Genomic DNA, 112,935 nt, shown 5'->3' on the forward strand with positions numbered 1-112,935 from the left:
ATCGGGCGGTCGAGCGGGATGTTCGGCTTGGCGGTCTGCGCCTCACCTGCCGCCAACGCCGTCGCCCGCGGCAGCGACAAATTGAGCGGCAGGCCGATCAGGAGATGCGCGATCGCCCAGGCGAAGCAGGTCTCGCGCCAGCCGATCGTCGCGAGGCCCCAGGTGCTCAGCGGCCAGCCGACCGTGGAGGCAAAGCCTGCGATCAGCGTGATGCCGGTGATCGCGCCGCGCGCGTCCTTGCCATAGATGCGTCCGAGGGCGCCGAACGCGGCATCGTAGAGCCCGAGCCCCATGCCGACGCCGAGCCACAGCCACGCGATCGCCATCACCCACAGCGAATGCGACAGGCCGAGCAGCGCGAGCCCGATCGCCAGCACGATGTTGGAGGCGCACAGCACCTGCCGGCCGCCGACGCGGTCGATCTGACGACCGATGCGGGGTCCGAGCAGGCCGGAGATGATCAGCGAGGCTGAGAAGGCGGCGAAGAACCAGTTGTCGGAGATGCCGAGGTCGCGCGCGATCGGATCGGCGAGGATCGCCGGCAGGTAGTAGCTCGATCCCCAGGCCAGTGTCTGGGCGGTGCCGAGAGCGATGACCACGCCCAGCCGTCGTGCCTGCATTCCCATCGACCTCTCGTTCGCTCTGCCTCAGGAGCAGCCGCACCCGGTGCGCCCAGCCGCTTTGGCTTTGGCATCGTCGGCACAGCAACTGTCTACCTCTGCCGGCGCCGGTCCGCCACAGCAGCCGGGCAGGGCTGCAATGCTCGTTGCTCCGCCGCGGGTGCAGACGCCGGTCTCGGGCAGTTGCAGCTCGACACGCGCGGCGGCCTTCTTGTCGCCGGCGATATCGGCGGCGATCGAGCGCACCTGCTCGTAGCCGGTCATCATCAGGAAGGTCGGCGCGCGGCCGTAGCTCTTCATCCCCGCGAGATAGAGGCCCAGCTCGTCCGCCTGCGCCAGCTCGCGCGCGCCGTGCGGCCGCACGGTGCCGCAGGAATGCTCGTTCGGATCGATCAGCGGCGCCAGCGCCACCGGGGCTTCGATCGCCGGATCGAGCCGCAGCCGCAGCTCCGACAAGAACGACAGGTCGGGGCGGAAGCCGGTGGCGACGATCAGTTCGTCGGCGTGGATGCTGCGATCACCGCTCGTGATGATCCGCAGCTCTCCATTGTCATCGGCGATGCGGCTCACGTGACACCCGCTCTCGACCTGGATGCGGCCCGAGCGCACCAGCGCGGCGAACGCCATCCCGAGCTCGCCGCGTGCGGCGAGCTGGTCGGCGCTGCCGCCGCCAAACGACTTGGCGGGATCCTCAGCACGCAGCAGCCAGATCGCCTGTGTGCCCGGGGCCTCCTCCGCGAGGTCAGCAAGGTCCATCAGTGTGCCGAGCGCCGAATGGCCGCCGCCGAGCACGGCTGTGGTCTTGCCGGCATAGCGGCTGCGCTGCGCCCCGCGGACGTCGGGCATGCCATAGGCGATGCGCGCCTGTTGCTCGTGCTCGCCAAACGCGGGCAGGCCGTTGCCGCCGGCCGGATTGGGCGAGAACCAGGTGCCGGAGACATCGATCACGGCATCGGACTGCATCGCGGCGTCGCCCTTGCCGTTGCGATAACGGATCTCGAACGGCGCTGCGGCGCGGCCCTTCGACTTGGCTTTGTCGAAACCTGTACGGCTGATCGCGGTGACGCGGTGCGAGGTCCGGACGATGTCGCGCAGCGCGGTGCGTGTCGCCAGCGGCGCCAGATAGCTCTCGATCAGCTCGCGGCCGGTCGGATAGACCTCGGGATCCGGCGTATTCCAACCGATGCCGGCGAGCAGCCGTGCCGCCGCCATATCGACATTGTACTTCCACGGCGAGAACAGCTGGACATGCTGCCACTGCCGCACGGCGTGCGCGGCCTCGGGACCGGCTTCCAGTACGACCGGGTTCAATCCGCGCTCCAGCGCGTGGGCAGCCGCGGCGAGCCCGACCGGGCCCGCGCCGATGATGGCGATCGTCTTGGATTCCGTCATACTCACCTCCCATATTTCTAGAATGATAGAATTATCCGACAAATCGTCAGGCGGCCGTGCTCGCGGCGCCGCAGCCGCGCTCCTCGGCGCAGCATTCGGAGACGAGGAAGCCGAGCAGGCTCCGCATCACGTCGTATTCCGCATGACAGACCAGGGTGGTGCCCTCGCGCAGCTGCGAGATCAGCCCGACAGCGACCAGCGTCTTGACGTGATGCGACAAAGTGGAGGCCGGGATCTTCAGCCGCTCCTGCAGCTTGCCCACGGGCATGCCGGCATGTCCGGCGCGCACCAGGGCGCGGTAAATCTTCAGGCGCGTGGTGTTGCCGAGGGCTTCCAGGCGTGCGGCGGCGTCGTCGAGCTTCATGATGGCGAGGATGGAACGGATGACGCGGCGAGTCAAACGATATTTCTAGAATGTTAGAAATAACAGGATGAGCAGCATTGTCCGCGTTCAGCCGCGTCGTCGTTCCATTATTTCAGCCGGTAGCCGGCATGGCAGCCGACGCAGGCCGCCATGGTTTCGCCCAGCGCTTTCAGTGCCGGCTTGAGATCGCCCGTCACGCCCGCGTCTTGTGCCGCAATGGCGAAGCGGCTCGCGGCCTTGTGCATGGCCGTTCCGGCGTCCTGCATGCCCTGCGGCATGAATTTGGCCACCTCGGCCGCGCCGTGCAGTCGCAGCGAGGTCATGCCGAGGCGCTGCTCGGCGATGCCGCCGGCCTGGTCCGTCTCGCCGGCCGCGAGGGCGTCGTTGATCTCTTGCAGCGCCAGCAGATGGTCGCGCATGTTGGCCAGCGTGTGCTCGGTCATTTCCGGCGGAAAGGCCACCCGTTCGCGCGCGTCGGCCTTTGGTGGGCCGTCGCTGCCGTGGCCGTGATGGCCGTGATGCTGCGCGCTGGCGACGCCGGCGGCAGCAACGAATGCCAGTGTCGTGATGGCAAGGCGCAGGCGCATGAGGTCTGTCCTCCGATCGGTCGTCGCGCGCTGGAGTCGACCGGGCGGCCTGCCTGGGCCTATGATCCTGATCATATGCCTTCGATCGACCATCTCGCGCCTGGCGGCCCGTCACAGCGCCTGCCACAGCCGGATTGGCGCGTCCTTGCACGGCTGTCGCCGCTGCTGGCCGCACTGCCGGCAGCCGCGCGGCTGCGCACGCGGCGCATCGACCTCCCGCGCCATGGCAGCCTGTTCTGCCGGGGTGATCAGCCGCGGGCGATGTTCTTCGTGCTGGATGGAGAGGTGAGGCTGCTGCGCCGCTCGCGTGTCGGCGACGATGTCATCCTGCAGCGCGCGCAACGGGGCTTTCTGGCCGAGGCCAGCCTCGACCAGCCGGCCTATCATTGCGATGCCGTGGCCGCCCAGGATTCGACCGTGCTCGCGATCGAGCGCCAGGCCTTCGCGGACGCGCTGCGCCGGCCGGACATGCGAGACAAATGGAGCGACCACCTTGCGCGCGAGCTGCGCCGGGTCCGCGCACAGTCGGAGCGGCTCAGCCTCAAGAGCGCGCGCGAGCGGATCGTGCATTTCATCGAAACGGAGGGCGAGGGCGGCGCGATCGCGCTCGGCCGGTCGAAGAAGGATTGGGCCGCCGAACTCGGCATCACCCATGAAGCGCTCTATCGCGCGCTGGCGCGGATGCAGAAATCCGGCGAACTCACCGTGCGCGACACCCATCTGCGTTTGTGCTGAGGCCGCGGACGAGGCCGCAACCTGCGCCACGCCAACACCATCCTTGACGTCAGTCTTATATATCGATAATTCTGGATATATGGAAAGCGAGCGAGCCGTCCTGGCCCTGGCTGCGCTTGCGCAGGCGACGCGGCTGCAGGCCTTCCGGATCCTGGTGCAGCACGAGCCTGAGGGCCTGCCGGCCGGCGAGCTCGCACGCCTGCTCGAAGTGCCGCAGAACACATTGTCATCGCACCTCTCGGTGCTGGCCCGCGCCGGCCTAGTCAGCTCGATCAGGCACAGCCGCTCAATCGTCTACCGGGCGGATCTCATGGCGTTTCAGGAGGTCGCGCTGTTCCTGGTGAGGGATTGCTGCGGTGGCCGGCCCGAGGTCTGCGCGCCCCTCATCGCAAGTCTCACGCCCTGTTGTCCGCCGACGCGGAAGGAGAAGAGCCGTGCCTGATCGCATCTACGGGACACGGCTGCGCGAGAGCGGGGCAGGCGAGGGCGCAATCTCGTTCCGCGGCGACGTGGCCTGATCCCATGACGAATTTCGAGCGCTATCTAACCATCTGGGTTCTGCTGTGTATCGCCGTCGGCATCGCTCTCGGCCACCTGATGCCCGGCGTCTTCGCCGCCGTCGCCGCAGCCGAGATCGCCCGGGTCAATCTGCCGGTCGCGGCCCTGATCTGGCTGATGATCATCCCGATGCTGCTGAAGATCGACTTCGCCGCGCTCGGCGGGGTCAAGCAGCATTGGCGCGGCATCGGCGTCACCCTGCTGGTGAACTGGGCGATCAAGCCGTTCTCGATGGCGCTGCTCGGCAGCCTGTTCATCGGCCATGTGTTCGCGCCGATGTTGCCGGCAGGTCAGCTGTCGTCCTACATCGCCGGCCTGATCCTGCTTGCGGCGGCCCCGTGCACGGCCATGGTGTTCGTATGGTCCAACCTCTGCGAGGGCGAGCCGCACTACACGCTGAGCCAGGTCGCGCTCAATGACGTCATCATGGTGTTTCTGTTTGCGCCGCTGGTCGGACTGCTGCTCGGCGTCGCCTCGATCTCGGTGCCCTGGACGACGCTGCTGCTGTCGGTGCTGCTCTATATCGTGGCGCCGGTGATCGTCTCGCAGCTCTGGCGTCGGGCGTTGCTGCGCCTCGAGGCTGACGCCTTCGAGCGGACGTTGCGCGTGTTGCAGCCGGTCTCCCTGATGGCGCTGCTGGCCACGCTGGTGCTGCTGTTCGGGTTTCAGGGCGAGCAGATCCTCAAGCAGCCGGTCGTCATTGCGATCCTCGCCGTACCGATCCTGATCCAGGTCTATCTGAATGCAGGCATCGCCTACTGGCTGAGCCGACGGCTCGGCGTCGCCTGGTGCGTCGCTGCGCCCGCAGCGCTGATCGGCGCCAGCAACTTCTTCGAGCTTGCCGTGGCCGCCGCCATCAGCCTGTTCGGGCTCGAGTCGGGCGCGGCGCTGGCGACCGTCGTCGGCGTGCTCGTCGAAGTGCCGGTGATGCTGTCGGTCGTGCGGATCGTCAAGGCGAGCCGGGATTGGTACGAGGCGGGGCTGGCCGCCTAGACCGCCGTCAGCGCCGCGGCTCGTCCTGATCGTCGTCGTCGCCTTCGCGCTCGCGGCGGGCAGGCTCGTAGCTCAGCATCCGGTCATCGTCGTGGACGTGCACGGCTGGGAGACGAATGACGGCGACGGGGGCGCGGCTCACCGGCACGAGCTCCGGGCCCTGGCTGGCATGCGCCACCGCGATAATCCCACCGACTCCCGCCAGCATCACGGCCAATGTCAACGTCCTACGCATACCCACACTCTCCGAGCTCATTCTTGCCCCGCTCTCCGTCGGGGACGTGTGGCAGTCTGTTGCATCGGCGCTGACGACAACCTGTCGTGCCGCGTCAGCGATTTGTCAGCTTGTCTCGGGCAGGATGGCGCATAAGCGCGAGTCTCGACATCCGCATCGATCTCAGGCGCAATTTGGACATCGCAAGCCCACACTAAAATCCACACGGCCTTCTTAGCATTTGCGAATGCTCCGCAATCTACAATCGGCCGGCGAAGCGCCGAGCCCCGGAAAGATCATGCATTTGCCTCAAATCGGACGGTTCATGCGCATCACGACACTGGCGATGCTGATCTCGACGGCGGCATCGGCGGCGACCGACGCCCGCGAGGACGATCGTGAGCGCCGCGATGCGGTGCGTCATGCAGTGGAAGCGGGCGATGTTCTGCCGCTATCGCAGATCCTGCCGCGCGTGCGCGGCCGGATCGCGGGTGACGTGACGGGCATCGACATCGAGCGCCAGCGCGGCCGCTGGCGCTATGAGTTTCGGATGATCGGCCGCGACGGCCGCGTGCGCGAGGTCTATGTCGATGCGCGCAGCGGGGAGATCGAGCGGGTCGAGGAAAAATAGATGCGTGTGCTGCTGGTCGAGGATGATCCGCGGCTGTCGTCCGATCTGTCGCGGACGCTGCAGGCGGCGGGGTATCTGGTCGAGACCTCCGGCGATGGCGAGCAGGCCTGGTTTCTCGGCGATACCGAGGATTATGGCGCCGTCATCCTCGATCTCGGCCTGCCCGGCATGGACGGCCTGTCGGTGCTGAAGCGCTGGCGCGGTGCGGGCCGGCACATGCCGGTGCTGATCCTGACGGCGCGCGCGAGCTGGGCCGAGCGCGTCGACGGCATCGACGCCGGCGCCGACGACTATCTGCCGAAGCCGTTTCGCAATGAGGAGCTGCTGGCGCGGCTGCGCGCCATTGTCAGGCGGTCGTCGGGCCACGCCGCGCCGGTGCTGTCGTCGGGCGACCTCACGCTCGACGAGCGGCAGATGAAGGTCAGCCTGTCCGGGGTGCCGATCGCGCTGTCGCAGCTGGAATACCGGCTGATCGCCTATCTGCTGCGCCAGAGCGGGCGCGTCGTGCCGCAGCACGAGCTCGAGGAGAACGTCTACGGCCTCGGCCATGATCACGACTCCAACGCGCTCGAAGTGCTGATCCGCCGCGTGCGCAAGAAGCTCGGCGCCGACATCATCGAGACCCGGCGCGGCTTCGGCTACATGATCCCGGAGACGGCCGAATGAGGCTCGGCTCGCTGCGGCTGCGGCTGGTGGCGGCGGGCACCATCGCGCTGCTGGTCGCACTCGGCGTCGCCGGCGCCGGCATGGTCGTGCTGTTCAAGCGCCATGTCGCGCGGACGCTCGCCTCCGATCTCGATGTGCATCTGCGCCAACTGCTGAACGGGCTCGAGGTCGATGCCGACGGCCGCATCATGGTGGCGCGGCCGCCGGCCGATCCGCGCTTCACCGTGCCGCTGTCAGGCCTTTACTGGCAGATCTCCGACGATCACGGCCAGCTCCTGCGCTCGCGCTCTTTGTGGGACACGATCCTGCCGCTGCCGATCGACGAGCCCGGCCCGAGCGACGTGCATCAGCACGAGCTGACCGGACCGGTCGGGGCGCGCGTGCTGGTCGCCGAGCGCGGCATCGTGATGAATCCGGGCAGCCAGATCCGCGTCCGCGCGGCCGTTGCCTATGATCTCGACGGCGCCACCAGCGCGGTGCGCGCCTTCGCCAAGGATCTGTCGATTGCGCTCGCCGTGCTCGCCATCATCCTGGCGATCGGCACCACCGTGCAGGTCAGTCTTGGCCTGCGTCCGCTGGCGGTGCTGCGCCGTCGGGTCGCCGAGATTCGCAGCGGTCAGCGCCAGCATTTGCCGGTCGAAGTGCCGACCGAGGTGGCGCCGCTGGTCGAGGAGGTCAACGCGCTGCTCGATGCGCAGAGCCGCGAGATCCTGCGCTCGCGCAGCCGCGCGGCCGATCTCGCTCACGGCTTCAAAACGCCGCTCGCGGCGCTCACCGCCGATGCCGCGCGGCTGAAGGAGCTCGGCCAGTTGGAGCTGGCGCGCAATGTCGAGGACGTCGCCGAGGCGATGAGCCGCCAGGTCGATCGCGAGCTTGCGCTGGCGCGGCTGCGCGGCAAGGCGCGCGGCGGGCCGGAGGCCGCGACCGAGCTGGCGCCGCTGGTGGACGCGCTGCTCGGTACGCTCGCGCGCACGCCCGCCGCCGCCCATGTCAGCTTCGATGGCGAGGTGCCCGCGGGCTTGCGGGTGGCGATGGACCGCACCGATCTCGCCGAGGTGCTCGGCAATCTCCTGGAGAACGCCGCGCGCCACGCCACGGGCACGGTCCGCATCACCGCAAGCGCTGCTCCTGTCATCGTCACCGTCGAGGATGACGGTCCGGGCATTCCCGACGCAAAGATCGGCCGCGTGCTCGAGCGCGGCGGCCGCCTCGACGAGCAGGGCCCAGGCAGCGGCCTCGGGCTTGCGATCGTGCAGGATGTGCTCGAGGCCTATGGCTGGCGTTTGCAGATCGGCCGCTCCGCGCTCGGCGGCGCGAAGATCACGATCGCACCGGCGCTGATCGCGGCGCTCCGCGGCAGTGAAGCGCCGGCGCGTGCGCCTGAGACGCCGCGTTCCATCCTGACAGCGGGCTGACAGTCGGCGTCAGCCGCGCGACGCCGCCGATCAGCTATCCCTTCGGCCATGCCACCCTGCGTCCGCCAGCGGATGCCAGGAACCCCTGTCCGAAGGAAGCTGTCTCATGCGTATTCGAAACTCCGCCAAGACCTATGGCTCCGTCGCGATCGGCCTGCACTGGATCGTCGCTATTCTGGTGCCTGCGGCCTGGATCTCCGGTCATCTCGGCGACATGCTGCCGCGAGGCTCCCACGATCTGGGCCTGTTCATGCATGCCTCGCTCGGCCTGTCGATGCTCGGCTTCGCGCTGGCGCGCCTCGCCTGGCGCCTTGCCGATCCGCCGCCGGTGCCCGAGGCCACCAGGTTCGGGTCGTGGACCGTTCACGCCGGCGAGATCGTGCATCTGCTGATCTACGGCATCATGTTCGCCATTCCGGTCCTCGGCATCCTCACGCAGTTCGCCCGCGGCTATGCGCTTCCCGTGTTCGGGCTGTTCGAGATCGCCTCGCCCTGGGTCGGCGACCGCGGCTTCGCCCACGACCTGAAGGAGATGCACGAGGCTCTCGCCAACGGCCTGATGATCCTGATCGGCCTGCATGCCGCCGCTGCCCTGCTGCATCATTACTGGCTGCACGACCGGACCTTGAAACGGATGGTGCCGGGACTGCGGTGATGGCGTTGCGAATCCGGCACGATCTGCGCGGTCCCACGAGGACGAGGGATCATGAGGCGGACGTGTCCGGATCGTCCCCCTGCAGCAAAACGACGAGCCAGATGATAGCCCGTACCACGACCATCGCGGCCGCAAACATGCTCAGAAAGAGCAGGGCAACACCGGGCGTGTCCCACTTCGGAAAGCGCTCGAAGATGCCGCTCTCCCGGTAGCGAATGAGCTCATTGATATTCATTGTCAGGATCAGGAGCAGCAGCGTGGTCAGCAGGATCACGACGGGGGCGAAGCGGCGGAATACGTACAGGGCGAAGCTGGGGGGCAGGAGAGGGATGCCGAAGAGAAGGGCCAACCATACGCCCGCGACGACCCCGTGATCGAAATCATGAGTTGTCAGGGCATCCCTGTGGAACGTGAGGATGATGCAAAGCAGGTTGGCGACCGCGCCGAGTGCAGCCGTTGCGACTACCCAACTGCGACGTAGGACCGACCAGAGGGCTCTGCCCGTCATCTCCCATCTCCGCCTTGCAATCTCCGCCTGAATGTTCGCAGCAGCACGCGCCCGTTCGCTTGCTCCGCTGCTGTCTGATCTTCATCCGCGCGCGTGGAAATCGCCATGGCACGTTCGTGCTATTGGCTGACAGGAGGCCATTGGCAGTGGTTTGGCGCGCTTCACGGTCGGCCGGCAGAGCTTCGCGTCGACATGCGCGGCTGACGAGAGGGCGTGCCATCTCGCGTGCAAGTGTCAAGAATGGTGGCACGGTGGATCAACAAGTCCGCTGTCGTCCCGGCGAACGCCGGGACCCATAACCCCAGGGAGCGGTTTGGGGCAGGCGCGTTGGCGCGGATGCAAGGGCAGCAGCGTCTTCTCCGGCGAAGGGCTCTAAAGAACGTTGCGGGGCAAACCACGAAGCGAGAAGACTTCTACTGAATATGTTCGCAGTCGCCGCGTCGGCCCAGTCACGAACAAGCTGTCGGGATCGTTCAAATCTCGAAATGGCGAGTTCATCGAGAACTACGAGATCACGCCCCCAACGTCATCGCAGCATTTGGATACGTGCGAGCGGCGAAATCTCAATAGCCCTGGCTTCTTCTGCTTTGGGCCAGAAGCAGAAGCTTGGTCTCACGCGCAAGGCGACCGCCCCGCAGTCGCTGACGGAAGTCGCGATCACCATCCGGGCCCGCGAGGAAGTCGAGGTGTTGTGATGCTATTCAGATTCACCTTCACCAGAGCCCAAATGCCCGCAACTTGCAATTCATCCGAGTTGCGCCATACGAGAGAATCGTCGAGTTGCGTTGCGCTGAACTCAACGTAGTTGTCGGCATAGGCTCGCAGCACTCTATCTTTGTAGCCGTAACCAACAACGGCAAGGTTGTCCGCTATCCGGATCACTAACAATTGGACTTGGCCGTTGGCGATGTTCCTGACGAGCAACTTGCCAGTCCAATTGTTCAGTTCCCTTGGTAGTTCATTCAGCACCGGTCCGTGAAAAGTACGATTGTTGATGCGAGCTGCGCTCCACAGTCGCTGGAAATTGGCTTGATCGGATGGAACAGGAAGCGGTTGGTTCTCAGGCGCGGCTTCGCGAGCGTCCGGCGGAGCCGACAACCCTTGATCCGCGTGCTCGGCTTCACGGCCACATGCAGCCAAGGGCGCGCATAGCAGGGCTCCGACTAAAGCCCTCCGCGACATTGGGGCTAAGGGACATCTGATTGAAGGATTCTGCTGCTTCATAGGACGAACCGAGTTAAAGGTCGCGGACATCCTCTGTTGGAGGCCCGCGACTCTTGGCCATCGAGCACCGTTAGGTTGTAGAAAGATCTGCGGCAAAGGATAAGGCGCAGAATGCTCAATTTTGAATGAAGGCTCGTACGACTTCCGCTTCGGGTCACAAGCGGACCTCTAGCAGTCAAGCAAGGCTGGTCGGCTTCATACAGGAGGCAGACCTCAGCGGAGGCCCTGAGGCCGTCGGCGGGCTTATCCAGCGGAGCAAGAGATGGTCACCTGACGGTGGGGATCCCGAACCCGCCGCACCGGCAGATCAAGCCTGCACGCACATGGCCGCGCCGGCAGGCCCTTTCGGATCGGTTAGCCTCGTGCCAAGATGGGCCATGATGCGCACGCTCCTCGTCATGGCTTCGATCACCGTGTTCGCGACCGCTCCAGCCGCGGCTCAACAGTTCGATGGCAACGATCCTGTGTGCCTGCAGATATGGGAGTGGGGCGGCTCCACCACGATCTCGTGCCAGTACAGGTCTTGGGAAGCGTGCAAGATGGCGGCTGCAAGCCTGTCTGCCATGTGCCTGCTGAACCCTTACGGGCAACGCCCGCCGGAGCAACGGTCGTCTGAGCGGCACCGTAAGTTGCCTGGCCGATAGACGCCGTACTGGCGCCCTCCCGTTCCCGTCAGAGCTCTTGCATCGCCTTGACGATGCGGATGAGACCGGCATCGATGCTCGCGACCTGCCTCTGCAGGTTCTCGATGGATGATTGCGAGTCGAGAACTGCAGCGACGGTCCCACAGCCTACGCAATGCAAGACCGAAACGCCGCGCTGCTCTCCGAGTGGCACGATATGGCCTCGCTGAAACGTGTGCCCTTCGCATTTTGCGCATGTCGGACTTGCCATGTCGATACTCCCGAATGTCCACTTCCAAGACGCCGTTGCGCACCCCGACGCGCGCCGACGGCCGTACGTAGCACACGAACCCCCGGTGCTCACTTAGGATCACTGCCGTAGGGTGGGCAAAGAAGTGCACGCGGCACCGCCGCGTCGCATCGTGACCGCGCGTTTCGGGCGGTGTTGATGGTGGGCACGCGCCGCCTTCGGCGACGCTTTGCCCACCCTACGGCAGGGCGACCAGCCGTTCGCGCCGCATTCGCCAATAAATAATTATGTTGCTATTTTTCGGAAATCGTGGTTCACTGTCGCCATCCCGTGCTCCTCGAGAGGGGCGCTTCGCGATCGTCACGAAACGTTGGGCGCGGGATGCGGTGGCTGCAGGCCTGTCGCAGCGTGGGGAGACCCGCGCGGACGAACGGCAGGCTTGCGGACGCAAAATCGCGTGGTCCTGGCGCCCCGATGCTGGCGTCAAGTCCGGGGGCGATGATCCCCGGGCGACAGTGGCTAAAAGCCGGACACTGGGGAGAGCGCGACATAAGCGTGAAAACCATCGCGCGGGGAATGCCGGGATGCCTCGGCTGAACCTGTGGTGACTGCCGCCTGCTTTCTTTTCTGCAGGCGGGCCATGGGTTGCGGCCAGCGCCCGGCATTCCCTGCGCCCTCTGCTCGATCTCTGTTCGATCGGGGGCAACATCGCCAACATCACTCGGGCGGATGCCGCCGCGAGATCGACCTTGCATACCCTCAAGAGGCGGACATCTCTCTGCAATGGCCCGTCGGCATTGTCGCAGTGCGGTTTCCCGCGGGAACCAAATTCCGGAGCCGCGGTTGAACTCATGCAGGAGGAGCCACATGCGCCGCCCCAAAATCCAGCCGATCCGTAACAAGCTCGATCTCACCGACAAGGTCCAGGTTCGCATCGTCACGCGCCGGCTGCGCGTCACCCAGGCCGAACTGGCGGAGATCGTCGGCCGTATCGGCAACTCCATCGCCTCCATTTCGAAGGAGGTTCATCTCCAGCGGACCAAGGCGTCGGTGCCGGCCGATGTGCCGCCCGCCGACGTCATTGCTTCCGTGGCCGCAACGGAGACCGTTGCGGCTGAGGCCATTGCAACATCCGAAACGCACTAGACCACTCAACCGGGCAGGGGGCAGCCATGGATCAACTCACTGACAGGGCGGACGCCCTGACGCAGGCCGCTTTCAGTTTGCGCAAGGCCAAGATCAGCGAAGGTCGGCCGTTCCCGCTCGGCGCGACCTGGGACGGCCTCGGCGTCAACTTTGCGATCTTTTCGGCTCACGCGACCAAGGTCGAACTGTGTTTGTTCGACGAGACCGGCGAGACCGAGTTAGAGCGCATCGAGCTGCCGGAATACACCGACGAGGTCTGGCACGGTTATCTGCCGACCGCGCGTCCCGGCACCGTCTATGGCTATCGGGTGCACGGGCCGTATGAGCCCGACGCCGGTCACCGCTTCAATCCGAACAAGCTCGTGATCGACCCCTATGCCAAGCAGCTCGTAGGCCAACTGCGCTGGGGGCCCGAGCTGTTCGGCTATCAGCTCGACCATGCCGACAAGGATCTCTCCTTCGACGATCGAGACAGCGCGCCGTTGATGCTGAAGTGCCGGGTGATCGATCCTGCCTTCACCTGGGGCACCGCGCGCAAGCCGGAAATCCCGTGGGAGCGGACGATCTTCTACGAGATGCACGTCAAGGGCTTTACCAAGCTGCATCCGCTGGTGCCGGAGGCCGATCGCGGCACCTTCGCCGGCCTCGCGCATCACGACATTCCCGCGTATCTGCGCTCGCTCGGCATCACCTCGGCCGAGCTGCTTCCGATCCATGCCTTCATCGACGACAGTTATCTGGTCGACAAAGGCCTGCGCAACTACTGGGGCTATAACTCCATCGCCTTCTTCGCGCCCGAGCCGCGCTATCTGAAGACGCCGCTCGCGACCGAATTCAAGACCATGGTCAACCAGTTCCACGCCAACGGCATCGAGGTCATCCTCGACGTGGTCTATAACCACACCGCCGAAGGCAACGAGCTCGGCCCGACGCTGTCGTTCAAGGGCATCGACAATGCCAGCTACTACCGGCTGCTGCCGGACCAGAAGCGCTACTACATCAACGACACCGGCACCGGCAACACGGTGAACCTGTCGCATCAGCGTGTCCTCCAGCTCGTCGCGGACTCGTTGCGATATTGGGCGACCGAGATGCGCGTCGACGGCTTCCGCTTCGACCTCGCCACGATCCTGGCGCGCGAGCCCTATGGCTTCGACGAGGGCGGCGGCTTTCTCGATGCCTGCCGCCAGGACCCGGTGCTGTCGGGCGTCAAGCTCATCGCCGAGCCCTGGGACATCGGCCCGGGCGGCTATCAGGTCGGCCAGTTTCCGCCGGGCTGGGCGGAGTGGAACGACAAGTTCCGCGACACCACGCGCGCGTTCTGGAAGGGCGATGCCGGCACCATCGCCGATTTCGCCAAGCGCATCTCCGGCTCCGGCGACCTGTTCAACAAGCGCGGCCGCCGTCCGTGGGCGAGCGTCAATTTCATCACCGCGCATGACGGCTTCAACCTCAACGATCTCGTCTCCTACAACGACAAGCACAATGAGGCGAACGGCGAGGACAATCGCGACGGCCACAGCAACAACCATTCCTGGAATTGCGGCGTCGAGGGGCCGACCGACGATGCCGAGATCACGGCCTTGCGCGAACGCCAGAAGCGCAACATGCTGGCGACGATGCTGCTGTCGCACGGCACGCCGATGCTGCTCGCCGGCGACGAGTTCGGGCACACCCAGCACGGCAACAACAACGCCTATGCCCAGGACAACGAGATCAGCTGGCTCGACTGGATGGGCATCACCTCGCCAGGGCGGCAGCTGCGCGAGTTCACGCGCAAGCTGATCGCGGTGCGCAAGGCGTTTCCGATCCTGTACCGGTCGCGCTTCCTGGTCGGCTCGCTCAACGAGGAACTCGACGTCAAGGATGTGACCTGGCTCGATCCGTCCGGCGAGGAGATGGCCACGGAGCAGTGGACCGACGGCCATGCGCGCTGCTTCGGCATGCTGCTCGACGGCCGTGCCCAGGAGACCGGGGTCAAGCGGCGCGGCTCGGATGCGACGCTTCTCTTGATCTACAATGCGCATTTCGACGTGGTGAACTTCACCTTGCCCTCGGTGCCCGAGGGGCACAACTGGCTGGCGCTGATCGACACCAACCAGCCGGATGCCCAGGTGCAGTCGCTGCCGTTCGGCCATGTCTACGAGGTCACCGGACGATCGATGGTGGCGCTCGGCCTGTCCTCGCAGCAGCAGCCGATGCGCGGCCTGCGCCACGGCCTCGGGGCGCTGCTGGATATCGCGGAGACGCCGCTGGGGTAGGGGTTTTGGGGGATTGTTGTTAGACGCGTGGGAGCAGGTTCGCCTGCGGCCGTCCTTCGAGACGCGCGCCCATGGGCGCGCTCCTCAGGACGAGGGCGGTTTTTGTTGCACGAGTGGCATGAGGCCAGCTGAGTTCGAGCTTGGCCACTCCACCTCGAAAGTTGCTGACCCTCAGGGTGAGGAGCGCGCCGCTTGGCGCGCGTCTCGAACCATGAGGCCGAGCTGTTGCGGCATCGTCAGCTCGCGGCAAACGGCCGTGCCTCACGCCCCCCGCGCGTACTTCGCCAGCCGCCGCTCCAGAACAACGAGCATCGCCTCGCGCGCAGGATCGCGCGAGCCGCGCAGCCACGCCGCGGCCAACGGGAGCCGTCCCGCGGTGCTGCCGCGCTTCAGCCGGAGCGGCACGAAGCGCACCCCGGACACCGCGAGACGCGACGTCCACCGCGGCACGATGGCGATGCCGAGCCGTGCGGCGACCAGATGCACGATGGTCTGCTTCTCGTCGGCGATCTGCGCCACCTCGGGCGTCAGCCCGGCCTGCGCGAACAGCTTCATCGTGAGATCGTGGCTGTGCGGCCGCGACCGGCGGTCCGGCACGATCAGCGGCTGGTCGGCGATGTCGGCCAGCGACACCGACGCACGCGCGGCCAGCCGGTGCCGCTGCGGCAATGCCACCACGGCGCTCTCGCTGAGCAGCGTGCGGAATTCGAGTCGGGAGTCGCTCCGCTCCGGTGGCCTGACGAAGGCGATGTCGAGCGCGCCCGAGAGCAGCTTCGGCAACAGCCGGATGGTCTTCTCCTCCATGAGCTGCACGGCGATCTCGGGAAACGCCTCCCGGAAGTCATGCAGCAGTTGCGGCAGCAGGCCCGCAGCCGCGCTATCGACGGCGCCCACACGGAGCTTTTGCGCCCGCCCGCCGCGCGCCCGGCGGCGAAACGACGTCTCCACCGCCTCGACTTTCGCCAGGATGCTACGCGCGTCGCGCAGCAGCGCGCTCCCGTGCTCAGTCAGGGACACCGCGCGGGTCGTCCGCATGAACATCCGGGTCGCGAGGTTGTCCTCCAACAGCTTGATCTGGCGTCCCAGCGCCGAGGGCTGCATTTGCAGCCGCTGCGCCGCCTTGCCGAAATGCAGCTCCTCGGCGGCGGCGACGAAGCAGCGAAGCTGGTGCAATTCCATCAGACACGATCCCCGGTCGGCGATTATATCATTTTTTTGTATAATGTCCGGGACATTGATGCCAGCCCCTCAAGCCGCCTACCGTCCTCGGACAATGAAAAGACGCGTGGTGGGAGGTGACGATGGCCGGGGACTTGGAAGCGCGCGTGCTGCGCAAGATCACGATCCGCATCGTCCCCTTCATCATGCTGCTCTACTTCGTAGCCTTTATCGATCGCGTGAATGTCGGCTTCGCGGCGTTGACCATGAACAAGGATATCGGCCTGTCGGCCTCGGCCTATGGCTTCGGCGCCGGCATCTTCTTCTGGGGCTATTTCCTGTTCGAGGTTCCCTCCAACCTCGCGCTCGAGAAGTTCGGCGCGCGGATCTGGATCGCGCGGGTGATGATCACCTGGGGACTTGTGTCGGGCGCGATAGCCTTCGTCCAGGGTCCGATGAGCTTCTACGTGCTGCGTTTCCTGCTCGGTGCGGCGGAAGCAGGGTTCTTTCCAGGCATCATTCTCTATCTGTCCTACTGGTTCCCCGCGCGGCAGCGCGCCGCCGTGACCGCTCTGTTCATGGCGGCCGCGCCGCTGTCGACCGTCCTGGGATCGCCGGTGTCGGGCGCGCTGCTGGAGATGGACGGCATTTTTGGCTTCAAGGGTTGGCAGTGGCTGTTCCTGATCGAGGCAATCCCGGCGGTGCTGCTCGGCTTCGTCGTGCTCGGCTACATGACCGACCGCCCGGAGCAGGCCCGCTGGCTCCCCGACGACGAGCGCGACTGGCTGGTGCGGACCATGAACACGGAGCGCGCGAGCAAGGCGTCCACCGCCAGCCACGGTGTCTGGCGCGGCCTCACCGACATCCGCGTACTGGCGCTCGCGCTGGTCTATTTCGGCACATCCGCCGGCCTCTACACGCTCGGCGTCTGGGCGCCCCAGATCATCAAGCAGTTCGGCCTGTCGTCGCTCGCCGTCGGCTTCCTGAATGCGGTTCCGCCAACGATCGCGGTCGTCGTCATGATCCTCTGGGCGCGGCATTCCGACCGGACAGCCGAGCGGACCTGGCACGTCGTGCTGGCTTGCGTGCTTGCGGCCGTTGGCCTTTGGTTGGCGGGGGTGTCGACAGGCGTCGCCGCAGTGCTCGCCGCGCTCACGCTCGTCAATGTCGGCATCTCCTCCTCGAAGCCGCCGCTGTGGAGCATGCCGACCATGTTCCTGTCCGGTTCGGCCGCCGCGGCTGGGATCGCCACCATCAACTCGATCGGCAATCTTGGCGGCTTCGTTGGCCCGGCCATGATCGGCTGGATCAAGGACCAGACCGGCAGCTTCGAAGGCGGCCTCTATTTCGTCGCCGGCCTGCTGGTGGTCTCGGCGCTGCTGACCTTGTTGCTCGCGCGATCACAACATGCGAAGGCCGCAGCGGCCACGCAGTCCTGACCCCTCACACGGAGCTCTTTTCATGCGCACCCATTCCATCGCCGCCATCCCCGCCGACGGCATCGGTCCCGAGGTCATCTCCGCCGGGGTCCAAGTCCTGGAGGCGCTGGCCAAGCGAGCCGGTGACATCAGCTTCAACGTCAAGACCTTCGACTGGGGCTCGGACTACTACAAGAAGCACGGCGTGATGATGCCGGCCGACGGTCTCGCTGAACTGAAAAAGTTCGATGCGATCTATTTCGGCGCGGTCGGCGCGCCTGACGTACCCGACCACATCACGCTATGGGGCCTGCGGCTGCCGATCTGCCAAGGCTTCGATCAATACGCCAATGTGCGCCCGACCAAGATCCTCCCCGGAGTGGCCTCGCCGCTGCGCAATGTCGGCGTCGGCGATCTCGACTGGGTGATCGTGCGCGAGAACTCCGAAGGCGAATATGCCGGGATGGGCGGCCGTGCCCATCGCGGCCTGCCCGAGGAGGTCGGCACCGAAGTCGCCGTCTTCACCCGCGTCGGCGTCACCCGCATCATGCGCTACGCCTTCAAACTCGCGCAGTCGCGGCCGCGCAAGTTCTTGACCGTCGTCACCAAGTCGAACGCGCAGCGCCATGGCATGGTGATGTGGGACGAGATCGCCGCCGAGGTCTCCAGCGAATTCCCCGACGTGACCTGGGACAAGATGCTGGTCGATGCGATGACGGTGCGCATGACCCTGCAGCCGAAGAGCCTCGACACCATCGTCGCGACCAACCTGCACGCCGACATCCTGTCCGATCTCGCCGGCGCGCTCGCCGGCAGCCTCGGCGTCGCGCCGACCGGCAACATCGATCCGGAGCGGCGCTTCCCGTCGATGTTCGAGCCGATCCACGGCTCGGCGTTCGACATCACCGGGAAGGGCATCGCCAATCCCGTCGCGACGTTCTGGACGGGCGCGCAGATGCTCGAGCATCTCGGCGAGACCGACGCGGCCATCAGGCTGATGGCGGCGGTGGAGAAGGTGTGTGCAGCCGGCATTCTCACGCCGGATGTGGGCGGCAAGGCGACCACCAAGGAGGTGACGGACGCCGTCATCGACGCGATCCATGGCTCGAATGTCTGACGCGTGCCTTTGCCCCGTACAATCTCGGCGTGTTCGGGGTTGCGCTTGCAATGGGCGCCGTGGGCGGTATATCAGCCGCTTCCGCTGCGTCCACGCATGCTCCAGGGCATGCGCGTCATAGAGATGCGATAAGAGGGTTGGGGAGAAAGGACACATCATGCGTCGTCACCGTCGAGCCAAGATCGTCGCGACCGTCGGCCCCGCCAGCAATTCACCTGACATGCTGAAGGGGTTGTTCCTCGCTGGTGTCGATACGTTCCGTCTTAATTTCAGCCACGGCACGCAGGCCGATCACGCCAAAGTCCACGCCGCGATCCGCGCGCTCGAGAAAGAGGTGCAGCGGCCGATCGGCATTCTGATGGATCTGCAGGGCCCGAAAATTCGTGTCGGCACCCTGCGCGACAAGAAGATCCAGGTCGAAGCCGGCGAAACGATCCGATTTGTGTTGAATGGGACCGAAGGCGATAAGACGTCGATTCCGTTGCCGCATCCGGAGATCTTTGCGGCGGTCGCGCCCGGTCACGATCTTCTGATCGACGACGGCCGCGTGCGCGTGCGTGTCATCGGTCTTGGCGACGACTGGATCGAGGCCAAGGTGATCGTCAGCGGCGCGATCTCCAATCACAAGGGCGTCAATCTGCCGGGCACGATTCTGGAGCTGTCGCCGCTGACGGCGAAGGATCGCTCCGATCTCGCGTTCGGCCTCGAGCTCGGCGTCGACTGGGTGGCGCTGTCTTTCGTGCAGAAACCGTCCGACGTGCTGGAGGCGAGGGGTCTGATCAACGGCCGCGCCGGCATCATGTCCAAGATCGAGAAGCCGGCCGCGCTCGATCGCATCGACGACATCATCCAGCTGTCGGATGCGATCATGGTGGCGCGCGGCGATCTCGGTGTAGAAATCCCGAATGAGGACGTGCCGGGCAAGCAGAAGGAGCTGGTGCGCGCCTGCCGGCTCGCGGTGAAGCCGGTGATCGTGGCGACGCAGATGCTGGACTCGATGGTGGCGACGCCGACGCCGACGCGCGCCGAGGTCTCCGACGTCGCGACCGCGATCTATGACGGCGCCGACGCGGTGATGCTGTCGGCGGAATCGGCCAGCGGGCAATATCCGCGTGAGGCAGTCGCGATGATGGACAGCATCATCAAGGCGACCGAGAAGCACAAGATGTACGGCTCGATCATCCAGGCGACGCAGCCCGACGAAGAGCAGACACCGCCGCATGCGGTCGCCACCGCGGCAGCCGACCTCGCCTCCGCGATTCACGCCAAGGCGATCGTGGCCTACACGTCGAGCGGCACCTCGGCGTCGCGCGTCGCGCGCAAGCGACCGAGCCTGCCGATCCTCGCGATCACGCCGAACGAGGACACCTCGCGGCGGATGTGCCTGTTGTGGGGCGCGCACAGCGTGCTGTCGCAGGACGTGCAGAGCTACGAGGAGATGGTCGAGCGCGCGACGTTCTTTGCCGTGCAGGAGGAATTCGCCGACAAGGGTGATCTGCTCGTCGTCGTCGCCGGCATTCCGTTCGCGCAGGCCGGCACCACCAACAATCTGCGCGTCGTCACCGTGCCCAGATAGGAGGCAGCCGAATTCCCTGTGCGCGCCGCCCGCTTGTCGCCTGATTGTCGCACCCCGCTGGTATCGCGGGGCAGTGATGAAGACATCGTGAGTCGTCATGCGAACGGTGTCAGTCGCGATCCGGCAGGATGGGTTCTGCCGGTGCGGCGTTCGTCATCGCCGTGTCATCAGGGACTGTTAGGTGGGCGCGCATGGGACTCGAGACTGCCGGTGAAGAAAGCCCGACCAAGCGCTTTCGCACGTTGTTCATCTCCGACGTTCATCTCGGAGCCCGCGGCTCGCAGGCCAATCTCCTGGTCGATTTCCTGCGCCACCACGATGCCGATACGATCTATCTGGTCGGCGACATCATCGACGGCTGGGCGCTGAAATCGAGCTGGCACTGGCCGCAGTCGCACAACGATCTCGTGCAGAAGATGCTGCGCAAGGCGCGCAAGGGCGCCAAGATCGTCTACGTGCCCGGCAATCACGACGAGTTCCTGCGCGGCTATTACGGCACGCATTTCGGCGGCATCGACGTCGTCGAGAACATCGTCCACACCGGCACCGACGGAAAGCGCTATCTCATCATTCACGGCGACATCTTCGATCTCGTCGTCCAGAACGCCCGCTGGCTCGCCCATCTCGGCGACAAGGCGTATGACTTCGCGATCCAGATGAATCGCTTGGTCAACTTCTTCCGCCGCATGTTCGGCGTGCCCTATTGGTCGCTGTCACAATGGGCCAAGCAGAAGGTCAAGAACGCGGTGAACTACATCGGCGCGTTCGAGACGGCGCTTGCCGCCGAGGCGCGGCGGCATGGCGCCGACGGCGTGATCTGCGGCCACATCCATTGCGCCGTGATCCGTGACCAGGATGGCATCCGCTACATGAATTGCGGCGACTGGGTCGAGAGCTGCACGGCGCTGGTCGAGCACGAGGACGGCCGGTTCGAGATCCTGACCTGGACCGATCCGCAGCGGCAGCCGGCCCCGGTTCCGCAGCTGGCCGCTCGCGCGGCCTGACATCGGCTCCCTTGCGCCTCGGCGAGCGGGCGCGGTAAAATTGGAGCATGACAGCTCATGCTCCGATCCTCCCCGTAACCGCCGCCGACATTGATGCGGCGGCGCGCGTGCTCGCGCCCGTCGCGGTGCGGACCCCGCTGCTGCCGGCTCCCGTGCTCAGCGATCAGTTCAAGGCGAACGTGTTCGTGAAGCCGGAGGTGCTGCAGCGGACCGGCTCCTTCAAGTTCCGCGGCGCCTACAACAAGCTGGCGTCGATCCCGGAAGCGGATCGCGCCAAGGGCGTCGTCGCCTTCTCTTCGGGCAATCACGCGCAGGGCGTCGCCCATGCCGCGACGCTGCTCGGCATGCACGCGACGATCGTGATGCCGTTGGATGCGCCAGTCGCCAAGCGCGAGCGCACCAAGGCGTTCGGCGCGGACGTCGTGCTGTATGATCGCGACCGCGAGGACCGCGAGGCGATCGCCCGCGACATCGCCAGCAAGCGCGGCTCGACGGTGGTGCCGCCTTATGATGATCCCTACGTGATCGCCGGGCAGGGCACCGTCGGTCGCGAGATCGCTGAGGACCTGTCCGCACTTGGCCTCTCGCCCGATACCGTGATCGTGCCGGCCTCCGGCGGTGGCCTGCTCGCGGGCGTGTCGACAGCGGTCAAGGCGCGTTTTCCGAGTACGCAGATGGTGGTGGCGGAGCCCAGGGGCTTCGACGACCACGCGCGCTCGCTGCGCGCCGGCCAGCGCGAGGCGCACGAGGCCAAGGGGCGCACCATCTGCGATGCGCTGATGGCGGCGATTCCCGGTGAGATCACCTTCGCCATCAACAGCCGGCTGCTGTCGGCTGCGGTCGAGGCTTCGGATGAGGAGGTCGGCCGCGCCGTCGGTTTTGCCTTCCGGGAGCTGAAGCTCGTCGTCGAGCCCGGCGGCTCGGTCGGACTCGCGGCCCTGCTGGCCGGCCGGCTCGATGTCGCGGGCAAGACGGTGGTGATCGTACTCTCCGGCGGCAATGTCGATGCCGATCTGTTTGCCAAGCTGATCGCCTGACATTCAGGCCTTAGCGAAAGCCGATGCCGCTCTTTGCAAATCCGCCGCCGCCCATCCGCGGTCCGGACTGCGCGACCTGCGGCGTCCCAGGGCGCATCATGGGCCGGCCCTGCATCGGCCCCGGGCCACGCGCCGTCGACGGATGCTGGCCATTGACGTTCGGCTTGAACGGCCCGGAATTGCCGGGGAACGGCCGTCGCGCTTCGCGGGTCTCGAATGGGCGGCCGGGATTGCGCTTCAGCGGATCGCGCTGGATCTTCGCAGCCGGAGGCGGGGTCACCGGCGGTACGATCTGGTCGCGCATCTTGTTCTGCGCGACTGGCCGGGTGTCCACGACCTTGTTGGGGCCTCCGTTGTTGAGGCCCGCATCCTTGGTGACGACGGTCGGCGGCAGCGGCTGACGCGGCGGCAGGGTGTTGGCCGGCAGCTTCGGCAGCGGGCCGGGCTGGCCCTGGATCTGAGCGCCGGGATTGAACGGACGTGCGATCGGGGCCATTTGCTGCGGCATCATCAGCCGGCTCGGCTGCAGCACCGGGATCGGCCGCGGCTGGACCTGCAGCCGCAGCGCGACCGGCGCATAGGGGCTGTCGCCATAGGAGTCGCGGAAGCTCTGATAGGCCGCCGGCGAGTTCGCCAGCACTGTCTGATGCCACGCCGCCGCCTGCACCAAACCGGCGAGCAGCGCGCGGATGCGGTCGGCCAGCGGATCGCGCGGGTACATCTCGACGAACTCGCGATAATATTGCGGGCGATTCTCCGACAGCACGTAATCATAGGCCTGCCGCACGGAGCGGCTGGGCAGGTCGGCGGCCATCTGGACCACCGGCGCTTTCTCTGGCGGGCGTGCGGCAGCAACCAGGGAATCGCCGAAGAAGGTGAAGTCGTTGGTGAGCGATGAGCTTTCCCACGGCGTCTGCCGTCCGTCGGTCGATTGGTTGACCTGAAGACGAATGCGCTTGAACAGCTGCTCGATCGGCAGGTTCGGTTGTCGTGCGAGGTTGAGAAAGGCTTGAGCATAAGGGCTGTGCTCGCCGCGTCCGTCGAGCGCCTCCTCGCCGGGCGAGGTCGAATAGCCGACGATGGATCCGTTCGGAGCATCGACGATGGCCAATCCGCGGCCGGCATCGTTGATGGCCGGGAACGGATTGTTGCGGCAGGCATCGAGCACGACGATCCGCATCCGGCTCGGAATGGCATCGAGCGTGGCCATGAGGTCGACGAGGCGGATCGTGCCGCTCGTGAGATCGGAGGGAGCAGAGATGCGTGCATCGATCGGGATGAGGTAGTTCTCGCCCGCGAGCTGAACGCCGTGGCCTGCATAGTACACCATCGCCACGGCGTTCGGCCCATGCGCCGAGACGCGGCTCGAAAAATCCTGCACGACCTTGAGCATCTCGTTCTGCGTGAGGTCGGTTGCCGTGATCACCTCGAAGCCGGCGGAGTTCAGCAGTTTCGCCACGGCATGGGCGTCGTTGTCCGGGTTCTCCAGCACAGGCGCATTCTGGTAGCTCGAATTGCCGATCACGAGCGCGACGCGCGGCTCTGGCCCCTGAAGCGTGGCGGCAGGCGCGTTCTTCATCGTGGAAGCCGACGGCGCAGCCAGCGCGCGCGGTGGCGTCTGCAGATTGTCGACGTCGCTGCTGGCAGCCCTGCTGGGGCCGGCGCCGACCGCAGCCATGACGGCCAGGATCGCCGAGGTGAGCAGGACCTTCCAGGTGGATCTGTCGGCGCGGAATAGCGGAACGGACACGGGCGTTCTCCTCGAGCATGCGCAAAGCGAATGGCTTGAGGAACACGCTTAGGCGCATCATCCGCGGATGTACGTGATGCGCGTCACCTCGGGAGCAGGCCCGCGGAGTAGAGGACGTGCGTGGTCCGGCAGGACGTCCGTCAGGAGAAGAACGCGATCTTCTCGGGCTGGGTCATGCGCCGGATCGGCGACAGCGGATCGTTGGCTGGTGCCTGCGGACGCTGCAGGAGGCCGTTCGAGAGCAGGGTCGATCCTAAGGACGGCTCGTAGGTCGGCCTCGGCATCGCAGAAGCAGTCGGGGCCGGAGCCGCGGCGGCGATCGCATGAAGCTGCTGACTGGGTGCGGCTTCGACTCGCACAGGCGGCGCTGGGGGCGGAGCAGCCACGGCTGCCGCGATGGCCGCCAGGGTCTCGACCGTGATCGCTTCCGAAAGCGGTGCGGCAGGCGGTGGTGCGCTGGGCGTTGGAGCCGGCGCCATCGGGGGAGCTTCCACGGGCGGAGCGATCGGAGCTGCAATCGTCTCCGCGGCCGGTGCCTCGGCCGTCGTCAGCGCGAGCTCAGGTTCAGCAGGCTCCGGTTGAGCAGGCTCAGGCGCGGCTGGCTCCGGTTCGCGGAAGCTGGCGACGATGTCGTCATCGACTGACGTGGGCTCCTCGATGTCGAAACCGAGCGTCCGGGCCCGGCTGAACTCCTCGTCCTCGATCGGATCGGGCGCGCCCATCTCGGCCGCAACCAGCTCCAGGATGGCTTCGTCCTGGGCCTGCGCCGCTGCCGCATCGTCCAGCTCGGTCGTGGCCTGCTGCTCGATCTCAACCAGCGCCTCGGCGATAGAAGGCTCCGCGAGCATTGCGGGCGGCGCCACGGAGACGGCGGCCACAGCAGCGGCTGCGGCGCTTGCGTCTTCCGTGGAAGCTTCGACAGTGACGCTTGCCACGAGCACTGCGGCTTCAGCCGACGAGGCCTCGATCGCCTCGATGGCGGCCACGGCGGCGACGAGCGGGGTGGTGACAGCAGGGACCGCTTGAGTGGCCTCGGCCCGATCCGGCTCCGGTGTCCGGAGTGCCTCTGGTTCCGCTGCCGCCGGGGGCTCCGCCACCGGAGCCGTCGCAACGGTCTCAATCGGCGCAGCCGTCTCGGCGACGGGCGCGACCGCATCGGCTTCAGGCGCGGCGGCGGCCTGCCGCTCGTCCAGCTCCTTGAGCCGCGTCTTGATGATGTCGAACGCCGCCAGCAACGCGATCTTCGGATCAGCGCTGGCCAGCTGCTCGCAGGCGGACTCGATCGAGGTGACCTGGGAATCGATCAGGTCGCAAATTCGGGAGTCGGCCCCGATCTCGCGCCAGCGCCAGGAGATCTCCTTGATGATCCGGGTGCCCTTGCGCACCGGCGCGAGGTTTTGCTCGAGGGCCATCTTGTCGACCGCAGAGGCTGCGGCGAGAGCCGCATCCTCGACCGCAGCGCGGATCGCCGCCAGCGCTTCAGGCAACGCCTGGCTGTCGGCCTGCTCGAGCTCCTGCTGCTGCTGACGCTGCGAGGCCAGCGCATGCTCGATGCGCGCCACCGCGTCGAGCACCATGCTGGTGTCGGCATTGCGGTTGCGCTTGGCGTATTCGCCCAGGAACCAGCGGCCACGCGACGTCTCCATGAAGGCGTCGCGGATCGCCTCGTAATCGGCCTCGTTCGGCTGTGCCGCGCGGGCGGATATCGGCGAGAGGGCGAAGACTTCATCGACCATGGCAAACCCATCGCGCAAATTGCTGCGCGTTGGCATAACGATCACCATGATATTGATCGAATCGCAATTGAATTGATGCCACTGTCCCGACAAATCTCCGCCACATCGCCGGTATTGGCGCGCCAGTTCGCGCGGCGGTTGGGGCTGTTCTATGGCGCGGTGTTCGCGCTGTCGGGGACGCATCTGCCGTTTTTCCCCGTGTGGCTACGGGCCATCGGACTGGACGCCTCCTGGATCGGCGTCATCATCGCGGTTCCTGCCGTCACGCGCTTCACCGTCCTGCCGCTGATCACCGCGCTCGCCGAGCGCCGGCAGGCGTTGCGGGGCGCGTTGCGTCTGACGACGCTCGCAACCGCGTCCGGCTTTGCCGTTCTCGCCGGTCAACATCAGCCCTGGCTCGTCTTTCTGGTCTATGTCGGGCTCTGCAGCCTGTGGACACCCGTGGTGCCGCTGACCGATGCCTACGCATTGCGCGGCGTCATGAGCCATGGCCTGAAGTACGGCCGCCTGCGGCTGTGGGGATCGGCGGCGTTCATCGTCGGCACGTTGCTGTGCGGCGGCTTGGCCGACATCGTCCCGTCGTCCGAGCTGATCTGGATCATCCTTTCGGTGGCGTTGTGCGGGGCGGCGAGCGGCCTGCTGCTCCAGCCGCTGCCGCCTTTGCCGCGCAGCACGGGGCCCGCTCGGGACGGCCGGAGCCTGCTGGGCAGTCCGCGCTTCCTGTGTATCATCGCAGCCTCAGCACTGATCCAGGGCAGCCACGCTGCATACTACACGTTCTCCGCCATCGAGTGGAAAGCGCAGGGTCTCAGCGGGCTCACCATTGCCTGGCTGTGGACGATGGGCGTGCTCGCGGAGATCATCATCTTCGCGCTGTCGCCGCGGTTCACGCTCTCGCCAGTCATCCTGGTCGTGATCGGCGCCATCGCGGCCGTGCTGCGCTGGACCCTGACGGCGCAGGAGCCGCATGCGATGGGTCTTGCGGCGGTCCAGATCAGCCATGGCTTCACCTTCGGACTGACGCTGGTCGGCACGATGGGGCTGCTGGTCCGCGAGGTGCCGGCGTATCTGACGGCGCGCGGGCAGGGCTATTACTCCGCCGCCAGCGGCGTGGTCGGCTCGGCGGCGTCGATCCTGTCGGGGCCGCTCTATGCGGCCTATGGCCCGGGCGTGTACTACGCGATGGCCGCGATGGCCGCAGCCGGCGGCACGCTGATGTGGCTCGGCCGCGCGCGCCTGTCGCTTCAGCCCCACAAGGCGGCGTCGGGCGGATAGACCAGGCTGTCCTCGTAGTACAGCCCGTGCGCGCAGTCCTCGGCCAATAGCAGCGGGCCGTCGAGGTCGACATAGCGGGCCAGCGGCGTCAGCAGCATCGCCGGCGCCATGGACAGCGACGTCCCGACCATGCATCCGACCATGATGTCGAAGCCAAGCGCGCGGGCGGCATCGGCCATCGCGAGCGCCTCGGTCAAGCCGCCGGTCTTGTCGAGCTTGATGTTGACGGCGTCATAGCGTCCGCGCAGGCCATCGAGCGAGTTGCGGTCGTGCACGCTCTCATCGGCGCACACGGGCAGCGGACGGGCCATGTTGCCAAGCGCCTCGTCCTTTCCGGCGGGGAGCGGCTGCTCGACCAGCGTGACGCCAGCCTCAGCGCATGCGGCGAGATTGGCTTCGAGATTGGCCTCGGTCCAGGACTCGTTGGCGTCGACGATGAGTTGCGACTGTGGCGCGGCCGCACGTACGGCTGCGATGCGCGCCGGATCGCCGTCACCGCCGAGCTTGACCTTGAGCAGGGGGCGATGCGCCGCCTTGGCTGCGGCCTTGGCCATGACCTCAGGCGCGGCGAGCGAGATCGTGTAGGCGGTCACGCAGGGCGCAGGCGCCCGCCGTCCGAGCAGGTCCCAGATGCGCCGGCCGCTGCGCTTGGCCTCCAAGTCGAGCAGCGCGCAATCCAGCGCATTGCGCGCTGCGCCCGGCGGCATCGCCGTCTGCAGCGCCTCGCGATCGAGGCCGGAGGCTATCGCGTCGCGCATCGCGAGCAGGGCGTTCAGCGCCCCCTCGGGCGTTTCGCCATAGCGTGGATAAGGCACGCATTCGCCGCGACCAACGATGTCACCTTGTCGCAGCTCCGCGATCACCGTCACCGCTTCGGTCTTGGCGCCGCGGCTGATCGTGAAGCTGCCTGAGATCGGCCAGTGGCCGATCTGGGCGTCCAGTATTGGAAAGCTGGTAGAAGTCATTTGAAAGTCTGGCGATTTGTGAGCTGGAATGAGACGCTGGGGACTTGCGCGATGGGAGCGACTATGGCTGTTGATGGGGGTCTCCGGCAAGGTGGTGGCGACGCGGTGGGATTTTTCTCGTCAAGGAGCGGACAACGTCCGTTCCGAGGATGGTCGTCGTGAAGGGCGGCCCCGATCTGCAGCGTAGCGGTGAGGGCAACGCGCTGTCGCTGCGTGCGACCGGCGCCTGGACCGCGCCGTTTGCGCCGTCGCTCGAGCGGCTGGTGGCCGAGGCCGAGAAGCTCGCCGGCAAGAAGGTCGATGTCTCGATCGATGTGTCGCAGGTCTCCAAGCTCGATACGTTCGGGGCCTGGCTGATCGAGCGGTTGCGCCGCAGCTTCACGATGGGAACCGTTGAGGCCCGGATCGACGGCTTGTCGGCCAACTACGCGAGCCTGGTGGATGAAGTCCGACGCGTCAGCCTCGCGCCTGGCGACGATGCCGCCAACGTGACCATCACCGGCATGCTCGGGCAGATCGGCCGCAGCGTCGCCGGCATCGTCGGTACGGTCGCGGCGCTGATCGACATGCTAGGCGCCGTGATCGTCGCGAGCGGCCGCGTCTTCATTCATCCGCGCAGCTTTCGCCTGACCTCGACCATCCACCATCTCGAGCAGGTGTGCTGGCGCGCGGTGCCGATCGTCGTCCTCATCACCTTCCTGATCGGCTGCATCATCGCCCAGCAGGGCATCTTCCATTTCCGCAGGTTCGGCGCCGACATCTTCGTCGTCGACATGCTCGGCGTGCTGGTGCTGCGTGAGATCGGCGTGCTCCTGGTCGCGATCATGATCGCCGGCCGCTCGGGTAGCGCCTACACCGCCGAGCTCGGCTCGATGAAGATGCGCGAGGAGATCGACGCGCTCAGGACCATGGGCTTCGATCCGATCGAGGTGCTGATCCTGCCGCGCATGCTGGCGCTGGTCATCGCGCTGCCGATCCTCGCCTTCCTCGGCGACATCGCCGCACTTTACGGCGGCGGACTGGTAGCGTGGTTCTATGGCGGCGTCGATCCCGAGGCGTTCCTGCTGCGGCTGCGCGATGCGATCTCGATCGACCATTTCACCGTCGGACTCCTGAAGGCGCCGGTGATGGCCGCCGTGATCGGCATCGTCGCCTGCGTCGAGGGCCTGGCGGTGCAGGGCAGCGCCGAGTCGCTCGGGCGGCACACCACCTCGTCGGTCGTGAAGGGCATCTTCTTCGTGATCGTCATGGACGGCGTGTTCGCGATCTTCTTCGCCGCGGTCGGGATGTGAGCTGAGATGGCGCAGGAGGTGTCCGATCCGATCATCCGCGTGCGCGACGTCACCGTGCAGTTCGGCAAGACGCGCGTGCTCGACGGGCTCGATCTCGACGTCAAGCGTGGCGAGATCCTCGGCTTCGTCGGTCCGTCCGGCGCCGGCAAGTCGGTGCTGACGCGCACCATCATCGGCCTCGTGCCGAAGCTGTCGGGAAACATCGAGGTGTTCGGGGTCGATCTCGATGCCGCCGATCGCGCCGGCCGTCGTGCCGTCGAGCGGCGCTGGGGCGTGCTGTTCCAGCAGGGCGCGTTGTTCTCCTCGCTGACGGTGCGGCAGAACATCCAGTTCCCGGTGCGGGAGTATCTCAAGGTCTCGCAGCGGCTGCTCGACGAGATCATGGTCGCAAAGCTGGTGATGGTCGGATTGCGGCCGGATGTTGCGGATCGTTTCCCGAGCGAATTGTCCGGCGGCATGATCAAGCGCGTCGCCTTGGCGCGGGCGCTGGCGCTCGATCCGGAGCTGGTGTTTCTCGACGAGCCGACCTCGGGGCTCGACCCGATCGGCGCCGGCGATTTCGACGAGCTGGTGCGCACCTTGCAGCGGACTTTGGGGCTGACGGTTTTCATGGTAACCCATGATCTCGACAGCCTGTACACGGCCTGCGACCGCATCGCCGTGCTCGGCAACGGCAAGATCATTGCCGCGGGGTCGATGGCCGACATGCAGGCCTCGGAGCATCCGTGGCTGCGGCAGTATTTTCACGGCAAGCGTGCACGCGCCGTGATGGGGTAGCATCGAGCGCCCCAGAGACGAATATTTGTGAGCGGGAGTGGGGACTTCCGCGACTAAGGTGATGGGGTGGGTGCCGCAGTCCGGCGCCAACCGAGAGCGCACGGAAGCGGCGGCTGGGATCTCTGCCGCGACGTGCCGGTACCGGAGTTGGTAATGGAAACGCGGGCGAATTACGTCCTGATCGGATCGTTCACGCTGGCCGTGCTTGCCGCGGCGGTCGGGTTCGTCCTGTGGTTCCAGAGCCTGCACACGACCAAGCAGCGCAGCCCGCTGCGTGTGGTGTTCGAGGGACCGGCCGCGGGCTTGCGCAACGGCGGAAGCGTCAATTTCAACGGTATCCGCGTCGGCGAGGTCATCTCGGTGAAGCTCGACAATCCGCGCCGCGTGGTGGCGCTGGCGATGGTCGAGAACAACGCGCCGATCCGCAAGGACACGCTCGTGGGCCTCGAGTTCCAGGGCCTCACCGGCGTGGCCGCAATTTCGCTCAAGGGCGGCGAGGAGGCTGCGCCGCCGGCACCGCTCGACGAGGACGGCGTGCCGGTGCTGCGCGCCGAACCGACCCGGCTTCAGGATGTCACCGAGGCGATCCGCGCCACCTTGCAGAACATCAACAAGGTGGTGGCTGACAACCAGGACGCCGTAAAGAGCTCGATCAAGAACCTTGAGGTCTTCACCCAGTCGCTGGCCCGCAACTCCGAGCGGATCGATGGCGTCATGAGCCGCGTCGACGGCATCATGGGCAAGGCGGACACCTTGATGCTCGGCCTCAATACGCTGGCCGGCGGCAAGGACGGCGGCGAGCTGTTCCTGACGGTGAAGTCGATCCGCGAGCTCGCCGAGGACCTGGACAAGCGCTCCGGCGCGCTGATGGCCGACGGACGGCGAACCTTGTCCGACATCAGCCGTGCGGTGAACAATTTCGACCGCAACCCGACCCGCGTCCTGTTCGGCGCCAGCAATTCCAGCCCGAGCAACGCCCAGGCCTCGCAGCCGGCCCCCGCACCGTCCACCAGCGGGCGGCGCTGAGGCGCTGGCGAATAGCGGGCGGGGGAGTAGCGAGTAGGACGTGAGCTTTGCTGCACCGAGCCCGACGGCTGTCGGCTCGGCGCAGTTTTTCCGCTCTGACGTCTATCGTCGTCCGCATGCTGCGCGGGCCTGAGCGCGGGACTAAGTGGCCATCTCTTAGTATTGCCGGGAGTCAGCGCGGGCGTCGGGCTGACGCGGGCAAAAGCCGAAGAAGCGCTCATTGCACCCCAAAAAGCGAAACGGAGGCCTCACGGCCTCCGTTTGTTTGTCGATTGCTGGTCGGCTGCTCGCCATCCGCTACTCGTTCTTCGTCTCTCCCATCACGCCAGCCGGCCGGCGGCGTGGGCGAGGAGGGTGTAGACGAGGCCGGTCTCCGAGGTGAGCTGCGCGCGCAGCGCCTGCGGGTTGCGGTCGTCGCGGGCGACCTCGTCGAGCAGCCGCTCGAACTCGGTGATGTAGCGGTCGACCGTCTGCTTGAAGGTGCGGTCGGCGCGGTACTTGCGGGCGACCTCGTCGAACGCCTTCTGGCCGGCGGGCGTGTAGAGGCGCTTGGAGAACGCCTTGGTCTCGCCGCGCTGGTAGCGGTCCCACATCTCGGCGGCGAGCGTGCGGTCCATCAGACGGGCGATGTCGAGCGAGAGCGATTCCAGCGGATTGCCGGGCTGCTGCGCCGGGCCGCGGCCACGCGGAGCCGGGGCCTGCGGCTGACCGGCGGCGCTGCTGTCGGCGCGGTTGAGCAGGTCCGACAGCCAGTTGTCGCTGCGCTGGTCGGCGACCGGGCCCATCGGTGGCGCCTCGACCCGGCGCGGCTGCGGCGGCGGGGCGGGGGGCTGCATGCCGAGATCCGGCGGCGGCAGGTTGGTGACGCTGGTCGCCGCGGATTCGCGCAGGCGCATGTCGGCACGGCCGCCGACGGCTGCGGCTGCGACCACCGGCACGACCGGCTCTTCCTGACGGATGACGGCGGCCGGCGCGGCAACCGGACGCGAGGCGCTGACGACGTCGAGGCCACGGCCGTGATGGGCGACGATGCGGTTGAGCTCGGCCAGCGCCTCGATCTGGTCGACGATGACCTTGCGCATCTGGGCCGTGCTCTCGGCCGCCTCCTGCGGCATCTCCAGCACGCCGCGGCGCAGCTCGTTGCGGGTCGCGTCGAGCTCGCGCTGCATCTCGGCCGTCATCTGCTTCATGCTCGAGACCAGCGTCGCGAACTTCTCCGCCGATTGCTTGAACATCGCATCGGCTTCCTGCGTGCTCTGCTGGTAGATCTCCTGCATCTGCGAGGTGGTGAGGCGACGCTCCTCCTCGGCATTGGCGCGGATGGCCTCGAACTGCCGGCTGAGCGCGGTCGAGCCGGCGCCGGCGGTCTCCGCCACGACGCGTGCGATGTCGCGCGCCCGCTCCTCGGCGGCCGCGAGCGACTCGTCGAGCAGGGTGGTGAAGCGCGTCAGGCGCTGGTCGAGATCGGCGGTGCGCAGGTCGATGGTGGTGACCAGCGATTCCAGCGTCGTCTTGCGGTCCGAGATCGACACGGTCGCGTCGCGGTTGCTCTGCTCGACGATGGCCGCAGCCTCGATCAGGGCCTTGCCGTGGGCGTCGAACTGGCTCGACAGCGAGTTGAGATCCTCCAGGGCACGCGACGTCTTGGAGTTGAAGACGTTGAGCTGATCCTCGAGGGTCTGCGTCGCCGTGCCGTTGCGCGAGGTGACGTCGTTCATCGCGGTGACGAAATCGGCCACGCGGGCGACCAGCGCACGCTCGAGCGAGTTGAGGTTGTCGTGCGCTCCGGTCAGCACCTCCTGCAGCAGGATGTTGCCTTCGCGCAGACGCTCGAACAAAGCGACGGTGTCGGTGCGCAGGATCTTGCTGGTCTCCTGCATCTCGGTGACGGCCGCCACCGAGACTTGGCGCGACTGCTCGATCGCCGCACGCGAGGCCTGCTCGAGATCCTTCAGCGACTTGGTGATCGCCGTCGTCGCCATCTCGCCGGCCGAGGTGATGGTGCGGGCGACCTCGGAGCCGTTGCCGTTGACGGTGTGGGCGAAGGTCTGGCCGCGCACCTCGATCTGCTTCAGCGCCTCGGTGGTGACGCGATCGATCTCGATCGTGAGCTGATTGGTCTTGGAGTTGAGCGTCTCGACCAGCGTGCCGCGCTTGCCGTCGAGGAACTGCGACAGCCGCTCGGTCTGCTGCTGCACATAGGTGACGATCTCGTCGGTCTTGCCGGTCATTGCCGAGCCGAACGAATTGCCGGCAGCGAGCACGGAGCGCTCGATCTCGGTCGAGGTCGACTTGACGCGCGTGGAGACCTCGTTGGAGGCGGCCACGAGTGCGCTCTGCGCATTGAGCGCGCTGCTCTGGATCGCATCCGTGGTGTTGGCTGCGACCGTGTTGATCGAGCGCTCGATCTCCGAGGAGATCGCCTTGAGCTGGCCCGCGGTGTCGGTGGAGGTCGCCGTCAGCACGCTCTGAGCCTCGCGCGCACCGCCGACGATCACCGCGACCGACTCGGTCGTGGTGGTGGTCAGCAGCGTCTGGGCTTCGCGCGCGCTGCCGACCAGCGTCGCCGCCGTGTCTGCCGAGGTCGCGGTCAGCGACATCTGCGCCTGGCGTGCGCTGTTCAGGATCGAGGTGGCGGTGTCGGCGCCGACCGACGACAGCGTCCGCTCGACGTCGACCGCGAGCGACTTGACGTGCTCGGCCGCCTCGGTCGAGCTCGAGATCAGCTTGGACTGCACCTCACGGGCGCTGTCGATGATGACGGTGGCCGTGGTGGTGCCGACCGCAGCCAGCGTCCGCTCGACGTCGATCGCCAGCGACTTGACGTGGTCGGCGGCTTCGGTCGAGGCGCTCACGAGCTTGGACTGCACGTCGCGTGCGCTGTCGACGATCGTCGCAGCAGTGCTGGTGCCGACGGCCGCGAGCGTGCGCTCCACGTCGGCGGCGAGCGACTTCACGTGGTTGGCCGCTTCCGAGGACGCGCTGATCAGGGTGGTCTGCGCCTCGCGGGCACCGCCCGTGATGGCTTCGGCAGTGGTCGTTCCGGCGATCGACAGCGAGCGCTGCACGTCGACGGTCAGCGCCTTCACCTGCTCGGCCGCCTCGTGCGAGGCCGCGAGCATGGCGCTCTGGGCTTCGCGGGCGCCAGCCGTGATCGTCTCGGCGGTCTCGGTGCCGGCTGACGTGAGCGAGCGCTGCACGTCGGCCGCGAGCGACTTCACGTGGTCGGCCGCGTTGGACGAAGCCGACACCAGGGTGTTCTGGACCTCGCGCGCGCCGGCCAGGATCGAGGCTGCGGTGGCCGAGCCGGCCGCCGTCAGCGCCTGCTCGACATCGGTGGCGAGCGACTTGACGTGGGTGGCGGCATCGGAGGAGGCCGACACCAGGGTGTTCTGCACCTCGCGCGCGCCGGCCAGGATGGTGGCGGCGGTGGTCGAGCCGGCCGCCGTCAGCGTGCGCTCGACGTCTGCCGACAGCGACTTGATCTGCTCGGCGGTGTCGCCCGAGGCGGTGACGAGGGTGGTCTGAGCCTCGCGTGCGCTGGACAGGATCGAACTGGCCGCCGTGTTGCCGGCCTCGGTCAGAGCGCGCTCGACCTCGGCGGAGGTGGTCTTCAGCTGCGAGCCAACGTCGGTCGAGACGGTGAGCAGCGCCTGCTGGGCCGTGCGGGCGCCGGTCTGGATGGTCTCGCTGGTGTTGACCACGAGGTTGGTCAGCGAGCGCTCGGCGTCCTCGACATGCGACTTGATGCTGGCCGACAGCAGCTCGGCGCGGGTCATCAGCTCGTCGCTGGCCTGGCGGCCGCTGCTCTCGATGCGGCCGGCAACGGCCTCGACGCGCGAGCCGAGCAGGTCCTCGAACTGCGAGACACGGTGATCGATCTCGGTGGCGATCGAACCGACGCGCGTCTCGATGCCCTGGTGGATGTCCTGGAAGCGGGCAGTGACGGCTTCGGTCAGCTCGAAGCTGCGGCCGTCGATGATGTTCGACAGGCTGACGATGCGCGCATCGATCGCCTCCAGCGCCTTGTCGGTGCCGTCGGTGAGCGAGGAGGTGAGGATGTTGAGGCGGGAATCGATCGACTGGATCGCCTGCGCCGAGCCCTCGGTCAGCGACGACGTCAGCACGGTCAGGCGCGAGTCGATCGCGTGCAGCACCTGGGCTGCGCCATCGGTCAGCGAGTTCGACAACGTGCCGAGCCGGCCCTCGATCGTCGAGGTGACCGAGGTCGTGCGGCTGTCGAAGCTTTCTTCCAGGGTCTTCAGGCGGCCGCCGACGGTGTCGTCGAACGACTTGATCTTCGAATCCAGCGAGGAATCGAACGTGGTGATGCTGGCCTGCAGGTTGGTCTCGAACTGGCCGAGCCGCTGGTCCAGCGTTGCCGTGATCTCGCCGCTGTTGGACGACAGGCGGGTGTCGAAGGTGTCGACATAGCTCTTGAGATTGTCGGAGATCTCCTGGGTCCGCTGCCCCATGCGCTCGACGATCTCGCCGCCATAGGTCTTCACGGTGCGGTCGAACTCGGTGATGTGCCGGGTGATCAGCGCGCCCAGGGTCGAGCTGTCGCGTGCGAAGCGCTCGGCGAGCTCGGTGCCCTGGTTCTTCACCAGCTCATCGAAGGCGCTGATCTGAATCGACAGCGTGTCGTGCGTGCTCTCGGTCTGGCTGACGACCTTGGCGACCAGCGAGTTCACAGTGGCATCGAGCGACTCGCTCGCCTTTTCGCCCGACGTGACGATGTGGCCGGACAGGCGCTGGCTCGCCTCATCGATTTTGGTGACGAGGTCGCCGCTGCGCAGCTCGAGCTCGAGCAGCAGCGACTCACCGGACGCCTTGAGGGAATCGTGGACCTGCTCGGTGCGAACCGAGATGCCGTCGACGATCGCGGCCGTGCGCTGCTCGAACTCGTTAGTGATGCGATCGATGCGCTCGTTGAGCATCTCGTGGACGCGGTCGGACAGATCGGCGAACTCGTCATGGACGTGGCCGGTCTTGAAGTTCAGGCTGGTCGTCAGCCGCTCGGAGGCGTCGAGCACGGCGCGGGTGGTCTCGGCGCTGGCCTCCTCGAGCCGGTCCAGCAGGTCGCCGCCGCGCTCGCCGAGCGCGAGGATCATGTTGTCGCCGGCATTGCTGAGCGCCGCAGTGATGTGGGCACCGCGCTCTTCCAGCGCACCGGTGATGCTCTTGGCGACCTCGTCGACGCGCGAGGCGATCGCATCCGAGATCAGCGCGATGTCGTGACGGAGGTCGATCTGCACGCCCGAAATCGCGCTGCGGACCTGCTCGGCCTGACCGACCAGGTTGTCGCGCTGATGGGCGATGTCCTGGAGCAAAGCGCGGATGCGGACCTCGTTGTCGCTGTAGGCGCGCTCGAGCGCGGCGACCTCGTTGGCGACCAGCATCTCCAGCTCGCCGGCGCGCGCGATCGCGCGCTCAACGCCGTCGCCCATCGCCGCGACCTCGCGGCGGATCGCCTGGCCGACGGTGACGATGGAATCGCTGACCGCGCCCTCCGGCTCCGAGAAGCGGATGGCGACCTGCGCCATCGACTGCGCGATCATGCGCAGCTCCTGGCCGCGCCAGGCGAGGCTCGCCAGGAAATAGAACAGCAGCACCGGCGCAAAGAACACGGCGGCAAGGCCGGCGAGCACGAGTGCGCCGCCGCTCTGGCCGATCAGCGCCTGCAGCGACGGCAGAAAGCCGATCGTGAGCAGCACGCAGCCGACGATCCAGATGCCGGCAAAGGCGGTCGCGAGCGTATAGACCCCACGCGACGGGCGGCCCTTCTGGATCGCCTGCAGCAGCTGGCCGATGGTCTCGCGGTCGTCATTGGCCGGGCGTCGCTTGGCGAGCGGCGGCGGCTCGATCTCGTCCAGGCTGCGGTTGTCGACTCCCGGACGGGTGTCGAACGAATCGAAAGTGGATCCGCCGGTCGGCATCACCGGCGGAGCCCCGTCAGCGCGGACCGGGCCCTGGGTCTCCGCGGGCGCGGACGTGTCGCTGATGTTCAAAGCCTCCTGAATGGCGGACAGCGCAACTTCAGTCGGGTCTTTGACCTTTTTGGGGGTGTTCGCCATGTTGAGTCCGAGCCCTCGTCTTAATTTCGTTCCGGCAAGCCGCGTACGAGTACCCCCTCGCCGCGCTCGAACCGGACGTCATCCCTCGCAGGCACCAGGGGTGGCAAATTCCGCCGGGTGACCCACTCCATCCGGGGATCATCCTATTGGCTGTGCCTGTTGAAAGAAATGGCCGTGGTTAAGAGATTCTTAATCATCGTTAACAGCAGCCGCCGTTAACCTTTTGAAGTTCTGCGAATTCCCGTTTCCGCCGCGATTGGGACGGAGCCGGGCCCAAATCGCGGCAAACCCGCGGCAATGGGCCGGTAACGATACATTAACCATTGTCGTGCTTGGGTTACCACAGGGGCGCGCGGTGCGTGCCCATCGGACCGGATAGCCGCCATGATTCCCGACCTGTCACGGATCGAATGGATGCCCTCGCCACCGCTGGTGCCCGATGACGGGCCGATCAGCCTCGACCTTCTCAGGCGGATGACCCTCGGCGACAGCGCGCTCGAGCGCGAAGTGCTCGAAATGTTCTCCACCCAGGCCGTCCGCCTGCTGGAGCGGCTGCAGGTGATGCCTGAGGATGCGGCGACCGTCGCCCACACGCTCAAGGGCTCCGCCCGTGCGATCGGAGCGCTCGACGTCGCCGACGCCGCCGAGGGCCTGGAGACCGCGTTGCAGGCCGGCGATCCGGCCGACGCGCTGGCCTGGCTCGCCACCGCCGTGGCGCAGGCGCGCGCGGCCATTTCGGACATGCTCGGCGCGGCCTGAGGGGCCGTCCACGGCACTAGCGCGGAGCAGGGCGGTCCGTTATAGGACAGCCCGACCTCATTCCCTGCGCAGCACGAGCACACATGGCCAAGATCACCTTTGTCGACCACACCGGCGAATCCCGAACCGTTGACATCGAGAACGGCGCGACCGTGATGGAAGCGGCGATCCGCAACGCCATTCCGGGCATCGAGGCCGAATGTGGCGGCGCCTGTGCCTGCGCGACCTGCCATGTCTATGTCGACGAAGCCTGGCGTGAGAAGGTCGGCCCGCCGACCCCGATGGAAGAGGACATGCTGGATTTCGGCTACGACGTCCGGCCGAATTCGCGCCTGTCGTGCCAGATCAAGGTCTCCGACGAGCTCGACGGCCTCGTCGTCTCGACGCCCGAGCGTCAGGCCTGATTTCCCGCTTTCGGGATCTCGTCTCACGGCACCTCCCAATAGCCGCCGCCCGGCCTCAGGCCGGGGGCGCGATCGATACGCCCCGGCGAGCCCACGGCTGCAGCTGCCTGATCAGATACGGCGTCAGCGGCGCCGGCTTGCGCGTCACCTCGTCGATCAGCACCATCACGGCGGTGGCCGAGGCCACGCAGCGCCCGTCCGAGAACACGACCTGCTCACAGGTCACCGACGTTCGCCCCAGCTTCACCACGCCCAGACCAAGCTCGATCGTACCCGGCCAGCGCAGCTCGGCGCGGAAATGCATGTCGAGCCGCACCATGATCCAGGCGAGCCCCTCCTGCAGCAGGCCATGCCGCGGGTCCTTCATCAAGGTCACCCGTCCCGTCTCGAAATAGGTCGCATAGACCGCGTTGTTGACGTGCTGGTTCGGATCGAGATCGCCGAAGCGGACATTGTCCGCGAGGCGGTAGGGAAAGTCCTCGAGCCGAGGCGCATGGTCGGGGCGGGCCGTCTCTGTCACCGGTTGATCTCCATCATTCCAGACCCTCTTCAAACCTCGCTAGGCTGACCGGCGCAAGCGACGGCGCCACGGAGGGCCGGCTTTTGTGCCTTCCCTGCGACGGCCCCGTTGGCTACAAATTCGGAACCGCCATCTGCCGCCATCCTCCGAGCGGCGCCTCCAACGAGAAGAGCGACATGAGTGAAGCGATCAAGACCGATGTGCTGATCATTGGCGCGGGTCCCTGCGGACTGTTTGCCGTGTTTGAACTGGGGCTGCTCGACATCAAGGCGCATCTGATCGACATCCTCGACAAGGTCGGCGGGCAGTGCGCCGAGTTGTATCCGGAGAAGCCGATCTACGACATTCCCGGCGTGCCGATGGTGACGGGGCAGGGGCTGACCGATCAGCTGATGGAGCAGATCAAGCCCTTCAGCCCGACCTTCCATCTCGGCGAGATGGTCGCGAGCGTCGAGAAGATCGGCGATCCCGGATTCCGCGTCACCACCGATGCCGGCAAGGTGTTCGAGTGCAAGGTCGTGGTGATCGCGGCCGGCGGCGGCTCGTTCCAGCCGAAGCGTCCGCCGGTGCCGGGCATCGAGGCCTATGAGGGCACCTCGGTGTTTTATGCCGTGCGCAAGATGGAGCAGTTCCGCGACAAGCATGTGGTCATCGTCGGCGGCGGCGACTCTGCGCTCGACTGGACGCTCAATCTGCATCCGCTCGCCAAGCGCATCACGCTGATCCATCGCCGCGACGACTTCCGCGCCGCGCCGCATAGCGTCGAGCAGATGCGCGCGCTTGTCGCAGGCGGCAAGATGGACCTGCGCATCGGCCAGGTCACCGCGCTCGAAGGCGCGAATGGCCAACTCTCCGCGGCGACGATCAAGGGCAACGACAATGCTGTCGAGACCATCCCTTGCGAGATGATGCTGCCGTTCTTCGGACTGACGATGAAGCTCGGACCCGTTGCCGAATGGGGGATCGCGCTCGAGCACAATCTGATCCCGGTCGAGACCTCCGCGTTCGAGACCTCCGTGCCCGGCATCTTCGCGATCGGCGACATCAATACCTATCCCGGCAAGATCAAGCTGATACTGTGCGGCTTCCATGAGGGCGCACTGATGGCGCAGAAGGCGCATCGCTACGTCTATCCGGAGAAGCGGCTGGTGTTCCAGTATACGACGTCGTCGTCGAGCCTGCAGAAGAAGCTCGGCGTCAACTAATTTGTCTACGGCGTGGAACTTTTCGCCGCAGCACCAACTCAAATGTGAAGAAATGTTTCCTGCGTGTGCCGGTTTCACCGGCGCGCCAGACCTGTTATGGGCTGGAACGATGCACGAAACGGCCGTACTGTGCGGCCATTCATTTTGTGACTTGGTCAAGGTGAGATGATGATGCGCAACGCGTTTCCCCGACTTCGGCTGATGCCTGCTGTGACGAGGCTCGCGCTCGGCGCGCTCGTTGTTGGCGGTGCGCTGCTGACGCGGCCGGCGCTGGCAGCAGAGCCGACCGCGGCCGGGCTGTGGCAGAAGGTCGAGGATGGCCGTCCCGTCGGCTGGTTTCTCTTCATCGATCATGATGGCGTGTTCGAAGGCGTGATCGCCAAGACGTTTCCGCGTCCCGGCGACAACCCCAACGAGGTCTGCTCGAAGTGCACCGACGACCGCAAGAATGCGCCGGTGCTCGGCATCTCCTTCGTGCGCGACATGAAGCGCGAGGGCCTGAAGTACGAGGGCGGCAATGTCCTCAATCCCCGCGACGGTAACATCTGGAAGGCCAACATGCGGGTCACTCCGGACGGGCAGTCGCTGATCCTGCACGGCTATCTCGGTATCTCGCTGTTCGGCAAGGACGAGACCTGGACGCGTCTGCCGGATACCAACATGGCGCAGATCGATCCTGCGATCCTCGCCAAATATCTGCCGGCGCAGGCGACCACCGCCACCGCTCCAGCCACGAAGCAGGCGCCGCCGATGATGAAGAAGCCGGCGGCGGTGAAGTAGTTCGTGTGGCGCGGCCGATGCGTCCGCATCGCTCATAGACGTCGTGTCGCGATCTCGCGGCGCGTGGCGTCCGAGCTTTAACCTGAGCTGAGCGGTCGCCACTTACGATCCGAAGATAGTAACTCCGTCATGGCCGGGACAAGCCCGGCCATGACGACGTGGAGAATCATTGGGCGCAAAGCTTCTATCGTCATTTGCGATAGCGCTGTTGTGTGCTGAGGGGCCGCTGGGGCGCTTTGCAGCTATTGCTGCACGCCACCCGCCGGCGGCAGCGGTTGGCTCGAAATGCTCGGCTCAGCCGCATCGAGGTTGAGCACTTCGGCGGCGGCCGGGAACGCGGCATCGGCCATCGCGGCGTGGCCCTCGGCGGTCGGATGCACGGCGCCGCCATAGACGGCCGACAAGACGCCCCAGCTCGCATCATGGATGTCGGCGGGCTGCATCGCCGCCGGCAGACCCTGCGGATAGGTCATCGCCGAGAAGTAGCTGTCATTGGCATCGCGGATCCAGCGGGCGCGCGGCAGATACGGGCGATATTCGCTGGCGCCGCGGCCGCACAGCAGCGGCTCGTTGGCGGCGGAGACGATGTTGGCATCGAAGCTCTCGCCATTGGCGGCGAAGCATTCGCGGTCGAACGGCGGATCCTGCGGCGAGCGCGCGCAGAAGCCGTGCTGGGCGAAGGCCGGCTGATGCGCATCGACGAAGGTCATGCGCTCGGTGCGCGGGTCGCGGCACAGCACGCCGGCCGTGCACTGCGCGAGACCACGCAAAGCGGGCAGGAACTCGTTCTCGACGAAGCCGGCGACATTGGCGAGCCGCTGCGGATTGGCGTTGAACGAGGGATGCACCTCGAAGCCGGCCGGACCGCCGGGGCAGGGCGTGCCCGGGCCGCTCAGCGCCGGGTTGCCGTAGGACGTGTAGATGACGTGCGAGAGATCGCCGACCAGCGGCTTGAGCGCGTCGCGCAGCTTGGCGAAGCCGCGCGGCAAATCGCGCGCGAGCTCGCCGCGGGACTCATCGACCGAGCCGATCACGCCGGAGCGCTTGAACAGCGTCCGCTCGGTCGCGGTGTCGACGATGACGTCGGCGACGAGGCCGGAGAAGTTGATGTCGTTGGCGCCGATCGACAGCAGCACCAGATCGAGACGGCGATCCGGCTGGCGGCGCTGGGCGGCGGTCAGCGCTTCGCGCAACTCGCCGAGCTGGCCGTTGACGCCGCCGGCGCAGGTGGTCTGCGAACGGCCCGGCAGGCACTCCCGCGCGCGTTGGCTGCCGAACAGGCCGTCTGCGATGGTCGCGCCGGTGCAGGCGAGCGGCAGGTAGGTCACCGCGACATGCGGATAGCGCACCGCGAGCGCCAGCGCCGTGCGGGTCTGGTAGCTGTAGAGCGAGCGGTGGCAGGCGGCATTGAGCCACACCGCGCTGTGCTTCTGCCAGTTCTGCAGCGTGTCCGGTGCCTCGCAGGCGCGGCCGCCTTTGAAGCCGGCGCGGCTCGGCCGATAATATTGCGCGGTCGGGCCGCCGAGATAGGAGCGGAAGCAGAAGCCTTCGTCGGCGAGCGCGATCGGCCGGTCCGGATTGCCCTCGCCGGAGGCGATGCTGTCGCCGAGCCCGGCGATGAGAACGTCGCGGACCTGGATCCCGGTGGAGACCTGCCGCGTGCCTTCCGGACTCGTGACGTCGACCCGGGCGACCGTCTCGCGGCCGTAGCGGACGCGCAGATTGACCGGCTCGGCGCAGTCGAAGGTGGAGGTCTGCGGCCCGTCGCCGTCATCGAACGACCAGGCGCAGGTGGCGCCGACCGGCACTGGGCCGGTGAGGCGCACGGTGATCGGATGGTCGATCGGTGTGAGGTAGCTTTCCTTGACGTTGTCGCGCGTGCACGGCTCGTTGACGCGGCCGGCGAGGTCGATGCACAGCCGGTTGACGATGTTGCGGGCCCAGCCGCGGCCGTCGCTCTGCACGCCCAGGGCCTGCTCGGCTGCCAGGATCGAGCGGTCGCGCGTGCTCTCGAGATGCAGCAGGAAGTCGCGCTCCTCCCGGAACAGGCGGAAGCGGTTGCGCACCTCCCAGCTGATCTGCAGCTGCGGCGCGGTGCCGAACTGCGCTGCCGCCGGGCTGGCGGCGAGAGGGGCGAGCAGGCCGGCCAGCGCGCAGGCGGCGAGCAGCGGACGAAGGGACATGGGGCTCATACGCAAGGATTCACGTCAGCGATGGGGCGGAAATAAGAGGACGCCGCGCGAGTTCAACCGGGTCGAAGGTCGAACGCGCGCCATCAGGCGAAAGATCGTCGGCTCAGCCCAGGGATCAGCCTCGGGATCAATCCCGAGATCAGCCCTGGGAGTGGCGCTTGATCCGGTGCGGGACGGCCGCCGGCGCAGTCGCCGTCGCGCGCTTGGCGGCGATCTCGTCCGAGATCGCCCCTTGCAGCCTGCGCCGCTCCTGCCACGGCTTGACGACATTGAGCCAGAGCTCCCGGACGCCCATGATCGAGATTGCGGTGGCGAAGGGGATCACGAAATACAGCACGCGGAACACGAGCAGAGTGGCGAGCAGCTGCTCGCGTCCGAACTGCGGCAGCGCCACCAGCATCGCGGCGTCGAACACGCCGAGGCTGCCGGGCGCATGGCTGGCGAAGCCGAGCAGGGTGGCGAGGATGAACACAACCGACAGCGACAGGAAGTCGATCGGCGGGTTCGAGGGCACCAGCAGGTACATCGCCAGCGCGCAGAAGCCGAGATCGACGACGCCGATCAGGATCTGCACCACTGTCAGCGGCGCGGAGGGCAGCACCACCTTCCAGCCGTTCTGGCCGAGCTGGCGGCGGTTCTTGCCGGCGTAGAGCCAGCCGAGATAGGCGAAGATCGCGCCGAGGATGCCGATCGCGATTAGCTGGTTCACCGCCGGGGGCAACTGGTCCATCGCGGTGGCGGCGGCCGGGTGCAGGGTCATGCCGATGCCCAGCACGAACAAATTGCCGAGCCAGAAGGTCAGTCCCGACAGGAAGCAGATCTTGGCGACATCGATCGCCGACAGGCCGTAGTCCGAATAGATCCGGAAGCGGATCGCGCCGCCGGTGAACACGGTGGCGCCGATGTTGTGGCCAATCGAATAGCTGGTGAAGGCGCTCATCGCCGCGATGCGATAAGGCACGTGCTTCTTGCCGATCGTTCGCAGCGCAAAATAGTCATAGAAGGTCAGCGTGCAGAACGCGCCGACCACACACAAGGCCGCGAGCGCAATGTGACCGGGCGGAATCTCAGTCAGCGCCGTCAAGATGACGCCGCCGTCGACGCCCTTCAAGGTGCGCACGAGCGTGGTGATCGCGAAGGCGATGATCGCAAGGCTCGCTGCAATCCCCAGCCGCTTCCAGCCGATCCATTTCTTGAAGCCACGCGACAACGTGGTCAGCAGGCGCTGCATTCATCCTCCCGGCGGGGCGGCACTTGGGTCTGGAAAAGGAAAGAAACCATTGGTCGATGAGGGCGGGCAATCCGTGACAGCCTGTTCCTTAAGCTAAAACGTGCGCCTTGTGCAGTCCTTGACACAGCGCAGCTCCGGGTTCGCTTTGCGGGTCTGTCACACTCCAGTCACATAGCTGAGAGGCGGCCGCCTCAGTTCGGTCCAATTGGTTACCCGCGCGGGCGCGCGCAACGGCGCTGACCAAAACGTGTCGCCGGCATCCGGAGTTCCGAGCCGCATCGGCCGCCGGCCCCGGAACAACCCTTACAGCAGCCGGTTAGCCGCGTGCGAAAACGAACATGGCCATGTCAGGTCGGGGAGGGACCCGCCATGTTCCAAACCATGAGAACAGGTGGCAAATGGGACTCTTCACCAAGGACATCAAGACGATGAACGATCTGTTCGTTCATCAGCTGCAGGACATCTATTACGCCGAGAACCAGCTCATCAAGGCACTGCCGAAGATGGCGGACAAGGCGACCGATCAGCAGCTCAAGCAAGGCTTTCTGACGCATCTGGAAGAGACGCGGACGCATGTGAAGCGGCTGGAGCAGGTGTTCGAGATGCAGGGCATCGCAGCCAAGGCGGTCGACTGCCCGGCGATCGACGGCATCATCGAGGAGGCCGAGGAGGTCGCCGGCGAGGTGGCCGACAAGACCGTGCTGGATGCTGCGCTGATCAATGCCGGCCAGGCTGCCGAGCATTACGAGATCACCCGCTATGGCAGCCTGATCGCCTGGGCCAAGCAGCTCGGCCGCAGCGACTGCGCCGCCGTGCTGCAGAAGACGCTCGACGAGGAGAAGGCGACCGACATGAAGCTGACCAAGCTCGCCGAGACCAGCGTCAATTTGCGCGCGGCCAGCTGATCCCTTCATCGCTCCTGAGACAAAACGCCGCGCCATCCGCGCGGCGTTTTGACGTCGCGAGGGTTCAGCGTGATCGATGAAAGGCATTCTTCGATCGATATCGAAGCATCGATGAAGAGATAAGGCTAGAGTGAGCGCCGTCTCCCCATCCAAGGAGGTCCGGCATGAGGCCATCATCAACGGCGGCACTGCAGGCGCCAGACACGCCGGCGCCATTATCCCGCATGGCGGGTGCGCTCACGCTGGCTGCGATGAGCCTCGGCTTCGGCGTCGTCCAGCTCGACATCACCATCGTCAACACCGCGCTCGATAGCATCCGCAGCGGGCTGGGAGGCGATGTCGCCGCGCTGCAATGGGTGGTGAACGCCTACACCATCGCCTTTGCCGCCTTCATCCTGACGGCGGGCGCGCTCGGCGACCGCTTTGGCGCGCGGCGCATCTTCATGGCGGGCTTTGCCCTGTTCACCGCTGCATCCGTCGGCTGCGCGCTTGCGCCCGATGCCGGCAGCCTGATCGCGCTGCGCGGCCTCCAGGGGCTGGCAGCGGCGCTGCTGGTGCCGAATTCGCTGGCGCTGCTGAACCATGCCTATCCCGATCCGACCGCGCGCGGCCGCGCCGTGGGCATCTGGGCCGCCGGCGCCAGCCTGGCATTGACCGCTGGTCCCTTCGTTGGCGGCATCCTGATCGCGCTCACCGGTTGGCGCGCCATCTTCTTCGTCAACCTGCCGATCGGGCTGATCGGGCTCTGGCTCGCGAAGGCCTACGCCCAGGAGACTCCCGTTCATCCCGGCCGCGCCGTCGACCTCCCGGGACAGGCCGCGGCCGTAATCGCGCTTGGGGCGCTCGCCGCTGCGGTGATCGAAGCGGGCGTTCGCGGCTGGACCGATAGCTTTGTGATGCTCGGCGTCATTGTCGCGCTGATCGCTGCCGTGGCGTTCGTCTGGCAGGAAGCGCGCGCCGCCCAGCCGATGCTGCCCTTGGCTCTGTTCCGCCATCCGCTGTTCGCGCGCTGCGCGCTGGTCGGGCTGCTGGCCAATATCGCGATCTATGGCCTGATCTTCGTGTTCAGCCTGTACTTCCAGGAGATCAACGGACTGTCGCCGTTCGCGACCGGTCTGGCTTTCCTACCAATGTTCGGCGTCGTCTTCCCGGTCAATCTGCTCGCGCCCCGGATTGCCGAGCGGGTAGGTGCGCGCGTGACCATCGCGCTCGGGGCGGCCCTCTCGGCTGTGGCCTGCCTGGCGCTGTTGCCGATCGCGCCGGGCACGCCTTACGCCGCGATGGCGCTACAATTGGTCGGCCTGAGCTGCGGCCTCGGGCTGATGGTTCCGCCGCTGACCTCGACCTTGCTCGGCAGCGTCGACCGGTCACGCTCGGGTGTTGCGGCCGGCGTGCTCAACGCCACCCGTCAGAGCGGCAGCGTTTTCGGCGTGGCGCTGTTCGGTGCGCTGATCGGGCCGGCCGGCGCCTTCATGCACGGCCTGCGGCTGTCGATCATCATCTCTGCGACCCTGATGTTGGCGGCGGCGGGCGTGATCCGCTGGGGCGCGCCGAGTGGAGCCGCGCGGTGAGGCGCTCAGCTCTTGCGGAGCGCAAAGTTGGCGCCGCAGAACGCCATCAGCGCGCCGAGGCAGAGCGCGGCGAGGCCGGCCAGCACGCCGGAGGCCGATGGCACAGGGCTCGGCCCCGAGATCGCCTGGCCGATGCCGGCCAGCATCAGCACGCCGACTACGACCAGAAAATTGCGCGCGCGTTGCGGGATCTCGCCGGAGACGGCGCTGTGCATGATGTTGGCGATGAAATAGCCGCTATAGAAGCCGACGGTCGCGATCAGCCACCAGGCGATCGCCGAGCCCGCCGGCATGAACGCGCCCTCACTCTGCCACAGCCCGCCCAGATCGAGCCCGTAGCGCGCGCCGAGCATGTGCACGGCCAGCGCCAGCAGCACGCCCGCGGCCATCGCACCGGCGAGGATCAGGTGGCGGGGAAAATGGATCGTTTCGCTCATGCTCCGTTTGTAGGATAAGGCGCGTGACCTTCGCAACAGGACCGAGCCATTTCCGAGATTCTCACCACCGACGACGCTGTCATCCGCTACGCCTACAAGGCGTCGCTGGTCGGCGCCGCGCAAGCCTTCGAGCTGACGGAGCAGGGCCTTTCATGGCGGTTCGCCGGCCGCAGCGGGCTCTGGCCCTATGTCGAGATCGCCGCGATCCGGCTGTCGTTCCGGCCGGTGTCGATGCAGGCCAAGCGTTTCCGAGCCGACATTATCCATCGCGACGGCCGCCGCCTCTGCGTCATCTCGACCTCCTGGCAGACCGCGGCCTTGATGGCGCCGCAGAGCGAGGCCTACCGTGCCTTCATCCTGGCGCTGCATGCGCGGCTCGCCGCCAGTGGCAGCGCGGCGCATCTCAGCGCGGGTCTCGGCCGCATCACCTATGGCGCGGCGCTGGGCGCGATCGCGCTGTTCGCTGTCGCGATGGCCGGCCTCCTGGTGCGCGCGCTGATCATCGCCGAGTGGACGGGCGCACTGTTCCTGATCGGCTTCGCCGCGATGTTCGCCTGGTATGTCGGCGGCTTCATCACCCGCAACCAGCCGCGCAGCTACACGTTCACGGACATTCCGGCCGCGCTGCTGCCGTGATCACGCGGTGACATGGTCGGTGGTCGAAAGTGACCGCGCGCCCGCGTCTGGCCGTGCGAGGATGGTCGGCCGCTCTCGGAGATGGATGGATAATGCAGGACCGCGCGCACCGTCTGCCCGATGCCGGTGAGATCGCCGCCATCAACGCCCGGCATTTCGCCGACACGCCGCTGCGGCCCGCTGATCTTCTGTTCGTGTTCGGCACCCGCGTCGACGAGGAGTTGCGCGCCGAGGCGGCCGCACGGCTCTGGGAGCAGGGCTATTTCCGTCATGCCATCGTCAGCGGCGGGATCACGCCGGGGGTTGACGTCTCCGAATGCACGCTGATCAAGGCCGCCATGGTGAGGCGCGGCGTGCCTGCGGAGCGGATCCTCGAAGAGCACCACGCGATGAACACCGGTGAGAACGTCCTGTTCTCGCTGCCGGTGATCGACGCCGCGCTCGGTCTCGCCAATGTCTCGACGATGATCTGCCTCGGCAACAGCTGGACCGCACGGCGCTATGCGATGACGGTGCAGCGGCACTGGCCGGAGGTCGAGAAGATGCTGCTGACGGTCGATGGCTTCGGCGTGCCAAGGCATCTGTGGCATACGCATCCGGAGTTTCGCCGCCGCGTGCTGAGTGAATGGGACAAGATCGAGAGCTACACGGCGAAGGGGTTCATTGCGGCGTGGCCGTGATGTGAGAAGCGGGGCTGACGGTCCGTAGGGTGGGCAAAGACGTCGTGCGGCGTAAGCCGCGCGATGGCGTGCCCACCGAAATCTCTCAGCGAAAGACGGTGGGCACGGCGCGCTCAGGCAGTCGGGACTAATAAGTTTATCCGGGCGCGCCTTTGCCCACCCTACGGATCAGAACTTCTAGCGCGCTGCTAGATGCAGTGCCCTCGCCCCTTGCGGGAGAGGGCATGTACGGCCTATCCATTCACGCGGTTGGGTGAGGGGTATGTCTCCGCGAACTGCGCTTGGGGAGGCATACCCCTCACCCAACCGAGCTTGCCGCGCTGTCCTACATGCCCTCTCCCGCAAGGGGAGAGGGCGCATTCACGAGCACCGGCTTATCGGCTGATATCCAAGCACTGCGGTCATGCCCGATAGCTGCTACGGCCTCACCACCAGCACCGAACACTTGGCGTAGCGCACCACATGTCCCGCGTTGCTGCCGAGGAAATACGTGCGCATCGCAGGGCGGTGGGAGGTCATGACGATCAGGTCGGCGTGCACCTTGGCCGCTTCCTCCAGGATCTCGTGGTAGATGCCGCCCTGGCGAACCGTGTAGCTGATGCGCTCGGTGGGGATGCCGGACTCCCGCGCCACGATCGATAGCGCTTCCTCGGCGGTTTCGCGCTGCTGGGCGTCGAAGTCGGCGGGGACATATTCGGCGAGCATCACCGGGGTCATCGGCATCACGTTGAGCAGATGCACGGTGCCCTGCCACGTCTCCGCCAAGGTGGCTGCCGTCGCGATGGCGGGCTTGGCGAGGTCGGTGTCGGCCAGATCGATGGGAACCAGGATCGATTTGAACATCGCGAGGCCTCCTCTTCAGTCCGCCGCATTACGCGTCGGCGGCCTCGGCCTGTCAATCGACCGAGCCCTGCTTGAGCAGCTTCGGCGTGACGAAGGCCAGCAGATGGCCGCGCGCGAAGCTGACACCGCCCCAATCATCGGTATCGAAGTCGAAGATGGCGAGGCCTGATGTCGGCATGTTGCGCATCAGCTCATGGCGGGCGTCGGCATCGCCGTGGGCGATCAGCGCCAGCGCCAGCTCGTGCATGCCGGGGTTGTGGCCGACAACCAGCAGCCGCTTGGGATCTAACGCGGCGGCGAGACGGATCTGATGCAGGATCTGCATCGGCTCGGCGGCGTAGAGCTCGGGCACCGATTCCACCTGCGGCGCGGGAACGCGGTCCTGCATCGCGGCGCGCGCGAGCTCCCAGGTTTGCTGCGCGCGCACGGCGGTCGAGACAAGCACCAGCTCCGGCCCGGGCGGGTGGCTGGCGATGAAGTCGCCGGTCATGGCGGCATCCTGGTGCCCGCGCTCGTCGAGACGCCGGTCCTGGTCGCGGCCCGAGGGCGCGTCAGTCTCGGTCTTGGCGTGGCGCAGCAGCATCAATCGGCGCATGGATTCCGGTCTCGAATCGGTCAGGCTGGGTCAGGCTGTACCACGTCTCTTCATCGCCATTAAAAGCGTCATGACGTCCGGCACAGGGTTCGCTAAGAAAACGCCATGAGCGAGACTTTCACAAGCGTGAACGATGACGCGGATGCCGCAGCTGCGATCGCCCGCACGAGGCTGAATTTCGATCTCGACGTCGATGTCTGCGTGGTCGGGGCGGGGCTGGCCGGGCTGACGACGGCGCTGTGCGCGGCGCGCCAGGGCGCCAGCGTCGCGGTGCTGGAAGGCCGTCAGGTCGGCTGGAACGCCTCCGGCGCCATGGTCGGTACGGTGCTGCCCGGGTTCGACCTGGCGCTGCCGGACCTCATCGAGCGTGTCGGGTTGGAGCGGGCGCGGGCGCTGTGGGCGCTGTCATGGGAGGGGGCCGAGTTCATCCGCGCCCAGGCCGCCTCGATGCCGGGCATCGGCTTGAGCGAGGGCGCGCTCGAGGTGTCCAACGTCGATGCCGGCGATGCGCTGATCCGCCGGCTGCAGATGCTGCATGAGGATTTCGACACCGAGGTCGAGGGCTGGCAGGTCGAGCGGGTCCGCAGCGAGCTCAAGACCAGCCGCTATTTCCACGGCGTGTACTACCCGCGGGCGTTCCAGCTCGACGGCCGGACGTATGTTCATGCGCTGGCGCGGCTGGCGCACAAGGCCGGAGCGCGGATCTTCGAGGACACGCCGGTGGTCAGCATCGACGCCTCCGGCGTGCGCAAGCGCATCGTGACGCCGTCGGCGCGGATGCGGGCCTCGCATATCGTGCTGGCGGGGAACATTCATCTCGGCGCGCCCTTGCAGAAGCTGTCGGATACGCTGCTGCCGGTGTGGCGCTATGGCGGCGTCACCGCGCCGCTCGGTGAGCAGCTCGCCGAGGCGATCGCCTTCAGGGGCTCGGTCAGCGATACCGACGGCATCGATCATTTCCGCATCGTCGACGGCGACCGGCTGATGTGGGCGAGCCCGGAGACGACCTGGGACGCGCGCCCGAGCGGGTTTGCCTCGGCCTTGCAGCGCCGCATCCGCACCGTGTTCCCGCAGCTCGGCCGGGTCGAGATCACCGAGACGTTCGGCGGTGTCACCGGCCAGACCGTGCACGGCATGCCGCAGATCGGCCAGCTCCGCAAAGGCCTGTGGGTGGCGAGCGGCTTCGGCCGCCAGGGCATGAACACCTCGGCGATGGCCGGGCAATTGATCGCGCAAGGCATGTTCGCTGGCGACGAGCGCTGGAAGCTGTTTTCGCCGTTCGAGCTGGTCTGGGCGGGCGGCGTCAGCGGCCGGGTGGCCGGTCAGGTCGTCAATCTCTGGGTTCGTGGCCGCTCCGCTGCGGCCGGCACCTTGGCGCGGCACCGCGAGCGGGCGAGGGCGCAGGAGCGCCTCCGCGAGATCCGGGCGGCCGAAGCGCGGCAAAGGGCGGCGCAGCGGCCCGGCTCGCGGCTGCCGCTGCGGCCGCAGCCCTCCGACCTCACCCGCCGTCCGGATGCCGGGGAGGGCGGCTAGCTCGCAAGAAAGTGAGCCGGAGGCCCCGCGGCCGACGTAACTTCGCGGACTCTCATCCGTAAATCCGGTAACCCACCGCCGTACGGAGGCAACCATGATCGACCGACGCATGATGCTCACGACCACAGCCGGCCTGCTCGGCTTCGCTGCCCTGCGTTGGCTCGGCGGCTCTGCACCGGCCCGCGCCGCCGAGAAGTTCGAGATCGAGAAGACCGAGGCGGAGTGGCGTGCGCAACTGACGCCGGAGCAGTTCGACATTCTGCGGAAAGAAGGCACCGAGCGACCCTGGACCAGCCCGCTTCTGAAGGAGCACCGCAAGGGCACCTTCGCCTGCGCCGGCTGCGACCTGCCGCTGTTCTCCTCCGAGACCAAGTTCGACAGCGGCACCGGCTGGCCGAGCTTCTTCAAGCCGCTCGACAATGCGGTCGGCACCCGCCAGGACAAGACCTACGGCATGGTCCGCACCGAGGTGCATTGCCGGCGCTGCGGCGGCCATCTCGGCCACGTGTTCGACGACGGCCCGAAGCCGACCGGCCTGCGCTATTGCATGGACGGATTGTCGCTGGTGTTCCACCCCGCGAGCCCGTCGTCGACCTGACAAAAATTCTGCGCCTGGCAAAAATTCTTCGCCTGAATTGTCGCGCGCGTCCGTTGAAGACCTTGAAAAGCGGGTCTTGAGGACGCGCCGGCGCCTGTCGCAAGCAGCCAGGCCGGAGCGCGATCGTGCGCGGCTGCCCCGGCAAGAACTGCCGGCTCGGCAATTGTTCACCACTTTCGATACCGCTTTTTTCACGTCGTTATTTTTCAAGTCGCTGATTTCACAGCGAAATGCCATCTGGCACGGTGATTGCGACACATCTCCACGAAAACGCGGCCCAGGGCGGACCGGCCGCCGGGTCAATGTGGAGAGAATGGTATGGGTATCTTCGACGCGATGAACACCTCGGTGAGCGGCCTGTCCGCTCAATCATTCGCGCTGCAGAACATTTCCGGTAACATCGCGAACGCCTCGACCACCGGCTACAAGGGCATCGGCACCAGCTTCGAAGACCTCATTCCGAACGCCACCAACCCGACCCGGCAGAACGCCGGCGGCGTCACCGCCTTCGCCAAGGCGACCATCACCACCCAGGGCACGGTCTCGACCTCCTCGGTCGCCACCAACATGGCGATCAACGGCGACGGCTTCTTCAACGTGCAGAAGGCCTCGTCGGTGGTCGACAACGTGCCGGTCTTCACCGGCGTCACGAACTACACGCGCCGCGGTGACTTCCAGCTCAACGCCAACGGCAACCTGATCAACGGCGCCGGCTACTACCTGATGGGCGTCGCGGTCGACGCCAAGACCGGCAACGCCACCGGCAACGTGCCGACCGTGCTGCAGTTCGCCAACAACTTCGTTCCGGCGCAGGCGACCACCGCGATCCAATACGCCGCCAACCTGCCGACGCAGCCGAAGACGGCCGCCAGCGGCAATGCGGCCACGGGCACGCTGGTCGCGGCCGGCGGCCTCAATTCGGCTGACCTGTCGAACGTGCCGCTGCCGGTCGGTACCAATTTCTACTATGACAAGACTGTGACTGGCGCCACGGCTCAGAACAAGGTCCCGGCGCAGATCACGACCTCGACACTGTTGAGCGGTGCGAGCGGCGACTCGATCTCGAGCAACTTCACCGCTGGCGACACCATCACGCTCACCGGCAGCGCTGGCGACGTCGTCACCTTCACCTTCGTCGCCTCCGGTGCGTCGGGCACCCAGATCAATGTCGGCGACTCCGTCGGCACGCTGCTCGCCAAGATCGGCGCCGTGACCGGCGTGCAGCCAACCATCACCTCCGGCCAGATCACGTTGCATTCCGGCAGCGGCGAGGACTGGAGCCTCAGCAGTGCGTCCGCGGGATTCACTGCACTCGGCTTGACATCACCGGTCGCGCTGACTCGCAACTCCAGCGCGGGCACTGGGATCGTGATCGGAAACGACCTCACCAACTTCAATAACGAGACGATCTCGGGCGGCGCTGTGACGACCTACAACTCGTCGGGCACACCGGTGAACGTCCAGTTGCGCTGGGGCAAGACCGACAGCTCGACCCTCGGTACGGGCCACAAGGATACCTGGAACCTGTTCTATCAGACCAACTCCAGCGCCACCGGCTCGACGGTCGCCTGGCAGAACGTCGGCACCAACTTTACATTCGCCTCCGACGGCTCGCTGATCTCGCCGACGACCTCCAACATCTCGATTCCCAACGTCGTGGTCGACGGCACCACGCTCGGCACGGTCAGCCTCAACATCTCCTCGGGCGCGTTGACGCAATATGCCAGCACGATCGGCTCGGCGACGATCAACCAGATCTCGCAGAACGGCTTCGCCGCCGGTCAGCTGCAGTCGGTTGCCGTCAACAACAGCGGCATCGTCACCGGCACCTTCTCCAACGGCCAGACCATCAATCTGGCGCAGGTGACGCTGTCGCACTTCAACGGCACCAACTACCTGAAGGCGCTCGACGGTGGTGCCTATGAGGCGACCGATCAGTCCGGCCAGGCGATCATCGGTGCAACCGGCAAGATCTCGGGCGGCTCGCTCGAGGGCTCGAACACCGATATCGCCGACGAGTTCACCAAGCTGATCGTGACCCAGCAGGCCTATTCGGCCAACACCAAGGTGATCACGACGGCCAATTCGATGGTGCAGGATCTTCTGAACGTGCTGCGCTAAACGCGCAGCCACGTGGCAGTTGAATTGACATAAGGCAAACGAACATGGGTTTGAGTTCAGCCCTCGCCACCGCGATGTCCGGCCTGCGCTCGACGCAGGCGGCGCTCTCGATCATCTCGTCGAACGTCGCCAACGCCAACACGCCCGGCTACGTCGCGCAGAATCCGAACCAAATCGAGGTCGCCTCCGGCGGCTTCGGCTCGACGGTGATGACGACCGGCGTCAACCGTCAGCTCGACCTGTTCGTGCAGAACCAGCTCCGCACCGAGACATCGGGCGGAGCTTACGCCAATCAGATGGCCAACATCCTGACCCAGCTGCAGAGCGTCTACGGCACGCCCGGCGGCAGCGGCACCCTGGAGACGGCGCTCAACAATTTCACGACGGCGCTGCAGTCGCTGTCGAACAATCCGAGCAACCAGTCGGCGCAATCCGTCGCACTGTCGGCGGCGCAGGGGCTGGCGCAGCAGCTCAACGCCACCACCAAGGGCATCCAGACGCTGCGTACCAATGTCGAGCAGGACATCGGCAACTCGGCGACGCAGGCGAATGCGGCGATCAAGCAGATCGGCACGTTGAACATGCAGCTGCAGGGGCTCAGCCCCTCCGATCCGCTGTCGGCGACGTTGCAGGACCAGCGCGACAACGCCATCGACACGCTCTCAAAATATGTCGACATCCGCGTCGTCCCGGACGCGACCAACGGCATCAGCGTGTTCACCAATTCGGGCATCCAACTGGTCGGCGCCGGGCTGACCTCGGAGTTCACCTTCTCCTCGCCGGGCACGTTGGATGCCACCTCGCTCTACAACAGCAATCCAACCAAGACCGGCGTCGGCCAGCTCAACATCAAGCTGTCCAACGGCGTGTCGCTCGACGTCGTCGCCAACAATCTGCTCAACTCCGGCCAGATCGCGGCCGACCTGAAGCTGCGCGACCAAACCCTGGTGCAGGCGCAGACCCAGGCCGACCAGCTCGCTGCGACGATGTCCTCGGCGCTGTCGGACAAGACGACGGCAGGCACCGCCGTGACCGGCCCGCCGGCGGGTTTCGACGTCTCGACCACGGGCCTGCTCGCCGGCAACACCATCAATCTGACCTACACGGATTCCAGCAACGTCCAGCGCCAGGTCAAGATCGTCAACGTCAACGATCCCGCCGCGCTGCCGCTGCAGAATGCGACCGGCGCCAACCCGTCCTATGTCGGCGTCGACTTCTCGCTCGGCATGGCCTCGGTGGTGACGCAGCTCAACAGCGCGCTCGGGTCGGCGCATCTGCAGTTCGCCAATCCCTCCGGCACGACGCTGCGCATCACCGATGACGGTACCAGCCAGGCGACCGTGAGGGCTGCCTCGTCGACCACGACGGTGCAGACACTGGCGAGCGGCAATGCGCAGCTGCCGCTGTTCACCGATGGCGGCGCGCTCTACACCGGCAAGATCACCTCGACCGGCATCCAGATGACCGGTCTCGCCGGGCGGCTCAACGTCAATCCGGCGCTGCTCAACGACGCCACCAAGCTGTCGACTTATTCGACCTCGCCGCAGACGCCGGCGGGCGACTCGACGCGGCCGGACTTCCTGTTCGCGCAGCTGACCTCGGCCAGCTTCAGCTACTCGCCGACGACGGGGCTCGGATCGGCCGCGCAGCCATTCCAGGGCACGGTGTCCGGCTATCTGCAGCAGTTCGTCAGCCAGCAGGGCAGCGCCGCCAACCTCGCGACGCAGCTCAACCAAGGCCAGAGCGTGGTCGTCAGCACGCTGAAGGAAAAGTTCCACGCCACCGCCGGGGTCAACATGGACAGCGAGATGTCCAACCTGATCCAGGTCCAGAACACCTATGCGGCCAACGCCCATATCATGTCGGTCGTGCAAAGCATGATGCAGAGCCTGCTCCAGGCCTATCAGTAAGGCGCGTGTAAGATGACGATCACCAGTGTCAACTACGGAACGTCTCTGCTCGGCCTGTCCGTGCGGAACATCTCCAACCAGCTCGCCGACCTCTCAACCCAGCTCTCGAGCGGCGTCAAGTCCAACCAATACGCCGGCATGGGCCCGGACGAGGGCTTTGCCATCGCGGCGCGGGCGCAGCTCGCGAACATCTCCTCGTTCACTTTGACGATGACCCACGTCAACACGGTGATCGGCGCGGTCAACACCTCGCTGCAGTCGCTGTCGAAGATCAACGGGCAAGTCCAGAGCGGCGCCTCGGCGACGCCGCAGAACCTGACCAGCACCGGCCAGACCACGGGGCAGCTCACGGCGCTGTCCAATTTGTCGGCGATCACCGGCATTCTCAATACCCAGGTCGGCGACCGCTTCATCTTCTCCGGCACCGCCACCGACCGGCCGGCGATCGCCTCGGCTGACGACATCCTCAACGGCACGGCCACGCAAGCCGGCCTGAAGCAGGTCATCGCCGAGCGGCAGCAGGCCGATCTCGGACTGAACGGTCTCGGTCGTCTCAATCTCTCGGCCTCGGCGACGATGCCGATCACGCTTTCGGAAGATGTCGCGGGGTCGCCCTTCGGCTTCAAGCTGAGCAATGTCAATTCGTCGCTGACCAATGCGACCGTGACCGGGCCGTCCGGCTCGCCGGCCGGCATCTCGGTCGATCTCACCGCCGGCAATCCCAACGCCGGCGACCAGATCAGCTTCACCTTCAAGCTGCCCGACGGCACCTCGGAAGCGATCAAGCTGACGGCCTCGACCACGACGCCGGCGCCTGCCAACACGTTTGCGATCGGCGCGACGCCGGCGGCGACCTCGGCCAATCTCAATGCGGCGCTGAATACGGCGCTCACGACGCTGGCCAACACCTCGCTGGTCGCGGCCTCCGCCGTGACGGCCGGCGACAACTTCTTCAACACCGCAAGCGCGGTGTCGGGCACCGCCGTCAACAACAAGGCTGCGACGCCGGCGCCAATCACAGGCGCGACGCTGCTGTCGGGCGGGACCAACTCCGACTCGATCTCGACCAACTTCACCGCCGGCGACACCCTGACGGTGAATGGGCAGACGCTGACCTTCGTCGCCTCCGGCGCCGTCGGCAACAATCAGATCAATGTCGGCGATAGCGTACAGACGCTGCTTTCGAAGATCGACACGCTGAGCGGCACGTCGAAGGCCTCCACCGTCAGTGGCGGCGTGATCACTCTGCGGACCGATAACGCCGCGAGCTTCTCGGTGTCGAGTTCGAATGCCGGCGCGTTCGCGGCGTTGGGCTTTTCCGGCACGGTCACCGCGCCGACGCCGCCGCTGCGTGTGTCCGGTTCACCGCTTGCGTCGGCGACCAGCCTCGTCAACGGTTCGGCCAATACGGTCAACTGGTACACCGGCAACAGCGGCCCGGGCTCGGCGCGATCCAGCGCGACGATCCGCATCGACACCGCGCAGAGCATCCAGTTCGGCGCCCAGGGCAACGAGTTCGCGATCCGCAACCTCGTGCAGCAGACTGCGGTCTATGCCGCCGTCAACACGCCGCCGGCGGGCGCCAATGCGGGGCAGCAGATCGGCGCGCTCAGCCAGCGCATCGCCGCCAACCTGACGCCGCAGCTCGGCCAGCAGACGATCTCGGATATCCAGACCGACTTCGCCAACGCCCAGACCACGATGAAGGACGCGACGGCGCGCCAGACCCAGGCGAAGGCGGCGATGCAGGCCATGGTCGACCAGACCGAGGGGATCTCGCAGCAGGAGGTCGCGAGCCAGATTCTGCAGCTCCAGACCAATCTGCAGGCGTCCTATCAGACCACCGCGATGCTCGCCCAGCTGACCCTGGTCAAATACCTGTAAAACAACGGGGGAGGCGGTGGTTAGGCTTTCGTTAACCACGTCTCTTTAGCTTTTGTTCAGATCTGGGGCGAGAGCCTCTTTGTCTGGAGGCTGACGTGAGTGACGTGACGGACGAGCGGATCCACCTGGTGGTCGCCACCCCGTGTTTCGGCGGACAGGTGTCGAGCATCTATGCGAGCTCGATCTTCGCCCTGCAGCGCGAGCTGCGCGCCACCTCCAATGTCGGCCTGACCGTCCACATGCGTGATGGCGATGCGCTGATCACCCGCGCGAGGGCGAACCTCGTCACGCTGTTCCTCAACGATCCCACGGCGACGCATCTCCTGTTCGTCGATGCCGATATCGGCTTCACGCCGAAGCAGGTGTTTCGCCTGATCGAGTCCGGCGGCGACATGGTCGCCGGCGTCTATCCGGTCAAGAAGGTCAATTGGACCAAGGCGCGCCGCGCCATCCAGTCCAACCGCATGGATGTTCCGGCGGCGTCGCTCGACTACGTGCTCGAGATCGACGATCCCGACCATGTCGCTGTCGTCAACGGCTTCACCCGGGTGCGCTATGCCGGCACCGGCTTCCTGATGATCCGCCGCCGCGTCATCGAGGCGATGATCGCGCATCCGGCCTACGCACCCTTGCAGTTCTTCCGCGAGCATTCGCACGATGCGCTGGCCGGCAGCCCCAATCGTTTCGCGCTGTTCGAATGCATGATCGACCCGGAGACCGGCACCTATCTCAGCGAGGATTTCGCGTTCTGCAAGCGCTGGACCGATCTCGGCGGCGAGATCTGGGCCGACCTCGACAGCCGGCTCGACCATGTCGGTCCCTCGGTGTTCCACGGCAACGTCGCCTCGCAATTCGCATCGGCCGTGAACGTCCCCACGGCCGCCGCCGACGCAGCGTGACGATCGCGCCATGACGCCGCCAGCAACCCGGCCGGAGCTTTCTACATCGTCCGCCGCCGATCGGCGCGGGCAGGGCACAGCAACCACGGGGCTCCGCGATCTCTTCGCCTTGCTCGGGGATCTCCTGATCGACGGTGGCGACACCCGTCTTTCGCTGGATCGTCCCTGGGGCCGCAACGCCTATGGCTGCGGGCCGTCGCCGGCGCCCGACCTTGTGTGCTTTTCGTCGAGCACGGCCTCGCCGATTTCCGAGCGTGCCTATGCCCGCGTCGAGCTGGCGCGCGAGCGATTGATGCATGCGGCGATCTCGCTTCCGCTCGACGAGGCGCTCGACCGCCGCACCGAGGAGATGCGCGGCGAGTTGCGCGGCCATCTGCGGCTCGCCGACGACATCGACATCATCTTCTCGCCGTCGGGCACCGATGCGCAGCTGCATGCGCTGGCGCTGGTCCGCGCGACGCTCGGCGACAACGTCACCAGCGTGATCGTCGGCAGCGATCAGACCGGCAGCGGCACCGCCGCCAGCGCACGCGGGCGCCATTTCAACGCGCGGACAGCGAGCGGCCTCGCCGTGACCAGGGAAGCGCCGATCGAGGGCCTCTCGGGTGATGCGGTGTTTCTGCCGCTGTTCGATGCTGCATCGATGCAACCGCGCAGCGACATTGACGGCGCGGTGCTCGAGACCGTCGAGGCGCTGATCCGCGGTGGGCGCAACGTCCTGCTGCAGGCGATGGATGCCTCCAAGCTCGGCTGGCGCGCGCCGGGACTGGCGTGCCTTGACGAGGTGGCGCGGCGCTGGCCGGGTCGCGTCCAGATCGTCGTCGATGCCTGCCAGATGCGCCTCGATCCGAACCGGCTGCGCGACCATCTCGATCGCGGCCATCTGGTTCTGATCTCCGGCTCGAAATTCTACGGCGGACCGGCCTTCAGCGGTGCGCTGCTGGTGTCGCGCGACGTGGCCGCGGCCGTCCGCTATGGTCATCCGATCGCGCCCGGCCTGTTCGGCTACGTCAATCGCAGCGACTGGCCGCTGGCCTGGACGGATCTGCGCGCATGCTCCGCGCCGCGCGCCAATATTGGGCAATGGCTGCGCTGGGAGGCCGCGCTCGAGGAGATCGCGGCCTATCACGCGGTGCCCGAGGTGTTCCGCCGCATGGCCATCCGGCAGCTCGGCGAGGCGATCGAAAGCCTGCTGATGCTGTCGCCTGTGCTGCGTCCGCTCGCAACGGGCTCGGCCGCAGAGCAGGCGACCAGCGAATTCGGCTTCCCCACGATCTTTCCGTTCGCGCTCCAGCGCGACGGCTGCCTGCTCGATCTCGGCGAGACCCAGGCGGTCTATCGCGCGCTTCAGCAGGATCTCAGCGACCGCTTCAGCGGGCGCGATGCCGCCGTGGCCGGCCGCGAGTGCCTGATCGGCCAGCCGGTGCGCATCGACCGCGACGGTGCGCCGCCGACGGCCGCGCTGCGGCTGTGCATCGGCGCGCGCGAGGTGACGGAGGCGTGGTGTGACGATGTCACCACCGCGCGCGTCAATCTCGAAGCCGACATCGACCGCATTGCCGACGTGGTCGCCAAAACAGAGCTGCTCGTCACGAATCTGAGCAGCCAGGATCTCAGGGATATCTGCCATGGCAACTGATTTGCTCGCTCTCGCCGAACCGGCCGGCGCAGACTGCGCCGAGCGCATCGGCATGGCCAAGATCGCCAAGGCCGCCTTCGACGGCCAGGATCTCAAGCCCCTATGGGCCGCGCTGCTCGGCAAGCTGCTCGACGGCACGGCGACGCCGGGCGAGGGGCTCGACCTTGCGCTGGTCGCCCAACTGATCGGCGAGAAGTCGTCCGGACTTGCGATCCAGCACGACGTGCTGCAGGCGCAGCAGTTCTATCGCGTGGCGGCCAGCACCCCGACGCCGCGGCTGCGCGTGCTCGCGCTGGCGGCGGCGACCGACATGGGCAGCAATACGCCGATCGAGTTCCTGCTCGAGGATAGCGATATCGAGCTGCTGATGCTCTACGTCGTCCCCGGCGCGGAGCTTCCGTCGCCGCTGCCGGCGCATGACATTGCCATCGTCATCGCCTCCGATTCCGAAGACTGCCAGCACGCGCTGCACGAGATCAATGCCGTCGCGGCGCGCTGGCCGCGTCCGTTGCTCAACCCGCCGCAGCGGATCTGGCATCTCGACCGCGACAAGCTGCATGCGCTGCTCGCCGGCATCGAGGGCCTGTCGATTCCCGCGACCGTTCCGGTCGATCGCGAGCGCCTGGTCGAGGTCGCGGACGAGCGCGAACTGATCGAGGACGTCGACGGCGCGCTCGGCTTTCCCGTCATCGTCCGGCCACGCGGCTCCCATGCCGGCGTCGGCCTCGAGAAGGTCGAGGAGCCGATCGAGCTCTCGCTTTATCTCGACGAGCGCGACGAGCAGGAGTTCTTCGTCTCGCGCTTCGTCGACTATGCCAGCGAGGACGGCCAGTTCCGCAAATATCGCATCGTGTTCGTCGACGGCGCGGCCTATGCCTGCCACATGGCGATCGCGAAGCGCTGGGACATCTGGTATCTCAACGCTGGCATGGCCGGCAGCGAAAGCAAGCGCCTCGAAGAGGCGACCTTCATGCAGACCTTCGACATCGGCTTCGGCCGCCGGCATCGCAGCGTGCTCGCGGCGATCGCCGAGCGCATCGGCCTCGACTATTTCATCATCGATTGTGCGGAAACCAAGGACGGCGCGCTGCTGGTGTTCGAGGCCGACAATACGGCCGTCGTGCACAACATGGATCCGCCGGATGTCTTCCCCTACAAGCCGCCGCAGATGCAGAAGATCTTCGCAGCCTTTGCCGACATGATCGCAAAGCGCGCCGCCTCGCGGGCGGAGCAGGCGGCGTGAGCGACGCTGCGCGCATCGAACCGTCGCTGCGGGAGATGGACACGCTCGATCCGCAGGACTGGAGCGAGTTGCGCGCGCAAGGTCATCGCATGCTCGATGACATGATCGACTACGTCGCCGGCATTCGCGACCGCCCGGTCTGGCAGCCGATGTCGCAGGAGACGCGGCAACGCTTTCGCAGTCGGCTGCCGCACGCGCCGACCGATCTCGGCGAGGTCTATCGCGATTTCAGCGAACTCGTCGTTCCCCACGCCACCGGCAACGTGCATCCCGGCTTCATGGGCTGGGTGCATGGCGGCGGAACAGTGGTCGGCATGCTCGCGGACATGCTGGCGGCCGGGCTGAATGCCAATCTCGGCGGCCGCGACCACGCGCCGATCGAGATCGAGCGCGAGGTCGTCGGCTGGACGCGACAGCTGTTCGGCTTCCCTGACAGTGCCAGCGGCATCTTCGTCACCGGCACCTCGATGGCCAATCTGATGGCGGTGCTGGTGGCGCGCCGTGCCGCGCTCGGCGCCTCCGTTCGCAGCGAGGGCCTTGGCGAGGTCGGTCTGCGCCTGCGCGCCTACACGTCCAAGGCCGCCCATGGCTGCATCGCCAAGGCGATGGACATCTGTGGCCTCGGCGGCGATGCGCTGCGCAGCATCGCGATCGACGCTTCGCACCGCATCGATGTCGCAGCACTTCGTGCCGCGATCAGGCAGGACCGTGCCGCGGGCCTGCATCCGTTTCTCGTCGTGGGCTCCGCCGGCACGGTGGATATCGGCGCAATCGACGATCTCGCCGAGTTGGCCGAACTCTGCCGCAGCGAGGGGCTGTGGTTCCATGTCGATGGCGCGTTCGGTGCGCTGGCCATGTTGTCGCCGGAGCTCGCGCCGAAGCTTGCCGGAATCGAGCGGGCGGATTCGATCGCGCTCGACTTCCACAAATGGGGGCAGGTGCCCTACGACGCAGGATTCCTGCTGGTGCGCGACGGCGCGCAGCATCGCGACGCCTTCGCCTCACCCGCGGCCTATCTGCGTCGCGAGACGCGCGGCCTCGCGGCCGGCGCGGAATGGCCGTGCGATCTCGGTCCCGATCTGTCGCGCGGCTTCCGGGCGCTCAAGACCTGGTTCACGCTGCGGACATACGGCACCGATCGGCTCGGACGCATGATCGCGCAGAGCTGCCGGCTGGCGCGATATCTCGAAACACGTGTGCGTGCCGAGCCTGAGCTGGAGCTGCTGGCTCCCGTCAATCTCAACATCGTCTGCTTCCGCTACCGCTGCACCGATGCCGATGCGATCAATGGCGCCGTTGTCGCGGACATCCACGAAGCCGGCATCGCCGCGCCGTCGACGACGACGCTGGATGGCCGCGTGGCGATCCGCGCCGCGATCGTCAACCATCGGACACAGGCGGATGACATCGACCGGATGATTGCAGCGGTCCTGATGTTCGGCCGCCAGCGTGCGGCTGGCCTCGCGCCATTGATCGAATTGGAGGCGCCGCCGCTCGCGCCTTGATGGTAAACGCCTCTCACCACCTCAGGTCGATCGTCCCATCGTGAGATCACCTGAGACGACGGCGTCAACCTTTCCGAAGTTGGTTGACGCGTGGTGAAGACGCACGCCCGTGAATAAATCTGCGTGTGTTTTCAACGCGTGCGCTCATCGCATGCGACGTCGATACAACCGCGTGCGAGCCCGCTGGACGGATTGAACCGTGCCGGCGCCACAACCGCTTCAGCGTTTGTTAGCCACTGCCATTCACCGTGACGCCCGTTGCCCAAGACGCCAAGTCGATCTGGGCAGCAGCCTGATCTCGAAGGGATCGGGTTCTTGTTTCACACCAGAAGGGTATGAAAATGTCAGGTATCGTCCTCTCGGCGTCGGTGCGCCAGAATCTGCTGTCGCTCCAGTCGACGGCTCAGCTCCTCGCCACCACCCAGAATAATCTCTCCACGGGCAAGAAGGTCAATTCGGCACTCGACAATCCGACCAACTTCTTCACCGCCCAAGGCCTCGACAACCGCGCTTCCGACATCAACAATCTGCTCGATGGCATCGGCAACGGCGTGCAGGTTCTGCAGGCTGCCAACACCGGCATCACCTCGCTGCAGAAGCTCGTCGACAGCGCCAAGTCGATCGCCAACCAGGTGCTGCAGAGCGCCGTGGGCTATTCCACGAAGTCGAGCGTGACCTCGGCTGCTCTCACCGGCGCCACCGCCAGCAGCCTGTTGGGTGCCAGCACGACGGCTGTGACCGGCTCGGCCGTGCTGAACGACAACACGACTGCCGTGGCGATCACCAGCACCACCAAGCTGTCGGGCACCGCGGGCACCTCGTCGAACGACCTGGCCACCGGCATCACCTCGGGTGAAACGCTGGTCGTCAACGGCACGACCTTCAGCTTCGTCACCGGCACGTCCTCGACCGGCACCAGCATCGGCATCGGCGACACCGTGGGCAACCTGCTGTCGGCGATCCAGACGGCGACCGGCGTGACCTCGTCGATCACCGCGGGCGCGATCACCCTGACGCCTCCGGCGGCCGGATTGACGCTCTCGGGCAGCTCCGGCACCTTGGCCAAGCTCGGCCTCAGCACGGTCGGCGACGGCTTGTCGGGCCAGACACTGACGATCGCTGCCACAGGAGGTGGCACGGCCACCAGTATCACCTTCGGCCTAGGAACAGGGCAGGTGAACTCGTTGAACGATCTCAACTCGAAGCTCGCAGCGAACAACCTGCAGGCCTCGATCGACTCGTCGACCGGCAAAATCTCGATCACCACCACTAACGACGCGGCTTCGGCCACGATCGGTGCGATCGGTGGTTCGGCTGCTGGCTCCAGCCAGTCCTTCAACGGCCTGACCGCGGCGGCTCCGGTGGCTGATGCGACGGCGCAGACGCAGCGTGCGAACCTGGTCTCCCAGTACAACAACGTGCTGACGCAGATCAATCTCACCGCTTCGGACGCCTCGTTCAATGGCGTCAACCTGCTCAACGGCGACACGCTGAAGCTGACGTTCAACGAGAACGGCAAGTCGACGCTGTCGATCACCGGTGTGACCTTCAACACCGGCGGTCTCGGCCTGTCGACCCTGACCTCGGGCACCGACTTCCTCGACAACAACTCGGCGAACAAGGTGATCGGCCTGCTCACCACCGCGAGCTCCACGCTGCGGTCGGAAGCCTCGACGCTCGGTTCAAACCTGTCGGTGGTGCAGATCCGTCAGGACTTCAACAAGAACCTGATCAACGTGCTGCAGACCGGTTCGTCGAACCTGACGCTGGCCGACACCAACGAGGAAGCGGCCAACAGCCAGGCGCTGTCGACCCGCCAGTCGATCGCGGTGTCCGCGCTGTCGCTCGCCAACCAGTCGCAGGCCAGCGTGCTGCAGCTGCTCCGCTGATCCGGGGCATCGGCTCTCAACAAACAGAAGGCGGCGGGGAAACCCGCCGCTTTCGCGTTTTGGAGGGGCAGGGGACGACGTGATGCTGCGCCTCAAACGAAGAGCCCGGCTTTGCGTGCGCAGAGCCGGGCTCTTCGTTTCGGGTTGAGGCTGCGCGGCTCAGGCCGCGGAGCTGACCGGCTTCGCCGCCTCTTCGGCCTGCTGATCTGCGAGTTGTTCGGCTTGCGCCTGCTCGAGCAGCTTCTTCTCGAAGGCGACGAGCTTCTTGGCTTCCTTCAGCGCCTGATAGAGATCGCCGTTGAGGATGTGGCCGTTGATGGCCTCGATGATCGGCCAGGCGCTCGGCACCGTCGTGATGATGTCGCGCAGCAGGTTGAAGTAGGTGCCGTGATCGGCGTCCGCGCCGGGCGAGATGTACATCAGCTGGACGGCGAGATAGACGAGCTTGGCCGGCGTGTCGGCGGTCTCCGGCGTGAGAATGTCCTTTTCGCGCAGGATCGGGATGTTGTCGCCGTCGATCAGCAGACGCGCCCGCTGGTCGGTGTTGGTGATCACGCACGAGCCGATGATGATTCGCTCATGCGGCTTCAGTTCGACTTTCAGGGCCATTCTCGTCCTCCGTTGCCGCGATCGGCGCGGCGCCGAACCTGCTCCGGCGAGGCCGCAATTCATGCGGCAGTCTAAAATCGCGCGAACAGTCTGCGCGCTCGATGGCTCGGCGCGCAGTGATCCTTTCCGAACATGGTTAACGCGCGGTAAATGGCCGGCCCCGCTTGGTAAATGTCAGGTGTTTTCAATGCGATCGGCTGATCATACGCCGAGCGTGATGTGCGCCGCCGGTATCGCATGCAGCGGCTGAGTCGCGTCGCTTCACCCTTTGTTAGCCACTCCCATTTACCTTGATCCACGTCGCCCGGTTGCGAAGTCGATGCGGGCACAACCGATCTCCGAAGAGATCGGTCGTTTGAGTCACACCAGAAGGGTATGAAAATGTCAGGTATTGTTCTCTCGGCGTCGGTGCGCCAGAATCTGCTCTCGCTCCAGTCGACGGCTCAGCTCCTCGCCACCACCCAGAACAACCTCTCCACGGGCAAGAAGGTCAACTCGGCGCTCGACAACCCGACCAACTTCTTCACCGCCCAGGGCCTCGACAACCGCGCTTCCGACATCTCCAATCTGCTCGATGGCATCGGCAACGGCGTGCAGGTGCTGCAGGCCGCCAACACCGGCATCACTTCGCTGCAGAAGCTCGTCGACAGCGCCAAGTCGATCGCCAACCAGGTGCTGCAGAGCTCCGTCGGCTACTCCACCAAGTCGAGCGTGACCTCGGCTGCTCTCACCGGCGCCACCGCCAGCAGCCTGTTGGGTGCCAGCACGACGGCTGTGACCGGCTCGGCCGTGCTGAACGACAACACGACTGCCGTGGCGATCACCAGCACCACCAAGCTGTCGGGCACCGCGGGCACCTCCTCGAACGACCTGGCCACCGGCATCACGTCGGGTGAGACGCTGGTCGTCAACGGCACGACCTTCAGCTTCGTCACCGGCACGTCCTCCACCGGCACCAGCATCGGCATCGGCGACACCGTGGGCAACCTGCTGTCGGCGATCCAGACGGCGACCGGCGTGACCTCGTCGATCACCGCGGGCGCGATCACCCTGACGCCTCCGGCGGCCGGATTGACGCTCTCGGGCAGCTCCGGCACCTTGGCCAAGCTCGGCCTCAGCACGGTCGGCGACGGCTTGGCAGGACAGACGTTGACGATCGCTGCCACAGGAGGTGGCACCGCCACGAACATAACGTTCGGGCTAGGGACCGGGCAGGTCAACTCGCTGAACGATCTCAACTCGAAGCTCGCAGCGAACAACCTCCAGGCCTCGATCGACTCCACCGGCAAGATCTCGATCACCACCACCAACGACGCGGCTTCGGCCACGATCGGCGCGATCGGTGGTTCGGCTGCTGGCTCCAGCCAGTCCTTCAACGGCCTGACGGCAGCGGCTCCGGTGGCTGACGCGACGGCGCAGACGCAGCGTGCGAGCCTGGTCTCCCAGTACAACAACGTGCTGGCGCAGATCAACACGACCGCGGCGGATGCTTCGTTCAACGGCGTCAACCTGCTCAACGGCGACACGCTGAAGCTGACGTTCAACGAGAACGGCAAGTCGACGCTGTCGATCACCGGTGTGACCTTCAACACCGGCGGTCTCGGCCTCTCGAACCTCACCTCGGGCACCGACTTCCTCGACAACAACTCGGCGAACAAGGTGATCACGTTGCTGAACACCGCGAGCTCCACGCTGCGGTCGGAAGCCTCGACCTTGGGTTCGAACCTGTCGGTGGTGCAGATCCGTCAGGACTTCAACAAGAACCTGATCAACGTTCTGCAGACCGGTTCGTCGAACCTGACGCTGGCGGACACCAACGAGGAAGCGGCGAACAGCCAGGCGCTGTCGACCCGCCAGTCGATCGCGGTGTCCGCGCTGTCGCTCGCCAACCAGTCGCAGGCCAGCGTGCTGCAGCTGCTCCGCTAACGCTGAGGCGTTCTCATACAAACATCGGAAGCGGCGGGGGAAACCCCGCCGCTTTTTTTGCGCCTGGTTCAAGGACTTGGCCCGTATCAATACTGGATTGGAAAGGGGAGCAGACGGCCGGCCGGGGCGTAACCAGGCGTTAAGCAAGAAATTTAAAGTGCCATTAACCATGTTTTAAAAGTACCTGTTCTAGAACCGCCTGGTGAATAACTAGGAAGGTTTCACAAACATGTCCGGTATCGTTCTTTCGGCTTCGGTTCGCCAAAACCTGCTGGCGCTGCAAAACACTGCATCGCTGCTGGCCACGACTCAAAACAACCTGGCCACCGGCAACAAGGTCAACACGGCGCTCGATAACCCCACGGAATTCTTCACCGCGCAATCGCTCAACAATCGCGCGAGCGACATTGCGAATCTGCTCGACAGCATCGGCAACGGCGTCCAGGTTCTGCAGGCGGCGAATACCGGTCTGACCTCGCTCCAGAAGCTGGTCGACAGCGCAAAGTCGATCGCGAGCCAGGTCCTCCAGGCGCCCACGGGCTACACGACCAAGTCGAGCGTCACCTCCGCCGTCATTCCGGGCGCCACAGCCAATAACCTGCTGGGCAGCTCGTCGAACAAGTTCGTGGTCGGCAGCGCGGTCAACAACGACAACACCACGCCGGCCGCGATCACCGGCACGACCAGGCTGTCGGGTACGCCGGGCACGAGTTCGAACGATCTGGCGAGCAGCATCACGACCGGCGACACGCTGACGGTCAACGGCGTGGTCTTCACCTTCGTTGCCGGCTCGGTCTCCGCTGGAACCAATATCGGCGTCGGCGACACGGTCAGCAACCTGCTTGCCGCGATCGACTCGGTGACCGGCGCAACTGCGACGCCCTCCTCGGTAACCGGCGGCCAGATATCGGTTGCCACCGGTACGGCCCAGGATCTGACGATATCGGGTACGGCCCTGGCCAAGCTCGGATTGACGGCCGGAACGACCACACGCAACCCGCCAGCATTGTCAGGACAGACACTCACCATCGCCTCAACAGGAGGCGGCGTCGCAACAAACATAACGTTCGGCACAGGCGCATCGCAGATATCGACGCTGGCGCAGCTGAACACCGCGCTTGCCACGAACAATCTGCAGGCGAGCCTGAGCACGACCGGTCAGTTGACGATCCTCACAACCAATGAGGCAGCCTCGTCGACCATCGGCGCGGTGGCAGGCTCCTCGACGGCGGCGAGCCAGGCGTTCAACGGCGTGACGGCATCGACTCCGGTGGCCGACACCAACTCGCAGACGACCCGCGCAGGCTTGATCGCGCAGTACAACAACGTGCTGGCGCAGATCAACACCACGGCCCAGGACGCTTCGTTCAACGGCATCAACCTGCTGAACGGCGATACGCTGAAGCTGACCTTCAACGAGACCGGCCGGTCGACCCTGAACATCACCGGCGTGACGTTCAACAGCACCGGCCTCGGCCTCTCGGCGCTGGTCGTCGGAACCGACTTCCTCGACAGCAACTCGGCCAACAAGGTGCTCACCACCTTGAACAGCGCCTCGACCGCGATCCGCTCCGAAGCGTCGTCGCTCGGATCGAATCTGTCGATCGTGCAGATCCGTCAGGACTTCAACAAGAACCTGATCAACGTGCTGCAGACCGGCTCGTCGAACCTCACGCTGGCCGACACCAACGAAGAGGCCGCCAACAGCCAGGCGTTGTCGACCCGCCAGTCGATCGCAGTCTCCGCGCTGGCGCTGGCCAACCAGTCGCAGGCGAGCGTGCTGCAGCTGCTGCGCTAAGCGCAAAAGCGACGACCCCAACTCTTGCGAAGCGGCGGGCTTGCCCGCCGCTTTTGCTTTTGCGCATTGGCTCATGCTGTGCAATTGCCGCAGGCCGCCCTGTTGGTCGTCGGACCCAGTGCGTCACAAGCACGAGGACGCGCCTTATCTGCGCTTCGTCGATCGTTCTAGGCGGCGAATGTGCAGCGAAAATTTTTCGCACAATTTGAATCGGCGCGTTCGCATCATATTAAGAGATCTCGCAGGCCCGGTTGTTTTCGGTATCTGCTGATATCGAGAGGCGAAATCCGCTAACAGCTGCTAACCATATTTTAAAGGCACCCAACGTACAAAATCCGTGCAGTTTGTTGGTGTCCCAGCGTCAGTCCGGAGTACTTGATGTCATATGCCGCTCAAGCCTATGCACGCACGTCGCAAACGACGGCATCACCACGGGAGATCGAAGCGCAAGCATTGTTGAAGGCGGCACGGCAGCTGCAGGAAGTCCAGGCCAATTGGAATGGTCCTGATCGCAACATGTACAAGGCGCTGCTGTTCAATCGCCGCCTGTGGACGATCTTCATGAGCGCCATGGAAGCGGAGGACAATCCGAACCCGCTCGACATCCGCCAGAACATTGCCAACATCGGCGTCTTCGTCATGAAGCAGACGATCGAGATGCAGATGGATCCGGATCCGGCGAAGCTGAAGTCGCTGATCGACATCAACTGCCACATCGCTGCGGGCCTCTCCGGCCGCAGCTGATCGACCGGACGGGCAGGGGCGGCATCGCCGTGGCTGAGATCACCAGCCTCCTCCTGTCCGCTTCCTGGACGTCGAACGTGCTCAGCACGCGCACAGCAACAGCAAATATGTAGCCGTCGATCCGGCGCTCTGTCGGACGAGCTGGCCCGGCAAGCATGCCAACGACGAGCCCTTCACGCGGACGATCTCCGAGGTGGAGGGCTTTTCACGCTGGGGGCGGTGCGCCCGGCCCCAGGTCAAGAACGTGCTGCCGGATGCTGCTTCCGATGAGACCCGTCTCGGCATCTCTTGCGCGGGCCAGGCCGGCTGAGCTTACGGGACATCGCCGGCTCATCATGACTGCGCCGCCCATCGGGCGGCGCGCAGGTGGGCGCGGCGTGCGCGCACGCCCTCGGGCTCGTGTCAGGCAATCCGGTCGGTCGGCATCACCCGGGGCGCATCTTCCTTCTGCAGATCTTTCTGCATGTCGAGCGTATTGAAGTAGGCCCGACGGCGAAGCACGGCTTCGTCCGGATATTGCGCCACCACCTGGTCGTTCTTGCGGTTGACCACCTGAAACACCATCGCTGCCGCTGCCCGGTCGTAATACGCCTGGTGCGACACGAACAACTCGTTGGCGGCATGCGCCGGCACGTCGTTGCGCACGGGGACGCCGCTGTCGGCGGCGGTCACGGTCTGGCTTGGAGGAAGGTCCGTCGGAACAGCGCTCGCCACCGCCTGACTCGACGGTTGGATTAGCGGGGCCGCCGCAGGCGCCCCTACTGGTCTCACGCTGAAATCGGAACTCATGGCAGCCTCCTCATGGCCATCGAGTCAATTCCCAACCCCGTCCCAGTTGCAACTATGCCGATGACCAATCAACGTTATGTTAGGAAATAGGATGAACGGCGCGTTGTGTGGCATGCCGGCCTTTTAAGCTTATTCGAGCGTTAAACGGCGAAGGCCGCGCGGCCCCTTTGGGCGGCACGGCCTTCAAACGTGGGAGCGGAGGGCGGCGTGGCGCCGCCTGTGTCAGAGCGTGCGGCTGACCGCGAGCGGGGTGAGGTGGCGCGCGCCGGGCGCGGCGCGGCGGCCGCCGGCGGTATAGGTGCTCGGGATGTTCTTGCGCTGCACCTCGGCATTGACGCCGCGCACGATCTTTTCCGAGATCGCATGCGCCGTCGCGAGGACGGTCAGGTTGACCTGCAGCATCGCCCGGAACGTGTCGTGGTGGCGGTGCAGGGTGGCGAGCAGCTCCGGCGCGGTCTGCTTCATGAAATTCTGGCTGGCCTTGAGGCGGCCCACCGCGTTGACGTAGTGACGCGAGAGCTCGGTTTTCTTCGGACCGAACGCCATGCCTTCGGCCAGCTTGCCGGCGCGGACCAGTTCGGTCTCCTGCTCGATGACCGCGATCAGCTCGCTCATGACGCTGACCATCTCGTCAGCGAGCGCGCGCGCCTCCGCCGCACTGGCGGCGGCCGTGTAGGTTGTCTTCTTCGCCTGGCCCTGTGCGCTCATTGAAAAACTCCTGTCGGCGTGGGGCGCTGCGGACCCCGCGCGATGTCTACGCTTACGGTTACGGTGTGGCTGTGCTGGTGCTGCTGGCGGAGTTGCTGCTGGAATTGCTGCTCTTGGCCTGCTGCAGGATCAGGGTGCGGAAGACGTCGTTGGAGATGCCGACGCCGCCCGCCTTGGCGAAGTTCTTCGAATATTGCTCGGTCAGCATCGAGCGCCAGACGCCGGTGCCCGGCGTATCGCCAAACGGACCCTCGCCCTTCACGCCGCTCGTCATCTGCGAGAACATCGAGTTGAGGAACATGGCTTCGAAGTCGGTCGCGGTGGCCTTGGCCTTGGCCTGCGCCTTGGGCGAAACTTTGGTCAGGGCTTCCGAGAGCTCGATATCGGTGCGCGGCGCCGTCTTGGCAGCGGCCGAGGGCATGCTGAGTGGCACGCGGCCGGCATAGGAGTCGACGAAAGAGGTGGCCATCACATCACCTCGATATCGGCTTCGATCGCGCCGGCGGCCTTGATCGCCTGCAGGATGCTGATCAGGTCGCGCGGCCCGATGCCGAGGCCGTTGAGGCCGTCGACGAGCTGCTGCAGGGACACGCCATCCTTGACGATCGCGAACTTCTTGCCGTCCTCTTGGACGCCGACGCTGGTGCGGGGCGTGACCACGGTGCGGCCGCGGGACAGCGGATTGGGCTGGCTGACCTGCGGGCTTTCGGAGATGGTGACGGTGAGGTTGCCCTGGGCGACCGCGACGGTGGCGACGCGGACGTCGCGGCCCATCACGATGATGCCGGAGCGCTCGTCGATGACGATCTTGGCTGCGAGATCAGGATCGACCTGCAACTGCTCGATCTCGGTCAGGAAGGCCACGACGTTGCCCTTGAACTCCGCCGGCACGCTGAGCTGCACCGTCGAGGGGTCGATCGGCTCGGCCGTCTTGACGCCGAGGAAATCGTTGATTGCGGCTGCGATGCGCTTCGCCGTGGTGAAGTCGGCGTTGCGCAGCGCCAGCCGCACGTTCGGCAGCCGGTTCAGCGCGAACTCGATCTCGCGCTCGATGATGGCGCCGTTGGCGATGCGGCCGACGGTCGGCACGCCGCGCACGATCTTGGCGGCCTCGCCTTCGGCCTGGAAGCCCGAGATCGCGAGCGAGCCCTGCGCGACCGCATAGACGTTGCCGTCGGCGCCGAGCAGCGGGGTGACGAGCAGGGTGCCGCCCTGCAGGTTCTTGGCGTCGCCGAGCGCCGACACCGTCACGTCCATGCGCGTGCCCTGCGTGGCGAAGGGCGGCAGGTTGCCGGTGACCATCACGGCCGCGACATTGCCGGTGCGGATGGTGGCGCCGCGGATGTTGACGCCCATGCGCTCGAGCATCGCCTGCAGCGACTGCTTGGTGAACGGGATGTTGTTGAGCGTGTCGCCGGTGCCGTTGAGGCCGACCACCAGGCCGTAGCCGATCAACTGGTTCTGGCGCACGCCTTCGATATTGGCGAGATCCTTGATCCGCGACGTCGCATGCGCGGACATGACGGTAGAGGCCAGCGCCAGCATGGCGGCGCAAGCGGCCTGAAACAGGCGCGTAAGTCGGACGCGTCGCATCCCTCTGCTCCCCTCGAACTCTGCAAGTGATCAGTTGGCCACTCCCATGACCGCATGATCGGCGTTAACTATGCGAGGGCCGTGCCAGTGCGATGCTCCCGGCTAACTCATTGAAAGAGTGTGAAATCAATTCGGGGCCTTGTCGCGATCCCGGGTTGCTCCGGAGGAACGAAGCTGCCGCCCCGGCAGAATTTGCCGGGCCATTTACGCACCGTTAACCACGACGCGGCCAATCTCCGCACCGACACGCGAGAGCCTGCGGGGAGCCACCGATGCGCATCTACGGACCGAACGGCACGACGCTGGGCACGTCGACCAGCTCCACGCGAAAGACCTCGTCCGGCGGCTTCAAGCTGCCTGACGTCGGCACGACGCAGGAGACACGCGCGACCCTTGCACCGAAGCAGACCGCGAACATCGATGCGCTGTTGGCGCTGCAGGGCATCGAAGAAGATCCGGCCGAGCGCCGCAAGCGCTCGGTCCAGCGCGGCAAGCGCGCGCTCGACGTGCTCGATGATCTCAAGCTGTCGCTGCTGTCCGGCAAGCTCGACAGGACAATGGCGCTGCGGCTGCGGGACGCGGCGGCCGACCTGAAGCAGACGTCGGGCGAGCCGGGACTGGACGCCATCCTTTCGGAGATCGAGCTGCGCGTCGAGGTCGAGCTTGCCAAGGCCGGGCAGGGCTGAAGCGACCAAAGCGCGATGAGATCATCGCGCTTTGGGTTGTTGTTTGCGCATGATCCTTTCGGAAAACCGCTGCGCACTTTTCCGGATCATGCTTAGGCAGCTTTCGACGTCGCCTGTGCGTCGTAGCGCCGCTGTGCCGCCATGACGTCCTTCAGATGATGCTCGGCCCAGTCGCGCAGGGGATCGACCGCGGCGGCCAACGTCAATCCAAGCGATGTGATCGAATATTCAACCGTCACTGGAACGGTCGCGATCGCGCGCCGCCGCACCAGCCCGTCGCGCTCGAGGCTCTTCAACACCTGCGACAGCATCTTCTGCGAGATGCCTTCGATCGACCGCCGCAACTGATTGAAACGCAACGGCTCGTTGCGCAACAGGATCAGGATCAGCACCGCCCATTTGTCGCCGACGCGATCCAGGATCTGTCGGGTGGGACACTGGGCCGAATAGACGTTCGGGGCTCGCATCGGTTACTCCGGCGTGACCTGGTGATCTTAAAGTGCGCTCTTAACACCAGCATTCGTTCCGCTATCTAGTCACTATCGGATACCAAGGGCGGCTCGTCCAGAGGCTCCGATCCGACCGAACGATCGCTCACGAAGGAGTTGCAGCATGAAGATCGCCGTCGCCGGCGCCTCGGGCCGGGCCGGGTCGCGCATTACCGCCGAACTCGCCAATCGCGGCCATCAGGTCACCGGCATCGCCCGGAATCCCGACAAGATCGAAAAGCACGCCAATGTCACGGCCGTGCAGGGCGATGCCAACGACCGTGCCGCGCTGGCCAAGCTGTGGGCCGGGCACGACGTCGCGATCAGCTCGATCCACTTCCTGGCCAGCGATGCCGAGGCGCTGATCGGCGCCGCCAAGGATTCAGGCGTATCTCGTTACCTTGTGGTCGGGGGCGCCGGCTCGCTCGAGGTCGCGCCCGGCGTGCGGCTGGTGACGACGCCGAACTTTCCGGCCATGTACAAGGCTGAAGCGGAGAAGGGTGCGGCGTTCCTCGACCGCCTTCGCCAGGAGACCGAGCTCGACTGGACCTTCCTGTCGCCCTCCGCGATGATCGATTTCGGCGCCCGAACGGGCAAGTTCCGGCTCGGAACGGATCAGCTGCTGGTCGACGCCGAGGGTAAGAGCTTCATCACCTTCGAGGACTTCGCGGTTGCCATGGCCGACGAAATCGAGCGTCCGGCGCACCGGCGCGCCCGTTTCACGGTCAGTTATTGACGCAGTCCCAGGCGCTCCGCCGGCCGGCCGCAATTTGGGCTGGACAACGGCAGGACGGCGGGGCGCCCGTGTCGATGGAAATATTGTCTGTCACAAGAGGCCGCTATATAACGCGGCCGCGAACGGGCGTATTCCGTCCGCCGGTGCCGCGACCGGCGCCAGCACGTACAGATGGGCTGACCTTGGAAAAGTTGAAGAACTACAAACCTTCCGAAAAAGAGCCTTTCATGAACGACCGCCAGCGCGACTACTTCCGCGCCAAGCTGCTGGCATGGAAGGAGGAGATTCTGCGCGAATCGAAGCTCACCCTGCAGGCTCTGCAGGAGGAGAACGTGAACCACCCCGATCTCGCCGACCGTGCGTCGTCGGAAACCGACCGGGCGATCGAGCTTCGCGCCCGCGACCGCCAGCGCAAGCTGATCTCCAAGATCGACGCCGCGCTCCAGCGCATCGAAGACAACACCTACGGCTATTGCGAGGAGACCGGCGAGCCGATTTCGCTGAAGCGGCTCGAAGCCCGTCCGATCGCGACGCTCTCGGTGGAGGCGCAGGAACGCCACGAGAAGCGTGAAAAGGTCTACCGCGACGAATAGGTCGCGGACTGACCCGACGAGCAGGGATTGCGGCCGCCTGCCGGGAGCGGCCGCAGCGATCCGATATCGATGCGGCCACGCCGTTTTCGCGGCGTGATCCGATGTTGCGTTGCTGGGCGGCGCAGGGCAGCGCTCCGACTCCTATCAACCCGCCTGCTGCCTTTCTTCGTCCTCCAAGGAACTTTTCCGCAGTCTGGGAATTGTTCGCGGTTCCGTGTTGGAACGAGCCGCGGGGGACTATGCGGGAGCCGAACAGATCGGACGGTGCGGGCGGAGGCCTGCTGGCCGCGCTACAGCATTCATATGGCGGTTTGAGCATCAAGGGGCGGCTCTTGTTGCTCGCCGGAATCCTGTTCCTGCCCTGTGTCGGGCTGATCGCCTATGTCATCGTCTCCACGGCGCAATCGGCTGATGCCTCGATCCGTCGTGGCCTGTCCTACGCCGCTCAGACGATCTCCGGCGCCGTCGATGCCGAGTTGCGTCGCTACGTCACGCTCGCCGAGGTGCTGGCGAAATCGCCAGATCTCAGCGCGGCCGATCTTGCGGACTTCGAGGCGGAGGCGCGCCGCGTCGGAGCGGTCAGCGGCGAAGGTTGGATTATCGTCGCCGACGCAGACGGCCATCTGCTTCTCAATACCTTGGCACTCCCAGGAAAGCCGCTCGGCGAGCGCACGCCCGAAGGGCGCCGTTCGCAAGAGCGGGCCTTTGCATCGGGCCGGCCGTCGATCTCCGACATTTTCACCGGCCCGAACTCGGGTGAGTGGGTGGCAACCGTCGACGTGCCCGTGTTCAAGGACGGCAAGCCATTCCGCTGCCTGGCGATTGCCATGCCGGCTACGAACTACACGAGGCTGCTGGCCCAGCAGCAGCTGCCGGCGGACTGGCTGGTAGGCATCATGGACGGCCAGGGCCGCTACATCTCCCGCATCCCGAAGAATGCGACCACCACTGGCCAATTGGCGTCGGCGGGGTGGCGGGCGACCTCCAGGGCCGACGGCATCGCTGAATTTCCGTCGATCGAGGGCGACCGCGTCATCAACGCCAACGCCCATCCGCAGCTCAGCGGCTGGACGGTCGGTGTCGGCATCAAGCAGGGCGCGTTCGCGCAGGCGATCTCCTCGACGGTCAAGACGGCGACCGTTGCGGCGACCACCATCTGTGCCCTGGCGCTGCTGCTGGCGGCCGGCATCGGCCGAAGCATTGCCCGGCCGCTCGAAAGCATCGCCGTCAAGAGCACCAACCCCGGCGAGGCCGCACCCTCCGATCCGCCGGAGGTGCGTGCGCTGAACGCACGTCTTGCCGCGGCCGAAAGGGCGCAGGCCGAGAGCGCGCGCATCATCCAGGAGAATTTCGGGATGCTGGCCAAGGCCAGGGACGATGCTGCGCGCACCGCCGAGCAGCTCAAGCTGGCCGCGAAATACGGCCGGCTCGGCACCTTCATCTGGGATGGCCAGGCCGGCACCAGCCGCTGGTCAGACGAGATCGAGGAGCTCTATGGCCTGAAGCCCGGCACGTTTCCCGGCACCTATGAAGCCTGGCTGTCGCTCGTCCATCCGGAGGATCAGGCGAATGCCGACCGTGACAACAAGCAGGCGCTGATCACTGGGGAGCTCGATTCGGAGTGGCGGGTGCAGCTGCCCGACGGCTCCATCCGCTGGATCGAGGCGCGCGCCCGAACGCTGGGTGGCGAGAGCGGCAACGACCTCAGGATGATCGGCGTCAACATCGATGTCACCGCGGCCAAGGAGGCCGATCGCAAGCGTGAGCTGCTGGTGCACGAGCTCGCGCACCGCGTAAAGAACAGCCTCGCCGTGGTGCAATCGCTGGCGCATCAGCTGCTGCCGCGGCACGACACCAAGGTGCGCGACTTCACGGCGCGGCTGCACGCGCTGGCGACCGTGCACACCAGCCTCGCCGAGAATGACTGGCAGGGCGCCGACCTCGCCGGGCTGATCAACAGCCAGGTGGCACCTTTCGCCAGCAAGCCTGAGCAACTGTCCCTGAGCGGCCCGACCATTCTGGTCCCGGTCGAGCTGACCACCCAGCTGGCGCTCGTTATCCACGAGATGGCCTGCAACGCCAGCAAATATGGTGCGCTCACCACTCCGGACGGCCGTGTCGAGGTGGGCTGGTCGCTGGGTCCCGACGCGCTCCACGTGCGCTGGCAGGAAACCGGCGGACCGGCCGCGCACGAGCCGCCGGTGGTCGGCTTCGGCAGCCGGCTCCTGACCCGCACGGTGAGGCATTTGCAGCGCACCTTTTCCGAGAGCGGCCTGACCTGCCAATTCGAGCTGCCCTGGCTGGCGACGCGCAGCGGGGAGGCCGCAGGGGCGCTCAGCGAGGCGAACTGATCCCGGCAGCCAGATGCACGTCAGGGCGATCGAAGGGCGTTCAACCATCCCGGCGCGGCCCCGCGAGGGCGGCCCTCCAGCGACAGGGCGCATGCTCGGCTGGTATCAGCGAGCGATTGATGAGATCATCGCAGCCGCGGGCAGGAGACCCTGATGAAGCTCGAGCTGGTGTCGCCGTGAGGTAGCTGAACCGTCATCTGAACAGCGGGATCGGCGCTTCAAATGCCGCGCGAAGCTGCCGCGATGGCAGATGAGGTTGGCCGCAAAAATCGTTTGGTAACAGGCTGTTAACCATAAATTCTGAGAAGCCGCTTCGGGCGGCCGACAGCGGGAGTTGAACGATCATGGGAGCAGACGAGGTTCTGGCCGCCGCGCAATTGATCGTGGCCGCCCGCCGTGAGAGGGCGCCGCTGGCGGCGCTGCCGGCTCACCTTCAGCCGAAGGATGAAGCGGCCGGTTATGAGATCCAGCATGAGGCCCACTGGCTGCTCGCCGAGCACGCCGGCGATTTCGCCGGCTACAAGATCGGTTGCACCAGCAAGGTGATGCAGGACTACATAGGCATCCCGCATCCTTGCGCCGGGGGCGTGTTCGCGGGCGGCGTGCACGAATCGGGCGTCACGCTGCGGGCCGCCGACTTCGTTCGCGTCGGGGTCGAGTGTGAGATCGCGGTGCGGCTCGCCAAGGACCTGCTGCCGCTCGACGCGCCGTTCACGATCGCCCATGTCGGCGACGCGATCGGCGACTGCCATGCCGCGATCGAGATCGTCGACGAACGCTATGTGCAATGGGAAACTATGGGCGCCCCGACCCTGGTGGCCGATGATTTCTTCGCTGCAGGCTGCGTGCTCGGCCCCGCCGTCCCGCGCGATGCCGCGGGAGACCTCGGCGCTGTGCAGGGCCGCGCCCTGGTGAACGGCGCCTTGGTCGGGCAGGGCACCGGCGCCGACGTGCTCGGCCATCCGCTCCATGCGCTCGCCTGGCTCGCCAACCATCTCGCCTCGCGCGGCGACGGTCTGGAAGCCGGGCAGCTGGTTCTGACCGGCAGCCTGGTCAAGACGGTCTGGCTGAAGCCAGGCGACCGGGTGAGGATGGAGCTGGACGGGCTGGGCGTGGTCGAGGCGGCGTTCGAGTGACTCCTGAGGGAAGTTCTCTGCGCAGGGAATGCTCCAAATCATCCGGACCGGCTCGATCCGGAACAGTTTCGAAGTTTGTTTCAAGAACGTGATGTAAAATTATCGGGCGTTCGCCAGTTGAGTTTCAAAGGTGGAGCGTCTCAAAACCCAGCCGCGACCAGATCGGAGCGGGAGTGTTCTAGCAGGAGCGGGTATCCGCGATCCTGTTCGCGCACATCATAACGGATCGAAGAGACGTTCATGAGCGAAGTGAAAACGATCTGCCTCACACGCTCCATCATTCTCGCCGCGGCACGCCATGCCGAACGCGACGGTCTTTCGGTCGAAGATTACGTCATGCGCGTCTTTCTGCGCGAAATGGAGCTTGATATTCGAGCACCGGCCATTCTCGTTCACGATGCAGCTGAAGCGGGGGCGGGGTTCGCATTGGACCGTGAGCAGGGAGAGAGTGAGGAGGCTTTTGAGAGCCGCAAAGCCATGCTCGGACTGCTGTTCTCCTGAGCGATAAAAGCCGGCGGCTATGTCCGTTGCAATTCTCCTTTTAAGGAAATGAGGGGCCCAGAACGTTACCGTTTCTAGTCGGGTGTCTTTGCGTTTTTCGTCTCTGTCTTCCCAAGTGCACTCAGCCCTTTCCGATCAAAGCTCATCTCGTTCTCCCCAATCTTGAGTTTCACTTGGGAGGCGTTCCCAACGAGAGCAGATGCCAGATCGTCTGCCGCTGTTGATTTGTCAATCGATTGATCTTTCTCCTCGAATAAGTTGCGTGCTATGCCTTCTAATAGCGCAGAGGTAATCTCTCTGTTTTGATCTCTTCTCCACTCAAGGGCTGTTTCTACAACCCAGCTCGCACGATCGATGTCGAGCTGAAATTTCTTTAGCGAGAATTCAGCAAGAGCATGTTGTTCAAACCATCGATTCATCCAGCGCACATAGTACAGGGTGGTCCCAATAACCGCGATTGCTGCGAGGGCCTGTTTTGCGATGGCCCAAGTCATGACTGCCAAAGAGACGTTTGAAAAATCGATTTGCGTAAGCTGATGCAGGTACACCGCGTTTATTGCAATCAGGAGAACTAAAAGAATTATTATCGCAGCGTGTATTGGTCGCCTAAGTCGCTGTGTGTCATCCGTCAAAGAGAATTTTGTTTGACGGTCCGCAATTGTTTTTTGGAGGTCTTGTCGAATTGAGCGGCGCACATGCATGTATTCGCGGTCGTCCAGCTTTCTGCGTAGTTCTTCAAGCTCTTGGTTTTGGCGTTTAACTTCTTCGAATTTACTTATATAGTCGGCGTGCAGGCTCTCTTTTTCCGATTGAATTTCGTTGGCGAGTTGGAGTTTTCGATCCTCGTATGATTGCGCCTGATTGACTGTCCATGATGTAATTTTTTCGATTTGCTCAGCAAATTTTGTTTCGAGTTTCAGGACTGTGGAGTGGTAAACTGACTCGAGATTCGAGATGTTCAGGATTTCGTCTGTTGCATCATTCATTTTTGAATTGATGGACGCGAAGAATTTGTCGAGGGTGCTCATCAACGCAAGGCGTGAGCGAATTGGATATCCCGCGCCATTTCCGGTGATCGAAATGCTATCAACAAATATGTTGCGTTGGCTAGGGTCTCCGCCCCGAGTGTAGTTGATGCTAAAATTTGAGTAGCTCAAATATGAGCCTGTTATAATGTAGGTTCCAGGCTTGTCGATAAATTCAACTACTTCTTGTTGCTCGTGATTCAGATTGTCTCGTAGGCTTATGTTTTCAATTCCGGCCAAGCTCAAGGTGAAGCTGTCGCTCGGGTGCGTGTTGTGAAGCTCCCTGAATAAATTGAGAACTGTTTGATCGTCTAGGCGTGGAACTGCAAAATTCTTGTTTGCCATATGGAGTCTCCTGCGCCGGACCTTGGCGGGCGCCTCCGATGCAAGCAACTCAAAAGTGTGCAAGAAGTAGACGTTTTGCCCAGGCTTCTGATTGAAAGCTAGCTCACAAACGAACACGGCCTCCGGCAGGGGAGCTACCGGAGGCCGCGTATACATTACCCGCCGCGCCTAGGTTCGCATTGGGCAATGTGGGAGCTCGTTTTCGGGAGAAGGGCGGCGGCTGCGGCGGTCATGCGCCATGACCGGTGTCGCGCTCGGCTCATTCCTTGTCCGACCCTCCGGGAGGGAGGGATTTTCGCCGTGTCTCTGGTCCTCGCTTCGATGGCTGACGGGGAGGCGTCAGCGGCCTGGTTGAGCGACCGGGCGAGCGTCCGCCCGGTCCTTGCCGTTGGAGTTCGCCTCAGAACGGCAGCAGGATGTCCATGACCTGCTGGCCGTAGCGCGGCTGCTGGACGTCGGAGATCTGTCCGCGGCCGCCATAGGAGATGCGGGCCTGGGCGATCTTGGTCGAGTCGATCGTGTTGTCGCTCTGGATGTCCTCGGGCCGCACGATGCCGGCGACGATCAGCTCGCGGATCTCGTAGTTGACCCGGATCTCCTGCTTGCCCTCGACGACCAGGTTGCCGTTCGGCAGCACCTGGGTCACGACGGCGGCGACGCTGGTGGTCAAGGACTCCGAGCGCTGGATGGTGCCCTTGCCGTCGGAGGACGAGGTGCCGTCGGCGGTGAGGATACGACCGGGCAGAATGTTCTTGCCGGTGGCGCCGAGCGTCTTCGAGCCGACGAAGTCGGTGATGCCCGAGTCTTCCTTGTTGGTGCGGCTGCGCTGGGTCTCGTTGGCGAAGTTGGCCTTGTCGGAGATGCTGACCGTGACGGTCAGGAGGTCGCCGACCTGACGTGCGCGCTGGTCCTTGAAGAAGGCGCGCGAGCCGTTGCGCCACAGCGAGTTCGGCGCGTAGGACACCGTCTCGGGCTTGGGCATCGGCATCTGCACCGGCTTGTAGCCCGGCTGCGTGGTCGGATTGTCGATCTCGGTCAGCTTCGGCCGCTCGCCGATCTGGCTGATACGGTCGATCGAGGAGCATCCGCCGGCAACCGACAGCACCGCGAAGGAGACCGAAATCATCGCGACTCGCCGCAGACTCGAAACGCCCTGACCATCAAACTTGAACTTCGACATGAAACTTACTCGGCTTTCGAGGTGGCGGAGGTGGGCAGGCGGCTGGCGACGGAGACGGGGGCGGCGAGGTCGGCTTCGGAGGTCTGCGCCGGTTTGGCGACGGCGATGTCGACGGACACCTGGCCGCGCCCGGTGACACGGCCGGTCACCGTGCGCTTGGACTGCAGATTGAGCACGTTGACGACGTCGCCCTCGGTGCCCGACTCCAGCGCCTTGCCGCGTGTGGTGAGATAGATGCCGGCGGTCTGGTAGATCAGCGTCACGGCTTGGTCGCGCTGCACCAGGTCCGGCTTGGCGAGATCGGTGGTCTTCAGTGCCTGGCCCGCGCGGACCGGGCGGCGCATCTGCATGCCGACCGCGAGCTCGCGCGAGGCCGGCTCGGCGCCGCCGAGCTCGGCGCGCGGCCGCCGCTCGACCTGCAGGTCGCCGGACCGGATCATCTCGTTGCGATCGATGTTGCGCGTCAGCACGACAGCCTCGACGGTCTCGATCGCGACGCCGCTGTAGCGCAGCTTGGTGGGATTGGCGCCGTTGCCATGGCCGAGCTCGAAGGTGATGTCGAAGCGGCCGCTGCGCGGATCGAAGCGGACATTGGTCGGTGCCAGCGCGCCGCTGCTCGACGCCTCGAACTTCAGGTCCTGCACCGGCTGGTCGAAGCTGATGCTCAGGTTGGCCGCATCACCAAGACCGTTGCGGTGATCGAGCGCCTGGGCGACGGCGGTGCTGATCTCCTTGGCGTCGACGGCGCGGGCGAGCCGCGTGACCGCAACCTCCTTGATGTCTCGGACATCGACGCCGATGACCTGATGGCTGCGCAGCGTCGCGATCACCTGCGCGGCGGACAGGACGCCGGTGGTGCCGAGATCAGGTGCGCGGTAGACGGCGACATTCGCCGCGACGCCGGCATTCTCGATCAGGTCGCCGACACGCACGATGTCGCCGGTGACGTTGACGGACGCGCGCAGCACGGGCGCCTTGATCTGGTCGTCGCCCTCGCCGGCGAAGGCCGACAGCGCGGTCGAGGCGAGCAGGGCGGCTGCCAGCAGGAACGGACGGGCGGAGCGGGTCATCATCGTGATCTCCCTTCGACGCTTAGCGGAACAGCGCAGTCGTGGACTGCATCATCTGGTCGGCGGCGGAGATGACCTTGGCGTTCATCTCATAGGCGCGCTGGGCGGCGATCAGCTCGCTCATCTCGCTGACGACGTCGACGTTCGCCTGCTCCAGGCTGCCCTGGGTGATGCTGCCGAGGCCGTCCTGGTTGGCGACGCCGTCCTGCGGTGCGCCGGAGGAGGGCGTATCGGTGAACTGGTTGTTGCCGACCGGCTGCAGGCCGGCCTTGTTGATGAAGCGGGTGACCTGGAGTTGGCCGACGATGTTCGAGGTGGTCGAGCCGGGCAGCGTCACCGAGACCTGGCCCTGCGAGTTGACCGTGATGCCCGATGCGTTCTGCGGGATCGTGATGGTCGGCTGCACCGGGTTGCCCTGGGCGGTGACGATGCGGCCCTGATTGTCCATCTGGAAGGTGCCGTCGCGGGTGTACTGGAAGGTGCCGTCCGGCATCAGGACCTTGAAGAAGCCTTCGCCGGAGATCGCGAGGTCGAGATCGTTGCCGGTCTGCGACAGCGTGCCCTGCGTCATCGAACGCGGCGTGCCGACGGTCTTGACCCCGCCGCCGATGTCGATGCCGACGGGGAGGATCGTGCCCTGATCCGAGGACTGCGCGCCGACGCGGCGCATGTGTTCGTAGATCAGGTCCTGGAACGCCGCGGTCTGCTTCTTGAAGCCGGTCGTGCGCAGGTTGGCGATGTTGTTGGAGATCACCTGGACGTTGAGTTCCTGGGCCGCCATTCCGGTCGCAGCGGTGTGAAGCGCCTGCATCTTATGTCTCCTTCAATCTCTGCGGTCAGGCCGGAACGTCGGCGAGTTTCTCGATCGCGCTCTTGCGCATGTCGCTCTGGACCTGCAGCATGTTGGCGACCTGGGTGTAGGCACGCATCACTTCGACCATCTTGCTCATCTCGCCGACCGCGCTGACGTTCGACTTCTCGATGTAGCCCTGCTGGACGGTCGACTTGGTGTCTGGCTGCGGCGTGGCGCCGCCGACCGCGGAGTAGAGGTTGTTGCCCTGCTTCTGGGCCTGCTGCGGATCGGCGAAACTGACCAGGCGCAGCTTGCCGCGGATCGAGTCGGTGCGGTTGACGCCCTCGACCACGGTCACGGTGCCGTCGGGCGAGATGTTGATATCGTGGTCGGTCGGCTGGAACACGATGGGGCCGCCGGTGCCGAGCACGGGCTCGCCGGCCGCGGTGACCAGCTGGCCGATATTGTTCATGTGCAGATTGCCGTCACGGGTATAGCGCTCGCCGGCGGCGGTCTGCACCGTCAGGAAGCCGTCGCCCGTGATGGCGACGTCGAGCGCATTGCCGGTGCGCTCCATCGAGCCCTGCGTGAAGTCGCGATAGGTGCCGCGGTCCTGGACGTAGGACACCTTGCGGGCGGCGCCCGGAAAATTGTCTTCATGCGCGCCGGAGGAGAGATACTCCTCGAACAGCTGCTGATCGGCCTTGAAGCCGTTGGTGTTGACGTTGGCAACGTTGTTGGCAACGACGTCGAGTTGTCGCTCCAGCACCATCTGCCGCGACAATCCGATGAGAAGCGCATTCTCCACCGGTCGATCTCCCCTCTTAACGAATCCCGGTCGCGGCACCTCTCCCAAGGCGGTCTCGATCGGGTCTTCTGTGAACCGTTCGGCTCTCCCAAGCCGGCGGGTTCGCAAGGGGTACAGCGAAAGCCGTGCCAACTCTGAAATGTAATTGATATCAACGGGTTGGATTTTTGGTAGGGTTCGAAACGCCCGGCAATAACGTCTCGCTAACCATAATTGCCCGGCAAGATTTTCCCACTCCCTTAACAAAAGAAAGCTTCCGTTAACCATTGTTACCGTAGCGTTCCCTCAACAAAGCGCAGATGCGCTGGGAGCGTTTGTTTCGCGTCATCAAGCTTTCTGGCGGCATCGGCTCGATTTTCCGGAAGGATCCGAAAGCTATGGCCGAGAACGAAGCCGGAGCAGCCGAAGGCGAGGAGCAAGTCGGCTCGCCCAAGAGCAAGCTCAAGCTGATCATCATGATCGTCGGTGCGCTGGCTCTGCTCGGCGTCGGCGGCGCGGCCTATTTCTTTTTCTTCAGCCACAAGAATGATGAGCATCGTGCCGAGGCGGCGCCTGCGCCGAAGCCGCCGGCCTTCGTCGAGGTGCCGGACCTGCTGGTCAATTTGGTCGGCAATCCCGGCGATCGCGTCCAGTATCTCAAGGTGAAGATCGTGCTGGAGGTGAAGGAGGAGAAGCAGGTCGAGACGATCAAGCCGACGCTGCCCCGCGTCACCGACATCTTCCAGACCTATCTGCGGGAGCTGCGGCCGAGCGATCTGAACGGCTCGGCGGGCCTGTTCAGGCTGAAGGAGGAGCTCACGAAGCGGGTCAACGTCGCGCTGGCGCCCAACCAGGTCAACGCGGTGTTGTTCAAGGAAATCGTGATTCAGTAAGGCACGGACGCGCAAGATCATGGCAGGCAACGATCAAGTCGACCAAGATGCGATAGCCGCGCAATGGGAGGCCTCGCTCGATTCGGAGGATCCCACAGAGGCCGCGGAAGCCGCAGCAGCCAACGAACTCACGGAATCGATGGCCCTGCAATGGGCCGCGATGGTCGAGGACGGCAGCCGCGATTTCGGCGCGACCAAGAACGGCGGCGAGCGGGTGCTGTCGCAGGAGGAGATCGACAATCTCCTCGGCTTCACCGCGGGCGAGGTCACTCTCGACGACCATTCCGGCATTCGCGCCATCATCGATTCCGCGATGGTGTCCTACGAGCGTCTGCCGATGCTCGAAATCGTCTTCGACCGCCTGGTGCGGCTGATGACGACGAGCCTGCGCAATTTCACCTCCGACAACGTCGAGGTCACGCTCGACCGCATCACGTCGGTGCGGTTCGGCGACTACATGAATTCGATTCCGCTGCCGGCAGTGCTCTCGGTCTTCAAGGCCGAGGAGTGGGAGAATTTCGGCCTCGCAACCGTCGATTCCACCCTGATCTATTCGATCATCGACGTGCTCCTGGGCGGCCGGCGCGGCACCAGCCAGATGCGCGTCGAGGGCCGGCCCTATACGACGATCGAGACCAATCTGGTGAAGCGCCTGATCGAGGTCGTGCTGGCCGATGCCGAACAGGCGTTCCGGCCGCTGTCTCCGGTCACCTTCACCATCGACCGGCTCGAGACCAATCCGCGTTTCGCCGCGATCAGCCGCCCGGCCAATGCGGCGATCCTGGTGAAGCTGCGTATCGACATGGAAGATCGCGGCGGCAATGTCGAGCTGCTGCTCCCCTATGCGACGATCGAGCCGATCCGGCCGGTGCTGTTGCAGATGTTCATGGGTGAGAAGTTCGGCCGCGATCCCGTCTGGGAAGGCCACTTCGCCACCGAGATCGCGCAGGCCGAGATCGCCGTCGATGCCGTGCTCTACGAGGCCGACGTGCCGCTGAAGCAGCTGATGAAGCTGAAGGTCGGCGACACGCTGCCGCTCGACATCCGTCCCGACGCGCTGGTCGCGGTCCGCTGCGGCAGCACGATGCTGACGGAAGGGCGGATGGGCCGGGTCGGCGACCGCGTCGCGATCCGTGTCACCAAGAATTTGCGCAAGCCGAATACGACGCTTGCGATGTTTGAAGGCGCCGAAGGCCAGAACAAGTTGATGGAGGCCCAATGAACCACTCCCTCGGATTGATCATCGAAAGCCTGGTGGCGGTCCTTCTGGTGCTGACCATCGGCTATTGCATGCTGCTGAACTCCAGGCTGAAGCGGCTGAAGGCTGACGAGCATTCGTTGAAGGCCGTGATCGCGGAGCTGATCACCGCGACCGAGATCGCCGAGCGCGCGATCGGCGGGCTGAAGCTCGCGGTGCGCGACGTCAACGACAATCTCGGCAATCAGCTCGCTGCCGCGACGCAGATGTCGGACCAGCTGCGCAAGCAGCTCGCCGAGAGCGACGGCGTGGTCCGCCGTCTGTCGCGCATCGCCAGCGCCGCCCGCCCGATCACTGCACCTGAGGCCGCGCCCGAGCCGGTCGCCGCGCCTGCGCCGGTGCCGGCGATCACGACCGAGCCGATGCGCGTCTCCGGCGCCAAGGCGGTTGCCGCCGCGGCGCAGGCATTCTCTGAACGTCGAAGGACCGGTGGCCTCGCCGCATGAATGCGTTCCGTAACATCCGCGTCATTCCCGTCGTCCTGATCGCGGTGGCTTGCCTCGCGGTCCTGAAGGTGGCCGGCCTCGTCATCGACGGCGGCTACGTGTTCGACTATGACCCGCAAGCCTCGAAGCGGTCCTGGGCCCAGGAGAACCTGGGCTATCCGGGCCGCGAGGACAATGACATCATCACCGGCTCGACCCACGGCGCTCCGAAGGAGAAGAAGGAGGAGGCGCCGAAGCCCGCCGCTCCCGACACCAAGCCCGACGGCATCGTGATCAAGCCCGAGGAGAACCAGCAGCAGGTCTCGCCGGCGGAGAAGGCGATCCTTGAGCGGCTGCAGTCGCGCCGCCAGGAGCTCGAATCCCGCCAGCGCGAGATCGACATCCGCGAGAGCCTGTTGCGCGCCGCCGAGCAGCGCATCCAGTCCAAGACCGAGGAGATGAAGGCGATCGAGAGCCGCATCTCCGGCGCGCAGGCTGCGAAGGCCGAGGCGGACAACGCCCGCTTCAAGAGCATCGTCACGATGTACGAGGGCATGAAGCCCAAGGATGCCGCCAAGGTGTTCGACCGGCTCGAAATGTCCGTGCTGATCGAGATCGCCTCGCAGATCGCGCCCCGCAAGATGTCGGACATTCTCGGCCTGATGACGCCGGAGGCGGCCGAGCGGCTCACCGTCGAGCTCGCCCGCCGGGCGGGGGCCGACAAGCCGGAGGCGAGCGCTGAGCTGCCGAAGATCGAAGGCAAGATCGTGCCCGTGAAAAGCAATTGAGCCGCATGTTTAATGCGCCCTTAAACGCCGAATCCTAAACTTCCGGCGTGGCGGGGCAGGCGTATCCGTCAGTCCTGCGGATGTCGAACTGGAAGCTTGTGACCATGGCGCGCACGTCTCCCCTCGGATTGCGGTCGAAGGCCCGTGCGCGCGTGCGCGCCGGCCTCGCGCTGCTGTCGGCGATCGTCATTGGTCTCGTGCTGTCGACGGTGGCCGCCGGCGCGGCTCCGGTTCCCGGCGAGGCCAGCCTGTCGGCGCAGAACGGCTATGCGCGGCTGGTCTTGAAGTTCGCCGAGGACGTCAGTGCTGACGTCACCACCGCAGGCTCGATCCTGCTGATCCGCTTCGATCGTCCCGCCAGCGTTCCGATCGACCGCTGGGTCGATGCGGCGCCCGACTACATCTCCTCGGCGCGCGGCGATCCCGACGGCTCGGCGCTGCGGCTGTCGCTGTCGCGCAAGGTGCGCGTCAACACCATGACCGCCGGCGAGCGCGTCTTCATCGATCTCTTGCCGGACAGCTGGACCGGCGCGCCGCCGCCATTGCCGGCCGAGGTCGTGCGCGAGCTCGCCGAGCGCGCCCGTGCGGCCGAGAAGGCGCTGCGGCTGCAGCGCGCCGAGGCCGAATCGAAGAAGCGGCCGCCGATCCGCGTCCGCGCATTGGTGCAGCCGACCTTCGTGCGATTCGTGTTCGAGATCCCGGACGGTGTCGGCATCTCCTCGGTCATGAACGACCAGAAGATGTCGCTGTTCTTCTCGGCGCCGCTCAGCTTCGATCTGGCCGACGCCAAGATCGTCTCGCCGCCCAACGTCGCCGCGATCAACCAGCGCATCGACGGCAGCAAGACGGTCGTCGAGATCGGCCTGATTGGCGAGGTCGATGTCCACGCCTTCCGCGAGGAGAAAAACTACAACATCGATATCGCCTATCAGCAGCCGGACAAGAAGGTTGCGGCGGTCTCCTCCGACACGCTCCCTGGCGCCAAGGCGGCGGCCGCTGAGAAGCCCAACGCGGAGAAGCCCAACGGCGAAAAGCCCAAGGCTGGGGCGCAGCCTGAGATCGTCCCGCCGACCTCCGAGACCATCGCCAAGGAGATGAAGGCGGAAGCCAAGCCTGCGATCGCGGCTCCGGCGACCGAGCCCGCAGCCGAGCCCAAAGCGGACGCCGGGCCCGAGATGGCCAAGTCTGAGCCTAACAGGTCTGAGCCCAACAAGTCTGAGCCAGCCAAAGCTGAGCCCATGAAAGCCGAGGCTCCGAAGACCGAAATGGCCAAGGCAGAGACGGCCATGCCGGAGCCCATGAAGCCCGAGCCGGCCAAACCTGAAGCAGCCAAACCTGAAGCAGCCAAGCCGGCGGAAAAGCCCGCCGAGAAGGCGGCGAATGGCGCCGCCACGCTGGAGGCGTTGCGTGACAGCGAAGGCCTGCGGCTCACCTTCGGTTTCGGCCAGGTCACGCCGGCGGCGCTGTTCCGCCGCGGCGACACGGTTTGGATGGTGCTCGATTCCACCAAGCCGGTGGACGTCGAGCCGATCAAGGCCAAGGGCGGCGCGATCATTGGCGAGGTCAACCGGATGCCGCTCGACAAGGGGCAGGCGATCCGCATCCGTCTCAACCGGCCGCAGATGCATTCGCTCGGCAGCGACGATGGCGGCCGCAGCTGGACGTTGTCGTTCGCCGACAAGGGGCTGACCAATCAGCAGCCGCTGATGGTGATGCGCAACGTCACCGATCCCGCGCTCGCCAATGTGATGATCCCGCTCGCCAACCCCGGGCCAGGGATGCTGCACCGGCTGACCGACCCCGATGCCGGTGACACCCTGCTGGTCGTGACGGCGCCGCCGCCGATCCGCGGCTTCATCAAGCGCCAGGACTTCGTCGATCTGTCGCTGCTCGATTCCATTCACGGCATCGCGGTGCGTCCGAACTCGGACGATGTCGCTGTCGAGATCGCCCCTGACAAGGTGATCCTTGGCCGGCCGGGCGGTCTCACTCTGTCGTCGATCGGCTTCTCGCCGGAGCGGGCGCCGACCGCCGTCAGGCCGATGTTCGACATCGACGAGTGGCAGCAGAACCAGACCCAGCCTTTCGTGAAGCGTCAGGATCTGCTGATCAAGGCAGCGGCAAGCGCCGAGCCGGAGCGGCGCGCCCAGGCGCGGCTTGCGCTGGCACGCTTCTACATGGCGCGCGGTATGTATCCGGAGGCGCGCGGCATCACCAACCTGATGATCTCGGACGACGATCCGCGTACCGACGAGACCGGGATGTTGATGATCCATGCGGTCGCCAGCATCCTGATGGGACGTCCGGACCAGGGCCTCAAGGATCTCGCCACCTCCTCGATCGGCAACAATTTCGATTCGCAGATGTGGAAGGGCCTCGCCTTTGCGCGGCAGGGCAAGTTCGCCGACGCGCGCGAGAAGCTGAAGAACGTCGAGTTCGCCATCGCCTCGCTGCCGCTCGACCTGCAGCGGGTGGTGATCTCGGATGCGATGAAGTCGGCGCTCGAGATCAAGGATTTTGCCGGCGCCGCCAAGCGCCGCGCCGAGCTCGACGTGATCGGGGTGCCCGCGGACATGAAGCCAGACGTGGCCGTGCTGCGCGGCCGGCTCGCCGAGGCGATGGCGCAGGAGAAGGATGCGCTCGATGAGTATCGCGTCGCCATCAACTCCAATGATCGCATGGCCGCGGCCGAGGCCAAGCTGTTCGAGATCAAGCTTCTGCAGAAGCGCGGCGAGATCAAGCCGGCTGATGCGCTGAAGGAGCTCGAGACCCTGCAGGCGACCTGGCGCGGCGACGCCATCGAGGTCCAGACCCTGCAGATGATGGCGCAGGCCTACGAAGAGGCCGGGCGCTATGCGGATTCGCTCGAGGCGGCGCGCCAGGCCACGCGGCTGATGCCGAACTCCGACATGGCGCGACAGGCCCAGGACGCGGCGCAGCGGCTGTTCTCGCAGCTGTTCCTGAGCGGCAAGGCGGACGAACTGCCGCCGGTCGACGCGCTCAGCATCTTCTACGGCTTTCGTGAGCTGACCCCGATCGGCCGGCGCGGCGACGAGATGATCCGCAAGCTCGCCGACCGTCTCGTCGGCATCGACCTGCTCGACCAGGCCGCCGAGCTCCTGCAATACCAGGTCGACCACCGTCTCGAAGGCGCCGCGCGCGCCCAGGTCGCCGCGCGTCTCGCGATGGTGTACCTGACCAACCGCAAGCCCGACCGCGCGCTGGAAGCGTTGCGCACCACCCGCATTGCCGATCTGGCCGGCGAATTGCGCCAGCAGCGCCTGCTGCTCGAGGCCCGCGCCAACAGCGACATCGGCCGCCACGATCTCGGCCTCGACATCATCACCAATGTCGCCGGGCGCGAGGCGATCCGGCTGCGCTCGGACATCTACTGGGCGTCGCGGCGCTGGCGCGAGGCGTCCGAGCAGATCGAGCTGTATTACGGCGACCGCTGGCGCGATTTCCGTCCGCTGAATCCCGCGGAGCGCGGCGACATCCTGCGCGCCGTCGTCGGCTACGCGCTGGCGGACGATGCCATCGGCCTGGCGCGCTTCCGCGAGAAATACGCGCCGCTGATGACCGGCGAGGCCGACAAGCTGGCCTTCGACGTCGCCAGCAAGCCGGCCAGCGGCTCCAGCGCCGAGTTCGCCCAGATCGCCAAGATGGCGGCGGGTGTCGACACGCTCGACGGCTTCCTGCGCGACATGCGCGCGCGCTTCCCCGATGCGACCGGCAAGGGCCCGGACGCCGGCAAGGACGCCGCGAAGGCTCCGACGGAGGCGACCGGCGCCCTGCCGCGCATCCAGGGCGTGAAGCAGGCGATCGCCGGCCGTTGATCTCGCGTCCGAGCCGGAGACAATTCAGGGGGCGATCTCGCCGAAGAAGCGCCCGCTGACACTCATCTTGGCTACGAGGTGCTGGCGCATCAACGCGTGCTGGAGGTCGGCGTCGGCCAAACTCGATTGTCCGACATGCGAAGCGTCCCTGAAAAGACCAGAACGTTGACGAGGAGCACGACGCCGCACAAGATCGCGCCGCAGCTCGCGAAGATGCGAAAGTATTTCCGGTTGTACGGTTCTAGAACGAAGGCCCCGGTGAACAAGCGGAAGAGCGTGAAACGTTCATCCCTCAACCCGCCGAGTAAGTTCATCAGCAGCGCCCACATCGCCACCAGCCAAACGGGGGCCATGAACAGCAAGACAATCAGCGTCCATGTACGTTCTTCCATGACGAGGCTCCAGAGGAAGTGTGCTCCGCTTTGAGACTAGCACGGCTCGGAAGCGTAGTGCATGCGGCGCTGCCCGCCTCGATGGTCCCGAGCCGCCGCTACCCCCCGTAGCTCTGCACCAGGCTTCCCGCCACCAGCGACCAGCCATCGACCAGAACGAAGAAGATCAGCTTGAACGGCAGCGAGACCACGACCGGCGGCAGCATCATCATGCCCATCGACATCAGCACCGAGGCGACGACGAGGTCGATGATCAGGAACGGCAGGAACAGCAGGAAGCCGATCTCGAAGGCGCGCTTGAGCTCGGAGATCATGAAGGCCGGCACCAGGATGCGCAGCGACAGGTCGTCGGGCGTTGCCGGCGGCGCCTCGCCGGAGAGGTCCACGAACAGCTTGAGGTCCTTCTCGCGCACGTTCTTCTGCATGAAGCCGCGCAACGGCACCGAGGCGCGCTGGAGCGCATCCTCGACGGTGATCTGGTTCTCGATCAGCGGCCTGATGCCGTCGTCATAGGACTTCTGCAGCACCGGGCCCATCACGAAGGCGGTCAGGAACATCGCCAGCGCGATGATCACCGTGTTGGGGGGCGCGGTCGCTGTACCCATTGCGGTGCGCAGCAGCGACAGCACCACCACGATGCGCGTGAACGACGTCATCATGATCAGGATCGACGGTGCGATCGACAGCACCGTCAGCAGGGCAATCAGCTGGATCGCCCGCTCGGTGACGCCGCCACCGCCGGCGCCGCCGAGATTGATGCTGATGTCCTGCGCAGCCGCGCTCCCCGCGAACGCGCCGGCGGCAATCAGGACAGCAATGAAGACAACTCTACGCGGGAGGCTGCGCGATCTCACTGAGAGGACTTCGGACGTCCGAGCAGCGAGGCCATCTCGTCCTCCAGGTTCTCGAAGCTGGTCTTGGCGGGCGCTGCTGCGGCGGGCATCGGCTCGTTGCGGGCAGGACGGAGCGTCGGCGGCCCCCCTGCAGGCGGAGCTTCGGCCGTCGGACGCCGCAACGCGGCCTCGAGGCGTTGCGCCATCTCCGCGAGATTGGCTTCGGCGCTCTGATCCACCGGCGCCGGCGGCGGCGGGGCCGGGGGCGTGGGCGGAGCTGGCGGACCCGGCGCGGCCACGCGCTCGGGCTGCTCGATCCGTTCAGCCCGTTCGGCGGCGCGGACCGGCGGCAGCCGGGGGCCTTCGGGGCGCGGCGCTTCGGCCTGGCGCTGCGGCTCTGCGGCCCGCAACGGGCGCGGCATCATCGGCTCGCCACGGGGCGCGCCTCGCTCGGGACGCGGCTCCATGCGTGCCTCGTCGCCGGCCCGCGGCTCTGCGCGAACCTCCGGGCGGGGCCCGGGACGACGCGGCGGGATCGGCGGCTCGGGCGGGAAAGCCGGCGGCGGCTCGCGCCGCTCGGCGGCAGCCGGCGCAGTCCTGCGGACCTCGTCGATGAAGGAGGGACGCTGCGGCCGGGCCGGCAGTTCCGGAACCGCCGGCTCGGACAATTCCACCGGCTCGGGCTTCGGCTCGTTGTCGCTCCAGGCCGGGACCTCCGGCGCAGGCGCAATGCGCGCGGCCGGCGGCTCGGCATTGATGCCGGGCCGCTGCGGCAGCTGTTCGCGCGCCGGCATCGCGCGCACGATGTTCGATTCGACCACGATGTCGCTCGGACCGCCGATCATCAGAAGATGCTCTATGTTATCACGACGCACCAGCACGAGACGACGGCGGCCGTCGACGGCGGCGGCATCGATCACGGCGAGCCGGGGCATGCGGCCGCGATTCGGGTTCGTGCCGAGGCGGTTGCCCGCGAATCGACGAACCAGCCATGCGGCCAGGCCAATCAGTGCCAGCACGGCTACGAATGCAAAAAAGAACGTCAGCGCCTGCATCTCTGTCCCCGGCAAATACCGCGTCCTTTCGAAGTCTCTCCTGTGTCCAACGCGACAGCGTCAGTGAACGAGGCCTTCAGAACCGGAACCAACCCGTTAACGCAAAACGGCAGGAAGTGCCGCTTGGTATCTTAATAACCCATGAATCGGCCGGGCCAAAATGACTTCTTGGCCGCGTCCTCCGTCCCGAATTGATGCATGGCTGCACGCCGGGGCCGCCACTTTCCTAAGAAATCGTCAAAACCCCGGGATAGTCCCGGGGTGCAGCGCATCGTTTCTTAACTGTTCATTAACCATACGCACGGCAATTTCTACCTACCGAAAACGTCCGGTAGTCGGACACAACCGAGCGACGCCATGTCCATCAACGATCTTCCCGTGCTGTCGGCGTTGCGCACCAAGATGCAATGGCACCAGGAGCGGCAGCGAGTGCTGTCGGAGAACGTCTCCAATTCGGATACGCCCAACTTCAAGCCGAAGGATTTGGTTGAGCCGAAGTTTACTGCAACCGGCCAGGCGGTGGGCGGCTTTGCCGCGCTCCCGCTGACGCGCACCAGCACCGCGCATATCGCGCCGGGGTCGGGCGACAGTGCGAGCTTCGACCAGAATCGCAAGGTCGGATTTCAGACGAGGCCCGCCGGCAACGCCGTCAGCCTCGAGGAGGAGATGCTCAAGGTCTCCGCCAACCAGATGGACTATGCGGCGGCGACTTCGCTCTACGGCAAGAGCTTGCATCTGTTGAAGACGGCGATCGGCAAGGGCTGAGCCGGAGTTAAGGACGGAGACCGACAAGCATGGCAAACGACTCCAGCGATTTCCTGCGCTCGATGAGCATCGCGACGTCAGGCCTGCGTGCGCAGGCCGGGCGGATGCGCGTCATTTCCGAAAACATCGCCAATGCCGATTCGACCGCCGCCAAGGCCGGCGGCGATCCGTATCGCCGCAAGGTCCCGACCTTCACCACGGCGCTCGACCGCGCGCTCGACGCCAAGGTCGTCGCGCTCGGCAAGGTGGTGCCCGATCAATCTTCGTTCCGCGTCAAATACGACCCCAGTAACCCGGCCGCGGACGCGTCCGGCAATGTCAAGTACCCCAACGTCAATCCGCTCATCGAGATGACCGACATGCGTGATGCACAGCGGTCCTATGAGGCGAATTTGAACATCATCGGCGCCACGCGCCGCATGATCCAACGCACACTCGACATTCTGAAGACCTAGGACAGGAACGAAAGTCATGGCCTCCCCAATTTCCGCAGCGAATGCCTATGCGAATTCCGCCCGCGTGCTCGACACCAGCGGTTCGGGCAATACCTTCGGCGGCCTTGCGCGTGTGCGTGATGTTCTCGGCAACGGTGCCGGGGCCGACAAGGGTGGTCCGTCGTTCAGCTCGGTGCTGAAGGATGCGATCGGCAGCGTCGTGGAGAGCGGACGCAAGTCCGACAGCCAGGCGGTCGCGATGGCCTCGGGCAAGGCCAACGTGATGGACGTCGTCACCGCGGTCGCCGAGACCGACGTGGCGGTGTCGACCCTGGTCTCGGTGCGCGACCGCGTGATCCAGGCCTATGAAGACGTGATGAAGATGACGATCTGAGCTCGCTTCGAATCGGATCGGACGTGACGCGAGAGGGCACGCGTCACGTCACGCGAGGTGCGGCGCCGGCTGATGCCGGAGCCGCGTGCAAAGCAAGGGCGCCTGATCAGGTGCCGACGACCATGAGGGGCGACAGGACATGACCGGAGCTGAAACGCTCGACGTGGCGCGCGACGCGATCTGGACGATCGTGATCGTCTCCTCGCCCTTGATGGTGGTCGGGCTCGTGGTCGGCGTGGTGGTGTCGCTGTTCCAGGCGCTGACGCAAATCCAGGAGCAGACGCTGGTGTTCGTGCCGAAGATCATCGCGATCTTCGTCACGCTGCTGCTGGCGCTGCCGTTCATGGCCGACGCGCTGCATCAGCACATGATGCGGATCTCGTCGCGAATCATCGGCGGATGAGGCAATGTCCGGCGCGGCAGAGCCGTCCTTTGCAAGGGCGCTGCGACCGGTCGTGAGGGGCGGCGCGGGGGGGCGCTGCTGCTTTCGACCGGGCGTGAGCGGCCTTTGCGCTCGGCTCTTCTCTGATCGCCGCTCTCTGGTCGCCACGTCGGTTGCCAATTGGGACGCGATCGATTCGCAGGCCGGCCTGCCGCTTTCATCCGCGGCCGTCCGGGCCAGGACCGCCGACGATGCGCATCGACATCTCGTTCCTTCCGACGCTGGCGGCCGCGTTCATGCTAGCCTTCGCCCGCATCGGCGCGATGGTGATGCTGATGCCGGGTTTCGGCGAGGTCAACATTCCCGTCCGCATCAAGCTCGCCATCGCGCTGCTGCTGACGATGGTCGTGCTGCCGCTGCACCGTCAGGCCTATCAGGTCGACCTGCAGGCGATCTCGCCGCTCGTCGTCATGATGGTGCACGAGATCCTGATCGGGATCGTGCTCGGCGCGACCGCGCGGGTGACGCTCTCGGCGCTGCAGGTCGCGGGCTCGGTGATCGCGCAGCAGATGGGGCTCGGCTTCGTCACCGCGGTCGATCCGACGCAAGGTCAGCAGGGCGTCCTGATCGGCAACTTTCTCACCATGCTCGGCGTGACCTTGCTGTTCTCGACCGACAGCCACCATCTGGTGATCGCGGCGCTGAGCGACAGCTACAAGATCTTCGCGCCTGGCGAGTTGATTCCGAGCGGCGACGTCGCGTCGCTGGCGACCAAGGCGTTTGCCGGCGCCTTCAAGATCGGGCTGCAATTGTCGGCGCCGTTCCTGGTGTTCGGTCTCGTCTTCAACATCGGGTTGGGTGTGCTGGCGCGGCTGATGCCGCAGATGCAGGTCTATTTCGTCGGCGCGCCGCTCTCGATCCTGATCGGCTTCCTCATCTTCGCGGCGGTGCTGACTGCGATGATGGGCGCGTTTCTCGGCTATTTCGAAGGCGTCCTTCACGAGATGATGCCGCGGTGAGGGGAGCCTGACCGATGGCCGACGAGGGTGATTCCGAGGACAAAACAGAAGACCCGACGCAAAAACGCCTCGACCAGGCGCTCGAGCGCGGCGACGTCGTCAAGAGCCAGGAGCTCAACACCTGGTTCGTGATCGCGGCCGCGACCTTGGTGATGTCGACCTTCTCGGGCTCGATCGGCGCCGCCGTGCTGGTGCCCATGCGCAATCTGATCGCCAATTCCTGGATGATCCACACCGACGGCGCGGGCCTGCTGGCGCTGGCGCGCAGCCTGTCGTTCACGGTGATTGCCGCCATCGGCGTGCCGATCCTGATGGTGATGCTGGCGGCGATCGCCGGCAACATGATGCAGCACCGCCTGGTCTGGTCGGGCGAGCCGCTGAAGCCGACCTTCAGCAAGATCTCGCCGCTCTCCGGCGCCAAGCGGCTGTTCGGCAAGCAGGCCGCGGCGAACTTCGCCAAGGGCGTCTTCAAGCTCGTGCTGCTCGGCACCGTCATGGTGATGATCCTGTGGCCGGAGCGGCTGCGCCTGGAATCGCTGTTGCATCTCGACGTCAGCGAGCTGCTCGGCGTCACCATCTCTCTGACCAAGCACCTGATGGGCTCGGTGGTCGCACTGCTCGCGCTGGTCGCGATCGGTGACTATTTGTTCCAGTACCGGCAGTGGTACGAGCGCCAGAAGATGTCGCTGCAGGAGATGAAGGAGGAGTTCAAGCAGTCGGAAGGCGATCCGCACGTCAAGGGCCGTATCCGGCAGATCCGCCAGCAGCGCATGAAGAAGCGCATGATGGCCGCGGTTCCCAAGGCCTCCGTGATCATCACCAACCCGACCCACTACTCGGTCGCGCTGTCCTATGAGCGCGGCATGTCGGCGCCGGTCTGCGTCGCCAAGGGCGTCGACAACATCGCCTTCAAGATCCGCGAGATCGCCAAGGCGCACGACATCCCGATCGTCGAGAACGTGCCGCTGGCGCGCGCGCTGTATGCCACCGTCGAGATCGACGAGGAGATCCCGGTGGAACATTATCACGCGGTGGCGGAGATCATCGGCTACGTGATGGGGCTGCGGCGCAACCTCTCGGGGCGCCCGCGATGACAATCGAGCAGGTCCCGGAACGGACCGCAAAATACGGATAAACCATGGAATATCGGCTTGACGGGCTTGCGCTTGACCCGTCGATTCAGGCAGGTGGAAGCGGGAGCCGCGTGAACGGGCTGGGGCTCCTAGCCGACAGGTCGCGTCCTCACGCCATGAGCGCCGATAAAGACAACGAAGCGTCACCGGACCAGGTGAGCCTGCCGGAGCGGCCGCGCCGCAGCGGCAGCATTCTGCTGATCCTGTTGGTGGCCTTCGGCCTCGTCGCGGTCGCGATCGCGCTGATGACGATCGGCCGCAACCAGGCGCAGCCCTATATCCTCGGCCTGCTGTCGCTGCTCGCCACCGTCGGCCTGTTCAACCTGTTCGCCTTTGCTGCCGGCATCGTCCGCTTCGCCGACAAGGCGATTGACGATCCGGTGATGGGCGCGATCGCCGATCACGCCTTTGACGGGCTCGCGGTGACCGATGCGCGCGGCCATGTGGTCTATGCCAACGCCGCCTATCTCAGCATGACCGGCGCTGCGGGTCCGCAGGAGGCGCGGCCCGTCGAGCGCGTCTTCATCGGCAATCCCGATGTGTCCGAGGCCGTGTTCCGCCTGCTCAAGGCCGCGCGCGAGGGCAAGCGGCAGCAGGAGGAGGTGCGCATCACCGCGGCCGAGGGCGGCCAGGGCCGCTGGCTGCGCATGCGCGTCCGTCCGCTCGGCCAGACCAAGCGCTACGCCCGTTATGCCGTGTGGTCGATCGCCGACATCACGCGGGATCGCGAGCGCCAGGAGGACGTGTTCCAGGAGCTGCAGCACGCGATCGAATATCTCGACCACGCGCCCTGCGGCTTCTTCTCGGTCAATCCCGAAGGCAGCCTGGTCTACGTCAATGCCACGCTCGCCAACTGGCTGGACTACGATCTCGCCGAGATCGGTTCGGGCGGGCTGAAGCTCGTCGACGTCGTGTCCGGCGACGGCGCCTCGCTGCTGACCTCAATCGTCGCGGTGCCCGGCGAGGTCCGCACCGAGGTGTTCGACATCGACCTGAAGATGCGCGGCGGCAAGACCATGCCGGCGCGGCTCTATCACAAGCTCGCGTTCGGCGCCGACGGCAAGCCGGGCGCCTCGCGCACCCTGGTGATCAGCCGCGCCCGCGACGAGCGCTCCGATCCGGAGCGCGCGGCCGAGGTGCGCTTCATGCGCTTCTTCGACCATACGCCGATGGCGATCGCCACCGTCGACCGCGGCGGCGCCGTGGTCCGCGCCAATGCGCGCTACGCCAAGCTGGCGCAGAGCGTCAGCGGCGATCCGGCGGCGGCGAAGTCGATCTTCCGCACCGTCAGCCAGCGCGACCGGCATCTCTTGATCGCCGCGATCAACCAGGCCTCGGAAGGCCAGGCGGACATTCCTCCGGTCGAGGTGATGCTCGAGGGCGCCAAGGAGCGCTTCGGCCAGTTCTTCGTCACGGCCGTCGACGAGGACGAGCGCGAGACCGAAGCCGCGATCGTCTACATGCTCGAGACCACCGAGCGGCGGGCGCTGGAAAACCAGATCAACCAGTCGCAGAAGATGGAGATGGTCGGCCAGCTCGCCGGCGGCATCGCCCACGACTTCAACAACGTGCTCTCGGCCATCATGATGGCCAACGATTTCCTGCTGAACGCGCACAAGCCGACCGACCCGTCGTTCCAGGACATCATGCAGATCAAGCAGAACGCGACGCGCGCCGCGACGCTGGTGCGGCAGCTGCTGGCGTTCTCGCGCCGCCAGACCTTGCGCCCGCAGGTGCTCGATCTCGGTGACGCACTGTCGGATCTGACCATGCTGCTGCGCCGTCTGATCGGCGAGAAGGTCAAGCTCGATCTCGCCCATGGCCGCGACCTCTGGCCGGTCAAGGTCGACGTCTCGCAGTTCGAGCAGGTGATCGTAAACCTGGCGGTCAATGCCCGCGACGCGATGCCCGACGGCGGCAAGCTGTCGGTGCGCACCGCCAATGTGACGGCCGAGGAGGCGGCGCAGGGTGGCTACAAGGGCATGCCGGTCGCCGACTACGTCAAGATCGAGATCAGCGACACCGGCACCGGCATTCCCGCCGAGATCCGCGAGAAGATTTTCGAGCCGTTCTTCTCGACCAAGGAAGTGGGCAAGGGCACCGGCCTCGGCCTGTCCACGGTCTACGGCATCATCAAGCAGACCGGCGGCTTCATCTATGTCGACAGCGAGCTCGGCAAGGGAACCTCGTTCCAGATCTTCCTGCCGCGCCACATCGTCGTGCCCGAGGTCCAGCCGGAGCCGCAGGCGACCAACGGCACCGTGAAGGACGCGGCGCCCGCCGCCGAGGCGCCGAAGCCGCGCGCCGACCTGACCGGGCAGGGGACGATCCTGCTGGTCGAGGACGAGGAAGGCTTGAGGGCGCTGAATGCGCGCGGTCTGCGCTCGCGCGGCTACAGCGTGATCGAGGCCTCGAACGGCATCGAGGCGATGGAGGCGCTCGAGGAGTGCAACGGCGAGCTCGATCTCGTGGTGTCAGACGTCGTGATGCCGGAGATGGACGGACCGACGCTGTTGAAGGTGATGCGGGAGAAGAATCCCGACATCAAGATCATCTTCGTCTCGGGCTATGCCGAGGATGCGTTCGAGAAGAGCCTGCCGGAGAATCAGCAGTTCGCCTTCCTGCCAAAGCCCTTCACACTCAGCCAATTGGTCGCTGCGGTGAAGGAAACAATGGCGCCGCAATAGGTTACCAGAGGAGCCGGACAAGGCGGGCGAGCGGGATCATCCCGCGACCCAGAGCCGCAGCCGCGCGGCTTCGTGCCGCCTTCCTTTTCGGCCCGGACTGCCCATCTTACGGGCATCCCCATTCCGGGGACTTATGGGAAACGAAGATGAGCTTCATGCAGCGCAAAAGCGGCCTCCTCAAGGCGATGGCCGTGGCCCTTTCCTTGGCGCTGCCGACGGTGCTCGCCGTCTCGGCGGCCGACGCCCGGATCGGCGGCGGCTCCAGCTCGGGCTCCCGCGGCACGCGCACCTTCTCCGCGCCGCCTCCGACCGCGACCGCGCCGGGATCGGCCTCGCAGTTCAACCGCACCATCACCCAGCCGGGCCAGCCTGGCGGCTTCAATCAGGCTGCGCCGTCGCGCGGCGGCCTGTTCGGCGGCCGCGCCGGTGGTCTCCTCGGCGGTCTCGCCGCCGGCTTCCTCGGCGCGGGCCTGTTCGGCATGCTGTTCGGCGGCGGCCTGTTCTCCGGCCTCGGCGGCTTCGCCTCGATCATCGGCCTGATCCTGCAGGTCCTGCTGGTGGTGCTCGTCGTGCGGTTCGCGATGTCCTGGTGGCAGCGCCGCAACCAGCCGGCCTATGCCGCCGGTCCGACGCCTGGCCCGAATGACGGCCAGCAGAGCTTCCGCTCTGGCCTGGGCGGCCTCGGTGGTGGCTTCGGCGGTTTCGGCGGCGGCAGCAACCAGCCGCCGCTGCAGATCCAGCCGGCCGACTACGAGGCGTTCGAGCGGCTGCTGGGCGAGATCCAGTCGGCCTGGTCGAACGAGGATGTCGGTCGCCTCCGCCTGTTGTCGACGCCTGAAATGGCCTCGTATTTCGAGCGCGATCTCGAGCAGAACCAGGCCCGCGGCGTGGTCAACAAGGTCTCCGGCGTGAAGCTCTTGCAGGGCGATCTTTCGGAGGCCTGGCGCGAGAACGGCGCCGACTACGCCACGGTGGCGCTGCGGTTCACACTGGCCGACAAGACCATCGAGCGTGCCTCGGGCCGCGTGGTCGACGGTTCCGACCAGCCGCAGGAGGCCACGGAGGTCTGGACCTTCCTGCGTCACCCCGGCGCCGACTGGCAGCTCTCGGCGATCCAGCAGGTCGGCTGAGGCCACAGGTCAAACGATCATCAGGCGCCGCGGAGACATCCGCGGCGCCTTTGCTTTGCCCTCGTGCCGGCGGAATAATGCGCGCCGACACGGGTCCACAGCGAGAACATCGCACCCAAGCGATGCGCCATCACGTCCACGAGGGAGGACACCATGACATCGATCCGCAGCTTCATGGTCGCGAGCGCGTTGCTCGCCGCAGCGCCTGGCCTGATCGCGACCGCATCCGCTGATAGTGCCGACATGAGCTTCTTCCTGACCAGCAACGGCCCCGGCAATGGCGGCAATCTCGGCGGCCTCGCCGGCGCCGACAAGCACTGCCAGAGCCTGGCGCAGGCGGCTGGTGCGGGCGCCAAGACCTGGCGCGCCTATCTGTCGACCCAGGCCGCCGACGGCCAGCCGGCGGTCAACGCGCGCGACCGCATCGGCAAGGGCCCGTGGCAGAACGCCAAGGGCGTCGTCGTCGCCAAGGATGTCGCCGAGCTGCACAGCGCCGCCAACAATCTCACCAAGCAGACGGCGCTGAGCGAAAAGGGCGAGGTCATCAACGGCCGCGGCGATACGCCGAACCGCCACGACGTGCTGACCGGCTCGCAGGCCGACGGAACGGCGTTCGCCGCCGGCGAGGACCGCACCTGCCGCAACTGGACCAGCGCGACGCAAGGCGCGGCCATGGTCGGCCATTCCGACCGCATCGGCCTGCGCGACGACGAGCCGTCGAGATCCTGGAACACCTCGCATCCCTCGCGCGGTCCCGATGGCGGCTGTTCGCAGGCTGACTTGAAGAGCACCGGCGGCGACGGCCTGCTATACTGCTTCGCGGCGAACTAACCGCGTCCCGTCTCCGTCGCATCACGTGTGGGCGCATCACATCGAGGATGGCCCATGCGCTACGAGCTATATTACTGGCCGATGATCCAGGGCCGCGGCGAATATGTCCGGCTCGCACTGGAAGAGGCTGCAGCCAGCTATCGCGACGTCGCCCGCGAGGAGGGGATCGCGGCGATGACCGCGATGCTCGGGGCCGACAGCGCCACGCCGCCCTTCGCGCCGCCGTTCCTCAAAGCGGGTCGCCTCGTCATCGGCCAGACCGCCAACATCCTGTTGTTCCTCGGCCCCCGCCATGGCCTCGCGCCAAAGGCCGAGGCCGGCCAGCTCTGGGTGCACCAGCTGCAGCTCACGATCACCGACTTCGTGGTCGAGATCCACGACACCCACCATCCGCTCGGGCCGACGCTCTACTACGAGGACCAGCGCGCCCCGGCGAAAAAACGTACCACCGAGTTCTGGAATGAGCGGGTGCCGAAATTCCTCGGCTATTTCGAGCAGCTCCTGGGCCGGAGCGGCGGCGCCTACGTCACCGGCCGCCGTCTGACCTATGTCGACCTGTCGCTGTTCCAGATCATCGCCGGCCTGCGCTACGCTTTCCCCAATCGCATGAAGGCGTTCGAGCGCAAAATCCCCGGCCTCATCGCGCTCCACGACCGCGTCGCCGCCAGGCCGAACATCGCAGCCTATCTCGAAAGCGAGCGCCGGATCCCCTTCAACGAAGACGGCATCTTCCGCCACTACAAGGCGCTCGATGCGTGAGGATCCAACACGTATGACGGCGCACGCCCGAAGGCGCCGCCGTCATACGAAGTTGGCCTGATGGTGTGGGGTCTTCAGGCGATGATGTCGACGCGCGTGCCCTGGCCGGGCGGCAGCGGCGGACGCTGGGCCTTGTTCTCCGCAGCGTTCTCGTCGCCGGTCTTGTCGGCCTTGAACGACTGCGTCTGTTGGCTCTGCGCCTGTTGCGTCTGCTGCTTGTTCGTCTCGGTCGAGACCGGCGGCGGTGAGGGCGGCGGTGATGACGTCGAAACGCTCGAAACGGACATGGTCCAGCTCCTCGCTTGGTGTTCGCCCAAGCGTGGCCATGTCCAACCAAGGAAGGGTCAACCGGATCGGTCGAATTGTCTGCAACTGTGAGTGGCGGCCGCCAATAGTGAACGGGTTGCTGATCCCCGCATAGAAACCGGCGGCACCCTGGTCCGCCGGTCTATTGATCCTTGCTGCGGGTGATCGTGATCGACGACTCGGTCTTGGTGCGGGCGCAACGCATGTCGAGCCGGCGGTAGCGGCTCGGGACGTCGTCGCCGCGGAAGATGCCGAGCCGGCGGTAGCAGCGGGTGACGCCGCGGGCCATGTCGTCCTTCGGCAAAGTGAACACGATCGCCGCCGCGCTGGCCATCAAGTCGATGAAGGCGGCGGGCGGCTTGCGGTCGGTTTTTCCGAATAGCTGGCTGGAGAAATTCTTCGAGGAGCAGCCGAGCGTCAGCTCGCGCGCCTTGGGGTGGGCGAGATAGACGGTGCCGGCCGCGGTCTGGCCGATCTTGATGCCGTCGATGCCGTTCTTCAGCTCCTTGGCGACGTCGTCGCAGCGATCCGCCCGCGCGGCCTGCGGCCCGAGCATCGCGCCGAGTGCAATGAGGATGGCAAAGCCGGCCGCGCGGCCAAACGAACAAAGATATGATTTCATTCCAAATACCCCCGCGCCATTGAAGCCTGGGCGCGGAGGTCATGCAAGCGCGACGCGCCACAGCCGCACAAGATCATCGGCCGATGTGACCGTGCGTCGACGCACGACGGTCACCGTGCCGGGCGGCAGCGGCGCGACCGCTATGTCAGAACGTGCAGCGGCCCGGATGTGACAGTGAGACGCCGGCGGCGCGGCGCTCGCAGTCGTTGCCATAGGTCTGGAAGTTACAGCCGCATACCGGCATGTAGATCTTGTTACAGAACGTCGGCGTGCGGCGGCACACGCCCATCATGTCGAACCGGCCACATTGGCCGGCCGGAAACTCGCAAAACAGCCCGGCATTGCAGGGAATGCCGGCAAAGCCGCCGCAAGCCCGCCCGGGACCAACGGCGCCGGCCGAACCAGGGAGCAGGGTGATCAGAGCGAGAGCAAAACTGATCGCAACACAGAGACCTCGTGCCATGACGCCTCCAAAATGAAAATGAATAGGACAACAATCTCAGGTTACATTTTCTGACAATCTCTTGCAATCCGTTTCGGCGCCTTGGCGGAGTCGCGACGAGCCAACAGCGTTCTGCTGGCCGTTCTTTTCGTTTTGTGCTGAAGCTGCTATATTTCGACCATGACAACGTTACTTGAGCAGGCCTTGCAGCAGGTTCAACGGCTGTCCGCAGATGATCAGAACGCTGCGGCTGGCGCGTTGCTTGACTATGTCAAGCACATGCGTGACGTCAGCCTGACCGATGCCCAGCTTGAAGAAGTCCGCCGCCGTCGGGCCAATCCCGATCGGAAGATCGTGTCACACGCGGAAGCGCGGGATCGCATCGGCAAGCTAGGATCCTGATCTTTCGATGAAGCTCGTTTTTGATGATCAGGCCCTTGCCGATATCGAAAACATCTTCAGGTGGATCTCTCAGGATAATGCCGCGGCGGCGAAGGCCGTCGTCGATCGATTGCTTGGCAGCATCGAGCTACTGATATCGTTTCCGCTGATCGGCCGCGTCGGGCGCGAGTCCGGAACCTTCGAGTGGGTCGTTCCTCGACTTCCTTATATCGTCGTCTACGAAATCCATCAGCACGCCGATCAGGTGTTGATCACCGCCGTGTTTCACGGTGCGCAGGATCGTAGCCGAGACACCGAAGACTCGGAGTAGGATTGTAAACACGGCAGGGTGGTCGCCCCCGCAGGCGCATGCAGCTTCCCTGAGCCGATCCCTTCCCATCAACCACCGCTCTTCAGACCAAAGTAGGCATGGTCCCGCCCCGGAACGGCCATGCCGAACCATATGTTGCACCCCGACACCAGGGTGATATCAGACCTGTCAAGACCGCTTTGGGCGGCCATCTTTAGAACCCAAAGAACCCGAAGAGCTTCGCATGAACGCGCCCACCGCTTTCCCCGACCAGTCCAAGCCCGTCCCGCCCTACAAGCACACGCCGCTGTTTCCGCTGGGGCCGGACACCACGCCCTACAAGAAGATCACGGCCGAGGGCGTCCTCGTCGAGAAGGTGCTCGGCCGCGACATGCTGGTGGTGTCGCGCGAGGCGTTGCGGACGCTCTCGGAGGCCGCGTTCGGCGAGATCAACCACTTCCTGCGCCCCGGCCATCTGAAGCAGCTGCGCAGCATCCTCGACGATGCGGAGGCCAGCCCGAACGACAAGTTCGTCGCGCTCGACTTCCTGAAGAACGCCAACATCTCCGCCGGCGGCGTGCTGCCGATGTGCCAGGATACCGGCACCGCGATCATCATGGGCAAGAAGGGCTGCAACGTCATCACCGACGGTGACGACGAGGCCGCGCTCTCCGAAGGCGCGCGTGACGCATACTTGCGCCGCAATCTGCGCTACTCGCAGGTCGCGCCGCTGAGCATGTACGAAGAGAAGAACACTGCCAACAACATGCCGGCGCAAACCGAGATCTACGCGGAAGGCGAGGACGCCTACAAGTTCATGTTCATGGCCAAGGGCGGCGGCTCGGCCAACAAGAGCTTCCTGTTCCAGGCAACGCCCTCGGTGCTGACCAAGGACCGGCTGCTGGCGTTCCTGAAGGAGAAAATCCTGACGCTCGGCACCGCCGCGTGCCCGCCTTATCACCTCGCCATTGTCATCGGCGGCACCTCGGCCGAGCTGTGCATGAAGACGGTGAAGCTCGCCTCCGCGCGCTATCTCGACGCGCTGCCGACCCATGGCTCCGCTGACGGCAACGCTTTCCGCGATGTCGAGATGGAGCAGGAAATCCACAAGATGACGCAGTCGCTCGGCGTCGGCGCGCAGTTCGGCGGCAAGTATTTCTGCCACGACGTCCGCGTCATCCGCATGCCGCGCCACGGCGCGAGCTTGCCGATCGGCCTCGGCGTGTCGTGCTCGGCCGACCGCCAGGTGCTCGGCAAGATCACCAAGGACGGCGTCTATCTCGAGGAGCTCGAGCATCATCCGGCGCAGTATCTGCCGGAGGTCGAGCAGGCGCTCGGCGGCGAGGTCGTGAAGATCGATCTGAACCAGCCGATGAAGGACATCCTTGCCACGCTGTCGAAGAACCCGATCAAGACCCGGCTGTCGCTGACCGGCACCATGATCGTCGCCCGCGACGCCGCGCACGCCAAGCTGCGCGAGCGCCTCGATCGCGGCGAACCGCTGCCGGACTACTTCAAGAACCATCCGGTCTACTACGCCGGTCCAGCCAAGACGCCGGACGGCTACGCCTCCGGCGCGTTCGGCCCGACCACGGCGGGCCGCATGGATTCCTTCGTCGATCAGTTCCAGGCGGCAGGCGGCTCGATGGTGATGGTCGCCAAGGGCAACCGCGCGCCGGCCGTGCGCGAGGCCTGCAAGAAGCACGGCGGCTTCTATCTCGGCTCCATCGGCGGCGCGGCGGCGAACCTCGCCGAGCATTGCATCAAGAAGGTCGAGGTCGTCGAATATCCCGAGCTCGGCATGGAAGCGATCTGGCGAATCGAGGTAGTGGATTTCCCGGCCTTCATCATCATCGACGACAAGGGCAACGACTTCTTCAAGGAGCTGAACCTCGGCTGAGGTGAGGTTCGGGCGGTGTTTGCTGCAGCGGCCGGGAGCGATCCCGGCCGTTGGCGTGTGGAGGAGGGCGGGCTGAGTGCCGCGTGTCGCACGCTCCAACTGGGAGTAGGAGCCGTGATGTTGCGGCCCGAACGGTGCGCTCCCCTCCCCCTTGCGGGGAGGGGTTGGGGGTGGGGGTCCGCGAACTCCGCTCTATCGATAAGAAACAGACCGCTGCGTCCGCAGCGCACAGGCTCTCTCGATGATCTTTCGATGTGCCCTCCATCGCGTTCAGCGCCCGGAGACCCCCACCCCCGACCCCTCCCCGCAAGGGGGAGGGGAGCTCACTGTTGGCGTGGTGGGCAGCTCGGCCTCGATTTCGAAGCGGCTGAGGTCACGGCACCCTAGTATTATATGCAAGCCGGTCGGGAGCATTTGATAGTTGAGCTCAATGCACCCCCACCGCATCCTCGGTCTCGACGGCTTCTCGCGCGGCTGGGTCGCCGTCACGATCGAGGACGGCCGGTGTGACGTCGCGTTCCCCGCCGACATCACCACCGCGCTCGCGGCCCCCTTCACCCGTGCCGCAATCGATATCCCGATCGGCATGACCGACGACGGCACCCGCGCCTGTGACCAGCTTGCCCGCGACAGGCTCGCGCCGCATCGCTCCCGCGTCTTTACCGGTGCCCGCCGCTGGCTTTGGGAAAGCCACACCGATCCCGACGAGGCCAACAAAGAGGCCTCCCGCCGCGGCCAGCCGCGCGCCTCGCGCCAGCTCTGGCATCTCGGCCGCAAGATCATGGAGGTCGATGCCTTCGTGCGCACGCATCGCGAGCGCGACATCCGCGAGGTCCATCCGGAGCTGGTGTTCCTGCGCCTCAACGGCGCACCGCTGCCGTCGAAGAAGACGGAGCAGGGCGCCAGACTGCGGCGTAACTTGTTAGTTGCGACCGGCTTCACCGCGCTCGACGAGTGGCTGACCAGCGCCCGCTTCGGCACCGGAGCGAAGTCCGACGACGTCCTCGACGCCTGCGCGGTCGCGCTCGCGGCGCGGGATTGCGCGGGCAGCTTGCCGCAAGGCAAGCCGCCGCGCGATGCGTATGGCGTGGGGATGCAGATCTGGTTCTGAGCAGGGAGTGCGGGTCCGACGGTGGCTCCAAAGTCGGTCGTCATTGCGGGGCGACGCGCAAAGCGCGGCGAGCCCGGAGTCCATTTCGCCACGCGCCTACCGCGCAATGGAGTCCGGGTTCGTGCTTCGCACGCCCCGGAATGACGGAGGAGAGGGTTGCGCTTGCGCCAGACGGACTGGCACGGCGATTGTTACTCTTCATAATTCTGATAAAAATAATCTTCTTGCCATTTTGCGGAAATCATGATTATCTCGCGACATCCCGCCTCACTGCAAGGGGCGTTGCGCGCGATCGTCACGACACGCGAGGCGGGGATGCGATGGCCGCGGGAGATCGCAGCGTCCTCTCACGAGGGCGCGGACGAACGATCGCACGCGGACGTGAAGTCGCAGCGTCCTGACACCCCGAAGCTGGTGTCAACCGCGCAATGCGCAAGCATTGTCGCGGCATGGTGGCCAACAAGCCGGCGCACCAGGGAGACTGCGTATAAGCGTCAAAACCATCGCGCAGGGAAGGCCGGGCGTTTCTCGGCTGCACCTGTGGTACCTGCCGCCTGCATTTTTCTCGCAGGCGGGCCGCAGGCGTCAGCCGACGCCTGGCCTTCCCTGCGCCCTTTGCATCTCGCGAGGGGGATGACGACGCATCACTCGGGCCCCATCAGCCGCGGGAATGCGAACGCGTGTCTAGGCTGTTTGAGATGTGAAGCGTGATCGCAGGCGGCAAACACAGTGTCGTCCCGGCCTCGAGCCGGGACCCATACGCCGCGGCGGACGTGATGGGCAAAATGCTAAAGCATGATCCGGAGAAGTGCGCAGCGGTTTTCCGAAAAGATCATGCGCAAACAACAACCTAAAGCGCGATGACGATTCATCCTGATCTCATCGCGCTTTAGTCGCCAGTCTGCCTCGAACCGCTGCCTGGGGGGATGGGTCGCGGGCTCGGAGGCCCGGACGACGGCGGAGCGTGTTGATGCAGCGGGGACGTAGGGTGGGCAAAGCGGCCGCCCGAAAGGGCGGTCGTGTGCCCACCGTTTGTCGGAGCATTCGGAGAAAATGGTGGGCACGGCGCGCGCCATCTCGCCTTGATCACAGGCAGCGGGGAGCGCCTTTGCCCACCCTACACGACGCGGATCAGCCCCGCGAGCCGGTGAAGGGGAAGCTGCCCATGAAGCCGATGCCCATCTCGCCGGAGATGGTGTCGCCGGCGACCTTGCCCTTGAAGTCGAGCGTCAGCGGCATCGGGCTGGTGATCGAGACCTTCCAGGCGACGTCGTCGCCGTTGACGGTGCCGTCGAAGATCTCGGCGGAATCACCCTCGGCGGCCTGGGTGCCGGTCAGCGTCGAGCCGGAGCTTGTCAGGCTCAAGGTCGCGCTGCGCTCGCCCATCGGCGTGTTCAAGGTCAGATTCCAGTTGCCGTCCACAGCCATCGATCGTTCTCCTGGCGTTGCCATCCCGGGCCCCGAAGCAGCCTTCGAGGGGGCCTTCGGGCGCCCCTATAGCGCATCTTCGATGATAAGCCCAATGCGGCGATCAGGCCCTTGCTCAAGCCCTTCCTCAAGCTCTGGCCGCGCGCAGGCGGCTGGCGATGATGAAGCGGAAGGCGATGAACTGCACGCCGAAAGCGGCGACCTTCGCGGCCGCGGTGAAAGTCATGTAGATGACCCAGAGCTTGATGTCGCCGGTCATCGCCACGCCGATCGTGCCGAGGCCGAGTGCGAACATCAGCGCCGCCCAGGCGTAGCCGGCGCCCGTGACGTATTCGGGAATCGTCTCCGCCACCATCGGGGGAACGTAGCGCAGCATCCAGCCGCGCTTGAGCATGATCAGGCCGATGGCGAAGTGGCCGATCGCGGGCTTTGCGAACATGAAGCGGGGATCATTCGTCAGCAGCGTCACGCTGCCGAGCACCACGACCAGAGCGATGCTGGCATAGGCCATGAAGCCGAGGCTATGGCCCTTGATTCGGGCCCATACCACCTGGACGATGGCGACGCCGACCGCAGCCGAGGTGGCCAGCACGACGTCATCGGTGGCGAGATAGAGGATGAAGAAGACGGCGGCAGACAGAAAATCGGCCGTCAGCTTCGTAAACACGTCTTTCACGCACGTCTCCCTGGAGCCAAACCGTCACGAATCCTGGCCGGACATTGCGGCAGCAGTCTGCGCGGCGATGTCTTTCGTTCTACGATACTCAGGATACCAGCGCGTGAAATAAAGTGCACTGTTGCGGGCGGCGAAGGCAATCGCGAGGCCGGTCCAATAGGGCAGGCCGGGGACGTAGAGCGTCATCATGTTGCCGATGATCATCAGCAGCGCCGACGCCGTCCAGGCGCCGGTGATGACGTAATTGGCGCGCAGAAAACCAGGAATCGCCGCGGTTTCCGGCGGCACCGCCTCGATCGCATATTGCAGCGTGAAGGGCATGCGCAGCAGCATCGAGCCGAGCGACAGCGCGAAAATGCCGCAGTCGACCGCGAGCCGCACCGCCGAGGCGCTCATCTCGGGCTCGACCAGCTGGAGGTAGGCTGCTACGGCCGCGAACACGATCGCCGAGCCGAGGCCGAGAATCTTGACCGACCGGCCCTTGATGACGTCCAGCGCCACCACCGCCAGGCACAGCGCGGTCGCCACCGCCAGTCTGAGCGTGGCCGAGACCACCATCATCAGCGCAGCGTAAACGCCGTAGGGCGCGAGGATGAGGAAGATCGTCATCGGTGGCTCCTCCCGAGCCAATCTTTACAATGGAAAGATTTTTACGAGAAGGAGCGTGCCCGGTCAAGCGAATCTTGACGGTGTCAAAATGTTGTGAGGAGCGAGATATGATTGTTTTATTTCAATTGGTTACAGGAGCTACTGGCGCCGGTCTGCCGATCGCCCGCCCGGCGCTCCGCCGGGGCAGGCCCAATTCAACGGATCCGGCGCAGGACGGCCTCCAGCGATTCCTAGAGCAACTGGAGGCCGAGCAGCCCAGGCCGGCCACCGGCCGCGACTCGCGCCGCCCGAATGCGCCGCCGGACGAGCACGCGGAAGGTGACGAACTGGATCGCGAAGGCTGCGATCTTGGCGCCGACCGCCACGACCGAAATGTACAGCGCCCACATCTTCAGATCGCCGGTCAGGGCCACGGCGATGGTGCCGAGGCCGAGGGCGAACATCAGCGCCGCCCAGGCATAGCCGGCAACGGTGACCGCGCCCGGGATGTTGTCGGTCACGATCGCAGGCACATAGCGCAGCATCCAGCCGCGCTTGAGCATGATGAGCCCGACCGCGAAATGGCCGATCGCGGGTTTGGCGAACATGAAGCGCGGGTCGTCGGTGAGCAGCGTGATCGCGCCGAGCACGACCACCAGCGCGAGGCTGGCCTGGGTCATGAAATTGAGCGGCCGGCCCTGCATCCGCGCATGGACGAGCTGTGCGATTGCCACCGCAATGGCGAGCGCGCTTCCCAGCGCCGCGCTGCCGGTGGCGAGGGTGAGCACGAAAAAGACGATAGCCGAGAGGAAGTCGGTGCACAGCTCGATCAAGGCGTGTCGCATGGATGTCTCCGATGTGTTCGGCGATGGCGGGTGTGTCGCGCAGAGGGTCGTCGCGGCTTCGTGTCAGGCCGCGCCGACCCAGTTGCCGTGGAAGCCGTCGGGCACGCGGTGGCCGAGATGCACCAGCGCGACGGGTCCGCTGCCGATGTCGGTCGCGTTGAACACCGCGAGGTCGGAGGTGTTCGTCCCGGCGCGCCAGACCACAGTGAGCAGCCAGCCGTCGCCTTCGGCGGCGTCATGGCTGCGCGGCACGAACACAGGCTCGGACAGGCTGTCGCCGTCCGGCAGCCAATAGGTGCCACGGCGAGTGCCGGCGCCGTCGACATGCGCGACGCCGGAGAGGGCACCGAACAGCGGGCCACGCGGATTGGCGCACGCGTACCAGCCATGGCCGCTCACGAGCCCGGCGCGGCGGTCGTCGATGC

105 protein-coding genes (2 of these 105 only partly in view) are annotated in these 112,935 nt (G+C 65.7%); 65 read left to right on the top strand and 40 right to left on the bottom strand.

Annotated features, from left to right (window positions below; all coding sequences use genetic code 11):
- From BRAD285_RS09260 to BRAD285_RS09275, 4 genes are all read right to left on the bottom strand, one after another.
- Positions 1–620 carry the 5' portion of an MFS transporter gene (locus tag BRAD285_RS09260; RefSeq protein ID WP_006609805.1) on the bottom strand. Its footprint begins 568 nt before the window's first position, so only the first 620 of its 1,188 coding nucleotides appear in the window; it begins with the start codon at positions 618–620; its stop codon lies off the left edge, out of view.
- Between the two features lie 27 nt (positions 621–647).
- Positions 648–2,012 (bottom strand): NAD(P)-binding domain-containing protein, encoded by a 1,365-nt coding sequence (locus BRAD285_RS09265; protein WP_006609806.1) that lies wholly within the window; start codon positions 2,010–2,012, stop codon positions 648–650.
- A 46-nt stretch (positions 2,013–2,058) separates the two neighbouring features.
- A complete protein-coding gene (locus BRAD285_RS09270; RefSeq protein WP_006609807.1) occupies positions 2,059–2,376 on the bottom strand; it encodes a helix-turn-helix transcriptional regulator in 318 nt (105 codons plus the stop codon).
- A gap of 107 nt (positions 2,377–2,483) precedes the next feature.
- Complete coding sequence (locus BRAD285_RS09275; protein ID WP_006609808.1) at positions 2,484–2,963, bottom strand: hypothetical protein; 480 nt, start codon at positions 2,961–2,963, stop codon at positions 2,484–2,486.
- A 75-nt stretch (positions 2,964–3,038) separates the two neighbouring features.
- Between BRAD285_RS09275 and BRAD285_RS09280 the strand changes: the two genes are divergently transcribed.
- The 3 genes from BRAD285_RS09280 (at position 3,039) to arsB (ending at position 5,249) form a co-directional block, all read left to right on the top strand.
- Positions 3,039–3,698 (top strand): Crp/Fnr family transcriptional regulator, encoded by a 660-nt coding sequence (locus BRAD285_RS09280; RefSeq protein ID WP_006609809.1) that lies wholly within the window; start codon positions 3,039–3,041, stop codon positions 3,696–3,698.
- Positions 3,699–3,777: 79 nt separating this feature from the next.
- Positions 3,778–4,140 carry a helix-turn-helix transcriptional regulator gene (locus tag BRAD285_RS09285; protein ID WP_035644732.1) on the top strand — a complete coding sequence of 121 codons (363 nt, stop codon included), beginning with the start codon at positions 3,778–3,780 and terminating at the stop codon, positions 4,138–4,140.
- A gap of 80 nt (positions 4,141–4,220) precedes the next feature.
- Positions 4,221–5,249 (top strand): ACR3 family arsenite efflux transporter, encoded by a 1,029-nt coding sequence (gene arsB / locus BRAD285_RS09290; protein ID WP_006609811.1) that lies wholly within the window; start codon positions 4,221–4,223, stop codon positions 5,247–5,249.
- A gap of 7 nt (positions 5,250–5,256) precedes the next feature.
- Here arsB and BRAD285_RS09295 read toward each other — a convergent pair whose 3' ends face one another.
- On the bottom strand, positions 5,257–5,484 hold the full coding sequence (locus tag BRAD285_RS09295) for a hypothetical protein (RefSeq protein ID WP_244422048.1): 228 nt from the start codon (positions 5,482–5,484) through the stop codon (positions 5,257–5,259).
- 304 nt (positions 5,485–5,788) lie between these two features.
- Between BRAD285_RS09295 and BRAD285_RS09300 the strand changes: the two genes are divergently transcribed.
- The 4 genes from BRAD285_RS09300 to BRAD285_RS09315 all read left to right on the top strand — a co-directional run bounded on the left by BRAD285_RS09300 (position 5,789) and on the right by BRAD285_RS09315 (position 8,830).
- Entirely contained in the window at positions 5,789–6,094 is a 306-nt protein-coding gene (locus tag BRAD285_RS09300; RefSeq protein WP_006609813.1) for a PepSY domain-containing protein, read from the top strand.
- Positions 6,095–6,760, top strand: coding sequence for a response regulator transcription factor (locus BRAD285_RS09305; protein WP_006609814.1), 666 nt, complete (start codon positions 6,095–6,097; stop codon positions 6,758–6,760).
- The gene (locus tag BRAD285_RS09310) at positions 6,757–8,175 is read left to right on the top strand and encodes a sensor histidine kinase (RefSeq protein WP_006609815.1); all 1,419 of its coding nucleotides are present in this window, start codon (positions 6,757–6,759) and stop codon (positions 8,173–8,175) included. The genes BRAD285_RS09305 and BRAD285_RS09310 overlap by 4 nt, the downstream gene beginning before the upstream one ends.
- Positions 8,176–8,281: 106 nt before the next feature.
- Positions 8,282–8,830 carry a cytochrome b gene (locus BRAD285_RS09315; RefSeq protein ID WP_006609816.1) on the top strand — a complete coding sequence of 183 codons (549 nt, stop codon included), beginning with the start codon at positions 8,282–8,284 and terminating at the stop codon, positions 8,828–8,830.
- Between the two features lie 49 nt (positions 8,831–8,879).
- On the opposite strand, the gene BRAD285_RS09320 is transcribed toward BRAD285_RS09315, so the two are convergent.
- Together BRAD285_RS09320 and BRAD285_RS35320 are read right to left on the bottom strand one after the other, a co-directional pair.
- On the bottom strand, positions 8,880–9,338 hold the full coding sequence (locus BRAD285_RS09320) for a hypothetical protein (RefSeq protein WP_006609817.1): 459 nt from the start codon (positions 9,336–9,338) through the stop codon (positions 8,880–8,882).
- Between the two features lie 657 nt (positions 9,339–9,995).
- Positions 9,996–10,436 carry a hypothetical protein gene (locus tag BRAD285_RS35320; RefSeq protein ID WP_139020551.1) on the bottom strand — a complete coding sequence of 147 codons (441 nt, stop codon included), beginning with the start codon at positions 10,434–10,436 and terminating at the stop codon, positions 9,996–9,998.
- Between the two features lie 524 nt (positions 10,437–10,960).
- Between BRAD285_RS35320 and BRAD285_RS09330 the strand changes: the two genes are divergently transcribed.
- The 3 genes from BRAD285_RS09330 (at position 10,961) to glgX (ending at position 14,842) form a co-directional block, all read left to right on the top strand.
- Positions 10,961–11,206: a DUF3551 domain-containing protein gene (locus BRAD285_RS09330; RefSeq protein WP_244422050.1), complete on the top strand. Its 246-nt coding sequence runs from the start codon at positions 10,961–10,963 to the stop codon at positions 11,204–11,206.
- 1,096 nt (positions 11,207–12,302) lie between these two features.
- Positions 12,303–12,581 carry a DUF3606 domain-containing protein gene (locus BRAD285_RS09340; protein WP_006609820.1) on the top strand — a complete coding sequence of 93 codons (279 nt, stop codon included), beginning with the start codon at positions 12,303–12,305 and terminating at the stop codon, positions 12,579–12,581.
- A 26-nt stretch (positions 12,582–12,607) separates the two neighbouring features.
- On the top strand, positions 12,608–14,842 hold the full coding sequence (glgX, locus tag BRAD285_RS09345) for a glycogen debranching protein GlgX (protein ID WP_006609821.1): 2,235 nt from the start codon (positions 12,608–12,610) through the stop codon (positions 14,840–14,842).
- 261 nt (positions 14,843–15,103) lie between these two features.
- Here the strand turns inward: glgX and BRAD285_RS09350 are convergent, their stop codons facing one another.
- Positions 15,104–16,021 (bottom strand): LysR family transcriptional regulator, encoded by a 918-nt coding sequence (locus BRAD285_RS09350; RefSeq protein ID WP_006609822.1) that lies wholly within the window; start codon positions 16,019–16,021, stop codon positions 15,104–15,106.
- Positions 16,022–16,143: 122 nt separating this feature from the next.
- Here BRAD285_RS09350 and BRAD285_RS09355 point away from each other — a divergent pair, with 122 nt between their 5' ends.
- The 5 genes from BRAD285_RS09355 to BRAD285_RS09375 all read left to right on the top strand — a co-directional run bounded on the left by BRAD285_RS09355 (position 16,144) and on the right by BRAD285_RS09375 (position 22,152).
- On the top strand, positions 16,144–17,439 hold the full coding sequence (locus tag BRAD285_RS09355) for an MFS transporter (RefSeq protein ID WP_035644741.1): 1,296 nt from the start codon (positions 16,144–16,146) through the stop codon (positions 17,437–17,439).
- A 22-nt stretch (positions 17,440–17,461) separates the two neighbouring features.
- Positions 17,462–18,535: a tartrate dehydrogenase gene (locus BRAD285_RS09360; protein WP_006609824.1), complete on the top strand. Its 1,074-nt coding sequence runs from the start codon at positions 17,462–17,464 to the stop codon at positions 18,533–18,535.
- A 157-nt stretch (positions 18,536–18,692) separates the two neighbouring features.
- The gene (pyk, locus tag BRAD285_RS09365; protein ID WP_006609825.1) at positions 18,693–20,111 is read left to right on the top strand and encodes a pyruvate kinase; all 1,419 of its coding nucleotides are present in this window, start codon (positions 18,693–18,695) and stop codon (positions 20,109–20,111) included.
- 191 nt (positions 20,112–20,302) lie between these two features.
- On the top strand, positions 20,303–21,115 hold the full coding sequence (locus BRAD285_RS09370) for a UDP-2,3-diacylglucosamine diphosphatase (RefSeq protein WP_035644744.1): 813 nt from the start codon (positions 20,303–20,305) through the stop codon (positions 21,113–21,115).
- A gap of 47 nt (positions 21,116–21,162) precedes the next feature.
- Positions 21,163–22,152, top strand: a complete 990-nt coding sequence (locus BRAD285_RS09375) for a threonine/serine dehydratase (protein ID WP_006609827.1) — start codon at positions 21,163–21,165, stop codon at positions 22,150–22,152.
- 10 nt (positions 22,153–22,162) lie between these two features.
- Here the strand turns inward: BRAD285_RS09375 and BRAD285_RS09380 are convergent, their stop codons facing one another.
- Both BRAD285_RS09380 and BRAD285_RS09385 read right to left on the bottom strand, forming a co-directional pair.
- Positions 22,163–23,902, bottom strand: a complete 1,740-nt coding sequence (locus tag BRAD285_RS09380; protein ID WP_006609828.1) for a caspase family protein — start codon at positions 23,900–23,902, stop codon at positions 22,163–22,165.
- Between the two features lie 140 nt (positions 23,903–24,042).
- The gene (locus BRAD285_RS09385) at positions 24,043–25,638 is read right to left on the bottom strand and encodes a hypothetical protein (protein WP_050886740.1); all 1,596 of its coding nucleotides are present in this window, start codon (positions 25,636–25,638) and stop codon (positions 24,043–24,045) included.
- Positions 25,639–25,713: 75 nt separating this feature from the next.
- Here BRAD285_RS09385 and BRAD285_RS09390 point away from each other — a divergent pair, with 75 nt between their 5' ends.
- A complete protein-coding gene (locus BRAD285_RS09390; RefSeq protein WP_006609830.1) occupies positions 25,714–26,913 on the top strand; it encodes an MFS transporter in 1,200 nt (399 codons plus the stop codon).
- On the opposite strand, the gene dgcA is transcribed toward BRAD285_RS09390, so the two are convergent.
- Complete coding sequence (gene dgcA, locus BRAD285_RS09395; protein WP_006609831.1) at positions 26,883–27,878, bottom strand: N-acetyl-D-Glu racemase DgcA; 996 nt, start codon at positions 27,876–27,878, stop codon at positions 26,883–26,885. The genes BRAD285_RS09390 and dgcA overlap by 31 nt on opposite strands.
- A gap of 158 nt (positions 27,879–28,036) precedes the next feature.
- Here dgcA and BRAD285_RS09400 point away from each other — a divergent pair, with 158 nt between their 5' ends.
- The 3 genes from BRAD285_RS09400 to BRAD285_RS09410 all read left to right on the top strand — a co-directional run bounded on the left by BRAD285_RS09400 (position 28,037) and on the right by BRAD285_RS09410 (position 30,973).
- Positions 28,037–29,170 (top strand): ABC transporter permease, encoded by a 1,134-nt coding sequence (locus tag BRAD285_RS09400; RefSeq protein ID WP_006609832.1) that lies wholly within the window; start codon positions 28,037–28,039, stop codon positions 29,168–29,170.
- A 6-nt stretch (positions 29,171–29,176) separates the two neighbouring features.
- On the top strand, positions 29,177–29,947 hold the full coding sequence (locus BRAD285_RS09405; RefSeq protein ID WP_006609833.1) for an ABC transporter ATP-binding protein: 771 nt from the start codon (positions 29,177–29,179) through the stop codon (positions 29,945–29,947).
- Positions 29,948–30,100: 153 nt separating this feature from the next.
- Positions 30,101–30,973, top strand: coding sequence for an MlaD family protein (locus tag BRAD285_RS09410; protein WP_006609834.1), 873 nt, complete (start codon positions 30,101–30,103; stop codon positions 30,971–30,973).
- Between the two features lie 320 nt (positions 30,974–31,293).
- Here BRAD285_RS09410 and BRAD285_RS09415 read toward each other — a convergent pair whose 3' ends face one another.
- Positions 31,294–37,050: a hypothetical protein gene (locus BRAD285_RS09415; protein ID WP_006609835.1), complete on the bottom strand. Its 5,757-nt coding sequence runs from the start codon at positions 37,048–37,050 to the stop codon at positions 31,294–31,296.
- A 384-nt stretch (positions 37,051–37,434) separates the two neighbouring features.
- On the opposite strand from BRAD285_RS09415, the gene BRAD285_RS09420 reads away from it, so the two are divergent.
- Complete coding sequence (locus BRAD285_RS09420) at positions 37,435–37,809, top strand: Hpt domain-containing protein (RefSeq protein ID WP_035644747.1); 375 nt, start codon at positions 37,435–37,437, stop codon at positions 37,807–37,809.
- A gap of 83 nt (positions 37,810–37,892) precedes the next feature.
- Positions 37,893–38,213: a 2Fe-2S iron-sulfur cluster-binding protein gene (locus BRAD285_RS09425; protein ID WP_006609837.1), complete on the top strand. Its 321-nt coding sequence runs from the start codon at positions 37,893–37,895 to the stop codon at positions 38,211–38,213.
- 55 nt (positions 38,214–38,268) lie between these two features.
- Here BRAD285_RS09425 and BRAD285_RS09430 read toward each other — a convergent pair whose 3' ends face one another.
- A complete protein-coding gene (locus tag BRAD285_RS09430) occupies positions 38,269–38,733 on the bottom strand; it encodes a thioesterase family protein (protein WP_006609838.1) in 465 nt (154 codons plus the stop codon).
- Positions 38,734–38,909: 176 nt separating this feature from the next.
- Here BRAD285_RS09430 and BRAD285_RS09435 point away from each other — a divergent pair, with 176 nt between their 5' ends.
- Entirely contained in the window at positions 38,910–39,938 is a 1,029-nt protein-coding gene (locus BRAD285_RS09435) for an NAD(P)/FAD-dependent oxidoreductase (protein ID WP_006609839.1), read from the top strand.
- A 171-nt stretch (positions 39,939–40,109) separates the two neighbouring features.
- The gene (locus tag BRAD285_RS09440) at positions 40,110–40,718 is read left to right on the top strand and encodes a DUF2147 domain-containing protein (RefSeq protein WP_035644760.1); all 609 of its coding nucleotides are present in this window, start codon (positions 40,110–40,112) and stop codon (positions 40,716–40,718) included.
- Between the two features lie 242 nt (positions 40,719–40,960).
- Here the strand turns inward: BRAD285_RS09440 and BRAD285_RS09445 are convergent, their stop codons facing one another.
- Together BRAD285_RS09445 and BRAD285_RS09450 are read right to left on the bottom strand one after the other, a co-directional pair.
- A complete protein-coding gene (locus BRAD285_RS09445) occupies positions 40,961–42,910 on the bottom strand; it encodes a hypothetical protein (protein WP_035644750.1) in 1,950 nt (649 codons plus the stop codon).
- Positions 42,911–43,049: 139 nt separating this feature from the next.
- The gene (locus tag BRAD285_RS09450) at positions 43,050–44,141 is read right to left on the bottom strand and encodes a YbhN family protein (protein ID WP_006609842.1); all 1,092 of its coding nucleotides are present in this window, start codon (positions 44,139–44,141) and stop codon (positions 43,050–43,052) included.
- A gap of 398 nt (positions 44,142–44,539) precedes the next feature.
- On the opposite strand from BRAD285_RS09450, the gene BRAD285_RS09455 reads away from it, so the two are divergent.
- Together BRAD285_RS09455 and BRAD285_RS09460 are read left to right on the top strand one after the other, a co-directional pair.
- Complete coding sequence (locus BRAD285_RS09455; protein ID WP_006609843.1) at positions 44,540–45,046, top strand: ferritin-like domain-containing protein; 507 nt, start codon at positions 44,540–44,542, stop codon at positions 45,044–45,046.
- Between the two features lie 164 nt (positions 45,047–45,210).
- The gene (locus tag BRAD285_RS09460; RefSeq protein WP_006609844.1) at positions 45,211–46,617 is read left to right on the top strand and encodes an MFS transporter; all 1,407 of its coding nucleotides are present in this window, start codon (positions 45,211–45,213) and stop codon (positions 46,615–46,617) included.
- 5 nt (positions 46,618–46,622) lie between these two features.
- Here BRAD285_RS09460 and BRAD285_RS09465 read toward each other — a convergent pair whose 3' ends face one another.
- A complete protein-coding gene (locus BRAD285_RS09465; protein ID WP_006609845.1) occupies positions 46,623–47,054 on the bottom strand; it encodes a hypothetical protein in 432 nt (143 codons plus the stop codon).
- 48 nt (positions 47,055–47,102) lie between these two features.
- On the opposite strand from BRAD285_RS09465, the gene BRAD285_RS09470 reads away from it, so the two are divergent.
- A complete protein-coding gene (locus BRAD285_RS09470) occupies positions 47,103–47,690 on the top strand; it encodes a hypothetical protein (protein ID WP_083846323.1) in 588 nt (195 codons plus the stop codon).
- Positions 47,691–47,782: 92 nt separating this feature from the next.
- Positions 47,783–48,370, top strand: coding sequence for a YdcF family protein (locus BRAD285_RS09475; RefSeq protein ID WP_006609847.1), 588 nt, complete (start codon positions 47,783–47,785; stop codon positions 48,368–48,370).
- Between the two features lie 417 nt (positions 48,371–48,787).
- On the opposite strand, the gene BRAD285_RS09480 is transcribed toward BRAD285_RS09475, so the two are convergent.
- Positions 48,788–49,213, bottom strand: a complete 426-nt coding sequence (locus BRAD285_RS09480) for a universal stress protein (protein ID WP_006609848.1) — start codon at positions 49,211–49,213, stop codon at positions 48,788–48,790.
- 52 nt (positions 49,214–49,265) lie between these two features.
- On the bottom strand, positions 49,266–49,808 hold the full coding sequence (locus tag BRAD285_RS09485; RefSeq protein WP_006609849.1) for a histidine phosphatase family protein: 543 nt from the start codon (positions 49,806–49,808) through the stop codon (positions 49,266–49,268).
- Between the two features lie 105 nt (positions 49,809–49,913).
- Between BRAD285_RS09485 and BRAD285_RS09490 the strand changes: the two genes are divergently transcribed.
- The 10 genes from BRAD285_RS09490 to BRAD285_RS09535 all read left to right on the top strand — a co-directional run bounded on the left by BRAD285_RS09490 (position 49,914) and on the right by BRAD285_RS09535 (position 65,029).
- Positions 49,914–51,341 carry an FAD-binding oxidoreductase gene (locus BRAD285_RS09490; protein ID WP_006609850.1) on the top strand — a complete coding sequence of 476 codons (1,428 nt, stop codon included), beginning with the start codon at positions 49,914–49,916 and terminating at the stop codon, positions 51,339–51,341.
- A gap of 94 nt (positions 51,342–51,435) precedes the next feature.
- Positions 51,436–51,939: a peptide-methionine (R)-S-oxide reductase MsrB gene (msrB, locus tag BRAD285_RS09495; RefSeq protein WP_006609851.1), complete on the top strand. Its 504-nt coding sequence runs from the start codon at positions 51,436–51,438 to the stop codon at positions 51,937–51,939.
- Between the two features lie 318 nt (positions 51,940–52,257).
- Entirely contained in the window at positions 52,258–54,060 is a 1,803-nt protein-coding gene (locus BRAD285_RS09500) for a flagellar hook-basal body complex protein (RefSeq protein ID WP_006609852.1), read from the top strand.
- A 44-nt stretch (positions 54,061–54,104) separates the two neighbouring features.
- Positions 54,105–55,970, top strand: a complete 1,866-nt coding sequence (flgK, locus tag BRAD285_RS09505; protein WP_006609853.1) for a flagellar hook-associated protein FlgK — start codon at positions 54,105–54,107, stop codon at positions 55,968–55,970.
- 12 nt (positions 55,971–55,982) lie between these two features.
- Positions 55,983–57,854 carry a hypothetical protein gene (locus BRAD285_RS09510; protein ID WP_006609854.1) on the top strand — a complete coding sequence of 624 codons (1,872 nt, stop codon included), beginning with the start codon at positions 55,983–55,985 and terminating at the stop codon, positions 57,852–57,854.
- 95 nt (positions 57,855–57,949) lie between these two features.
- Complete coding sequence (locus BRAD285_RS09515; protein WP_006609855.1) at positions 57,950–58,753, top strand: hypothetical protein; 804 nt, start codon at positions 57,950–57,952, stop codon at positions 58,751–58,753.
- Positions 58,754–58,763: 10 nt separating this feature from the next.
- A complete protein-coding gene (locus tag BRAD285_RS09520) occupies positions 58,764–60,392 on the top strand; it encodes a hypothetical protein (protein ID WP_006609856.1) in 1,629 nt (542 codons plus the stop codon).
- Positions 60,393–60,444: 52 nt separating this feature from the next.
- Positions 60,445–61,635 (top strand): RimK family alpha-L-glutamate ligase, encoded by a 1,191-nt coding sequence (locus BRAD285_RS09525; protein WP_006609857.1) that lies wholly within the window; start codon positions 60,445–60,447, stop codon positions 61,633–61,635.
- Positions 61,632–63,140, top strand: a complete 1,509-nt coding sequence (locus BRAD285_RS09530) for an aspartate aminotransferase family protein (RefSeq protein WP_006609858.1) — start codon at positions 61,632–61,634, stop codon at positions 63,138–63,140. The genes BRAD285_RS09525 and BRAD285_RS09530 overlap by 4 nt, the downstream gene beginning before the upstream one ends.
- 341 nt (positions 63,141–63,481) lie before the next feature.
- Positions 63,482–65,029 (top strand): flagellin, encoded by a 1,548-nt coding sequence (locus BRAD285_RS09535; RefSeq protein ID WP_087877729.1) that lies wholly within the window; start codon positions 63,482–63,484, stop codon positions 65,027–65,029.
- A 159-nt stretch (positions 65,030–65,188) separates the two neighbouring features.
- Here the strand turns inward: BRAD285_RS09535 and flbT are convergent, their stop codons facing one another.
- Positions 65,189–65,638, bottom strand: coding sequence for a flagellar biosynthesis repressor FlbT (flbT, locus tag BRAD285_RS09540; protein WP_006614425.1), 450 nt, complete (start codon positions 65,636–65,638; stop codon positions 65,189–65,191).
- Between the two features lie 381 nt (positions 65,639–66,019).
- Between flbT and BRAD285_RS09545 the strand changes: the two genes are divergently transcribed.
- The 3 genes from BRAD285_RS09545 to flaF all read left to right on the top strand — a co-directional run bounded on the left by BRAD285_RS09545 (position 66,020) and on the right by flaF (position 70,106).
- A complete protein-coding gene (locus BRAD285_RS09545) occupies positions 66,020–67,564 on the top strand; it encodes a flagellin (protein WP_087877730.1) in 1,545 nt (514 codons plus the stop codon).
- A gap of 229 nt (positions 67,565–67,793) precedes the next feature.
- Positions 67,794–69,362 carry a flagellin gene (locus BRAD285_RS09550; RefSeq protein ID WP_006614426.1) on the top strand — a complete coding sequence of 523 codons (1,569 nt, stop codon included), beginning with the start codon at positions 67,794–67,796 and terminating at the stop codon, positions 69,360–69,362.
- A 378-nt stretch (positions 69,363–69,740) separates the two neighbouring features.
- A complete protein-coding gene (gene flaF, locus BRAD285_RS09555) occupies positions 69,741–70,106 on the top strand; it encodes a flagellar biosynthesis regulator FlaF (protein WP_035648247.1) in 366 nt (121 codons plus the stop codon).
- A gap of 402 nt (positions 70,107–70,508) precedes the next feature.
- On the opposite strand, the gene BRAD285_RS09560 is transcribed toward flaF, so the two are convergent.
- The 4 genes from BRAD285_RS09560 to BRAD285_RS09575 all read right to left on the bottom strand — a co-directional run bounded on the left by BRAD285_RS09560 (position 70,509) and on the right by BRAD285_RS09575 (position 73,196).
- Positions 70,509–70,895, bottom strand: a complete 387-nt coding sequence (locus BRAD285_RS09560; RefSeq protein ID WP_006614428.1) for a hypothetical protein — start codon at positions 70,893–70,895, stop codon at positions 70,509–70,511.
- 222 nt (positions 70,896–71,117) lie between these two features.
- Positions 71,118–71,603, bottom strand: coding sequence for a hypothetical protein (locus BRAD285_RS09565; RefSeq protein ID WP_006614429.1), 486 nt, complete (start codon positions 71,601–71,603; stop codon positions 71,118–71,120).
- A gap of 58 nt (positions 71,604–71,661) precedes the next feature.
- A complete protein-coding gene (gene flgJ, locus BRAD285_RS09570; protein WP_006614430.1) occupies positions 71,662–72,072 on the bottom strand; it encodes a flagellar assembly peptidoglycan hydrolase FlgJ in 411 nt (136 codons plus the stop codon).
- On the bottom strand, positions 72,072–73,196 hold the full coding sequence (locus tag BRAD285_RS09575) for a flagellar basal body P-ring protein FlgI (RefSeq protein WP_006614431.1): 1,125 nt from the start codon (positions 73,194–73,196) through the stop codon (positions 72,072–72,074). Before BRAD285_RS09575 ends, flgJ begins: the two co-directional genes overlap by 1 nt.
- A 272-nt stretch (positions 73,197–73,468) precedes the next feature.
- Here BRAD285_RS09575 and BRAD285_RS09580 point away from each other — a divergent pair, with 272 nt between their 5' ends.
- Positions 73,469–73,882, top strand: coding sequence for a flagellar assembly protein FliX (locus BRAD285_RS09580; RefSeq protein ID WP_006614432.1), 414 nt, complete (start codon positions 73,469–73,471; stop codon positions 73,880–73,882).
- A 92-nt stretch (positions 73,883–73,974) separates the two neighbouring features.
- On the opposite strand, the gene BRAD285_RS09585 is transcribed toward BRAD285_RS09580, so the two are convergent.
- Positions 73,975–74,349, bottom strand: coding sequence for a helix-turn-helix domain-containing protein (locus BRAD285_RS09585; protein ID WP_006614433.1), 375 nt, complete (start codon positions 74,347–74,349; stop codon positions 73,975–73,977).
- A 145-nt stretch (positions 74,350–74,494) separates the two neighbouring features.
- On the opposite strand from BRAD285_RS09585, the gene BRAD285_RS09590 reads away from it, so the two are divergent.
- From BRAD285_RS09590 to BRAD285_RS09610, 5 genes are all read left to right on the top strand, one after another.
- Entirely contained in the window at positions 74,495–75,106 is a 612-nt protein-coding gene (locus BRAD285_RS09590; protein ID WP_006614434.1) for an NAD(P)-dependent oxidoreductase, read from the top strand.
- 227 nt (positions 75,107–75,333) lie between these two features.
- Positions 75,334–75,699, top strand: coding sequence for an RNA polymerase-binding protein DksA (gene dksA, locus BRAD285_RS09595; protein WP_172889752.1), 366 nt, complete (start codon positions 75,334–75,336; stop codon positions 75,697–75,699).
- 332 nt (positions 75,700–76,031) lie between these two features.
- Positions 76,032–78,050, top strand: a complete 2,019-nt coding sequence (locus tag BRAD285_RS09600) for a sensor histidine kinase (protein WP_244422346.1) — start codon at positions 76,032–76,034, stop codon at positions 78,048–78,050.
- Between the two features lie 344 nt (positions 78,051–78,394).
- Positions 78,395–79,186: a 2-keto-4-pentenoate hydratase gene (locus BRAD285_RS09605; RefSeq protein ID WP_006614437.1), complete on the top strand. Its 792-nt coding sequence runs from the start codon at positions 78,395–78,397 to the stop codon at positions 79,184–79,186.
- A gap of 240 nt (positions 79,187–79,426) precedes the next feature.
- Complete coding sequence (locus BRAD285_RS09610) at positions 79,427–79,687, top strand: hypothetical protein (protein WP_006614438.1); 261 nt, start codon at positions 79,427–79,429, stop codon at positions 79,685–79,687.
- A 74-nt stretch (positions 79,688–79,761) separates the two neighbouring features.
- Here BRAD285_RS09610 and BRAD285_RS09615 read toward each other — a convergent pair whose 3' ends face one another.
- The 5 genes from BRAD285_RS09615 to flgF all read right to left on the bottom strand — a co-directional run bounded on the left by BRAD285_RS09615 (position 79,762) and on the right by flgF (position 84,908).
- Entirely contained in the window at positions 79,762–81,057 is a 1,296-nt protein-coding gene (locus BRAD285_RS09615) for a hypothetical protein (RefSeq protein ID WP_139020699.1), read from the bottom strand.
- 400 nt (positions 81,058–81,457) lie between these two features.
- On the bottom strand, positions 81,458–82,237 hold the full coding sequence (flgH, locus tag BRAD285_RS09620) for a flagellar basal body L-ring protein FlgH (protein WP_006614440.1): 780 nt from the start codon (positions 82,235–82,237) through the stop codon (positions 81,458–81,460).
- Between the two features lie 5 nt (positions 82,238–82,242).
- Complete coding sequence (gene flgA, locus BRAD285_RS09625) at positions 82,243–83,310, bottom strand: flagellar basal body P-ring formation chaperone FlgA (RefSeq protein WP_006614441.1); 1,068 nt, start codon at positions 83,308–83,310, stop codon at positions 82,243–82,245.
- A gap of 19 nt (positions 83,311–83,329) precedes the next feature.
- Positions 83,330–84,118 carry a flagellar basal-body rod protein FlgG gene (gene flgG, locus BRAD285_RS09630; RefSeq protein ID WP_006614442.1) on the bottom strand — a complete coding sequence of 263 codons (789 nt, stop codon included), beginning with the start codon at positions 84,116–84,118 and terminating at the stop codon, positions 83,330–83,332.
- Positions 84,119–84,143: 25 nt separating this feature from the next.
- Positions 84,144–84,908: a flagellar basal-body rod protein FlgF gene (flgF, locus tag BRAD285_RS09635; protein ID WP_006614443.1), complete on the bottom strand. Its 765-nt coding sequence runs from the start codon at positions 84,906–84,908 to the stop codon at positions 84,144–84,146.
- 377 nt (positions 84,909–85,285) lie between these two features.
- Between flgF and fliL the strand changes: the two genes are divergently transcribed.
- The 5 genes from fliL (at position 85,286) to BRAD285_RS09660 (ending at position 92,087) form a co-directional block, all read left to right on the top strand.
- A complete protein-coding gene (fliL, locus tag BRAD285_RS09640) occupies positions 85,286–85,780 on the top strand; it encodes a flagellar basal body-associated protein FliL (protein WP_006614444.1) in 495 nt (164 codons plus the stop codon).
- Between the two features lie 19 nt (positions 85,781–85,799).
- Complete coding sequence (gene fliM / locus BRAD285_RS09645) at positions 85,800–87,002, top strand: flagellar motor switch protein FliM (protein WP_006614445.1); 1,203 nt, start codon at positions 85,800–85,802, stop codon at positions 87,000–87,002.
- Positions 86,999–87,484 carry a DUF6468 domain-containing protein gene (locus BRAD285_RS09650; protein WP_006614446.1) on the top strand — a complete coding sequence of 162 codons (486 nt, stop codon included), beginning with the start codon at positions 86,999–87,001 and terminating at the stop codon, positions 87,482–87,484. The genes fliM and BRAD285_RS09650 overlap by 4 nt, the downstream gene beginning before the upstream one ends.
- Positions 87,481–88,251: a MotE family protein gene (locus tag BRAD285_RS09655; RefSeq protein ID WP_006614447.1), complete on the top strand. Its 771-nt coding sequence runs from the start codon at positions 87,481–87,483 to the stop codon at positions 88,249–88,251. The genes BRAD285_RS09650 and BRAD285_RS09655 overlap by 4 nt, the downstream gene beginning before the upstream one ends.
- A 104-nt stretch (positions 88,252–88,355) precedes the next feature.
- Positions 88,356–92,087 carry a hypothetical protein gene (locus BRAD285_RS09660; RefSeq protein WP_006614448.1) on the top strand — a complete coding sequence of 1,244 codons (3,732 nt, stop codon included), beginning with the start codon at positions 88,356–88,358 and terminating at the stop codon, positions 92,085–92,087.
- Positions 92,088–92,176: 89 nt separating this feature from the next.
- On the opposite strand, the gene BRAD285_RS09665 is transcribed toward BRAD285_RS09660, so the two are convergent.
- The 3 genes from BRAD285_RS09665 to BRAD285_RS09675 all read right to left on the bottom strand — a co-directional run bounded on the left by BRAD285_RS09665 (position 92,177) and on the right by BRAD285_RS09675 (position 94,367).
- Positions 92,177–92,479, bottom strand: coding sequence for a hypothetical protein (locus BRAD285_RS09665; RefSeq protein WP_006614449.1), 303 nt, complete (start codon positions 92,477–92,479; stop codon positions 92,177–92,179).
- A gap of 98 nt (positions 92,480–92,577) precedes the next feature.
- Positions 92,578–93,333, bottom strand: coding sequence for a flagellar type III secretion system pore protein FliP (gene fliP, locus BRAD285_RS09670; protein WP_006614450.1), 756 nt, complete (start codon positions 93,331–93,333; stop codon positions 92,578–92,580).
- A complete protein-coding gene (locus BRAD285_RS09675; RefSeq protein ID WP_087877637.1) occupies positions 93,330–94,367 on the bottom strand; it encodes a flagellar biosynthetic protein FliO in 1,038 nt (345 codons plus the stop codon). Before BRAD285_RS09675 ends, fliP begins: the two co-directional genes overlap by 4 nt.
- Positions 94,368–94,724: 357 nt before the next feature.
- Between BRAD285_RS09675 and flgB the strand changes: the two genes are divergently transcribed.
- From flgB to BRAD285_RS09725, 10 genes are all read left to right on the top strand, one after another.
- Positions 94,725–95,132 carry a flagellar basal body rod protein FlgB gene (flgB, locus tag BRAD285_RS09680; RefSeq protein ID WP_006614993.1) on the top strand — a complete coding sequence of 136 codons (408 nt, stop codon included), beginning with the start codon at positions 94,725–94,727 and terminating at the stop codon, positions 95,130–95,132.
- A gap of 29 nt (positions 95,133–95,161) precedes the next feature.
- The gene (gene flgC / locus BRAD285_RS09685) at positions 95,162–95,587 is read left to right on the top strand and encodes a flagellar basal body rod protein FlgC (protein WP_006614994.1); all 426 of its coding nucleotides are present in this window, start codon (positions 95,162–95,164) and stop codon (positions 95,585–95,587) included.
- Positions 95,588–95,603: 16 nt separating this feature from the next.
- Entirely contained in the window at positions 95,604–95,960 is a 357-nt protein-coding gene (gene fliE / locus BRAD285_RS09690) for a flagellar hook-basal body complex protein FliE (RefSeq protein WP_006614995.1), read from the top strand.
- Between the two features lie 139 nt (positions 95,961–96,099).
- A complete protein-coding gene (gene fliQ, locus BRAD285_RS09695; protein WP_006614996.1) occupies positions 96,100–96,363 on the top strand; it encodes a flagellar biosynthesis protein FliQ in 264 nt (87 codons plus the stop codon).
- A gap of 230 nt (positions 96,364–96,593) precedes the next feature.
- Positions 96,594–97,361 (top strand): flagellar biosynthetic protein FliR, encoded by a 768-nt coding sequence (fliR, locus tag BRAD285_RS09700; protein ID WP_006614997.1) that lies wholly within the window; start codon positions 96,594–96,596, stop codon positions 97,359–97,361.
- 14 nt (positions 97,362–97,375) lie between these two features.
- Complete coding sequence (flhB, locus tag BRAD285_RS09705; RefSeq protein ID WP_006614998.1) at positions 97,376–98,455, top strand: flagellar biosynthesis protein FlhB; 1,080 nt, start codon at positions 97,376–97,378, stop codon at positions 98,453–98,455.
- A gap of 155 nt (positions 98,456–98,610) precedes the next feature.
- Positions 98,611–101,181: a cell cycle histidine kinase CckA gene (cckA, locus tag BRAD285_RS09710; protein WP_085962876.1), complete on the top strand. Its 2,571-nt coding sequence runs from the start codon at positions 98,611–98,613 to the stop codon at positions 101,179–101,181.
- A gap of 155 nt (positions 101,182–101,336) precedes the next feature.
- Positions 101,337–102,311 carry a Tim44 domain-containing protein gene (locus BRAD285_RS09715; protein WP_006615000.1) on the top strand — a complete coding sequence of 325 codons (975 nt, stop codon included), beginning with the start codon at positions 101,337–101,339 and terminating at the stop codon, positions 102,309–102,311.
- A 153-nt stretch (positions 102,312–102,464) separates the two neighbouring features.
- Entirely contained in the window at positions 102,465–103,142 is a 678-nt protein-coding gene (locus tag BRAD285_RS09720) for a hypothetical protein (RefSeq protein WP_006615001.1), read from the top strand.
- 54 nt (positions 103,143–103,196) lie between these two features.
- Positions 103,197–103,901 carry a glutathione S-transferase gene (locus tag BRAD285_RS09725; protein ID WP_006615002.1) on the top strand — a complete coding sequence of 235 codons (705 nt, stop codon included), beginning with the start codon at positions 103,197–103,199 and terminating at the stop codon, positions 103,899–103,901.
- A gap of 74 nt (positions 103,902–103,975) precedes the next feature.
- Here the strand turns inward: BRAD285_RS09725 and BRAD285_RS09730 are convergent, their stop codons facing one another.
- The 3 genes from BRAD285_RS09730 to BRAD285_RS09740 all read right to left on the bottom strand — a co-directional run bounded on the left by BRAD285_RS09730 (position 103,976) and on the right by BRAD285_RS09740 (position 105,292).
- Positions 103,976–104,188, bottom strand: a complete 213-nt coding sequence (locus BRAD285_RS09730; protein ID WP_035648579.1) for a hypothetical protein — start codon at positions 104,186–104,188, stop codon at positions 103,976–103,978.
- Between the two features lie 161 nt (positions 104,189–104,349).
- Positions 104,350–104,829 carry a hypothetical protein gene (locus tag BRAD285_RS09735; protein ID WP_035648582.1) on the bottom strand — a complete coding sequence of 160 codons (480 nt, stop codon included), beginning with the start codon at positions 104,827–104,829 and terminating at the stop codon, positions 104,350–104,352.
- 145 nt (positions 104,830–104,974) lie between these two features.
- On the bottom strand, positions 104,975–105,292 hold the full coding sequence (locus BRAD285_RS09740; protein ID WP_006615005.1) for a proteinase inhibitor I1 Kazal precursor: 318 nt from the start codon (positions 105,290–105,292) through the stop codon (positions 104,975–104,977).
- Positions 105,293–105,451: 159 nt separating this feature from the next.
- On the opposite strand from BRAD285_RS09740, the gene BRAD285_RS09745 reads away from it, so the two are divergent.
- The 4 genes from BRAD285_RS09745 to BRAD285_RS09760 all read left to right on the top strand — a co-directional run bounded on the left by BRAD285_RS09745 (position 105,452) and on the right by BRAD285_RS09760 (position 108,973).
- Positions 105,452–105,673 carry a hypothetical protein gene (locus BRAD285_RS09745; RefSeq protein ID WP_006615006.1) on the top strand — a complete coding sequence of 74 codons (222 nt, stop codon included), beginning with the start codon at positions 105,452–105,454 and terminating at the stop codon, positions 105,671–105,673.
- A gap of 7 nt (positions 105,674–105,680) precedes the next feature.
- Positions 105,681–105,983 carry a type II toxin-antitoxin system RelE/ParE family toxin gene (locus BRAD285_RS09750; RefSeq protein ID WP_006615007.1) on the top strand — a complete coding sequence of 101 codons (303 nt, stop codon included), beginning with the start codon at positions 105,681–105,683 and terminating at the stop codon, positions 105,981–105,983.
- A 223-nt stretch (positions 105,984–106,206) separates the two neighbouring features.
- Entirely contained in the window at positions 106,207–107,862 is a 1,656-nt protein-coding gene (locus tag BRAD285_RS09755) for a fumarate hydratase (protein WP_006615009.1), read from the top strand.
- 430 nt (positions 107,863–108,292) lie between these two features.
- Complete coding sequence (locus tag BRAD285_RS09760; protein WP_083846330.1) at positions 108,293–108,973, top strand: DUF429 domain-containing protein; 681 nt, start codon at positions 108,293–108,295, stop codon at positions 108,971–108,973.
- A 1,131-nt stretch (positions 108,974–110,104) separates the two neighbouring features.
- On the opposite strand, the gene BRAD285_RS09770 is transcribed toward BRAD285_RS09760, so the two are convergent.
- The 5 genes from BRAD285_RS09770 to BRAD285_RS09790 form a co-directional block, all read right to left on the bottom strand.
- Entirely contained in the window at positions 110,105–110,401 is a 297-nt protein-coding gene (locus tag BRAD285_RS09770; RefSeq protein ID WP_006610169.1) for a hypothetical protein, read from the bottom strand.
- Between the two features lie 127 nt (positions 110,402–110,528).
- A complete protein-coding gene (locus BRAD285_RS09775) occupies positions 110,529–111,077 on the bottom strand; it encodes an inner membrane-spanning protein YciB (RefSeq protein ID WP_006610168.1) in 549 nt (182 codons plus the stop codon).
- Between the two features lie 24 nt (positions 111,078–111,101).
- Complete coding sequence (locus BRAD285_RS09780; RefSeq protein ID WP_006610167.1) at positions 111,102–111,686, bottom strand: hypothetical protein; 585 nt, start codon at positions 111,684–111,686, stop codon at positions 111,102–111,104.
- Positions 111,687–111,916: 230 nt separating this feature from the next.
- The gene (locus BRAD285_RS09785; protein ID WP_006610166.1) at positions 111,917–112,510 is read right to left on the bottom strand and encodes a septation protein IspZ; all 594 of its coding nucleotides are present in this window, start codon (positions 112,508–112,510) and stop codon (positions 111,917–111,919) included.
- Positions 112,511–112,573: 63 nt separating this feature from the next.
- Positions 112,574–112,935: the 3' end of a carotenoid oxygenase family protein gene (locus tag BRAD285_RS09790; protein ID WP_006610165.1), read on the bottom strand. It continues 1,045 nt past the right edge of the window; the window shows 362 of its 1,407 coding nt (coding positions 1,046–1,407); the start codon falls outside the window, past its right edge; its stop codon occupies positions 112,574–112,576.

The sequence above is a fragment of the Bradyrhizobium sp. ORS 285 genome (assembly GCF_900176205.1).
Taxonomy (GTDB): domain Bacteria; phylum Pseudomonadota; class Alphaproteobacteria; order Rhizobiales; family Xanthobacteraceae; genus Bradyrhizobium.

Bases quoted from the DNA above. Each gene is read 5' to 3' on its own strand.
- BRAD285_RS09340 (WP_006609820.1), top strand. From the start codon at position 12,303: ATGCGCCGCCCCAAAATCCAGCCGATCCGTAACAAGCTCGATCTCACC.
- BRAD285_RS09650 (WP_006614446.1), top strand. From the start codon at position 86,999: ATGAACCACTCCCTCGGATTGATCATCGAAAGCCTGGTGGCGGTCCTT.
- BRAD285_RS09460 (WP_006609844.1), top strand. From the start codon at position 45,211: ATGAGGCCATCATCAACGGCGGCACTGCAGGCGCCAGACACGCCGGCG.
- flgK (WP_006609853.1), top strand. From the start codon at position 54,105: ATGGGTTTGAGTTCAGCCCTCGCCACCGCGATGTCCGGCCTGCGCTCG.
- BRAD285_RS09735 (WP_035648582.1), bottom strand. From the start codon at position 104,829: ATGAAATCATATCTTTGTTCGTTTGGCCGCGCGGCCGGCTTTGCCATC.
- flgA (WP_006614441.1), bottom strand. From the start codon at position 83,310: ATGATGACCCGCTCCGCCCGTCCGTTCCTGCTGGCAGCCGCCCTGCTC.
- BRAD285_RS09265 (WP_006609806.1), bottom strand. From the start codon at position 2,012: ATGACGGAATCCAAGACGATCGCCATCATCGGCGCGGGCCCGGTCGGG.
- BRAD285_RS09360 (WP_006609824.1), top strand. From the start codon at position 17,462: ATGCGCACCCATTCCATCGCCGCCATCCCCGCCGACGGCATCGGTCCC.
- BRAD285_RS09385 (WP_050886740.1), bottom strand. From the start codon at position 25,638: ATGGTCGATGAAGTCTTCGCCCTCTCGCCGATATCCGCCCGCGCGGCA.
- BRAD285_RS09675 (WP_087877637.1), bottom strand. From the start codon at position 94,367: ATGCAGGCGCTGACGTTCTTTTTTGCATTCGTAGCCGTGCTGGCACTG.
- BRAD285_RS09545 (WP_087877730.1), top strand. From the start codon at position 66,020: ATGTCAGGTATTGTTCTCTCGGCGTCGGTGCGCCAGAATCTGCTCTCG.
- BRAD285_RS09575 (WP_006614431.1), bottom strand. From the start codon at position 73,196: ATGCGACGCGTCCGACTTACGCGCCTGTTTCAGGCCGCTTGCGCCGCC.
- BRAD285_RS09410 (WP_006609834.1), top strand. From the start codon at position 30,101: ATGGAAACGCGGGCGAATTACGTCCTGATCGGATCGTTCACGCTGGCC.
- BRAD285_RS09755 (WP_006615009.1), top strand. From the start codon at position 106,207: ATGAACGCGCCCACCGCTTTCCCCGACCAGTCCAAGCCCGTCCCGCCC.
- BRAD285_RS09535 (WP_087877729.1), top strand. From the start codon at position 63,482: ATGTCAGGTATCGTCCTCTCGGCGTCGGTGCGCCAGAATCTGCTGTCG.
- BRAD285_RS09355 (WP_035644741.1), top strand. From the start codon at position 16,144: ATGGCCGGGGACTTGGAAGCGCGCGTGCTGCGCAAGATCACGATCCGC.
- BRAD285_RS09300 (WP_006609813.1), top strand. From the start codon at position 5,789: ATGCGCATCACGACACTGGCGATGCTGATCTCGACGGCGGCATCGGCG.
- BRAD285_RS09455 (WP_006609843.1), top strand. From the start codon at position 44,540: ATGGGACTCTTCACCAAGGACATCAAGACGATGAACGATCTGTTCGTT.
- BRAD285_RS09500 (WP_006609852.1), top strand. From the start codon at position 52,258: ATGGGTATCTTCGACGCGATGAACACCTCGGTGAGCGGCCTGTCCGCT.
- flgH (WP_006614440.1), bottom strand. From the start codon at position 82,237: ATGTCGAAGTTCAAGTTTGATGGTCAGGGCGTTTCGAGTCTGCGGCGA.
- BRAD285_RS09785 (WP_006610166.1), bottom strand. From the start codon at position 112,510: ATGCGACACGCCTTGATCGAGCTGTGCACCGACTTCCTCTCGGCTATC.
- dksA (WP_172889752.1), top strand. From the start codon at position 75,334: ATGAACGACCGCCAGCGCGACTACTTCCGCGCCAAGCTGCTGGCATGG.
- BRAD285_RS09375 (WP_006609827.1), top strand. From the start codon at position 21,163: ATGACAGCTCATGCTCCGATCCTCCCCGTAACCGCCGCCGACATTGAT.
- BRAD285_RS09725 (WP_006615002.1), top strand. From the start codon at position 103,197: ATGCGCTACGAGCTATATTACTGGCCGATGATCCAGGGCCGCGGCGAA.
- BRAD285_RS09420 (WP_035644747.1), top strand. From the start codon at position 37,435: ATGATTCCCGACCTGTCACGGATCGAATGGATGCCCTCGCCACCGCTG.
- BRAD285_RS09315 (WP_006609816.1), top strand. From the start codon at position 8,282: ATGCGTATTCGAAACTCCGCCAAGACCTATGGCTCCGTCGCGATCGGC.
- BRAD285_RS09665 (WP_006614449.1), bottom strand. From the start codon at position 92,479: ATGGAAGAACGTACATGGACGCTGATTGTCTTGCTGTTCATGGCCCCC.
- BRAD285_RS09305 (WP_006609814.1), top strand. From the start codon at position 6,095: ATGCGTGTGCTGCTGGTCGAGGATGATCCGCGGCTGTCGTCCGATCTG.
- BRAD285_RS09370 (WP_035644744.1), top strand. From the start codon at position 20,303: ATGGGACTCGAGACTGCCGGTGAAGAAAGCCCGACCAAGCGCTTTCGC.
- BRAD285_RS09310 (WP_006609815.1), top strand. From the start codon at position 6,757: ATGAGGCTCGGCTCGCTGCGGCTGCGGCTGGTGGCGGCGGGCACCATC.
- BRAD285_RS09475 (WP_006609847.1), top strand. From the start codon at position 47,783: ATGCAGGACCGCGCGCACCGTCTGCCCGATGCCGGTGAGATCGCCGCC.
- BRAD285_RS09275 (WP_006609808.1), bottom strand. From the start codon at position 2,963: ATGCGCCTGCGCCTTGCCATCACGACACTGGCATTCGTTGCTGCCGCC.
- flaF (WP_035648247.1), top strand. From the start codon at position 69,741: ATGTCATATGCCGCTCAAGCCTATGCACGCACGTCGCAAACGACGGCA.
- BRAD285_RS09590 (WP_006614434.1), top strand. From the start codon at position 74,495: ATGAAGATCGCCGTCGCCGGCGCCTCGGGCCGGGCCGGGTCGCGCATT.
- fliR (WP_006614997.1), top strand. From the start codon at position 96,594: ATGCGCATCGACATCTCGTTCCTTCCGACGCTGGCGGCCGCGTTCATG.
- BRAD285_RS09350 (WP_006609822.1), bottom strand. From the start codon at position 16,021: ATGGAATTGCACCAGCTTCGCTGCTTCGTCGCCGCCGCCGAGGAGCTG.
- BRAD285_RS09580 (WP_006614432.1), top strand. From the start codon at position 73,469: ATGCGCATCTACGGACCGAACGGCACGACGCTGGGCACGTCGACCAGC.
- flgC (WP_006614994.1), top strand. From the start codon at position 95,162: ATGGCAAACGACTCCAGCGATTTCCTGCGCTCGATGAGCATCGCGACG.
- BRAD285_RS09390 (WP_006609830.1), top strand. From the start codon at position 25,714: ATGCCACTGTCCCGACAAATCTCCGCCACATCGCCGGTATTGGCGCGC.
- flgG (WP_006614442.1), bottom strand. From the start codon at position 84,118: ATGCAGGCGCTTCACACCGCTGCGACCGGAATGGCGGCCCAGGAACTC.
- BRAD285_RS09485 (WP_006609849.1), bottom strand. From the start codon at position 49,808: ATGCGCCGATTGATGCTGCTGCGCCACGCCAAGACCGAGACTGACGCG.
- BRAD285_RS09615 (WP_139020699.1), bottom strand. From the start codon at position 81,057: ATGGCAAACAAGAATTTTGCAGTTCCACGCCTAGACGATCAAACAGTT.
- flgB (WP_006614993.1), top strand. From the start codon at position 94,725: ATGTCCATCAACGATCTTCCCGTGCTGTCGGCGTTGCGCACCAAGATG.
- BRAD285_RS09560 (WP_006614428.1), bottom strand. From the start codon at position 70,895: ATGAGTTCCGATTTCAGCGTGAGACCAGTAGGGGCGCCTGCGGCGGCC.
- BRAD285_RS09730 (WP_035648579.1), bottom strand. From the start codon at position 104,188: ATGTCCGTTTCGAGCGTTTCGACGTCATCACCGCCGCCCTCACCGCCG.
- msrB (WP_006609851.1), top strand. From the start codon at position 51,436: ATGATCGACCGACGCATGATGCTCACGACCACAGCCGGCCTGCTCGGC.
- BRAD285_RS09745 (WP_006615006.1), top strand. From the start codon at position 105,452: ATGACAACGTTACTTGAGCAGGCCTTGCAGCAGGTTCAACGGCTGTCC.
- BRAD285_RS09605 (WP_006614437.1), top strand. From the start codon at position 78,395: ATGGGAGCAGACGAGGTTCTGGCCGCCGCGCAATTGATCGTGGCCGCC.
- BRAD285_RS09585 (WP_006614433.1), bottom strand. From the start codon at position 74,349: ATGCGAGCCCCGAACGTCTATTCGGCCCAGTGTCCCACCCGACAGATC.
- BRAD285_RS09610 (WP_006614438.1), top strand. From the start codon at position 79,427: ATGAGCGAAGTGAAAACGATCTGCCTCACACGCTCCATCATTCTCGCC.
- BRAD285_RS09435 (WP_006609839.1), top strand. From the start codon at position 38,910: ATGAGTGAAGCGATCAAGACCGATGTGCTGATCATTGGCGCGGGTCCC.
- BRAD285_RS09750 (WP_006615007.1), top strand. From the start codon at position 105,681: ATGAAGCTCGTTTTTGATGATCAGGCCCTTGCCGATATCGAAAACATC.
- BRAD285_RS09655 (WP_006614447.1), top strand. From the start codon at position 87,481: ATGAATGCGTTCCGTAACATCCGCGTCATTCCCGTCGTCCTGATCGCG.
- BRAD285_RS09280 (WP_006609809.1), top strand. From the start codon at position 3,039: ATGCCTTCGATCGACCATCTCGCGCCTGGCGGCCCGTCACAGCGCCTG.
- fliE (WP_006614995.1), top strand. From the start codon at position 95,604: ATGGCCTCCCCAATTTCCGCAGCGAATGCCTATGCGAATTCCGCCCGC.
- BRAD285_RS09450 (WP_006609842.1), bottom strand. From the start codon at position 44,141: ATGCAGCGCCTGCTGACCACGTTGTCGCGTGGCTTCAAGAAATGGATC.
- BRAD285_RS09465 (WP_006609845.1), bottom strand. From the start codon at position 47,054: ATGAGCGAAACGATCCATTTTCCCCGCCACCTGATCCTCGCCGGTGCG.
- BRAD285_RS09760 (WP_083846330.1), top strand. From the start codon at position 108,293: ATGCACCCCCACCGCATCCTCGGTCTCGACGGCTTCTCGCGCGGCTGG.
- flbT (WP_006614425.1), bottom strand. From the start codon at position 65,638: ATGGCCCTGAAAGTCGAACTGAAGCCGCATGAGCGAATCATCATCGGC.
- BRAD285_RS09415 (WP_006609835.1), bottom strand. From the start codon at position 37,050: ATGGCGAACACCCCCAAAAAGGTCAAAGACCCGACTGAAGTTGCGCTG.
- BRAD285_RS09660 (WP_006614448.1), top strand. From the start codon at position 88,356: ATGGCGCGCACGTCTCCCCTCGGATTGCGGTCGAAGGCCCGTGCGCGC.
- BRAD285_RS09320 (WP_006609817.1), bottom strand. From the start codon at position 9,338: ATGACGGGCAGAGCCCTCTGGTCGGTCCTACGTCGCAGTTGGGTAGTC.
- flhB (WP_006614998.1), top strand. From the start codon at position 97,376: ATGGCCGACGAGGGTGATTCCGAGGACAAAACAGAAGACCCGACGCAA.
- BRAD285_RS09770 (WP_006610169.1), bottom strand. From the start codon at position 110,401: ATGGCTGTGGACGGCAACTGGAATCTGACCTTGAACACGCCGATGGGC.
- cckA (WP_085962876.1), top strand. From the start codon at position 98,611: ATGAGCGCCGATAAAGACAACGAAGCGTCACCGGACCAGGTGAGCCTG.
- fliL (WP_006614444.1), top strand. From the start codon at position 85,286: ATGGCCGAGAACGAAGCCGGAGCAGCCGAAGGCGAGGAGCAAGTCGGC.
- BRAD285_RS09565 (WP_006614429.1), bottom strand. From the start codon at position 71,603: ATGAGCGCACAGGGCCAGGCGAAGAAGACAACCTACACGGCCGCCGCC.
- dgcA (WP_006609831.1), bottom strand. From the start codon at position 27,878: ATGACTTCTACCAGCTTTCCAATACTGGACGCCCAGATCGGCCACTGG.
- BRAD285_RS09510 (WP_006609854.1), top strand. From the start codon at position 55,983: ATGACGATCACCAGTGTCAACTACGGAACGTCTCTGCTCGGCCTGTCC.
- BRAD285_RS09480 (WP_006609848.1), bottom strand. From the start codon at position 49,213: ATGTTCAAATCGATCCTGGTTCCCATCGATCTGGCCGACACCGACCTC.
- flgJ (WP_006614430.1), bottom strand. From the start codon at position 72,072: ATGGCCACCTCTTTCGTCGACTCCTATGCCGGCCGCGTGCCACTCAGC.
- BRAD285_RS09780 (WP_006610167.1), bottom strand. From the start codon at position 111,686: ATGACGATCTTCCTCATCCTCGCGCCCTACGGCGTTTACGCTGCGCTG.
- BRAD285_RS09715 (WP_006615000.1), top strand. From the start codon at position 101,337: ATGCAGCGCAAAAGCGGCCTCCTCAAGGCGATGGCCGTGGCCCTTTCC.
- BRAD285_RS09525 (WP_006609857.1), top strand. From the start codon at position 60,445: ATGGCCAAGATCGCCAAGGCCGCCTTCGACGGCCAGGATCTCAAGCCC.
- BRAD285_RS09490 (WP_006609850.1), top strand. From the start codon at position 49,914: ATGAGCGAGACTTTCACAAGCGTGAACGATGACGCGGATGCCGCAGCT.
- BRAD285_RS09445 (WP_035644750.1), bottom strand. From the start codon at position 42,910: ATGAGCCCCATGTCCCTTCGTCCGCTGCTCGCCGCCTGCGCGCTGGCC.
- BRAD285_RS09270 (WP_006609807.1), bottom strand. From the start codon at position 2,376: ATGAAGCTCGACGACGCCGCCGCACGCCTGGAAGCCCTCGGCAACACC.
- BRAD285_RS09295 (WP_244422048.1), bottom strand. From the start codon at position 5,484: ATGCGTAGGACGTTGACATTGGCCGTGATGCTGGCGGGAGTCGGTGGG.
- BRAD285_RS09740 (WP_006615005.1), bottom strand. From the start codon at position 105,292: ATGGCACGAGGTCTCTGTGTTGCGATCAGTTTTGCTCTCGCTCTGATC.
- BRAD285_RS09440 (WP_035644760.1), top strand. From the start codon at position 40,110: ATGCGCAACGCGTTTCCCCGACTTCGGCTGATGCCTGCTGTGACGAGG.
- BRAD285_RS09330 (WP_244422050.1), top strand. From the start codon at position 10,961: ATGGCTTCGATCACCGTGTTCGCGACCGCTCCAGCCGCGGCTCAACAG.
- BRAD285_RS09285 (WP_035644732.1), top strand. From the start codon at position 3,778: ATGGAAAGCGAGCGAGCCGTCCTGGCCCTGGCTGCGCTTGCGCAGGCG.
- BRAD285_RS09550 (WP_006614426.1), top strand. From the start codon at position 67,794: ATGTCCGGTATCGTTCTTTCGGCTTCGGTTCGCCAAAACCTGCTGGCG.
- fliQ (WP_006614996.1), top strand. From the start codon at position 96,100: ATGACCGGAGCTGAAACGCTCGACGTGGCGCGCGACGCGATCTGGACG.
- BRAD285_RS09520 (WP_006609856.1), top strand. From the start codon at position 58,764: ATGACGCCGCCAGCAACCCGGCCGGAGCTTTCTACATCGTCCGCCGCC.
- BRAD285_RS09720 (WP_006615001.1), top strand. From the start codon at position 102,465: ATGACATCGATCCGCAGCTTCATGGTCGCGAGCGCGTTGCTCGCCGCA.
- arsB (WP_006609811.1), top strand. From the start codon at position 4,221: ATGACGAATTTCGAGCGCTATCTAACCATCTGGGTTCTGCTGTGTATC.
- fliM (WP_006614445.1), top strand. From the start codon at position 85,800: ATGGCAGGCAACGATCAAGTCGACCAAGATGCGATAGCCGCGCAATGG.
- pyk (WP_006609825.1), top strand. From the start codon at position 18,693: ATGCGTCGTCACCGTCGAGCCAAGATCGTCGCGACCGTCGGCCCCGCC.
- glgX (WP_006609821.1), top strand. From the start codon at position 12,608: ATGGATCAACTCACTGACAGGGCGGACGCCCTGACGCAGGCCGCTTTC.
- BRAD285_RS09405 (WP_006609833.1), top strand. From the start codon at position 29,177: ATGGCGCAGGAGGTGTCCGATCCGATCATCCGCGTGCGCGACGTCACC.
- BRAD285_RS09425 (WP_006609837.1), top strand. From the start codon at position 37,893: ATGGCCAAGATCACCTTTGTCGACCACACCGGCGAATCCCGAACCGTT.